The organism is Candidatus Fokinia cryptica, assembly GCF_034359305.1.
GTDB classification, from domain to species: domain Bacteria; phylum Pseudomonadota; class Alphaproteobacteria; order Rickettsiales; family Midichloriaceae; genus Fokinia; species Fokinia crypta.
This window is the reverse complement of sequence record NZ_CP110343.1, coordinates 633,853-748,589: the sequence shown is the minus strand read 5'-3', so window position 1 is coordinate 748,589 and position 114,737 is coordinate 633,853. Positions and strand designations below refer to the sequence as shown.

At 32.9% G+C, this 114,737-nt stretch carries 82 protein-coding genes, 9 tRNA genes and 2 rRNA genes (1 of these 93 running past the window's edge); 39 read left to right on the top strand and 54 right to left on the bottom strand.

Annotated features, from left to right (window positions below; genetic code table 11):
- Positions 1–44: 44 nt before the first annotated feature.
- Complete coding sequence (locus Fokcrypt_RS03330) at positions 45–848, bottom strand: hypothetical protein (RefSeq protein ID WP_323722115.1); 804 nt, start codon at positions 846–848, stop codon at positions 45–47.
- Between the two features lie 212 nt (positions 849–1,060).
- On the bottom strand, positions 1,061–1,945 hold the full coding sequence (locus Fokcrypt_RS03325; protein WP_323722114.1) for a YihY/virulence factor BrkB family protein: 885 nt from the start codon (positions 1,943–1,945) through the stop codon (positions 1,061–1,063).
- Between the two features lie 135 nt (positions 1,946–2,080).
- On the opposite strand from Fokcrypt_RS03325, the gene Fokcrypt_RS03320 reads away from it, so the two are divergent.
- A complete protein-coding gene (locus Fokcrypt_RS03320; RefSeq protein WP_323722113.1) occupies positions 2,081–2,839 on the top strand; it encodes a response regulator transcription factor in 759 nt (252 codons plus the stop codon).
- Positions 2,840–2,929: 90 nt separating this feature from the next.
- Here Fokcrypt_RS03320 and Fokcrypt_RS03315 read toward each other — a convergent pair whose 3' ends face one another.
- Genes Fokcrypt_RS03315 through Fokcrypt_RS03305 form a run of 3 tightly spaced genes read right to left on the bottom strand, consistent with a single transcriptional unit; the run spans position 2,930 to position 6,903 of the window.
- Positions 2,930–4,897 (bottom strand): ATP-dependent helicase, encoded by a 1,968-nt coding sequence (locus Fokcrypt_RS03315; RefSeq protein ID WP_323722112.1) that lies wholly within the window; start codon positions 4,895–4,897, stop codon positions 2,930–2,932.
- Between the two features lie 6 nt (positions 4,898–4,903).
- Positions 4,904–6,073, bottom strand: coding sequence for an NADH-quinone oxidoreductase subunit D (locus Fokcrypt_RS03310; RefSeq protein WP_323722111.1), 1,170 nt, complete (start codon positions 6,071–6,073; stop codon positions 4,904–4,906).
- Positions 6,070–6,903 carry a glutamate racemase gene (locus tag Fokcrypt_RS03305; protein ID WP_323722110.1) on the bottom strand — a complete coding sequence of 278 codons (834 nt, stop codon included), beginning with the start codon at positions 6,901–6,903 and terminating at the stop codon, positions 6,070–6,072. The genes Fokcrypt_RS03310 and Fokcrypt_RS03305 overlap by 4 nt, the downstream gene beginning before the upstream one ends.
- A 223-nt stretch (positions 6,904–7,126) precedes the next feature.
- On the opposite strand from Fokcrypt_RS03305, the gene Fokcrypt_RS03300 reads away from it, so the two are divergent.
- The 3 genes from Fokcrypt_RS03300 to Fokcrypt_RS03290 all read left to right on the top strand — a co-directional run bounded on the left by Fokcrypt_RS03300 (position 7,127) and on the right by Fokcrypt_RS03290 (position 11,687).
- Positions 7,127–9,840: ribosomal RNA gene (locus Fokcrypt_RS03300) — 23S ribosomal RNA — on the top strand.
- A gap of 157 nt (positions 9,841–9,997) precedes the next feature.
- Positions 9,998–10,112, top strand: a 5S ribosomal RNA gene (gene rrf, locus Fokcrypt_RS03295).
- A gap of 1,498 nt (positions 10,113–11,610) precedes the next feature.
- Positions 11,611–11,687 (top strand) — tRNA-His (locus tag Fokcrypt_RS03290).
- Positions 11,688–11,809: 122 nt separating this feature from the next.
- Here the strand turns inward: Fokcrypt_RS03290 and Fokcrypt_RS03285 are convergent.
- Together Fokcrypt_RS03285 and Fokcrypt_RS03280 are read right to left on the bottom strand one after the other, a co-directional pair.
- Entirely contained in the window at positions 11,810–12,733 is a 924-nt protein-coding gene (locus Fokcrypt_RS03285; protein ID WP_323722109.1) for a 5'-3' exonuclease, read from the bottom strand.
- 1 nt (position 12,734) lies between these two features.
- Positions 12,735–14,243, bottom strand: a complete 1,509-nt coding sequence (locus Fokcrypt_RS03280) for a methionine--tRNA ligase (RefSeq protein ID WP_323722108.1) — start codon at positions 14,241–14,243, stop codon at positions 12,735–12,737.
- Positions 14,244–14,287: 44 nt separating this feature from the next.
- Between Fokcrypt_RS03280 and Fokcrypt_RS03275 the strand changes: the two genes are divergently transcribed.
- The 3 genes from Fokcrypt_RS03275 to nuoG are packed head-to-tail and all read left to right on the top strand — an operon-like array spanning position 14,288 to position 18,025.
- Complete coding sequence (locus tag Fokcrypt_RS03275) at positions 14,288–14,863, top strand: GNAT family N-acetyltransferase (protein WP_323722107.1); 576 nt, start codon at positions 14,288–14,290, stop codon at positions 14,861–14,863.
- Positions 14,860–15,894 carry an ATP-grasp domain-containing protein gene (locus Fokcrypt_RS03270; RefSeq protein ID WP_323722106.1) on the top strand — a complete coding sequence of 345 codons (1,035 nt, stop codon included), beginning with the start codon at positions 14,860–14,862 and terminating at the stop codon, positions 15,892–15,894. The genes Fokcrypt_RS03275 and Fokcrypt_RS03270 overlap by 4 nt, the downstream gene beginning before the upstream one ends.
- 46 nt (positions 15,895–15,940) lie before the next feature.
- Positions 15,941–18,025 carry an NADH-quinone oxidoreductase subunit NuoG gene (nuoG, locus tag Fokcrypt_RS03265; protein WP_323722105.1) on the top strand — a complete coding sequence of 695 codons (2,085 nt, stop codon included), beginning with the start codon at positions 15,941–15,943 and terminating at the stop codon, positions 18,023–18,025.
- Positions 18,026–18,030: 5 nt separating this feature from the next.
- Here the strand turns inward: nuoG and Fokcrypt_RS03260 are convergent, their stop codons facing one another.
- From Fokcrypt_RS03260 to Fokcrypt_RS03250, 3 genes are all read right to left on the bottom strand, one after another.
- On the bottom strand, positions 18,031–18,534 hold the full coding sequence (locus Fokcrypt_RS03260; protein WP_323722104.1) for a hypothetical protein: 504 nt from the start codon (positions 18,532–18,534) through the stop codon (positions 18,031–18,033).
- Between the two features lie 3 nt (positions 18,535–18,537).
- Positions 18,538–19,806: a DNA replication/repair protein RecF gene (gene recF / locus Fokcrypt_RS03255; RefSeq protein WP_323722103.1), complete on the bottom strand. Its 1,269-nt coding sequence runs from the start codon at positions 19,804–19,806 to the stop codon at positions 18,538–18,540.
- A 35-nt stretch (positions 19,807–19,841) separates the two neighbouring features.
- Positions 19,842–19,917, bottom strand: a tRNA-Met gene (locus tag Fokcrypt_RS03250).
- Between the two features lie 113 nt (positions 19,918–20,030).
- Here Fokcrypt_RS03250 and Fokcrypt_RS03245 point away from each other — a divergent pair.
- Positions 20,031–20,267 carry a hypothetical protein gene (locus Fokcrypt_RS03245; protein ID WP_323722102.1) on the top strand — a complete coding sequence of 79 codons (237 nt, stop codon included), beginning with the start codon at positions 20,031–20,033 and terminating at the stop codon, positions 20,265–20,267.
- Between the two features lie 13 nt (positions 20,268–20,280).
- Here the strand turns inward: Fokcrypt_RS03245 and Fokcrypt_RS03240 are convergent.
- The 3 genes from Fokcrypt_RS03240 to Fokcrypt_RS03230 all read right to left on the bottom strand — a co-directional run bounded on the left by Fokcrypt_RS03240 (position 20,281) and on the right by Fokcrypt_RS03230 (position 22,145).
- A tRNA-Gln gene (locus Fokcrypt_RS03240) sits at positions 20,281–20,352 on the bottom strand.
- A 71-nt stretch (positions 20,353–20,423) separates the two neighbouring features.
- A complete protein-coding gene (gene rsmH, locus Fokcrypt_RS03235) occupies positions 20,424–21,494 on the bottom strand; it encodes a 16S rRNA (cytosine(1402)-N(4))-methyltransferase RsmH (protein WP_323722101.1) in 1,071 nt (356 codons plus the stop codon).
- Between the two features lie 27 nt (positions 21,495–21,521).
- Positions 21,522–22,145: an ATP-binding cassette domain-containing protein gene (locus Fokcrypt_RS03230; protein ID WP_323722100.1), complete on the bottom strand. Its 624-nt coding sequence runs from the start codon at positions 22,143–22,145 to the stop codon at positions 21,522–21,524.
- 213 nt (positions 22,146–22,358) lie between these two features.
- Here Fokcrypt_RS03230 and pyrH point away from each other — a divergent pair, with 213 nt between their 5' ends.
- Entirely contained in the window at positions 22,359–23,102 is a 744-nt protein-coding gene (pyrH, locus tag Fokcrypt_RS03225) for a UMP kinase (RefSeq protein WP_323722099.1), read from the top strand.
- A gap of 336 nt (positions 23,103–23,438) precedes the next feature.
- Here pyrH and Fokcrypt_RS03220 read toward each other — a convergent pair whose 3' ends face one another.
- A complete protein-coding gene (locus Fokcrypt_RS03220; RefSeq protein WP_323722098.1) occupies positions 23,439–23,720 on the bottom strand; it encodes a hypothetical protein in 282 nt (93 codons plus the stop codon).
- Between the two features lie 79 nt (positions 23,721–23,799).
- Here Fokcrypt_RS03220 and dnaE point away from each other — a divergent pair, with 79 nt between their 5' ends.
- Positions 23,800–27,339, top strand: a complete 3,540-nt coding sequence (dnaE, locus tag Fokcrypt_RS03215; RefSeq protein ID WP_323722097.1) for a DNA polymerase III subunit alpha — start codon at positions 23,800–23,802, stop codon at positions 27,337–27,339.
- Positions 27,340–27,595: 256 nt separating this feature from the next.
- On the opposite strand, the gene Fokcrypt_RS03210 is transcribed toward dnaE, so the two are convergent.
- From Fokcrypt_RS03210 to Fokcrypt_RS03175, 8 genes are all read right to left on the bottom strand, one after another.
- Positions 27,596–29,470: a hypothetical protein gene (locus Fokcrypt_RS03210; protein WP_323722096.1), complete on the bottom strand. Its 1,875-nt coding sequence runs from the start codon at positions 29,468–29,470 to the stop codon at positions 27,596–27,598.
- A gap of 249 nt (positions 29,471–29,719) precedes the next feature.
- Positions 29,720–31,135, bottom strand: coding sequence for a coiled-coil domain-containing protein (locus tag Fokcrypt_RS03205; protein WP_323722095.1), 1,416 nt, complete (start codon positions 31,133–31,135; stop codon positions 29,720–29,722).
- Positions 31,136–31,608: 473 nt separating this feature from the next.
- Positions 31,609–32,694 carry a hypothetical protein gene (locus tag Fokcrypt_RS03200; protein ID WP_323722094.1) on the bottom strand — a complete coding sequence of 362 codons (1,086 nt, stop codon included), beginning with the start codon at positions 32,692–32,694 and terminating at the stop codon, positions 31,609–31,611.
- 115 nt (positions 32,695–32,809) lie between these two features.
- A complete protein-coding gene (locus Fokcrypt_RS03195; RefSeq protein WP_323722093.1) occupies positions 32,810–34,135 on the bottom strand; it encodes a hypothetical protein in 1,326 nt (441 codons plus the stop codon).
- A 251-nt stretch (positions 34,136–34,386) separates the two neighbouring features.
- Entirely contained in the window at positions 34,387–36,516 is a 2,130-nt protein-coding gene (locus Fokcrypt_RS03190; protein WP_323722092.1) for a hypothetical protein, read from the bottom strand.
- 192 nt (positions 36,517–36,708) lie between these two features.
- Positions 36,709–37,791 (bottom strand): tRNA preQ1(34) S-adenosylmethionine ribosyltransferase-isomerase QueA, encoded by a 1,083-nt coding sequence (gene queA / locus Fokcrypt_RS03185; protein WP_323722091.1) that lies wholly within the window; start codon positions 37,789–37,791, stop codon positions 36,709–36,711.
- Positions 37,792–37,854: 63 nt separating this feature from the next.
- Entirely contained in the window at positions 37,855–38,802 is a 948-nt protein-coding gene (gene lgt / locus Fokcrypt_RS03180; protein WP_323722090.1) for a prolipoprotein diacylglyceryl transferase, read from the bottom strand.
- Positions 38,803–39,176: 374 nt separating this feature from the next.
- Positions 39,177–39,776, bottom strand: coding sequence for a hypothetical protein (locus tag Fokcrypt_RS03175; RefSeq protein WP_323722089.1), 600 nt, complete (start codon positions 39,774–39,776; stop codon positions 39,177–39,179).
- 59 nt (positions 39,777–39,835) lie between these two features.
- Here Fokcrypt_RS03175 and prmC point away from each other — a divergent pair, with 59 nt between their 5' ends.
- The 4 genes from prmC (at position 39,836) to Fokcrypt_RS03155 (ending at position 44,226) form a co-directional block, all read left to right on the top strand.
- Entirely contained in the window at positions 39,836–40,774 is a 939-nt protein-coding gene (prmC, locus tag Fokcrypt_RS03170; RefSeq protein WP_323722088.1) for a peptide chain release factor N(5)-glutamine methyltransferase, read from the top strand.
- Positions 40,761–41,564, top strand: a complete 804-nt coding sequence (gene rplA, locus Fokcrypt_RS03165) for a 50S ribosomal protein L1 (protein ID WP_323722087.1) — start codon at positions 40,761–40,763, stop codon at positions 41,562–41,564. Before prmC ends, rplA begins: the two co-directional genes overlap by 14 nt.
- A gap of 64 nt (positions 41,565–41,628) precedes the next feature.
- Positions 41,629–43,047, top strand: a complete 1,419-nt coding sequence (der, locus tag Fokcrypt_RS03160) for a ribosome biogenesis GTPase Der (RefSeq protein ID WP_323722086.1) — start codon at positions 41,629–41,631, stop codon at positions 43,045–43,047.
- Between the two features lie 126 nt (positions 43,048–43,173).
- Complete coding sequence (locus tag Fokcrypt_RS03155; RefSeq protein ID WP_323722085.1) at positions 43,174–44,226, top strand: hypothetical protein; 1,053 nt, start codon at positions 43,174–43,176, stop codon at positions 44,224–44,226.
- A gap of 817 nt (positions 44,227–45,043) precedes the next feature.
- Here the strand turns inward: Fokcrypt_RS03155 and thrS are convergent.
- The 4 genes from thrS to atpB form a co-directional block, all read right to left on the bottom strand.
- Positions 45,044–46,930: a threonine--tRNA ligase gene (thrS, locus tag Fokcrypt_RS03150; RefSeq protein ID WP_323722084.1), complete on the bottom strand. Its 1,887-nt coding sequence runs from the start codon at positions 46,928–46,930 to the stop codon at positions 45,044–45,046.
- Between the two features lie 114 nt (positions 46,931–47,044).
- Positions 47,045–47,260, bottom strand: a complete 216-nt coding sequence (locus Fokcrypt_RS03145; RefSeq protein WP_323722083.1) for a hypothetical protein — start codon at positions 47,258–47,260, stop codon at positions 47,045–47,047.
- 61 nt (positions 47,261–47,321) lie between these two features.
- The gene (gene rpsJ, locus Fokcrypt_RS03140; protein ID WP_323722082.1) at positions 47,322–47,636 is read right to left on the bottom strand and encodes a 30S ribosomal protein S10; all 315 of its coding nucleotides are present in this window, start codon (positions 47,634–47,636) and stop codon (positions 47,322–47,324) included.
- Positions 47,637–47,722: 86 nt separating this feature from the next.
- Positions 47,723–48,436 (bottom strand): F0F1 ATP synthase subunit A, encoded by a 714-nt coding sequence (gene atpB, locus Fokcrypt_RS03135; protein WP_410519725.1) that lies wholly within the window; start codon positions 48,434–48,436, stop codon positions 47,723–47,725.
- A gap of 247 nt (positions 48,437–48,683) precedes the next feature.
- On the opposite strand from atpB, the gene Fokcrypt_RS03130 reads away from it, so the two are divergent.
- Entirely contained in the window at positions 48,684–49,730 is a 1,047-nt protein-coding gene (locus Fokcrypt_RS03130) for a hypothetical protein (protein ID WP_323722080.1), read from the top strand.
- A gap of 71 nt (positions 49,731–49,801) precedes the next feature.
- Here Fokcrypt_RS03130 and Fokcrypt_RS03125 read toward each other — a convergent pair whose 3' ends face one another.
- The gene (locus tag Fokcrypt_RS03125; RefSeq protein WP_323722079.1) at positions 49,802–50,866 is read right to left on the bottom strand and encodes an AAA family ATPase; all 1,065 of its coding nucleotides are present in this window, start codon (positions 50,864–50,866) and stop codon (positions 49,802–49,804) included.
- A 203-nt stretch (positions 50,867–51,069) separates the two neighbouring features.
- Here Fokcrypt_RS03125 and Fokcrypt_RS03120 point away from each other — a divergent pair, with 203 nt between their 5' ends.
- Entirely contained in the window at positions 51,070–52,626 is a 1,557-nt protein-coding gene (locus tag Fokcrypt_RS03120; RefSeq protein WP_323722078.1) for a Mur ligase family protein, read from the top strand.
- Positions 52,627–52,695: 69 nt separating this feature from the next.
- Here the strand turns inward: Fokcrypt_RS03120 and Fokcrypt_RS03115 are convergent, their stop codons facing one another.
- The 6 genes from Fokcrypt_RS03115 to Fokcrypt_RS03090 form a co-directional block, all read right to left on the bottom strand.
- Entirely contained in the window at positions 52,696–53,112 is a 417-nt protein-coding gene (locus Fokcrypt_RS03115) for a TraR/DksA family transcriptional regulator (RefSeq protein WP_323722077.1), read from the bottom strand.
- A gap of 574 nt (positions 53,113–53,686) precedes the next feature.
- Entirely contained in the window at positions 53,687–54,241 is a 555-nt protein-coding gene (locus Fokcrypt_RS03110) for a thioredoxin family protein (protein WP_323722076.1), read from the bottom strand.
- Positions 54,242–54,264: 23 nt separating this feature from the next.
- Positions 54,265–54,340 (bottom strand) — tRNA-Trp (locus Fokcrypt_RS03105).
- Positions 54,341–54,480: 140 nt separating this feature from the next.
- Positions 54,481–55,701: a dicarboxylate/amino acid:cation symporter gene (locus Fokcrypt_RS03100; RefSeq protein ID WP_323722075.1), complete on the bottom strand. Its 1,221-nt coding sequence runs from the start codon at positions 55,699–55,701 to the stop codon at positions 54,481–54,483.
- Position 55,702: 1 nt separating this feature from the next.
- Complete coding sequence (gene xseB / locus Fokcrypt_RS03095) at positions 55,703–56,188, bottom strand: exodeoxyribonuclease VII small subunit (protein ID WP_323722074.1); 486 nt, start codon at positions 56,186–56,188, stop codon at positions 55,703–55,705.
- A 15-nt stretch (positions 56,189–56,203) separates the two neighbouring features.
- Positions 56,204–57,292 (bottom strand): FtsW/RodA/SpoVE family cell cycle protein, encoded by a 1,089-nt coding sequence (locus tag Fokcrypt_RS03090; RefSeq protein ID WP_323722073.1) that lies wholly within the window; start codon positions 57,290–57,292, stop codon positions 56,204–56,206.
- A 138-nt stretch (positions 57,293–57,430) separates the two neighbouring features.
- Between Fokcrypt_RS03090 and murJ the strand changes: the two genes are divergently transcribed.
- From murJ to Fokcrypt_RS03055, 7 genes are all read left to right on the top strand, one after another.
- Complete coding sequence (gene murJ / locus Fokcrypt_RS03085) at positions 57,431–58,954, top strand: murein biosynthesis integral membrane protein MurJ (RefSeq protein WP_323722072.1); 1,524 nt, start codon at positions 57,431–57,433, stop codon at positions 58,952–58,954.
- A gap of 20 nt (positions 58,955–58,974) precedes the next feature.
- Positions 58,975–59,973, top strand: coding sequence for a Holliday junction branch migration DNA helicase RuvB (gene ruvB, locus Fokcrypt_RS03080; protein ID WP_323722524.1), 999 nt, complete (start codon positions 58,975–58,977; stop codon positions 59,971–59,973).
- Between the two features lie 106 nt (positions 59,974–60,079).
- Positions 60,080–61,909 carry a PHA/PHB synthase family protein gene (locus tag Fokcrypt_RS03075; RefSeq protein ID WP_323722071.1) on the top strand — a complete coding sequence of 610 codons (1,830 nt, stop codon included), beginning with the start codon at positions 60,080–60,082 and terminating at the stop codon, positions 61,907–61,909.
- 105 nt (positions 61,910–62,014) lie between these two features.
- Positions 62,015–62,524 (top strand): translation initiation factor IF-3, encoded by a 510-nt coding sequence (gene infC / locus Fokcrypt_RS03070; protein ID WP_323722070.1) that lies wholly within the window; start codon positions 62,015–62,017, stop codon positions 62,522–62,524.
- Positions 62,525–62,528: 4 nt separating this feature from the next.
- Complete coding sequence (alaS, locus tag Fokcrypt_RS03065) at positions 62,529–65,213, top strand: alanine--tRNA ligase (protein WP_323722069.1); 2,685 nt, start codon at positions 62,529–62,531, stop codon at positions 65,211–65,213.
- Between the two features lie 2 nt (positions 65,214–65,215).
- Positions 65,216–65,998 carry a type I methionyl aminopeptidase gene (gene map / locus Fokcrypt_RS03060; RefSeq protein WP_323722068.1) on the top strand — a complete coding sequence of 261 codons (783 nt, stop codon included), beginning with the start codon at positions 65,216–65,218 and terminating at the stop codon, positions 65,996–65,998.
- Positions 65,970–66,554 (top strand): phosphatidylglycerophosphatase A family protein, encoded by a 585-nt coding sequence (locus tag Fokcrypt_RS03055; protein ID WP_323722067.1) that lies wholly within the window; start codon positions 65,970–65,972, stop codon positions 66,552–66,554. The genes map and Fokcrypt_RS03055 overlap by 29 nt, the downstream gene beginning before the upstream one ends.
- Here Fokcrypt_RS03055 and Fokcrypt_RS03050 read toward each other — a convergent pair.
- The 9 genes from Fokcrypt_RS03050 to Fokcrypt_RS03010 all read right to left on the bottom strand — a co-directional run bounded on the left by Fokcrypt_RS03050 (position 66,551) and on the right by Fokcrypt_RS03010 (position 73,272).
- Positions 66,551–66,892, bottom strand: coding sequence for a DciA family protein (locus tag Fokcrypt_RS03050; RefSeq protein ID WP_323722066.1), 342 nt, complete (start codon positions 66,890–66,892; stop codon positions 66,551–66,553). The genes Fokcrypt_RS03055 and Fokcrypt_RS03050 overlap by 4 nt on opposite strands.
- A complete protein-coding gene (locus Fokcrypt_RS03045; protein WP_323722065.1) occupies positions 66,840–68,939 on the bottom strand; it encodes a hypothetical protein in 2,100 nt (699 codons plus the stop codon). The genes Fokcrypt_RS03050 and Fokcrypt_RS03045 overlap by 53 nt, the downstream gene beginning before the upstream one ends.
- A gap of 69 nt (positions 68,940–69,008) precedes the next feature.
- A complete protein-coding gene (locus Fokcrypt_RS03040) occupies positions 69,009–70,103 on the bottom strand; it encodes a hypothetical protein (RefSeq protein WP_323722064.1) in 1,095 nt (364 codons plus the stop codon).
- A gap of 125 nt (positions 70,104–70,228) precedes the next feature.
- The gene (locus tag Fokcrypt_RS03035) at positions 70,229–70,567 is read right to left on the bottom strand and encodes a ferredoxin family 2Fe-2S iron-sulfur cluster binding protein (protein ID WP_410519737.1); all 339 of its coding nucleotides are present in this window, start codon (positions 70,565–70,567) and stop codon (positions 70,229–70,231) included.
- Positions 70,568–70,673: 106 nt separating this feature from the next.
- The gene (locus Fokcrypt_RS03030; protein WP_323722062.1) at positions 70,674–71,285 is read right to left on the bottom strand and encodes an MlaC/ttg2D family ABC transporter substrate-binding protein; all 612 of its coding nucleotides are present in this window, start codon (positions 71,283–71,285) and stop codon (positions 70,674–70,676) included.
- Positions 71,286–71,413: 128 nt separating this feature from the next.
- Entirely contained in the window at positions 71,414–72,532 is a 1,119-nt protein-coding gene (gene dnaJ, locus Fokcrypt_RS03025) for a molecular chaperone DnaJ (protein WP_323722061.1), read from the bottom strand.
- Between the two features lie 71 nt (positions 72,533–72,603).
- Positions 72,604–73,002, bottom strand: a complete 399-nt coding sequence (gene rpsH, locus Fokcrypt_RS03020; RefSeq protein WP_323722060.1) for a 30S ribosomal protein S8 — start codon at positions 73,000–73,002, stop codon at positions 72,604–72,606.
- Positions 73,003–73,103: 101 nt separating this feature from the next.
- Positions 73,104–73,180: transfer RNA gene (locus Fokcrypt_RS03015), tRNA-Asp, on the bottom strand.
- 16 nt (positions 73,181–73,196) lie between these two features.
- Positions 73,197–73,272 (bottom strand) — tRNA-Val (locus Fokcrypt_RS03010).
- A 195-nt stretch (positions 73,273–73,467) separates the two neighbouring features.
- Between Fokcrypt_RS03010 and Fokcrypt_RS03005 the strand changes: the two genes are divergently transcribed.
- From Fokcrypt_RS03005 to queC, 4 genes are all read left to right on the top strand, one after another.
- Complete coding sequence (locus Fokcrypt_RS03005) at positions 73,468–74,175, top strand: alpha/beta hydrolase (protein WP_323722059.1); 708 nt, start codon at positions 73,468–73,470, stop codon at positions 74,173–74,175.
- 56 nt (positions 74,176–74,231) lie between these two features.
- Positions 74,232–74,306, top strand: a tRNA-Thr gene (locus Fokcrypt_RS03000).
- A 148-nt stretch (positions 74,307–74,454) separates the two neighbouring features.
- Positions 74,455–74,784, top strand: coding sequence for a thioredoxin (gene trxA / locus Fokcrypt_RS02995; protein WP_323722058.1), 330 nt, complete (start codon positions 74,455–74,457; stop codon positions 74,782–74,784).
- A 24-nt stretch (positions 74,785–74,808) separates the two neighbouring features.
- Positions 74,809–75,549 (top strand): 7-cyano-7-deazaguanine synthase QueC, encoded by a 741-nt coding sequence (gene queC, locus Fokcrypt_RS02990; RefSeq protein WP_323722057.1) that lies wholly within the window; start codon positions 74,809–74,811, stop codon positions 75,547–75,549.
- Between the two features lie 392 nt (positions 75,550–75,941).
- Here queC and Fokcrypt_RS02985 read toward each other — a convergent pair whose 3' ends face one another.
- Positions 75,942–76,901, bottom strand: a complete 960-nt coding sequence (locus Fokcrypt_RS02985) for a hypothetical protein (protein ID WP_323722056.1) — start codon at positions 76,899–76,901, stop codon at positions 75,942–75,944.
- A gap of 125 nt (positions 76,902–77,026) precedes the next feature.
- Positions 77,027–77,902 carry a kinase/pyrophosphorylase gene (locus Fokcrypt_RS02980; RefSeq protein ID WP_323722055.1) on the bottom strand — a complete coding sequence of 292 codons (876 nt, stop codon included), beginning with the start codon at positions 77,900–77,902 and terminating at the stop codon, positions 77,027–77,029.
- A 63-nt stretch (positions 77,903–77,965) separates the two neighbouring features.
- On the opposite strand from Fokcrypt_RS02980, the gene pth reads away from it, so the two are divergent.
- From pth to Fokcrypt_RS02960, 4 genes are all read left to right on the top strand, one after another.
- Positions 77,966–78,556 (top strand): aminoacyl-tRNA hydrolase, encoded by a 591-nt coding sequence (pth, locus tag Fokcrypt_RS02975; RefSeq protein ID WP_323722054.1) that lies wholly within the window; start codon positions 77,966–77,968, stop codon positions 78,554–78,556.
- Between the two features lie 36 nt (positions 78,557–78,592).
- A complete protein-coding gene (mnmA, locus tag Fokcrypt_RS02970; RefSeq protein ID WP_323722053.1) occupies positions 78,593–79,759 on the top strand; it encodes a tRNA 2-thiouridine(34) synthase MnmA in 1,167 nt (388 codons plus the stop codon).
- 87 nt (positions 79,760–79,846) lie between these two features.
- Entirely contained in the window at positions 79,847–80,839 is a 993-nt protein-coding gene (locus Fokcrypt_RS02965; protein WP_323722052.1) for an MDR/zinc-dependent alcohol dehydrogenase-like family protein, read from the top strand.
- A 7-nt stretch (positions 80,840–80,846) separates the two neighbouring features.
- Positions 80,847–82,631, top strand: coding sequence for a type IV secretory system conjugative DNA transfer family protein (locus Fokcrypt_RS02960; protein WP_323722051.1), 1,785 nt, complete (start codon positions 80,847–80,849; stop codon positions 82,629–82,631).
- 336 nt (positions 82,632–82,967) lie between these two features.
- Here Fokcrypt_RS02960 and Fokcrypt_RS02955 read toward each other — a convergent pair.
- Positions 82,968–83,053 (bottom strand) — tRNA-Tyr (locus Fokcrypt_RS02955).
- 11 nt (positions 83,054–83,064) lie between these two features.
- Positions 83,065–83,147: transfer RNA gene (locus Fokcrypt_RS02950), tRNA-Leu, on the bottom strand.
- Between the two features lie 318 nt (positions 83,148–83,465).
- Here Fokcrypt_RS02950 and Fokcrypt_RS02945 point away from each other — a divergent pair.
- Complete coding sequence (locus tag Fokcrypt_RS02945) at positions 83,466–85,613, top strand: RelA/SpoT family protein (protein WP_323722050.1); 2,148 nt, start codon at positions 83,466–83,468, stop codon at positions 85,611–85,613.
- 55 nt (positions 85,614–85,668) lie between these two features.
- On the opposite strand, the gene Fokcrypt_RS02940 is transcribed toward Fokcrypt_RS02945, so the two are convergent.
- The 6 genes from Fokcrypt_RS02940 to clpX all read right to left on the bottom strand — a co-directional run bounded on the left by Fokcrypt_RS02940 (position 85,669) and on the right by clpX (position 92,629).
- Complete coding sequence (locus Fokcrypt_RS02940) at positions 85,669–86,412, bottom strand: hypothetical protein (protein WP_323722049.1); 744 nt, start codon at positions 86,410–86,412, stop codon at positions 85,669–85,671.
- 225 nt (positions 86,413–86,637) lie between these two features.
- Positions 86,638–87,171 carry an SH3 domain-containing protein gene (locus Fokcrypt_RS02935; protein ID WP_323722048.1) on the bottom strand — a complete coding sequence of 178 codons (534 nt, stop codon included), beginning with the start codon at positions 87,169–87,171 and terminating at the stop codon, positions 86,638–86,640.
- Positions 87,161–87,844 (bottom strand): MotA/TolQ/ExbB proton channel family protein, encoded by a 684-nt coding sequence (locus Fokcrypt_RS02930; RefSeq protein ID WP_323722047.1) that lies wholly within the window; start codon positions 87,842–87,844, stop codon positions 87,161–87,163. The genes Fokcrypt_RS02935 and Fokcrypt_RS02930 overlap by 11 nt, the downstream gene beginning before the upstream one ends.
- Before the next feature lie 60 nt (positions 87,845–87,904).
- The gene (locus tag Fokcrypt_RS02925) at positions 87,905–88,927 is read right to left on the bottom strand and encodes a CorA family divalent cation transporter (protein WP_323722046.1); all 1,023 of its coding nucleotides are present in this window, start codon (positions 88,925–88,927) and stop codon (positions 87,905–87,907) included.
- A 43-nt stretch (positions 88,928–88,970) separates the two neighbouring features.
- The gene (gene topA / locus Fokcrypt_RS02920; RefSeq protein WP_323722045.1) at positions 88,971–91,331 is read right to left on the bottom strand and encodes a type I DNA topoisomerase; all 2,361 of its coding nucleotides are present in this window, start codon (positions 91,329–91,331) and stop codon (positions 88,971–88,973) included.
- 23 nt (positions 91,332–91,354) lie between these two features.
- Entirely contained in the window at positions 91,355–92,629 is a 1,275-nt protein-coding gene (gene clpX, locus Fokcrypt_RS02915; RefSeq protein WP_458693282.1) for an ATP-dependent Clp protease ATP-binding subunit ClpX, read from the bottom strand.
- Positions 92,630–92,692: 63 nt separating this feature from the next.
- Between clpX and Fokcrypt_RS02910 the strand changes: the two genes are divergently transcribed.
- On the top strand, positions 92,693–93,439 hold the full coding sequence (locus Fokcrypt_RS02910; protein WP_323722043.1) for an SDR family NAD(P)-dependent oxidoreductase: 747 nt from the start codon (positions 92,693–92,695) through the stop codon (positions 93,437–93,439).
- 74 nt (positions 93,440–93,513) lie between these two features.
- The gene (locus Fokcrypt_RS02905; RefSeq protein ID WP_323722042.1) at positions 93,514–94,662 is read left to right on the top strand and encodes a branched-chain amino acid transport system II carrier protein; all 1,149 of its coding nucleotides are present in this window, start codon (positions 93,514–93,516) and stop codon (positions 94,660–94,662) included.
- On the opposite strand, the gene Fokcrypt_RS02900 is transcribed toward Fokcrypt_RS02905, so the two are convergent.
- Both Fokcrypt_RS02900 and Fokcrypt_RS02895 read right to left on the bottom strand, forming a co-directional pair.
- Positions 94,654–95,013: a TrbC/VirB2 family protein gene (locus Fokcrypt_RS02900; protein ID WP_323722041.1), complete on the bottom strand. Its 360-nt coding sequence runs from the start codon at positions 95,011–95,013 to the stop codon at positions 94,654–94,656. The two genes, Fokcrypt_RS02905 and Fokcrypt_RS02900, sit on opposite strands and share 9 nt — an antisense overlap.
- Positions 95,014–95,521: 508 nt before the next feature.
- Positions 95,522–95,764 (bottom strand): hypothetical protein, encoded by a 243-nt coding sequence (locus tag Fokcrypt_RS02895; RefSeq protein ID WP_323722040.1) that lies wholly within the window; start codon positions 95,762–95,764, stop codon positions 95,522–95,524.
- 131 nt (positions 95,765–95,895) lie between these two features.
- On the opposite strand from Fokcrypt_RS02895, the gene rpiB reads away from it, so the two are divergent.
- The 5 genes from rpiB to Fokcrypt_RS02870 form a co-directional block, all read left to right on the top strand.
- Positions 95,896–96,327, top strand: a complete 432-nt coding sequence (rpiB, locus tag Fokcrypt_RS02890; RefSeq protein ID WP_323722039.1) for a ribose 5-phosphate isomerase B — start codon at positions 95,896–95,898, stop codon at positions 96,325–96,327.
- A 146-nt stretch (positions 96,328–96,473) separates the two neighbouring features.
- Complete coding sequence (locus Fokcrypt_RS02885) at positions 96,474–97,619, top strand: hypothetical protein (protein ID WP_323722038.1); 1,146 nt, start codon at positions 96,474–96,476, stop codon at positions 97,617–97,619.
- A 348-nt stretch (positions 97,620–97,967) separates the two neighbouring features.
- Positions 97,968–98,942: a M50 family metallopeptidase gene (locus tag Fokcrypt_RS02880; RefSeq protein WP_323722037.1), complete on the top strand. Its 975-nt coding sequence runs from the start codon at positions 97,968–97,970 to the stop codon at positions 98,940–98,942.
- 237 nt (positions 98,943–99,179) lie between these two features.
- The gene (gene bamA / locus Fokcrypt_RS02875) at positions 99,180–101,717 is read left to right on the top strand and encodes an outer membrane protein assembly factor BamA (protein WP_323722036.1); all 2,538 of its coding nucleotides are present in this window, start codon (positions 99,180–99,182) and stop codon (positions 101,715–101,717) included.
- 306 nt (positions 101,718–102,023) lie between these two features.
- On the top strand, positions 102,024–114,737 hold the 5' portion of the coding sequence (locus Fokcrypt_RS02870) for a synaptonemal complex protein 1 (RefSeq protein WP_323722035.1). 11,280 nt of this gene lie beyond the right edge of the window; the window shows 12,714 of its 23,994 coding nt (coding positions 1–12,714); its start codon is at positions 102,024–102,026; its stop codon lies beyond the right edge, outside the window.

Here is a 114,737-nt window from a genome sequence, read left to right as displayed (position 1 = left end):
TTTTGGCTGATCTTGTTCTTTTTCCGGCTGTTTTTTGTCTTTATCTACTTCTTTTGGTTGATTTGGTGCTTCTTCCTGTAGTTCTTCTTTTGGCTGATCTTGTTCTTTTCCGGCTGATTTAGTTCTTGTTTCAGCTGTTGTGCTTGTTCTTGTTTCTCCGGCTTTGACAGATCTTGTGATTCCATTTCTTGCAAAATTGCTTCAGCAGGCTTGCTCTCAATGTTTTTACGCTTTTTCGGTATTGTGTCTGAAATTGCTTTAAACGTATCTTTAGTTTTTTGTCCGATTGCTTTAAACGTATCTTTAGTTTTTTGTCCAATTGCTTTAGACGTATCTTTAGTTTTTTGTCCGATTGCTTTAAACGTATCTTTAGTTTTTTGCCCGATTGTTTTGGAAGTTGTAGTTTTTTCATTATTGCTTTTTGCGTTTTTTTCCTGCTGTTCTTGCTGATTTTGTTCTTTTTTCTGCTGATTTGGTGCTTCTTCCTGTAGTTCTTTTTTTGGCTGATCTTGTTCTTTTTCCGGCTGTTTTTTGTCTTTATCTACTTCTTTTGGCTGATTTGGTGCTTCTTCCTGTAGTTCTTCTTTTTGGTTTTTTAGTTCTTCTTTCGGCTGATTTGGTGCGTTTCTCTGTTGTTTTGCTTCTTCCTTTATTTCTGGCTGTTTTCGTGAGAAAAGGTTTGTTATTGTTTTCTTGAATGATTTCTCAGAACTCTTTATTACAGAGTCCTTGTTTTTTAATTGCTGTTGTAACTCTTCTATTTTTTTCTCTAAAAGTTCTGTTTTCTGTTGTTGTTTTGTTATCTTGTCATCAAGATTTTTTATATCATTACTACCAGAGTCTTGCATAATTACAGAATTACAGTTTATATATTAACATTATTATATAATCAATATATAACATTGTCTATAAATATATATATAATGCTAATTTCCATTATATTGCTTAAGCATCTAAAAAATATATTTACTATCTACATAAATTGCTAACTAGTTGTATCGTTCGTCATAATGTCTTTTTAAGGATATCATATTCCTTATTTTCTCTTTATAAAGTCAAATTACTTGCTCCTTATTTTGTATATTACTCCATTAAGTTCTAACCCGAATAAGAAAATAAGAGATGCGAAATATATATAAAGAATCGATATGGAGATGCCTACCATGCTCCCATATATGATATTCAACTGACCAGCACTTTGTATGTAATACCCAAAGATTTCAGAAAAAATTTCCCAGAAAAGTATAGTATTGATCACTCCTGGCATAATTTGCCATACTTTAAGACGTTGTCTAGGAAAGGTGTAATGTATGTATGATAGCATTCCAAATAGTGCAACATATATCGCCGGAATGTAATATTCAATTTGTACAATAAAATTCAATATATCGTATAATGTATTCTCTAATTTAATAAATTTTGTACACTGAAATAATATGAGTGGGATTAGCTTAAAACATAAAATAGAGAATATCAGAAACAATGAGAAAGCCATAAACTGTACTATACTAATGATTCTTCTTCTTATGTAATGGCAGTTCTGCGTTGTGCCATATATCATATAAACATACCATAAAATTCCGTCGAATAAACCTGAAGCACTCCATATTGCGCTTAGCATTGCAAATGTTAACATGCTTTCCGGTGGTGTACGTAATATTTCGAGTATTCTGTTACTCACGCCATCTATAAAGACGTGTGCTTTACTGCTTAGTAATGAATTTGTGATAAGCTCGTCGATATCCAATGTTACATGAAAAAGATCTCGATATTCCGTCGCAATAAAAGTACTAACTGCAGTGAAAAAAATTAAAGATGGAAAAATTCCTAGAAGTACTAAAAAAACAAGATATCCCGAGTACTCGTATGCATTTTTTCTTAATAGATTTCGAATAGCTACTTTATAGATCATTAATATTACTTTAAATGCTCGTATTAAGCTCATATTGTAATTCTACTTAATATATTGATTGAAAAAGTATTATAAAAGTTGTAGAAGCTAATTCGTTATGCTTTTATCACAAAGAAGTGCAATTGCATATTATTTTAGATAAAACACGTTAAAAATTTTTTACTCATAATGAAAAAGGAAAAAACAATTCAAAAGAAGATTATGATAGTGGAGGATGATTCCGCCATGTTATCTCTCATGGAGTATAGTTTGACTTCAGAAGGATATCTCGTCATACCAGTCTTAACAGGAGAGAATTGCGTAAGAACTGTAGAGGAAAAAAGACCAGATCTAGTTATATTAGACTGGGTGCTTCCAGAAAAATCCGGTATAGAAATATGTGAAGAATTACGTTGTGTTCCAGATCTAAAGGATCTGAGAATTATAATGATTTCTAGTCACAGTAAAGGACAGCATAAAATTACAGGTTTGAAAAAAGGTGCAGATGATTATCTTGAAAAACCTTTTATTATAGAAGAGCTTGTATTGAGGGTTAAGAACTTGCTAAAAAGAAGTTCGATAGAAGATTCTGATATACTGAAATTCATGGAGCTTACTTTAGATCTTAGAAGACATTCGTGTACGATAGAGGAGAATGGTGTTGCTCACGAAATAACTTTAGGACCTATAGAATTTAAATTGTGCCAATTGCTATTGATGAATTCTGAAAAGCTAGTATCAAGAGATAGAATTATAGCGTTGCTTTGGAATAGTACAACTATGGAGATGCAGCATGATAAGGATAAGATATTGAATGTTCATATGACGAGGTTACGTTCATCGTTGCTTAAATATCCTAGCAGTATTGATATCAAGACGATTAGAGGATATGGATATAAAATGGTAAAAGTTGTTCGCGGCAAAGATAGTAGTGAAGGCGATCACTAGATTGCGGATGTTACTATAGTGAGCGTACTTCATAAGAAAAGTCATTATTCAGCATGTAGTAGAAGTTCATTTCATATCCGATAAAATTGCTTATTCGAATGCAAGTGCTGCTTCTGTAATAAATCTTGATGGTGTGTTACTGAATCTACTACCATTGCATAACTTATACTTTGAGTACGACATGCATAACTTATGTCGTGCTCGCGTCATTCCTACATATAGCAATCTCCTTTCATCTTCTATGTTTTCTGCTTGATAGCTTCTATAATACGGTATGTTTCCTTCTTCTATGAATGGAATGAATACTACGTCGAATTCCATTCCTTTAGAACTATGTATTGTGCTGAGATAAACTGCACATTCGCCATTTGATTTCCGTACATTTACGTGATTATTTCGCGAAAATCTTTCTATAAATGGAGATGCTTTTTTATATTGTGATGCTATTTCTATGATATTTATGATATTTTGGAGCTTTTCATTTTCATATTCTTGTAATATTTGAGAATGTGGGTGAAAATCTGCTAATTTCTCAAATTGCCCTTTTGTAAGGGTTTTTATATATCCTATGCTATCGATGGAATTACCTATCACATCTCCTATTTTTCCACGTTCTAAGAAAGATGTATTACTAGATATCTTATCTACTATTTCTTTTATTCTTAATAATTGTAATTTAGGAGATAGTTTGAAACTGTGTTCACTGCATGCTAGCTCATATAACGAACAGTTAAATTGTGATGCAATTTTGAAAAGAACATTTATTTGTGAGTTGTTAAGAGTTTTAGTAATAAGCAACAATTCTTTTAGATTGTGATCAGCATGAGGATTGATGCTAAGTTCCAATATATTTAATACGAGTTGTACTTCTTCTCGTTCTACAAAGGATCTTGTATTACCAATAATATACTGAATATCATTGTGCCTCATAGAATGTTCAAGTGGTATGATATGTGCATTATTTCTAACGAGAATAGCTATGCTATTGCTATGCGGTAACAGTTCTAGAATTTGAGTAGTGATGTGAGATACTTCAGATGTATTAGATTCATAGCATTTTATTGTAACTCCGGTAGAAAATGTAACATCACTTTTATCAATGAATGATTTTTGTATTTCTTTATAATATCTACTAGAATTGTGAGATATAAGTTTAAAGGCGTGATAAATAATATCGCTATTAGAACGATAATTGTTTGATAGATGGAGTATTTGGGACAATGGAAAATTATCTCTGAATGTTGTCATACGTTCAGTGTTTGCACCTCTCCAAGTGTATATTATCTGATCATCGTCTCCCACGCAAAATAGTGAATTAGTACCTTTTTGTAGCAAGGTCATTATTAGATAATATTGCGCGAAGTTAATATCTTGATATTCATCTACTATGATATGGGAAAATTGTTTTTGTAATAATTGTACAATTTCTTTATTTTCTATAAATAATTGCTTCACGTATAGCAGTATATCTCCGAAATCTATGAGATTTTTTATTCTTAAGGCGTTTTGGTATTCCTGATATATAAAGAGAAATTCTGAATTTGTATCTCGAGACTCTAGTTCTTCGGTGCTATATAATTTATCTTTTATGTGTTGTATATCTTCATATATCTTGTGTGCAATACCTATATTGTTTTGAGTTTTTCTTAGAATTTCTTCTATAAGGTGTATGCTTTCTTTTTCTGATGTGACTTTAAATTCATGCGATAATCCAATCAAAGTAGCATGTTTCTTTAATATTCTTACTCCTATTGCATGAAATGTTCCAATCCAAACTTTCTCCATAAATTTACATTTAGTAGTATGCAATCTATGCTTTAATTCGCTCATTGCTCTTGTACTAAAGGTAAGTACCATGATTTCGTGAGGGTTATATGATTGCACTAAAAATTGTATGCGAGCTACTATTACAGAGGTTTTTCCACTTCCTGGACCTGCTAGTACCATTACGTGCTGTTCAGTAGTGGTAGAGGCTGCGATTTGTTCTTCGTGTAATGTAAGATGGTTTTGTTTATATCCATGCTCTATAGCAGTAAACATCGGACTGTATGTAGTCATTTTGATTTATCTGTCTATTTCTCCAAATACAGCATCTATCGTACCAAGATTACTCGAGACATCTGAAAGCATATGACCAATAGACATTTTGTTTAATATCTGTAAATGTGCAAATCCAGGAGCTCTAATGTGTATCCTATATGGTTTGTTCGAGCCATCTGATACTATATATAATCCAAATTCTCCTTTTGGCGTTTCTACGGCCGTATAAGTTTCTCCTGCTGGTACCGTATATCCTTCACTGAAGAGTTTGAAATGATGAATTACAGCTTCCATTGATGTAGCGAGCTCTGCTTTAGGTGGTGGTGTAACTTTCCTATCGTTTACGAGGTATTCTCCTTTTGGCATTTTTTCTATACATTGAGTAGCTATTTTTATGGACTCTTTAATTTCTAATACTCTTACGTTATATCTATCATAGCAGTCACCATTTACTCCAACTGGTATACTAAATTCAAGCTTGCTGTATACCTCATATGGCTGTGACTTTCTTAAATCCCAAGGTATACCTGAAGCTCGTAACATAGCACCTGTAAGAGCGAAGTCTAGTGCATCGCTTTTTGATATGATACCTATATTTACCAATCTTTGTTTAAAGATTCTATTGTCGTTTAAAAGTGATTCTATATCAGAAAGTACTTTAGGAAGCTTTAATAGAAATAGTGATATTTTATCGATTATCTGGCTATTTAAATCACTATTTACGCCACCTGTTCTAATATATGCACAGTGCATTCTGCTTCCTGAAATTTCTTCGTAGATTCCCATTAATTCTTCTCTTGCTTCAAAAGCCCATAATAGTGGAGTTGTAGCTCCAGTATCTAGCGCGAGTGATGTAATGCTAAGAAGATGGTTACCTATACGTTGTAGTTCCAGTAGTAAAACTCTTATATATTGAGCCCTTTCTGGTACTGATATCTGAAGCATTTTTTCTATGGCAATTGAAAAGCAATGTTCTTGTGCTAGGGGAGAGACGTAATCCAACCTATCCATATATGGTAATCCTTGTGCATAAGTCTTATGTTCTAGTAGCTTTTCCGTACCGCGATGAAGAAAACCTATTTGTGGCTCTATTTCCCTTACTGTTTCGCCACTTAGTCTTATTATGAGATTCAGTACACCATGTGCTCCCGGATGTTGTGGTCCGAAATTGATGAAAGTCTCTCTATCGCTCATAGTGTAGAATTAAAGGTGAATTTGAAAGAAGAGCAAATATCATCATAAAATGGTATATGATTTTGTAGAATATTTCTACAAGTTGCTACTATTCTAGTGCGTTGTTCTTGAGGCATTTTATGGATAATGAAGGAAATTTCTATTGGAGGTTGCGTTGTAACTTCATAAAATGGGGTGATATAACTCATTACATCTGTAGCTATAGCCTGAGATGGATCTATTATTGTGATATCATAGTTGTTGTGAGAAAAAATTTCGTAAAGCTGCTTGATCAGAATTGCATAATGTGTACATCCAAGAAATATAATATTTGGAGTAGATTTACTACATTCTTCACGTAAGTGGTTGTATATTTTCTGAGCAGCTTTTGATAATTCGCCTTGATGTATGTATTCTACCACCTCTTGGGTAACAGGTATCGAATGTATTTTATCAAATTTTTCTAGAAAATTTTGATTAATAGAATGTGATAACTGCGTACATATAAAGATTTTTTGATGTTCTTGATATTTTTTTAGAATCTTTTCTGTAATTGGTAGCGTATCTATTACTGGAATTCTCGTGACAGTTTTATTAATAATTCTCGAAAAAGAAGCAGTATAACATGCTATTACAAATAATTGTACGAATTGTTGTTCAGCATTGCACATAATAGTATTTACACGTTCCACTATTGTTGTAGATTGCTTTGTTCCATACGGAAAAAATTCAAGATCAGCAATATAGGAAATATTACAATACCTCATCATGTAGCTCTCACGTACTTGTTTTATAAATGAGGAGAATGCAGATAAGCCTCCTAATCCACTGTCAAAAAACTGTATTTTCATTCTGTTTCAACCATTATTTGGCGTTATGAATATTAAAGAATTCGTTGATAATTCACAAGTTACGAAATGCTGGAAATAAAAAATGTAAAAACGTATTTGACATCTATAGGGTAACTTCTATAGAGTCGTCATTGCACTGAGTGCGTTTCAAAGTAGTTTAGCAATATAACCAAAGCAAAATTATCGTTGAGTAATTTTATTACTGTGTACGCATAATACCAGCGACAAAATATAAAAAGAGCTTTTAGTGGATGCCTTGGTGATAAGAGACGATGAAGGACGTAGTAAGCTGCGATAAGCTGCGTGGAGGTGCTAACATCCGTTAATACGCAGATTTCCGAATGGGGAAACCCTTTGCACTATAAGTGCAAAATCTCGCAAGAGAGGTGAACTCAGTGAACTGAAATATCTAAGTAACTGAAGGAAAAGAAATCAATTGATATTTCGCTAGTAGCGACGAGCGAACGCGAACCAGGCTTTTGAATTTAAAAATTAGAATGTGTTGGAAAACACAGCAATATAAGGTGATAGCCCTGTATAAGTAAATTAAATTCATTTTTAAGAGTAAGGCGGGACACGTGAAATCCTGTTTGAATATGGGGGGACCATCCTCCAAGCCTAAATACTACTTATCAACCGATAGCGAACTAGTACTGTGAAGGAAAGGTGAAAAGAACCCCGAGAGGGGAGTGAAATAGAACTGAAACTAATTGCTTATGAGCAGTCAGAGCACGTATGTGTGATGGCGTACCTCTTGTATAATGGGTCAGCGAGTTAGTGTGTCTAGCAAGGTTAAGCTGTTAAGCGTAGCCATAGCGAAAGCGAGTCTGAATAGGGCGAAAGTTAGACGTATTAGACCCGAAACCGAGTGATCTAGTCATGAGCAGGCTGAAGTCAAGGTAAGATTTGATGGAGGGCCGAACTCGTCAATGTTGCAAAATTGTGAGATGACTTGTGATTAGGGGTGAAAGGCCAATCAAACTCGGAAATAGCTGGTTCTCCGCGAAATCTATTTAGGTAGAGCGTTGCTTAGTTTCTTATCAGGGGTAGAGCACTAGATCGGCTAGGGGGCCAAAAGCCTACCGAACCTAACTAAACTCCGAATACTGATAATGATGAGAGCAGCAGACAGGCTGTGGGTGCTAAGATCCATGGCCAAAAGGGAAACAGCCCAGATCGTCGTCTAAGGTCCCTAAGATATGGTTAAGTGTTAAAGGAAGTGAAAACGCCAAAACAACTAGGAGGTTGGCTTAGAAGCAGCCATCCCTTAAAGAAAGCGTAATAGCTCACTAGTCTAATAGCGATTTTGCGCCGAAAATGTAACGGGGCTCAAACCATACACCGAAGACACGGGTTCATTCGTTTGAATGAGCGGTAGCGGAGCGTTGTGTAAGCCTGTGAAGATGCACTGTAAGGTGTGTTGGAGGTATCACAAGTGAGAATGCTGACATGAGTAGCGTAAAGAGGTGTGGAAAACACCTCCGCCGAAAGTCCAAGGTTTTCTACGTAAAGTTAATCTGCGTAGAGTTAGCCGGCTCCTAAGATGAGGCTGAAAAGCGTAGTCGATGGGAATCTTGTTAATATTCAAGAGCCTGCTAGAAGTGACAAATCTGTAATGCAACAACTGGTTAATGGATTCTGGTTGTAGCGGAAAGGTTTCAGGAAATAGCTCTAGCATATAGACCGTACCCCAAACCGACACTGGTGGACTGGTAGAGAATACCAAGGCGTAGAGAGAATGATGTTGAAGGAACTAGGCAAATTGCATCTGTAACTTCGGGAAAAAGATGACCATGCGCAAGCGTGGTGGCACAAATTAGGGGGTGGCGACTGTTTATCAAAAACACAGGACTCTGCAAACTCGGAAGAGGAAGTATAGGGTCTGACGCCTGCCCGGTGCTAGAAGGTTAAGGTGAGGAGTGCAAGCTCTGATCCGAAGCCCTAGTAAACGGCGGCCGTAACTATGACGGTCCTAAGGTAGCGAAATTCCTTGTCGGGTAAGTTCCGACCTGCATGAATGGCGTAACGACTTCCCCACTGTCTCCAACATCAACTCAGCGAAATTGAATTCTCCGTGAAGATGCGGAGTGCCCGTGGTTAGACGGAAAGACCCCGTGAACCTTTACTGTAGTTTTGTATTGATTCCAGGAGTTTGTTGTTCAGGATAGGTGGTAGACTGTGAGCTCAGAGCGCAAGCTCTGAAGGAGTCGTCCTTGAGATACCACCCTGCAAGCTTTTGGTGTCTAACTGAGCTCTTTGAATCAAGAGCCAAGACAGTGCATGATAGGCAGTTTGACTGGGATGGTCGCCTCCTAAAGAGTAACGGAGGCGTACGAAGGTAAGCTCAAGTTGGTCGGAAATCAACTGTAAGAGTGCAATGGCATAAGCTTGCTTGACTGCGAGATTGACAAATCGAGCAGAGACGAAAGTCGGTCATAGTGATCTGGTGATCCCGCATGGAAGGGTCATCACTCAACGGATAAAAGGTACTCCGGGGATAACAGGCTGATGAACTCTAAGAGTCCATATCGCCGAGTTCGTTTGGCACCTCGATGTCGACTCATCACATCCTGGGGCGGTAGAATGTCCCAAGGGTTCGGCTGTTCGCCGATTAAAGTGGTACGTGAGTTGGGTTCAGAACGTCGTGAGACAGTTCGGTCCCTATCTGCCATGGGTGTAAGGAAAATTGAGAGAATCTGACTTTAGTACGAGAGGACCGAGTTGGACGTATCTCTTGTGTACCAGTTGTTTTGCCAAGAGCAGCGCTGGGTAGCTATATACGGAAGGGATAACCGCTGAAAGCATCTAAGTGGGAAACCCGTCTCAAAAATAATTTTCCCTATAACACCGTAGAAGACTACTACGTTGATAGGCTGGATGTGTAAGTAGAGTAATCTATTTAGCTAACCAGTACTAATGTGTAATTGATTTTGTTGCTGTTGTCGTTTATGGCGTATGCAGTGATAAAATTGCTCTTTTTGATAATTTTGCTTTTGTATTGCTATCTATTTTGTAAAGAAAAAGATTTCTTGTTATGTTCTATATTGCCCTGTGCGGAACTGAGCATAATAAGAGCTTGAGTTCTTATTGCAAGCCTGATGATTATAGAAAGGATGAAACACCTGATCCCATTCCGAACTCAGAAGTGAAAAGCCTTTTCGCCGATTGTATTGCGTCTTAAGACGTGTGAGAGTAGGTCGTTGTCAGGCTCGTAATAGGTGCTTACCATGTTTTATCATTACTTAGATGGGATTTAAGCTATTTTAAATAGTTTAAGATCCTGTGTTTTTTTATACTAATATATATATTCATCACTTTGAAATATTGATACTATATTAATATAGATGTTTTTTTAAGAAGTTTGTGGTAAGCTTATTCACTTTGAAGTGATGTATATTTAGTATATTTATTTTATTATATTGGTAATTTGCTAAAATATTTGATTGTCATAATGTGTGTGGCAAAAAAAACTCTTGAATTAACAAAGGATATTTCGAATATACCTGAATAATAATATATTTTTTATTAAAATCTCTTTCTTCTTCTTAAGATAATTATCAATTTGAAGTAATGTAAAACTGTATAATGTAGCGTATAATAATTTGAAATTACGAGATCTTAGATAATTCTTTTTTTTATTTACTCTTCAAGAGGTGCTTTTGTGAGCTAAGATATATCGTTTGCTTCATGTAGTAGTGCCTTTTTATTTTTTCAATCACTTGCATATTTAGCTCTTTTATCGTGCAATTTTTCCAGATTTTTGTTTATTATGACATTCCTTTGATAATTTCTTTTTTCTCATAGTCTTTTCGCTTTTGCGTATACAAAATACTAACGGCAGTTTACTTTTAGTTGCTCTAGCATTGTTATTTGCATTTGATATAACTATTTTTTTTACTTTTTAAGTTATTTTTAGATTTTTTAATAGCTTTATAGTTGATATTTATATTATTCATTTTTTGAAATTGAGTGATATGTATTGCATTGTTATTCTTATGTTATTTTTTCACCGGTGTAATTATTACTATTTGTTAGTGCTTACGTATTAATTCCGGAGTTGTTGCGATACTCTCTTACATTACCTGAAGTTTTCATCACTAAAGAAATTATTTGATATCTTACTTACCGAAATTTTAGGTTTTATACCATTATCAAAAGAAATGAGTTCCATTATGACGGAGGTTAGTATTTCAATGCTATAATTTGAGTTATTTTGAATTATTTAATTTCCAAATTCTTATTTTTTCCATTTATCATTATTGTTCTTTATTTTTATCGTTGTTAGCAATTATTTATTTTTTGGCTATTTGTGATAGCGTATCTCTTGGAAAGTTCATTGTAGCGTGTGATACTTTGAGTTTAGTTGGTATACTCTTCGCGTTTTTGTACTTATGCGTTTTGTTGTATAGGCTGAGATTGATTATTTTTTATATATTTTAAAAAAGTAGTTTATGCTTTAATGGTATAAAATTCATTCTACAAAATAAATATTTTTTATTTATGTAGAGATATATTTCAATAATATTTACATATATTGTTACATTTTTTGAGTAAAGCAATCACTAGATAATTATTCTGTATATGTAACATGTTGCATAAGGAAATTTTTATATATTATGAAAAATAAAAAAATGGGTTAGACTTTATTTTGCAAGCTCTGTAAGCTCTATGGTGTAGTGTTTGTGTTTTGCATTACCTATAAAGTTGGCGGATATAGCTCAGTTGGTTAGAGCGTCGGTTTGTGGTACCGAAGGTCGCGGATTCGAGTTCCGTTATTCGCCCCACCGTTTTTAGCGTTAGATTTATTAGTATTTCGTGTAGTATTTGGAGCTACGCGCAAGCATTGCTTTGAAAAATGATATTCGTTTTGTAGAAGATTTTAATAAATTATTTGTTTTTTTTATTATCAATTGAAGTAGTTCTTTTTGTTGTTAACAGCACTTTGCATTTGATATTTTGAGAACAATTCGTTCATTTCGTGACTTCTACTTGCCCATCCATTCCATTTCATCTCTTCGTATGGAATAGTAATTTCTATATTATCAACCAATGTTGTTAGTGTTTTGAATAGTGCAATTTGTTCAATGTTATCAGTTATTTGTAAAGCTATTTTACTGTTGGAAAGCATGTGAGTATTTTGACATATTTCATCAACTGACTCGAATTTACTAAGTAATGTAGTTGCATGTTTTTTTCCAATCCCAGGAACTCCACGAATGTTATCTGCACTATCTCCAAGTAATGCTAAGAAGCATGGTACTTGATGAGGTTTAATTCCTAGCTTTGTAATTACTTCACATTCATCGATTACTTGTCTCTTATAAGGATCCCACATAACGGTATTCCTATTATCTTGTACGGCGATAAGTTGCATCAGATCTTTATCTTGAGAGACGATTGAGATATTAATTTGACTGCTATTATCTTGGTTATAAAACTTTTTTACTACAGAAGCGATAATATCATCTGCTTCTACTTTTGGATATTTTATAACAGGAATTTTCATACATTCTAGTACCTCTTCTAATATTGGAAATTGTAGAATGAATTCTTGAGGTAACGGTTTTCTATTTGCTTTGTATTCTTGATATATGTGATGTCTAAATGTTTCACCTTTTGTTTGATAATCGAGAGCAATACATACATATGTTTCGCTATTTTTATGCATTGCTAGGAGTGTGCTACTATGATCTAGCAATCTGAACATGGTGTTAATGAAGCCAGTTACTCCCCCTACATATGTGCCATTAGCATTTTGGTATAATGGGTTAGCAAAAAGTGACTTAAAGAAGATTGCATAGCAGTCTATAATTATGAGATGCTTACTCATTTTAATTTATTCTTGGAAATACTTGATTAAATTGCTTATCAACATATAGTTTATTAAACATAAAAGCGGCAGATGCTATATTAAATGTTATATTTTGTGTTTTTTGAAGGTAGAAAATAGATAAGATCTTCTCAGCACCGTCTGGTGCAAAAGGTTGCAATAAAATACCAATTAACCTTACTAGCTCTAAAGTATAGAATAAAATGGAATGTAATTCTTCTGTTTTATCTTTTTTATACCAAGGTTGCTCCTCACTGAAGTATCTATTAGCTATTTCCGATATCTTAAGAATGTTATCTATTGCCTCATAAAATTTGAGAGACTCCATATGTTCTATATACGATGATACTATTCCATATGCTTGTTGTAAGATATCATTATCAGGATTAGGAGGTTTTTTGCATATATTGTTCATATATTTTTGTATAAAAGTCACGCTTCTTTGTACAAGGTTACCAATGTTATTAACTAATTCAGCATTGATTAATTTTTGAAAATTACTCTTGCTATAACTGGCATCGTTACCGACTCTAGTTTCTCTTATGAGGAAATATCTAACATAATCTGGGGTATACTCATCTATTAAACTTTGCGGATCTATTACATTATTTAAGGATTTTGACATTTTTTGACCATCGTTAAGCCACCATCCATGCACTAATATCTTGAGTGGTAGTTCTTCGATACCTAGTGCAACTAATATAGCAGGCCAATATACAGCATGAAACATAAGTATGTCTTTACCTATAAGTTGTACGTTACACGGCCAATATTTGGATTTAAAATGTTCTGGAAGAACAGAAACGTAATTCATGAGAGCATCGATCCATACGTATATAGTTTGTTCTGTAGCATTTGGTACAGGTATTCCCCATTTTGTGTTCTTACGAGATATACATAAATCTTTTAATCCTCTTTCGATAAAACTTATGACTTCGTTAAGCTTTGTCTTTGGCTGTATAATGATTCTTCCACTATGATAGATTTTTAACAATTCTTCTTGAAAAGCTGATAATTTGAAGAAGTAACATTCTTCAGAGCAGAATGTGACATCCGCACCAGTTGGAGCTTTACCATTGACTATTTCTTCTTCAGAATAAAATGCTTCATCCCGCTCTGCATACCAACCCGAATACTGTCCTTTGTATATCCAACCTCTTTCATGTAGAGTTTTCCATACAGATATTACGAAATTTTTATGTCTTTCTTCTGTTGTCCTAATGAAATCATTATAAGTGATATCTATAGATTCATATAAGGAGCGAAATTTATGAGATATTACATCGACTCTTTCCTGAGGAGATACTCCAAATCTTCTAGCTGTGAGTTCCACTTTTTGTCCATGTTCGTCCATACCTGTCACGAAATATACCTTTCGTTTTTGCAATCTATTATATCTTGCAATTATATCAGCTATTGTCGTGGTATATAAATGACCGAGGTGCGGTTCACCATTTGCATAATATATAGGTGTAGTGATGTAAAATTTGCTATTGTACTCAAAAGACATAATCGTATATCATCGATATTATCAGTATTTCTATCACACTGTTAGTGAAGAAACAAAATATCTTTGCAGAATTTCCTAATATAGAAATGGGAGAGCTTGTGTTACGCGAATTATCTACATCTGATTATAAGCGCTATTATGAAATATATACAGATCCAAGAGTAGCTATAAGACTTTCTGATGAGGATATACCAAAAACTGAGAGAGATGCGATGCTAAGTGTGATATACTGGAGAGATCTATTTCGTAGATCGCTTTCGTTTTTTTGGGGAATTGCTCTAAAAGAGACAGATAGTTTGATAGGTACAATAGGTTTTTTTGATTACAATGCCTATAATAGAAAAGCTGAAATTTGTTATGATTTAGATCCAAATTATTGGAGATGTGGTATTATGAGGCGAGCTCTTATAGAAGTGTTGAATTTTGGTTTTGGTGTGGTGGATTTGTATAGAGTATCAGCAAAAACACTTCATGATAATCAACCATCCTTAAATCTATTATATGATGTTGGTTTTCAAGAAGAGGGTATAATGCGTGGATATCGGTTTATAAGAGGTGAATTTCCCGATATCAAAGCACTTTCATTATTGCCTCATGAATTTCGATATAAAAGAAAATGAGAAAGATTATAGCCATTCAAGGAGATCCATTAAATACACTAAAGATAAGGACTGATACAAGTTTGTTTTGGGGAGCCGGTCTTAGTAAGAAAGGGTACGAAATATTCTGGTATACTGTTGATAGTATGTATCTATCTAATATTAATAGTAAAAAGAGTTTGTGTGCTAGAGGATACTTTATAGATTTGCAATATACTCCATATAGAGGTACTGAATGGACTAAGTTAAGTGACTTACAGGAACTTCATCTCGATAGTGTAGAATGTATATTACTAAGGCAAGATCCTCCTTTTGACATGTCATATATTACCTCTACATTTTTGCTAGAGCAGCTTTCTATACCTGTAATAAATGCCCCTAAAGGTGTAAGAAATAATCCTGAGAAAATTTCCCCTTTCAGTATAGCAGCTGAATATTTACCAAATACTATTATTACTGGATTGGTGGAGGAGATATTGAATTTTTTGAAAGAAAATTTAGATGTTGTTCTTAAGCCGCTATATGAATATTCTGGTAATGGTACAATACGAATGTCATATGGTGAAAGTAGGCTGCGTACTACAAATCAAGTGATATATAGAGACGATGAAGAAGCTAGAAGTGGTATACATGAATACGTTAGTAAATTTTCAGAGCCTGTAGTTGTTCAGGTATTTCTCAGTTCTATTTTAAGTGGAGATAAACGTGTATTTATAATAGATGGGGAGATAGTTGGTTCATTCAGTAGAGTGCCTTCTAGTGGTAATTTCTTAGCAAATATATATCAAGGAGCTAGTATTACTAATATTGAACTTAACAATGAGGAAATTTTGATGTGCAATAGGATTGCTCAGAGATTAAAAGAAGATGATGTATTTATTGCTGGAATTGATCTGATAGGAGGTTGTATTACAGAGATTAATGTAACTTCTCCTACTGGTTTTGTATTATTGGAAGAAATGCATAGCAGTGGTACAGAAAATAATATGATACTGCAAATACAGGAAAGATTAGTAAGACTTGTTAGTAGTATTATTGATACAAAAAAATAGGTTTTGTATGCTCTCTATGTATATATAGCATAAATTTCATGTTCCTGTGTCAATAAAAGTTTATATAAATGATAGATTATACGAGTTTGGAGATGCCATTACCATTATGCAAGCATGTGAGGTAGTCGGTATAAAAATACCAAAATTTTGTTACCATAAAAGACTCAGTATTGCTGGAAATTGTAGAATGTGTCTCGTGCAAATTGAAGATAATCAAAAACTTGTAGCAAGTTGTGTTCAAGTTATAAGTGATGATATGCATATATATACTAATACAAAACTTGTAAATCAGGCTAGAGCTGGTGTTTTAGAATTTTTTCTAATTAATCATCCATTAGATTGTCCGATATGTGATAAGGGCGGAGAATGTGATTTACAAGATCAAGTGTTTCGGTATGGCAAATGTAGCTCGAGATATAAAGAAGAAAAAAGAGCGGTACAACATAAGGATTTTGGTTCTTTCATAGAAACTCACATGACGAGATGTATACACTGCATGAGATGTGTGAGATTTCTGGATGAGGTAGCTGGAACAGGTGAACTTGTAGCTCTAGGTAAAGGAGAAGATATGCGTATCGATGTGCATACGGTTTCTAATGCAATATGTAAAGGCATTACATCTGAACTTTCAGGCAATATTATCGATTTATGTCCCGTAGGAGCACTAAATTCCGCGCCTTATGCGTATACTGCAAGACCATGGGAACTTACAAAAATTCCCTCTATCGATCTTTCTGATGCGGTATGTTCTAATACTGTACTTCATGTAAGAGGGCATCAAGTAATGCGAGTATTACCACGTGAGTGCGACTATATTAACGAAGAGTGGCTCTCAGATAAAGCTAGATTTAATTATGATGGTTTAAAATATCAAAGATTAGTAGAGCCAATATGGTTTGATAAAATTATGAAACGCAGGGAGTCTATTTCATGGGATGAAGCATATGATAAATTATATGTAGTGTTAAATGAATCTACAGCTATAGTTTCTGCTATAGTGGGTCATTATTCTGATGTGGAAAGCATTTTTGCGATAAAGGAGTTATTTAGTCATAAAAAAAATTGGTTTTTTGACTGTAGAGAAGAAGGAAGCATCTTAGATCCATCATTTGGGCGAGCAAGTTATGTATTTAATACTACAATCCAAAACATAGAAGATAGTGACGAATGTTTGCTAATTGGCACAAATCCAAGACTTGAAGCTGCTATTTTGAATGCTAGACTCAGAAAAGCATTAATTCATAATCAGCTCAAAATATCAGTTCTAGGTAATAGATTTGAGGCAAATTATCCATATACCTATCTAGGGTGTGAAAGCGCTCTATTGAAAGCGATATATGAAGGGAAGCATGAATATGCGAGGCGGTTGTCACACGCTAAAAAACCCATGTTAATATTGGGTAGTAACATATTAAAGCATCAGTATGATGGCCAAGCTATTTTGTACTACTCATATAAGATCGCAGAAAAGTATGGTCTTATAAGAGACGATTGGAATGGATTTAATGTGCTCAATACAAAGCCTTCGAGAGTTGGAGCATTAGATTTGGATTTTACAGCGAATTTTAGAGGAAGATTTTCAGATATTGGTGAAATGGAAAGTGATGTAGATGTAATGTTGCGAAAGTCTAATGTGCTTTTGCTATTTGGTGCAGATGACATAAATATCGATGCAATTAGTGATGATGTGTTTGTGGTGTATATTGGTCATCATGCAGATAAAGTTATCCGTAGAGCTGATTTAGTATTGCCTTCTCCTGCATATTCAGAGAAAGATGCAATGTACTTAAATCTTGAAGGGCGTCTACAGCATACTTGTCAAGCTGTACCTCCACTTGGAGTATCTAAGCAAGAGTGGATGATAGTCACGGAAATTGCTCAAAGATTAAAAATAGAGTTGAATTTTCATTCACTAGAGGATGTACGTGCTAAGATATCAATGAAAAGTGATTTTTTAAGACCGGAGAATATGTGCAATGTACTGGAGAGAAGAGATATTGCTATTCCTAAATTCACTAATTTTAGGAAGAAAGAGCTTATATACCAAGTGAGTGATTTTTATACGGGAGATCAAATATCTAACAATTCTTTAATAATGATAGAGCATTCTAATAGTCTGAGAAATAAGTGAACATTTCACGAAATACATTTGTCAAGCATAATTGAAATACCATACTTGGAGAGGAATAGTATTTTTAAATGCATTGAGTCTAGATACTCGATATATTCCATACCTGTATCATCTTCAGCTTTTAGTAATGCGAAGTAAGTGTTGAAAATACTTGGTGTACTTGCTGTGCAGTTGCCACATGTTTGTACACATGAATTAAGTAGTGTAAATCGTAACTTATTAACTTTAATTGTTTCATCTACATGTAGCAATTGAGTAACATGAGAGCCGTAATTAACGTCCAATATTGTAAATTGTGCCGTATTATATGAGACAATTTTTTTTTGGATACTTGGTGCTTTTAGTTCTTTATTATCTGTAATAGCATCTGCAGCAGTAGAATTTGTGTCTTTAGTATTTTTTTCTACTGATTTAGGTTCTACGCTGTCATACTGTTGTGAGTGCTCTTCTAATGCAGTGCTTTTATTTGTATATACGATCAATAAAATTGCTATAAGTAAATACCTCATGCGTTACAGTGTGATAATGTTCAGTAATGGAGTGGTTGTTTTTATGCTACTAAGAATTTCCAATTGAGGGGCCGTGATCCAGATCTGTATACCTAATCTGTATAAAGCATCGAGAAGTGCTTTTTGGTATTTTTGATCTAGCCTCGATATTACATCATCCAATAACATTATTATGTTGCTGGAAGGCTGTTCATTTTCCACATCCAAGTTGCGTACTAAATTTGCGTATGTGAGTAGCATAACCATTGTACATAGTTTTTGTTCTCCGATGGAGCAATATTTAACATCAAACTTGTTGCTACTTAAGAATACTGTAAAATCTTCTTTATGAGAGCCAAATGTGCTCTTTTTTAATAATGCATCTTCTTTTCTTGCAGATTTATATTTTTCCTGAATGTGAGATATCAGTGTTTTATCAATGAGTTTTGTTACGTTATCTAATATTGAAAAAATAGTGCTATTTATATATTCGGAATTATGATAATGCTCAGAAAGATTTCCACACTCATTTAATATTTGGCTTTTTAGTGTGAGATTGATAAGTGGAAGCTCTGAAAAGAACATTTTAAGGTAATCGGCTTCAGAATTGTTACTAAATATCATATTATAGGAATATTGCATTAGCTTTATGAAATGCATCCTACTTAAGGTGATTTGTGCTGCTAAATTAGCTAATGAATTTTCAACTGCATCGAGCCATAGTACATCATGTGGTTCTTTTAAAATTTGTAATCTAGATTTTATATGGTGGTTATATTGTGATAACAATGATGCATGTGATGGAAAGATACCATGTACCATTCGATCAAAGAACGATCTACGTTCGGAAGCATTGCAAGCAAATATCATCTCATTCTTGGGCGTTAAGTAGATAAAAGAGCATAGTCCCTTTAATTCGGACATATTTTTGATTCTTTTTCCATTTAATGTGATTATTTTATTTATCTGTTCTTTTGTATATTCTATTTCAATATTATTAGGGAGCGTGTTTTTGTTTTGAGATTCAAAAGAGCACTTTACTTGCCAAGTGTCAGGATTTATTTCAAGTTCGTTTTCAATTTGTGAATGTCCAAAATGGATAGTAGAGTTAAATAGCATTTCAATATATGTTGCACCGCGTAAATTTCGTCCAGAGCACAGCAAAGATATCGATTCTAAAATAGAAGTTTTCCCTGAACCATTTTTACCTAGTATGATGTTACATGGTGAGTTGCTAGTAATTTTACGTAGTCTATGATTACGGAAGTTGCAAAGCTCCACTCTATTCAGCATCACACAGTTACATGTTTATAATATGGGAAATGATATGGTGGCGGAGGAGGGATTCGAACCCCCGACACACGGATTATGATCCCGCTGCTCTACCGACTGAGCTACTTCGCCTTGCGTTCCATCAAAATTTGTACTACTTTTGTGCATTATAATCAAGTATGAAGCAAGTGCAGTACGAAAATATTAAATCTCATATCATTTTAATACTTTTTACTCTTTTGTGTATGATACTGACGGTGCTGTTTAAGCACATGATAAAAGAAGGGAAAGATGAAGTGCATGAACTCATTCAACTGGTGCAAGATGAGAAAGAAATAGTAGAGATACTTGCCTTGCAAGTGGAGTACCTTAAAAGTCCTAAAAGGCTTATTGCAGTCAAAGAGAAGGATTTTATGCTGTTACAACACAATACTGCCAACATTATTACATGGAAGGATTTCATCAACTCCATCAAACCCTAAGACATAATATTCGCTGGGGTGGATGGATTCGAACCACCGAATGCTGGTATCAAAAACCAGTGCCTTGCCACTTGGCTACACCCCAATCACATAACCAAGTAGCATAGAAAAGTAGTAAAGTAAATTAGAAAGAGTTTTATTTTTTTACATAAAACGCTACGATATCCTCTCTAAGATGCGTATTTTAGCAGATCTTGCTCTCCTATTTGTTTTGATTTCTTTGTGAGTAGCTTTTATCACATTTCCACTATTTAGCATATAAAAAGATTTATGATTGATACTGTTATTGTATTGCTTGGTAGAGCGTATTATTTCATTTTCGAGTTCTTTTTGATTGCTGATTGCATCTAATAAAAAGATATTTTTATTCAGATTACTTATTATTTTATTTTCTAATGGAAGATGTTGCTCTCGAACAATGCTCCTAAAAATAGCTTTTACTACTATATCTTCTAAGCCGTGAAATGTAATGACTATGAATCGTCCATTAATAGCTATATGTGAAGCGGCGGTAAGTATTATATGCATTAACTGATATAATTCTTGATTAATATGTATTCTAAGTGCTTGGAAAGTTAAGGTTGCTGGATCTATTTTGCTATATTTTCCTTTATAATTATAAACTTCATGTACAATACTTTTTAGCTCATATGTTGTAGAAAGTTTTTTTCTTTGCTTATATCGAAATATTGAATGAGCAATTTCCTTTGCTCGTGGCTCTTCCCCATAGATTCTAAGTATTTTTTCTAATTCATTTGTTGATAAAGAATTCAGTATATCGCTTGCATTTTTATCATTTAATCCCATAGTCATAAGTAGCGGTCCATCATTTTGGATTGAGAATCCACGATCAGGGCTATCAATTTGCATAGATGAAAATCCAAGATCTACCATCATTCCGTTGATATAAAGGTTGGTAGTGTTAAGTATTTCATTCAAATTATTGAATTTGACATTAAAAAATTTCATTTTATGAGAATGAGAGGTGTCTTTGTGTAATCTTTCGAAAAATTCGATTGAATGCTCATCTCTGTCAGAACATAAGAATAATCCTTTTTTTTTATAGCTTGATAATTCTTTTATTAAAGCTGAGGTATGTCCTCCAGCTCCAAAGGTTGCATCGCAAAATACGCAATCTTCAATATTACTAATGCTCGTATTAGTATGTATCATATAATTTAGTACTTCTTTGATAAGTACTGGTATATGTGGTGTATAGCAGTGCATGTTTTTTATATATAAATGATATCTTGATTATACTATTCCATGCTTCAGTACTACTGTTCTAGTAGTAATTTGTGATAAAAAATGCTGATCGTGAGAGGCTAGTATCATGCATACGCCTGTATTATCGTATACCTGTCTTAGCACGGTTATCACATCAGTGATACTCTCTATATCTAAACCGGATGTAGGTTCGTCGCATAATAAAATGCTAGGATCAAGCATTAGAGTGCGTGCTAATGCTACCCTTTGTTTCTGTCCTCCGGAAAGAATTTTCGGTAAACTATCAGCTTTTTGAGCAATACCAAGTGCTTTTAATAGCGTATTAGCTTTCATAATACAACTTTCTTTCTTTTTTCCATTTATTATCGGTGCATATATAAGATTTTCCAGTACAGTTTTATGAGGAAATAGTTGAAAATCCTGAAAGACAAATCCGCTTGTACCATTTTTGACAATTATTCCTTCGTCCCATTTTTCTAATCCTTGAATACATCTTAATAATGTTGATTTTCCGCTACCGGATGAGCCAGCTAATCCTAAAATTTCCTTATCATGTATCTCTAAGTTAATATCGTCTAATACCTTGATATTGTTGAATCTTTTAGAAAGTTTAGTGATTTTCACTGGTATAGGATTACATCCTTCTTTCATTGTATCGAATAAAGTATTTTATCTGTTTATAAGGAGAAAAAATACGAAACGCCATACTAGTAGCTAATTAAAACTAAAAGCAGTTATTAGCTATGAATTATAGCTACTGTTTATTCAATTGATGTAATGTAAATTTGTAATATGATTTACTATAATAAAGTACTTCTTTAACGTAAGTATTTACACCACTCATAAAATATGCCATCTTGTTAGGTGTATTTTCTTCTCTATCAAAATAATGCCGTGCCATATAAGAGGATTATGCTAAAGTTATCTGGAGAAGCATTAAGAGGTCAAGATGCAAATACCATTTGGGATTTTGCGTCAATTTTAAGAATATGCCAAGATCTTCAACGAATACATGTTAAAGGTATTGGTATTTGTATTGTTGTAGGTGGTGGTAATATATGTAGAGGCACAACTCTTTCTAAAATAGGTATAGAAAGGGTTCGAAGTGATCAAATGGGGATGCTTGCCACTGTAATGAATTCAATAGCAATACAATCCGTTTTTGATTCATTGAATATTGAAAGTAGATTGCAATCTGCTCTTTCTATTTCGCAATGTGCTGAGCCGTATGTTATTAGAAGAGGATTACGACATCTTGAAAAAAGAAGAGTGCTAATTTTTTCAGGTGGAACCGGAAATCCATTCTTTACTACAGACACCGGAGCGGTGTTAAGAGCTTTGGAGATGAAATGTGATGTAATGATAAAAGGTACGGGCGTAGATGGGATATATTGCTCTGATCCTCGAAAAAATCCTGATGCTATACTATATAAAGAGCTCAGTTACGATAAAGCGATAGAAGAAAAATTAGGAATTGCAGACTCTACAGCTATGACCATGGCAAGAGATGGCGGATTACCCTTATTGGTATGTAATATTCATAAGCCTAAAATATTGAGCGAAATTGTGTTTGATTTATCTAAAGAGTATTCAATAGTGAAGTGCTGATAATAATAAATATATTATTGTCTGCTTTTTGATTTAATAAGAACCTAGTATGGAGAAGTCTATAAACTTCAGAAACGATGAGAACCGAAAACTGAAATTCAGTTATCGAATACCTAGGTGTAAAGAATACAAATAATCACTGACTCTACTAACTGCCGATCGAGGATAAAAAATCACGCAAAACAAAGCACTTAAAAGTGTCAAGAACGAATTAATAAGTGCCAAGAACGGAATAATAACGAAAAAGAAGAACATAAAAAAAGCAACCGGATGGGAGGGAAAAAACACCCCCATTCCGATTGAACATTTTTTTTGGTATTTTTAGTACCCTCTGAACTACTCAGAAGTTGCTGTACTAGATGTAGAAGAACCTTCTTCGGTGGTACTACTAACACTACTAGGTGTTTGTTCATTACTAGAAGAAGACGTATCAGACGAACCAGACTGATGGCTTGTAGAATCGTGTTCTGTGGCACTATGAGAGTGCTCAGTAGAAGATTCGGATTGTACTGTTTTTTCCTCTTCTTTCTTATTTTCAGAACACCCAACTAGCGCAAATGGCACAAGAGCCGAAACTAAAAATAATAACGAGGCTTTATTTGAGAGAAATTTTTTCATAACTGTTGTACACAATGTATATTGTTGAGCATTTCACAACTAAAATATCAATACCATTTCGAATACGTGTGATCAATATATGTTTGAAAATTTTTATGTTCCTCTTCGAATATTTTCATCTTACTCAATTGGTGAGAGCAATATAAGGATGGAGGATGTAGTAGAATTTTGCATAAAACATAAACTTCCAGCTTTTTGTGTGACGGATAGAAATGATTTGTTTGGAATGCTAGAATACTCATTATTGGCGAAAAAGAATGGTCTTCAATATATTCCAGGTCTTACGTTAAAGGTTTCACTAAGTAAGTTAATACTTAATATTGCAGAGGTAGAAATTGTCCTTATTGCAACTAATGAAAAAGGAGTGAAGAATCTCACGATTTTATCGAGTCTTCTATATATGGATATAGGAAAAGCCAATGAATCGGATGCAATAGCTTTAGCAGTGATAGATGATAAAGTGCCACGTAATTTAACTTTACAGCAGATTAGTGAATATTCTGAAGGCTTAATCGTACTTTGGGGGACGTCTGATAAGAGTTTTTTGGATAATTTAAATGGAATAAGTGAAGTTTTTGAAACGATCATTAGTGATGTTATTGCACAACTAAAACTCTCTTTGAATAAAGCTGATGTTTATATAGAAATCTCGAGATCTGAAGGGAATATACATCATTCAATAGAAAATGCTTTTGTTGCATTTGGTGCTCTTAATAATATACCAGTAGTTGCAAGTTGTATTGCAACTCATATAAGTCCTTCTGATGCGGAGTCGTGTGATGTAATAATGTGCATTAGTAATGGAACTTATGTTGCTACAAAAGATAGGAAAATAGTACAGCAGGGGGAATTTCTTAGAACATATACTGAATTCAAAAGTCTTTTTACTGACTTACCTGATGCAGTTGAAAATACTATATTGCTAGCTCAAAAATGTTCGTTCATGCCACAGCCATCTTCTCCAAGATTGCCAGCTTTTGCTTCACGAGAATGTGAAGATCTTATACTACATGAAAAAACTCTGGAGGGTTTAAATAAGAAAATTGACGAAATGGAAGAAGAGGTAAAATCTCTGTATTATAAAAGACTTCAGCATGAGTTGGAAATGATTCGTAATATGGGGTTTTCAGGATATTTTCTTGTGGTATCGGATTTTATTGAATGGAGTAGAGATAATGGTATTGCGGTAGGGCCAGGTCGTGGTTCGGCGGTAGGTTCAATTGTAGCTTGGGCACTGAATATTACAGCATTGGATCCTATAAAATTTAATTTACTTTTTGAAAGATTTCTAAATCCTGCTCGTATAAGTATGCCAGATATTGATGTAGACTTTTGTCAATTAGGGCGAGACAAAGTAATAGAATACGTTAAAAAGAAGTATGGCTCTGACAAAGTCGCTCATATTATCACGTTTGGTAAGTTACAACCAAGAGCTGTTCTACGAGATGTAGGGCGTGTTTTGCAGATACCTTATCGTGTCGTGGATAAAATATGTAAAATGATCCCTAATAATCCTGCTCATCCTATTGATCTAGCTACCGCAGTTGAGATAGATAAAAGTCTTCAAGAAATGAAAAAAACTGACGATGATGTAAGAAAGTTAATAGAGATTGGATTGAAACTTGAAGGGTTGCACAGACATGTATCTATGCATAGTGCTGGCGTAGTGATATCTGACACTACTTTACTTGGTAATGTACCGTTATGTAAGACTCAAGATTCTGATTTGATATTAGTACAATACAGTATGAAATATACGGAGTTAGCAGGTTTAGTAAAGTTTGATTTTTTAGGTTTAAAAACGCTAACAGTGATTGCTCAAACATGTACTATTATAAAGCAAAATAGAGGTATTCAAATAGACGTTGATAATTTATCTCTTACTGATACTAAAACATTTGAAATGCTTGCTAAAGGTTTAACAGTAGGTGTATTCCAGTTTGAAGGAGTTGGTATGAAAGAAGCGATAAAAGGATTAAAGCCCGATAGTATAGATGATCTAATTGCTTTGAGTTCTTTGTATAGACCTGGTCCAATGGCTAATATTCCATCATATAACAGAAGAAAACATGGATTAGAAGAAGTAGAATATATACATCCTAAAATTGCTGATATCTTAAAAGATACATATGGAATCATAATATATCAGGAGCAAGTAATAGAGATAGCACGGGTAATTGCGAATTATTCTTTGGGTGAAGCTGATTTACTGAGAAGAGCAATGGGTAAGAAAGATAAAAATGAAATGGCTAAACATAAAAGTATCTTTATCGAAAATGCTGTTAAAAATGGATTAGATGAAAAGAATGCGACGGAGATTTTTGATACCGTAAATAAATTTGCAAGTTATGGTTTTAATAAATCTCATGCTGCTGCATATTCTATTATTTCTTATCAAACTGCTTATCTTAAAGCACATTATCCAATTGAATTTCTATGCATATTGATGAATTTAGATATTATGCAAACTAATAAGTTAGCACTTTATTGTAATGAAGCTAGATTATTGAAGATTCAAATTAAACCACCATCTATTAACTTTTCTTATCCAGAATTTAGGGTAGAGAACGGTGAAATAAGATATAGTTTAGAAGCAATAAAGGGCGTGAGTAGTCAATTAGTGAAGGAGATATGTATTGAGAGAGAAAGGAACGGTCTTTTTACATCAATACTAGATTTTATGGATAGAATCAAAAATAAAGAGCTTAATAAAAGAAATATGGAGCAAATGATAAAAGCTGGTGTGTTTGTTGAATTATATCCGAATATTAAAGAATTATTGTGTAATATAGAGAGTTTTATGAAAGAAAATGAGTGTCAATCAGAAATTGCAGCCGCTAATTTGAAGCAAAATAGTTTATTTAAAAAAGTTCCGCATAAAAAAAAGACAATCGAAGATTTAGAAAGTTTTGTAAAAGTGTCTCAACCTACTGATAATGAATGTGCGACGTTCGAGTATCATGCGTTAGGATTTTACTTATTGCGGAATCCACTTCAGATATGGAGAAAGGATTTGCAACAATCTTTCGTAAATCAGATATCCGAGATAGAGGAGATAATATGTAGAATAGAAAATGGTGATAAAAGAGAAGTTACTACAAAAGTAGCAGGTGTAATTACGTCGCTAAAGATACGATCATCTAGTGGAAAGAAAGGGGGAAAATTTGCATTTATGCAATTATGTGATGAAACGGGATTTCTTGATGTATCTATTTTTGATGATGAGATTTTATTGATGCAGAAAGATCTGTTAGTTGAAGGGGAGGTAGTTGTTTGTAATGTGGAAATGAGGAAAGATAACTTTGGTGTGAGAATTACAGTAGAATCTGTAGAGAAAATAAATGCTTATGATAATCCAAAAAGTTATATTTTTCTTATCACTGATGTTCATAAGATGAAGGTGTTATCATCTTTTCTAGGTGATAATCAGAAAAATAGTGGTGTATATGTAAGGGTTGCAACATATAATGATGAGAATAACGCAATTGTAATATGGAAATCAAAGATTAAGTATGAGCTACAAGCTGAAATTTTAGAAAAATTAAGAGATGCTGAGATAGTCTACATTGAACATGATGATGAAGTTAAGTTGCATCAATACTTCTTTAAACGGAATTAGCTTGATAACGATTGTAGGAGCGATAAAAGAAGTAGTAGATATTAAGATGCTGTAATCTTTGCAATATGCAATACTTATTAATTAGCATCATTACGATGTTGTAGTTTTTGGTTTAATCTTCTGTTTCATAACCGATGCTGCTTTTTGTAAGCAGCATCGACTTTGTACATGTAAGGACTAAAGTATGCTTTGTGAGCAATAAATTGCCTATCTACTCAAATTCATTAGCAACAGACTCTCTGTTATGTGAGTCCCACTAAAATTCATCATGAGTATTGTTATACTGTTGTGACACATTGTTATCGTCTAATCCGAATGAACATTGTACAGCGAGTTGATCATCTGCATCGGAAAGTTGCACTGCGATTTGTAGGGCAAGTAATTCGTCTGTGTCTGTATTGTTATGTTGTTCTTCTTCACCTTCATCATCGCGTTGTACAGCGAGTTGATCATCTGCATCGGAAAGTTGCACTGCGATTTGTAGGGCAAGTAATTCGTCTGTGTCTGTATTGTTATGTTGTTCTTCTTCACCTTCATCATCGCGTTGTACGGCGAGTTGATCATCTGCATCGGAAAGTTGCACTGCGATTTGTAGGGCAAGTAATTCGTCTGTGTCTGTATTGTTATGTTGTTCTTCTTCACCTTCATCATCGCGTTGTACAGCGAGTTGATCATCTGCATTGGAAAGTTGCACTGCGATTTTTATATCTAGTTCTTTCTTCCTCGCATCTAATGCTTGCTTCCTCGCATCTAATGCTTGCTGTTGCTGCTCACACGATGTTTGCCATTGCTGAAGTTCCAATCTCCATTGTTGCTCTAATGCTTGTTGCTGCGTCAGAAAATGAGATATCTCACTCTGATATTGCAATATCTCACTCTGATATTGAAGTATATAATTACGATATCGAAGTATATAATTATGAGAGTTATTAAAAGATTGTATTATATTTACCGCGTTACAGTTCTGTATACAGAATTCAAGTTGCTTAAAATGATATTCGAAATAATCCAATTTCTCCTGTATTTTGGTTTGATAGGTTTTGATTCTTTCTTGGAAGGATTGTATTGCTTTACGATAGAATGTTATATAACCATTACTAGATTCCTCTTTCTTCTGCTGCAGTGATTTTCGTTGTTCCTGAGCTTTGTCATATTGTCGTTCTTCATTTTCTTCAGCTACGTCTATTTGTTGTGCCTGCATCATGCTTGCTTCTTGAAGACTTTCCAGCTCCGTCTCTAAATCTTTCCTCCTCGCATCTAATGCTTGCTGCTGCTCATGCGAATTTTGCAACTGAAGTTGCGATGCATATTCTTGACGTAATCTTTCCATATCAGCGATAGAAATGTATCTATAACTATTGAGAAATTGAGATACCATTTCTTGATTTTGAAGTATCCCATTCTGATGGTAAGTTATAGAAGATTGCAGTTCGTTTAGTAATGTATAAAAGTTAGCCTGATATTCATAGTCGTGAAGCTGATTACTAATATTTTTTTCGAACTCCTGCAATGCAGATTCTATCTGTGTTTGGTGCAACAGTATCTGTTGTTTATGATTTTCCATTTCTTTACGTCGCCTGTTCATGAAGTCCTCTATATATGATTCTTTGTCCTGCTTTTCAGATAATTCCGTACGCTGGCAGTCCTTTAATTCAGATTCCTCTCTACGTAATTTTTCCAGCTGCTTAATACGCTTCTGAAAATCTTCTTTTTGCTCATTATTTTGGTCAACCTGTGCTAGTTGAAGTTTTTTCACATCATGACATAAGTCTTCAAGTTCTTCTTGTTGTATCCGAAACAATTCTTGCTGCTCGTAATATACCAACATCCATTTTTGATGTAATTGATTCTGCTGAATGGTGAAGTTGGGTGAGTGTGGTGACCACAGAAAGTTAAACATTCCGCGTTGATATGTAAGTATATCATTCTGATTTTGAGTTAAAGAAGATTGAATTTTCTTCAGTGACTCATAAAGCGGAATATTCTTTTCGTATTCGCGAATATTATCTTTGAGTTGCTGCAAATAGTCTAGCATCTGCTTTTGGTAGAATTGTCTCAGTTCTTGGCATTTTTCTATTGCGTTATGATAGTATTCTATGGATTGTGGATTAGTTTTAGGTGAATTTTGCATTTATACGTAAATAATAATTAATACATATCTTATTATAATCACATAAAAGTGAGTTGTTCAATTTGTTATTATGATATGTTTAGTTCTTAGATTCCTTAGAAATGAAGCTTCCGATTATCGTGCATCATTGTACATTTTTGTGGATGATTTATGATGAAGATTTCACAATCGATGCTGCCTTTTTTGTAAGCAGCATCGATTTTATTTAGGTAAAAATATTAGTGTCTTTTCTTCTCCTTCTAGTATCTACTAAAATTCATCATGAGTATTGTTATACTGTTGCGATACGTTGTTATCGTCTAGCTCGAATGAACATTGTACAGCGAGTTGATCATCTGCATCGGAAAGTTGCACTGCGATTTGTAGGGCAAGTAATTCGTCTGTGTCTGTATTGTTATGTTGTTCTTCTTCACCTTCATCATCGTGTTGTACGGCAAGTTGCTCGTCTTCATCATCGTGTTGTACGGCAAGTTGCTCGTCTTCATCGTCACGTTGTACGGCAAGTTGCTCGTCTTCATCGTCACGTTGTACAGCAAGTTGCTCATCTTCATGTTGTACAGCAAGTTGTTCGTATTCGTCGTCACGTTGTACGGCAAGTTGCTCGTCTTCATCGTCACGTTGTACAGCAAGTTGTTCGTATTCGTCGTCAAGTTGTGCAACAAGTTTCTCATATTCATCATAAAGTTGTCTAGTAAGTAGTTCATCTTCGTCGCAAAATCGTATAGTGATTTGTTCCTCTTCGTAGTCGTCATCTTGCTGTAGTATTTGCTGCTGCTGAAGATCTAATTCTTGCTGCTGAAGATCTAATTCTTGCTGCTGAAGATATAATTCATGCTGCTGCTGAAGATCTAATTCTTGGTGCTCTTCATTTATGGTTTGAGTTACAAGTATTATCATATGGTTCATATTTTTTTTCATTGCATCTATCTCTTTTCGAAGTTCAGATAATCTATTCTTATATTTGGCTATTTGAGCATTAACATCTTTAGATATTCCATAATAATGATGTTCAAATACTACAGAATCGTATGTAGATATTTGTGCATAATATTGAGATATTATTTTTTGCAATTCAGATGTTAATCCTTGTAAGTAAGCTATGTATTTTTGACAAGTATGTTCTTTAGGTATTACAGACTGATGTTGATTTATAAGTTCTTGAAGCTGCTCTATCTGTTGTAGATATTCAGTTTTATACTCTATAAATTCATCGTGTATTCTTTTGTGTTTAGAGATTGTGCTTCGATGTTTAGAGACTCTTTCGTACCCTTGGTAATGCTGAATTATTTCTTTAACAGCTTCATAATGTATTGCCTGATATTCAAGCATCTCATGTTCACGTCCAAGCATCTCATTCTGACATTTATCTATATCTTCACGGCATTCAGATGCGATTTTTTGACATTTAGAAAGATTTTTTTGATCTTTAGAGAGGTCTTGTTGAATATGAATTATTTTCTGCTGAAGTGCTTGCAATTGCTGTTGAGGTTCTAGCTGAAGATTTTGTTGTTCCTGAAGTGCTTGCAATTGCTGTTGAGGTTCTAGCTGAAGATTTTGTTGTTCCTGAAGCGTTTGTATTTGCAGTTGAATTTCTTGTATTTGTTGCTGAGATATGTTTATCCTGTCTTGCAAAAAAGCCTCATATTGTACTGATGATTCTAGCAATTCCCGTTTGTAAGCCAGTCTTTTACTATTTTCCTTTATTAGTTGATGGCATCGAATTATTAGTGCACGATAGTCTTGTTGATAAATTTTAGATGAATGTTGCATTTGTGTATAAGATATAATTAATACATGCTTAAGCTTAATTATACTTACGTAAAAGTAAATTTTTCAACCATGATAGTGATGTAGCTAGTTGTTACGTTTTATAGAGAAGTTGTAAATATCTTGATTACTATACTTTTAAAGTAGTGGTTTACGATGAGGAATTTATTGTAGTAGTTTTAACTATTAAGAGCGATTTTCAATTGCATCGATTATAGCAATTGTTGAGGTTATTGCCGTATTTTCATTATAATATTCTGATCTCTTAACGCATCATCATTTCTCTTATTTTTTTTACTTTTCTCGTTCTATTTATTTCTACTATCTTTACTAAAATTCATTAGTAACAGGCTCTTGTTATGAGATATCTACTAAAATTCATCATGAGTATTGTTGTACTGTTGCGACACGTCGTTATCGTTCAGCTCGAATGAACATTGTACGGCAAGTTGCTCGTTTTTATTATCGTGTTGTGCCGCGAGTTGTTCATCTTCACCATCGTGTTGTGCAGCAAATTGCTCATCTTCATGCTGTACGGCAAGTTGTTCGTCTTCGTCGTCATCTTGCTGTAGAAGAGCTAATTCTTCCTGATATTCGAATAGTAGTTGCTGATATTCAGATATTTCCTGTTGATATTGAGATGCTCGCTGTTGATATTGAGATATACGTTGCTGGTGTTTAGGTATCTCTTGCTGATGTTCAGCAATCTCTTGTTGAACATCAACTATTAACTGCTGAAGCATCTGCAGTTGCAGTTGAGGTTCTAGAGGGATATGCTGACTCTCACTTTGCTGTATCTGCTGTTCTAATACCTGAAATTCATTTTGTTCGCGGAACTCACGTATTGCTTGTAATACATCTTCTGGAAATTGCTCATTTTCATTAGTAAAGTCACAGAAAGCTCTGAGAAGTACGTACATAGCGGATGTATATTGCTGTACCTCTGGTTCATCTTCATGAAGAGATATTGCACTCTGTATCTGTTCTAACAAGGTAGTATATTCATAGAAAAGAGCTAACTCAGCATTATTTTCCAAATCATAAGCACACCGAATACGATCTATGTAGTTCGGCAACTCCTGCAGCATATAAGGTTGGTAAAGTGTAGGAGATACCATCCTAGAAGCCTCTTTTAAATATGAGATAATAGTCTGTGCATTCTGATATTCCGCTCTATTAGCGAAGAACATGTAAAACTTTACCACCTTAAGGTAAACATCGGAATACGTGGCAAGTTCCTGTTGGAGATTCTGCTCCTGAAGCATTTGCATGTGTAGCTGAATCTCCTGTATTCGTTGTTGAGACGTTTCTGCTTGTTGTTGGTAATAACTTACTCGTTCTTGGGAGAATTTTATTTGTTCTTGGGAGAATTCTACTCGTCCTTGAGCAAATTTTATTTCCTCTTGGTAATGCTTTATTTGTTGTTGAGCTGTTCCATGCTGCGACGAATTTTTCATATATTCCGGATAGTAATAAAGATATTGTAAGTATGCTTTGTCGTAATAATAAGTTCTTCTTCTATCTAGATCTACTAAAATTCATTAGTAACAGGCTCTTGTTATGAGATATCTACTAAAATTCATCATGAGTATTGTTGTACTGTTGTGACACGTCGTTATCGTTCAGCTCGAATGAACATTGCACGGCAAGTTGCTCATCTTCATTATCGTGTTGTGCCGCAAATTGCTCATCTTCATGCTGTACGGCAAGTTGTTCGTCTTCGTCGTAATCTTGCTGTAATTCTTGCTGTTGAAGAGCTAATTCTTCCTGATACTCAGATATTTTTTTCTGATATTCGGATATCCGTTGCTGATATTCAGGTATCTGTTGCTGACATTCAGTTATCTGTTGCTGATACTCAGATATCCGTTGCTGATACTCAGATACTCGTTGCTGATATTCAGGTATCTGTTGGTGATATTTAAGTATTTCTTCCTGATATTCAGTTATTTGTTGCTGATATTCAGGTATTTGTTGCTGATATTCAGATATCTCTTGCTGATGTTCAGCAATCTCTTGTTGAACATCAACTATTAACTGCTGGAGCATCTGCAATTGTTGTTGAGGTTCTAGAGGGATATGCTGACTCTCACTTTGCTGTATCTGCTGTTGCAATACCTGAGATTCATTTTGTTCACGGAACTCATGTATTGCTTGTAATACATCTTCTGGAAATCGCTCATTTTCATCAGTGAAATTACAAAAAGCCCTGAGAAATACGTACATAGCAAATGCATATTGACGTACCTCTGGTTCATCTTCATGAAAAGATATTGTACTCTGTATCTGTTCTAACAAAGTAGTAAATTCATAGAAAAGAGCTGATTCAACGTTATCTTCCAAATCATACGCACATCGAATACGATCTATATAGTCCGACAACTCCTGCAGCATATAAGATTGATAAAGTGCAGGAGATATCATTCCGGAAGCCTCTTTGAAATACGAGATAATAGTCTGTGCATTCTGATATTCCATTCTATTAATGAAGAACATGTAAAACTTCACTACTTTAAGGTAAACATCGGAATATGTAGCAAGTTCCTGTTGGAAATTCTGCTCCTGAAGCATTTGCATGTGTAGCTGAATCTCCTGTATTCGTTGTTGAGATGTTTCTGCTCGTTGTTGGAAGTAACTTACTTGTTCTTGGGAATATTTTATATCCTCATGATAGTACTCTATTTGTTCTCCCGCGTATTTTACCTGTTGTTGGGAGAATTTTACTCCTTCGTTATAGTGCTCTATTTGTCCATTATAGTACTCTATTTGTCCATTATAGTACTTTACATTATTGTATTCTATTCGTTCATTGTAGTACTCTATTCGTTCATTACAGTACTTTATTTCCTCATTATAATATTCTTGATTCTGTTGAGTAGTTTCAGATGATTTTTTCACTTTCGTATAAGCTGACAATTAACATTTACCTATTATACTGATACAGAAGTGAATTTTTCAATTCCTCATAATAGTAATAATGATTTTTGGATATTTGCTTCTTAAGTTTTTATAGCGATACCTATCTTTTATCTTTTTTATTGGTGTCGTTCCTATTTCTTTGTATCTGTTACTTTTTTCATAATGTTTTGAATTTTTTAACAGAGCTTCATTTCGAATAATTTTTATTCTTTTCCTATTTATTTTCGCTTCTATTGTATCGATTTCCCCTTTGAATTTAAATTTTTTATTGGTGTCGCTTCTGTTTTTGTTGTATCTGTTACTTTTTTCATAATGTTTTGAACTTTTAACAGAGCTTTATTTCGAATAATTTTTATTCTGTTTCTATTTATTTCCGCTTCTATTATATCGATTTCACTTTTAATTTTTTCTGGGCTTTCCACCTTTTTTTCATTTATCAATAATATTTCATTTTCTAGTTCTTTTATTTCCTGCGCTGTACATACTTTTCTAGATATTAAAACTTCCACTTCTTTTTGCTTCTTTTCCACTTCTTTTTGCTTCTGTTCCAATTCTTTTTGCTTCTTTTCCAATTCTTTTTCTATTTCTTCTATTTTTACTTTGTTTTTTCGTATTGTCTCTTCCATTTTTTTTATTTCTGTATGTTCAGTTTGTATCTTATTTAACTGTTGTTGTTTATTTTGAATACTATTTTTTGTAGACTGCTGTCTCTTTCCTGCTATTAGTACTCGTTTCTCTGTTATATCTTTTGCAAATTTTTCGTTATCTTTTTTAAGTGCTGCTATATCTGTTGTAAATGCTTTTGCATTTTCTCTAAGTTCTTTTATATCTATTTCTGTTTTCTGTATATCGTGTTCATGTCCTTTTAATACTTCTGTTTTGTTTCTTATATCTATTTTTTTCTCCAAAATGATCTTATCAAGAGCATTATCTTGTGTCACTGAGCTTTGTATTTCTTGAAGTATTTGTAATCTTTTATTAAGACCTCGTTTTTCTGTTTCAAGTTGCGACAGTTTTTGTTGTAGTCCTTGTTTTTGTTGTAGTCCTTGTTTTTGTTGTAGTCCTTGTTTTTGGAGCAGCTGTCGTTGTGGGAACTGCTGAAATTGCTGCTCTTGTTGGAACTGTTCTTGTTGTGGGAACTGCTGAAATTGCTGCCCTTGTTGGAACTGTTCTTGTTGTGGGAACCGCTGAAATTCGAGCTGCAGCATCGGTGAAATTTTGGTTTGTTGTATTATATCCTTGATATTAAAAATGTCATTATTACCGTTACGTTTTTCTTTGAGTACTCCATTTAGAGTTGGTAACATTATTTTATATTCAATTCCTCCAAATGCAGTAGTCTTATTATCTACAGCTTGTGCTTTCCCCCTACATTCTTTTATTCTTTCTTTACTTTCTTCCAGGATTTTCAATAATCCTTCTTGTTCTGAAAAATCTAAGGTATTTATTATTGTATCGTAAGCTATTATCTCTCTTCCTAAATATTTATCGTCCGTACTGTTATAAAATGGCGCTATTACTTCATTATCTTTGTATAATCTCCCATAATTAACTTGAGCGTTCAATAATGTAGATCTTTTTTTCTCCGATATTGCACTTTCTAAATCATTAAAACAGTAAAATATAGCAGGAGTTTTACAGTATTGTCCTCGCGCAGAGTTCTCATCTTTGACTTGAGAATAATTTGTATAGTCAGTTATTCTTGCACTAGTTAGTGGTATTGCAGCAGTGATCTGTGGTTCTCCTTTGATGATATTTCCTACAAAAGTTGCTTTTTCCAGTATACGTAACATTTTCGGATTTATCTCTATCGAAAACTTATCATTATTACCGTGATACGTAACTCTAGCACTTTGTTTTTCATCTCCTGTATTTGCACGCTGAATTGCATGCTCCAAAAGATTGGGGAATACTGCAATTGCTTCAGCATTTTTTTTGATATTATTATCACTAAAAAAACTCTTTCTAGTCAAAATACCTGTTCCAGAAGAGATAAACTCTAACATTCTCGGTTCTGGATTTTCTTTGTTTCCTATATCGGTAGGAGTGTCAAATTCTACTCGCATTATTTCACTATCATTACACTTTATGATTGCTATACAGTCATCTGTAGGCTTTGGTATGTATTTTTGGTACAGAGCCTTTTTGTCTAGTTTGTGGTTTGTTGCGTATAAATCGATAGCTCTCTTCATAATGCGTTGTTCGAGAGTTCTTTGCATTTGTTTTACGTATGATTCTTCATTTTGCAATCTTAAGTAATATGCTTCTTCTTCAAATCCAAATGTTGATTCTTTATTAGTATCTGGAAAGTTTGTCATTATATTGCTGATGTTAGGCTGCTTACTACTACTTTGTTTCATATAAATTAATTAAAAATTAAGAAAGAGGATACTTCTTTATAAAGCTCTAAAATCATTAGTGGTTCGTTTATAAAACTACTCTTATAAAAATCAGCTCTATAACGATAATATTGAATATATTTCTATTATATAATAAAAATCAGTACTTTACTACAATTTTACTACATTATTTATTTAAGTGAGAAAACACCTTTATTCGGCAGTTACGATATCTATCATGCATGCGTCTCCATAACTCAACATTCTATATTTGTTTTCGATTGCATGTTTGTACATGTGGAAGATTCTTTCTTTTCCCGCAGCAGAGCATACTAATACTAGCGGCGTACTCTTACTCATATGAAAATTTGTAATGATGGAATTTACCGTTTTGAACTTATATCCAGGAGAAATAAAAATATCAGTTGTACCTATGCTTGCAGTAGATATGTTATGTTGTGCTATGTGCTCTAAAACTCTTACGCTTGTGGTTCCTACCGCAACAATTCTTGACTGGCGTTCTTTTGCATTTTGAAGAGTATTGATGGTATCTTGAGTGACTTCAAAAATTTCCTCATGCATCTTATGCTCGCTCAGCAATGGTGTATTGATTGGTAGGAATGTGCCTAATCCGACATGTAGAGTAATGTAACATATTTGCACTCCCATCTCAGATATTGTTGTGAGTAGCGTATCAGTGAAATGTAAACCAGCGGTAGGTGCTGCAATAGAACCATCATGTCTCGCATATACCGTTTGATAATGTTCTGTATCGGTCTCTTGATTTTCTATCGTATTGTACTTGGAACGAGCTTTGATTATATATGGTGGCAGAGGAACGTTTCCATATTTTTTCATTATTTCATGGAAGTTTTCATCACTTAGTATTTTTAAAGTTGTGATGTTTTTTTCAACCTCTTCTATGGATAGTTCGAGAGTGGTATTATCATTAGTGCATTCTAGTATTACATTTTGCTGACAATGTTTTTTAGGCGTTATAAGTGCGTCACAATACAGTGTATTGCATTTATTGTAGTGCTTTAATATATCAACTCTTACTTTTGTATTCTTTTCTTTAATACAGCATTTGAGCATACTTGGGATTACTTTCGTGTTATTCAGTACCAATACATCGTTTTTTTTTAGTAATTTTATTACATCTCTAAAGTATAGATCTTCTAGCATTCCTTCTTTATTCATGTGTAATAATCTGGAGCTGTCTCTTGGTTCTACTGGGTGTCGAGCTATCAACTCGTGAGGTAAGTGAAAGTAGAATTCTTCAGTTGTGATATTCATGAAGTAGTGTGTACTTATGGATGTATATGCTTAATGATATATGCATGTATTTTAAGATGATCATTATCCTTTACCGCACCTAATTGCAAATTTTAAAATTATGCTGAAGAGAATCACTGCTCCTCCGATACATAACGAGTACACACTCAAAGATTGTCCCTTTGTGATAAATCTATTCATAAATTCTACATGTCCATCCAAAGGTGCACGAAAAAATTCGCACAGATATCGAAATACTGAATAAAATGCTAAAGTTACTCCCGAAATCATTCCATTATACGAAAGAATTTTAGTATTTTTTGCGAGGTTAGTTGTAATAAATAAAAGAATAACACCTTCTAATATTGCTTCATATATCTGACTAGGGTGTCTAGGGAAGCTGTCAACTTTTGCAAAAATAACACCTATAGGTAGTTCTGTAACTCTGCCATATAGTTCTCCATTGATAAAGTTACTGATGCGACCAAGTAATAATCCGATAGGGCAGAATATTGCAATAGCGTCTGAAATGCTCAATGCTAAGAGTAAACTTGCTAAAAATGCTTTGCTATAATGAACATTAGAAGTAAATTTATTACTCTTATATCTCAATATGATTTTGTAATAGCGGTTCTTGGAATTTAGTAGAATCAGAAAGGAGAAAAGTAATATTCCTGTAAATCCTCCTATTAATCCACCATGTAGTGACAATCCGCCGCTCCTTGTGTTAAAGATATACAAAATATCACTTTGAAACCAGTGAGGTGCGTAGAAAATAGTATAGCCGAGTCTACTACCTAGTATTATGAAGATCACGAGAAGTATTAGTAATCGATCGCCATATTTGCCATTCAGTATTGATGTAGAACTCTTACTGCTAAACGATATCTCATTTGTGCCAATTACGTCTAAAGTAAGAAGTTGCCCCATCATTGTAGAGCATACTAAGAAGCTGAAGCCATAAAAAAGACCATACCAATATATATCGAAACCTAGTACGTGAAATGCTATTGGATCTAAATTATTGATCATGGATTGATATTTAAATTATATAATTTTATAATTAAATTCGAAGTCACTTATAATAAAGTTTTATTTAATATTTTGTAAGCTATCATGTTTTTCAATAAAATGCTGTCGAGTTCCTTTTGGTGTTCAATGGGGCAAAAATCTATGCTGTATATAGAGGATACTGCTAGAAAATTGTTATTATACATAGACAAGAAGCAGTTTAACAAAAGTAAAATTTCTTCCAAGGGAAAGGCGAAAACACTAACAAGAAAAAAACAATCTTCAAAACACTAAGATAACTAGAGAGATTTACGGCCAAAAGCAATAATTCATTATATTTTACCTTCTGAATATAGTGTTATTGTGCATTTTGGAAGTGCACATTCTAACGTGGATTAATTTCTTGGTTTTATAATTTTATCGTTGTTAGAGGTAGTATTGATAATTAGCTCATTAGTATCGATAACTTTGCTACTATATGTTGTCTGATTATTACTCGTTTTGAGGCATACGTGTATTTTAAAATTTGTATATCTATCTAAGCCTCCATCATTAACGTTTAATTCCTTAATTAAATGTTCGATGTTTGATTCTTGTTGTATCTTTTCAATATTTTTTTTCATTATACTCCTTACTCTTTTTAGAATTTGAAATTGCACCTTAAAATTAAATTGGTGTAAGAGTGTGTTAATTAATTTCTGTTTTATATCACGTAGTTTTTGTTCAGGGAGTTTTGTGTCATAGTGTCCAAGTAATAATATTATACTAAGGTGTTCGCTAATTAACTTCATACATTCTAATAATGTATTGCATAGAACTACGCCTTCTCCCATCATTTCTAGTATTTCTAGTATAACTTGAGTAATTTTTGTTCTTCGATTCTCGTAAATATTACTATCTTCTATGCTATTTCTAAGTGTTTTATTCGAAATGAAAGTGTCGATAATATTTACAATATCTATAATTGTATCTACACATTTTTCTCTTTCTTCCATAAACACACTGAATTCGGTACGCTAATTCTACGATATCATCTGCAAAATATTTATACAATATGTCTCATAATAATGCAGAAAATTTGAAAATGATGATAGAGCGAGCTTCTATAATGTTATCATTAGAATGGAATGAAAATCCAAGAGTGGATGCTATGATATTGTTAGCTCATGCTATTGACATTCATGATTATACTGAAATGTTTATACGTGGATTTGATAAGATAAATTTGTCAGAAAGATATATTGATAAATTTGAATCTTATATTAATAGAAGAAAAGCCGGAGAGCCGATAGCATATATCATTAATAGAAAGCCGTTTTGGAAAAATGACTTTTATATTAATAGTGATGTTTTGATACCAAGACCAGAAAGTGAACTTTTAGTAGAGTACGTAATAAATATATCGGATGTCGTTTTGAGCGGGGGAAAGTCTTCGATATGTGATGTATTAGAGCTGGGTGTTGGTAGTGGTTGCGTCCTGATATCGGTGTTAAATGAGTTACATGCTATGGCCCTTCAAAGACAGAATGATATTAAAGTACGTGGAGTAGGAGTTGATATCAGTGATGGTGCATTGGAAGTTGCAAGGTGTAATGTAGAAAATATTCTGTTTCTTCCTCAAAATGTTACCTTACTAAAAGGTAATTGGTTCGATACAGAAAATTTATATCATAAATTTGATCTAATTATTTCTAATCCTCCTTATATTCCTTTTTTTGAATGGTATAAATTATCGAAAGAGGTGAAAGATTTTGAGCCACAGATTAGTCTTACTGATATGAAAGACGGCTTAGAAGCTTATAGAGTGATATCCGCAAATGCTAAACAATTCCTCAAAGATAAAGGGTTAATTATTGTAGAGGTAAGCTATAATAGGGCTACTGACGTAATATCAATCTTTGAAAATGAAGGCTTTGAGGTTAAAGATATAGTTATAGATCTGTGCAATATAGAAAGAGTAGTATCGTTTATGAGAATATGTGTTGATAATTGACAATCTTACTATATCGGTGTACTCTGAGCGTGAAAGAAAAAGCTCTCTTATAGTCGTTATAAGTATGTCAAGAAAAGTTTCAAAGCGTATCATCTCAGCTAGTAAAATATTTGAAGGTAAGTCGTTTTCGTTTAAGGAGGCGATATCAGTATTTCTCAGTGAATATAAAGATAAATTTAGTGCTAAGATCAATGAGACTGTGGAATGCAGTATATTGCTTGGAGTTGATCCTAAGCGCTCAGATCAAATGGTACGTGGAGCTGTAATTTTACCAAAGGGACTTGGTAAGCAATTAAAAGTGATGGCTATTCTAAATGATGAGCATAAGGCGGAAGCAATAGAGGCTGGAGCAGCAGTAGCTGGTGGGCAGTCTCTCATAGACGAGATTTTGGCTGATAAGATAGATCTTGGTTCGCTTGATGTCTGTGTTGGTGAAGAGAAAATGATGATGACTATAGCGAAAGTTGCTAAAAAACTCGGTTCTAGAGGTTTGATGCCTAACTTGAAATTAGGGACTGTTGTACATGATGTACCGAAACGTGTAAGAGAGATCAAAAATGGAATGGTTGAATTTAAAGTAGAAAAGGGGGCTCTTATTCATGCTCCAATAGGAAAACTTAATTTTTCAGCTGAAGCCTTGTCCGAAAATATGAAAGCGTTATATGATGCTTTAGTTACAGCCAAACCGGTAGCAAGTAAAGGTATTTATATAAAAAAATGTCATATTTCTGTAACTTATGGACCTTCTGCTACCATAGATGTAAAGTCGCTAGCGCAGCTTGCAAGTTAATGTTAGATAAAACTGATAGGAGTATTCTGTGGCTTATCGTACAGTATTCGCGTAATTTGTTGGTATGATTCAAGATACAACAAATCGTGCACTAGCTAAAGTTGCTATTATTGGTAGACCTAATGTTGGAAAGTCTACGTTTTTTAACGCTTTATGTCGTAAAAAACTTGCAATTGTTTATGATGAGCTATTTGTAACGCGTGATATTAGAAAACATCAGGTAATTTTAGGAGATTTGGAATTTCTGTTGCTTGATGCTCCAGGTTATTATTCGGTAAATTCAAAGGATAAGCAAGAACTGGATAAGGTAGTTGTTAATAAATGTTTTGAAGCGATAGATGAAGCGGATATCATATTATTTACAATGGATGGTGCGAATTACACTAATGTTATCGATGCAGAGATTGCGGCACTACTATATCGTATGAAAAAACGCGTGATAGTAGTGATAAATAAGTCAGATATTGGCGGTATTCATAATGTAGATTTTTCCCAGATATCTTATTTTGATGTTGTTGTTTCAATTTCTAGTTTGCATCGGCATGGATTTATAGCACTGTCTGAAGCGTTAAAGGATCTGATGCAACAATGTGGTTTTTTGCCTGATAAAACGATTATGCAAGATGATGTTTTAATACAAGATGATGTTTCCTCGTCTCAGCGATGTAGGATTGCTATTGTTGGTAGACCAAACGTTGGAAAGTCTACTCTATTTAATAATTTACTTGGGCTGCAGCGCTCGATAACATCGTCTATATCTCATACTACAAGAGATACTGTCATTGATGAGATGCTTGTGACTATTGATGGGGTGGATATTTTAATTCAGTTAAATGATACGGCAGGAATAAGAAGAAGAGCTAATATTCAAGAAGATATAGAAAAAGCTTCTGTGCATCAAAGCATCTCTACGATAAGAGAAGTAGATGTTGTGATAATGGTTATAGATCCGGAAAAGTTATTTGAAGTTCAAGATTTAAGAATCATACAACTTTGTGCTAAAGAGAAAAGAGGTTTAATTGTGGTGGTAAATAAGATGGATCTTGTGGATGATGTTAGAAAACTGCGTGAAGAAGTATTTTCTATAATGAAAGAGAAAGTTAATACATTAGTTTTACCCGTAGTCCTGTTTACTTCAGCTTTATACTCTAAAGTGGTAAAAAGGGAATTGTCTAATTATATATTAGCCGTTGCTAGGGCGAGAAAGAAAAAATTTGCCACCAGTTTTCTCAATCGAAAATTGATGCCATTTTTATCTTGTGCTACGTGGAAAATTGCACATAACAGAATTGGAAGAGTGAAATATATTGTGCATGAGAGTGATATTACATTTAAAGTTTTTGTTAATAAAAAACCTCCACTGTATAAGATGCAAGAGATAAGAAATATAATAGCTTCAAAGCTTGAGCTTTTAGGTAATCCTGTAAATATAATACTTTCTATAAGCGAAAATCCATATGTTGTTAATTCAAAAAAGCGTTAAAGGTACGTAGTATTAGCTTTATTTTTTTAATATAATTTTTCTTTTTTATAAAAAAGCATTGCTCATTTCGTTTTATTTATATAAAATTTATATATATTTTGTAATAAGTAATATATATTTTAGAAAATGAATAATAAAGAAAATACTCCATTAAACAATTCTGAACAAGAAAACACCTTGTTTAAAAGTGCAATGCAATTAGCGGAATCGACAAATGAATTAATTGCTCAATATCAAAGTACTATACAGGGGTTAGAAAATAACACATTAACTCATAAAGAAGTAAAAGCACTCACCAATAGTAAGGAAAATTTTCAAAAAATAGCTAAGACTTCCGAAGCTATGTTAAAGAGAAAAAATATAAAAGAACAGATATTGAAAGAGCAAGGTAAGATAGTTGAAAATGAAATGAAATCTTTCAAAGAAAAATCTGAGCTTGTAGAAAAGTACAATTCTGAGTTTATTAATTCTGATGAAAAAATAGAGAAGACGAAGAATGCTATAGAAAAGATGAGAATGAATAATACGAAAAAAGCACATCAAAAAGCGGCAAAGAATGCTTTTGTCAATATTCCACCTGTACAAGTAGAAGATAATCTTGCTCAGATAAGTGAAGATTTAAATTTATTAAAGGAAGTAAAGTATGCTCTTAATATTTATGCTCCTGAAGAAGGTATAGAACGGAAAAAAGTACCGACTAGAGGAGAAAATAGTAAAAATAAAGAGAAGAGAGAATTAACTCCAAGAGATAAAGAACTACTACAAAAAAGGCGTGATATACGCGCTGCTACTGTTAGAGATAGCGAGGCTTTGACTCAAAAAGTTCTCTTATTGCATGAAAGAGAGCATGAGATAAATGAAAAATTGAAACCAAAAGATGATGTTATGAAGCTACTTAATGTTGTTGTAGAAGAATATATTAAAGAAAATGGTGCAAAGAGTCCTTCAAGTGTAGCATTAAAGAAAAAAACTACCTTGATTAAATTGTTAAATGATACAAAAGAAAAATTAAAGCACTTTGCAAAGAAAATTGGAGTTGCATTGGATAGAATGAGAGAAAATGGAATGAATGTGGCAACAAAGAAACTTTTAGAGTTAAAAGTTGGGTTAAGTAATGTTAGTAAAAAATCAGATGTTACTATTGTTAAGAAAAATAATACTACTCCTGGGAGGACATAAGAGTAATGATAGTGTTATTTTTTATGGTGAGAGAATTAGATAATATAATAAGAGTTAATTATTAATTTCATAAAGTAGTATTTCTACAATATTCTTTATGAAGAAGAGATTAAAACTTACTTAAAGAATAAATGAGCTTTTATTAATAATTTTAAAAATTGAGATTTTTTATTCTGATATTTATGTGATTAATAATTGAATGGTTTCAGTGATAGTTATAAAGATGTAGTATGAACTATTCTATAATAAAAGTTGTAGTTGTAATTTTGCAAGATAGATTAGTGTAGGAAAAAATACTTATCATTTCATGATATATGAGTTTGAGAACTTCAAAATGTGATAACGAAAAAGATGAGATATAGTAAATAAAAGCATGCTTAAACTAAGGATAAAAGTTCTTTCTGAGGTGTTCTTATTTTATAGCGGAATAGTAGATAGTTAATGTTATGGGAAAAAAAACGTTTTTACAATTTATTATCTTACTGACTGCTTTAAAGAGGTGTTATGGTGAGGAAATTTACTGTAAAATGTGCTTTTTTACCAAATAGAAAGTGATAGGTATTTTTAATTGAAATGGCTTTAAAATTTATTGTTGTGAATTGCACATAGATCTACGCCATTATGTAATTACTTCCTAAGCTAAAAAAGAATACTTTGAAAAACCTGATAAAAGAACCTGAATGCAACTTTCCTACTTAATTTTTGTTATTTAAAAAAAAATCTTCGAGTCGAATATATTTTAAAGTCAATATTACGAATACATTTGGCTTATTTGAAATCACTCTTTTACTTCATTTTATAGCTGAACTAGTTATAACTAGATTTTATGTGTTATTAATTTACAAAGTAACTTTTCACATTCTTCAAGGCATAGCATTTCTTTCTCCTTAGTATATGGATTTTCTAAACCTATTAGACCACTTTGCACTTCTTTTTCTCCTATTACTATAATATATGGTACTTTTTTCAACATACTACGTCTGACCTTATATCCGACTGTCTCATCACTTAAGTCTAGTATAGCTCTTACTCCACTACTGATAAGCTTGTTCATTACCTCTTCAGCCATGTGAGAAAATTTTTCACTGACGCATATTATAGCAACATGTATTGGTGCCATCCATAATGGTAATTTACCAGCATAATGCTCTAATAATATTCCTATAAATCTTTCGAAAGAACCAAAAATAGCTCTATGCAATATAACAGGATACTTTCTTTCTCCATTGCTATCGACGTATACAGCACCAAGCCTCAATCCAAGATTGAGATCTACTTGCAATGTACCCAACTGCCATTCTCGTTTCATGCAATCCTTTAGTACGAATTCTATCTTAGGGCCATAAAATGCTCCCTCTCCTTTATTTATTGAATAATTAACGTTCATATTCTCTAAAGCCTGAGCTAAAGATTTTTCTGCTATATCCCAGCTTTCATCGCTACCCACTCTTGAACTTGGTCGATCGGAAAGCTTAAATTGCAAATCGTCAGCATGAAATCCACAATCATGATATACTTGCATTGCAAATTTGCATACAGCCATTGCTTCGCTTAGTATATTATCCTCAGTACAAAATATATGAGCATCGTCTTGAGTAAAAGCTCTAGTACGCATTAGCCCAAGTAAAGAACCATGACTCTCGAAGCGATGTACTTTTCCAAATTCTGCAATTCTCTTTGGTAGTTCTCTATAACTCACTACTCCGTCAAATTTATGTTTAAATATTTCTATGCATCCTGGGCAACTCATTGGCTTTACAGCGTACAATAGCTCATCATCAAATCCATTTGCAACGAACATGTTTTGTCGAAATTTATCCCAGTGTCCAGATTTTTGCCATATTGCACTACTTAACAACTCCGGCGTGCTAACTTCCTCATATCCATGAGAGATATTCATGCTTCTCATATATTGGAGCAATACTTGAAATATCTTCCAGCCATCGCGATGCCAAAATACCATACCAGGAGAGTCCTCGCATAGATGAAAAAGCTCCATCTCTTTTCCGATTTTTCTATGATCTCTTTTTTTCTGCTCTTCTAGTAGAGCTAGATACTCATTTAATTTTTCGGCTGTATTCCAAGCAGTTCCGTAAATTCTTTGCAACATTTTGTTTTTACTATCTCCTCTCCAGTATGCTCCAGATACCGAAAGAAGTTTAAAATGTCCAAGGTGCAAAGTATTATTCCCATGAGGTCCTTTGCACAAATCTACAAATTCACCATGTTTATATATCGACAACTCACCTTGAATACCTTTAATGATCTCTATTTTATAATCCTCCTGTAAATTCTCAAATATCGAGATCGCATCATCCATTGTAGTGAGTTCCCTAATAAAAGGCTGATTTTTCCTAATAATGCGATGCATCTCCTGTTCTATTTTCTGTAAATCATCAGCGGATATAGAGAAAGGTAAGTCTATATCATAATAAAAACCATCAGATATCACAGGACCTATAGCAATTTTTGCATTACTGTATAGAGCTTTTACTGCTTCAGCAAGAATATGAGCTGTATCATGTCTAATAATATCTAATCCAAGTTGTTGATGTGGTTCTATTATTTCGATAACGTCACCTTCTCGAATTATAGAACTAAGGTCTGAAGGAATTCCATTGATCAATATAGCTATTACATCACTTTTTTCATGTGATAAATATTCAGAAAGGACTGACAGTCCGTCGCAACTGCTTTTAGGCATCGCAACAGTTACACCGCAAAATGTTATCATAATCCTAAAATACTTATACAAAAACCACGGAAAAAGCGAAACATGGCATAGCGAATTATATATGCAAATAAATACGCTATGAAATTACATATCGTTAAAGTCTTTCTCATAAGCACTATTGGGAGAGTGCATAACGATAGAAAGCTTAGAAATAAGTAGTGTATTAAGCATAAAAATGCATCCTAAGACCAGCATTGTTTTAGCTACTCCAGTCATTCCTTGATCCTTACCATCATTAGATCCAGCACCCAGTTCTCCAGAATTTTCAGGGTGAGAAATAAGTATGGTGATGAACAGCATCGCAATAACCAAAGCACACTGCACTATTACGAAAACATCAATCACTCAAAAAAACAAAAAATTATTTAATAAAAACCTCGACTCCGGCAGGCAATTCAAGAGCTTTAAAAGCTTCCATTAAGCCTACGATGGCCTCTGAAGTAACATATATATCACACATTCTCTTATGGCAACTCAATTCGAACTGTTCTCTAGATTTTTTATCTACATGAGGGGATCTATTGACGGTGAATATCTTTTTTCTTGTTGGTAGCGGTATTGGTCCTTTTACAGACGCACCGTTAGACTGAGCGGAAGAAATTATCTGCATTGACGCCCTCTGTATCAATGTCTCATCGAAGGACTTTAATGCTATCCTAATCCTACGCAGTGTCATGCCAAAACTATTTTCATTACGAACGACTTACAGCCAGTACTCTATAGCATTTTATGTAGTAATATCAAGAGCAAGTTTTATGTAGTTTAATGATCTACATCCTTTACTGTGCCTAGATATACAAAGGATAGCATGGTAAATATATACGCTTGTAATACTGCCACAAAAATTTCAAATCCATTAAGTAATACGACTCCGGCAAATGGTAATATTTTCAGTACAACATCTGCAGATGCTACAACATTTACTGCCACTCCTGTTATAATATGACCAGCAATAACATTTGCAGCTAATCTCAAAGCAAGAGTGATAGGACGGGTAAAATAGGTGAAGAATTCTATTAAAAATAGTAGAGGTGCTAAAGGTAATGGAACGTTTTTAGGTAAGAATAAACGTCCAAACTTCAATCCATTTTTCAGTATTCCTATTGCAGTGGTGGACATGAATAAAAAAATACTGATATATGAGTTGATTAAAAAATTACTTGTGACAGGGGCAATAGAGTGGAATATGCCCAACGCATTGCAAAAAAGTATGAAAGTAAACAGTGTTATTCCAAAGCTCACAAATTTTTTTGTATCTTCTTTACCTATCGTACCATTTGCTATCTCTTCTACAAACTCATATATCGTTTCACAAATTATTTGAGGGTAATGAGGGATAAATTTCTTCATTTCTTTTTTTTTCCACTCTTTTAGAGCTATACTGCTTTTAAAATCGTCTTTTGATACCGTTGTTTTCCATGCCGGAAACATATACACGCCAAGTACTACAATTACAGAGAACACACTCAAGAACATGGAAAGTGCGAGTGATGTAAAATGTATCTCAAAGTCATAGATTTGAAATGCATAGAGTGAAGTAGTTTTTAAAAAATCAAAAAGTTCCATTGTGACAATTCTATTGTTAAGAGGCTGTAAGTCGTTATTTACTTTTCCTTATATGGCAATATTATTTACGAATAATTTTAACTAACATGTTATACGTATGAGATACGTAAGTAAATTAGCACTGATATCTTTCCAATGTTTTGGATGTTATCTCTTGATGCAGAGTAAATTTTCTACCGCTTCTCAGGCATCGCAATCCCCTGACTCACCCATTATAGAGATGGCAGTTGAGAAAAAGTATTTTGGCGGAGAAAAGAAAGTGAAAGAAGGGGAGGAAAGTTTATTTGGGAAAATAGATCTGGAGGCGATGTTTGGTACAAAATTTGGAACTGACGATGTTATCAGAGGAAGTGCTGATATTTCAGAATATAATCCAAGATATTACTATAGGAATAATTTTTATCAGCCGTCTGAACAGCAAAATATAGAACTAAATAATGCTTCTCAGATATACTTTACTCTTGCAGGAAGATACAATTTTATTGCTAAAAATGAGAATTTGAGAGTAATATTTGGAATTGGAGCAGAAGGAGCTATGCGATATAGTTCTCCAGAATCTAGCTACTTGAGTTTTGCACTGTATGAATCACAGTGTGGTCTTAATAGTAGGCTTTCCGTGTTATATCTTGTCGATCATTACGAATGTGCTATTGGAGCATATGCTCAATTGAGTACTGGAATGGCGAATACTTATCTTAAATTTCATGGTAGTAACATTACTTCGAAATTCGAAGAAAGTACCATATATGGTGAATTATATAATGATGAACAATGTAAAAGTCCTATAAACGGCGGAAAGGGCATAATACAAGCGAAAAATATCGGTCCATCATATAATAGTCCGATATCTAAAGGAAAAATTTCGCCGTACTGGAGTTATGCTGTAGGGTTACAAACGAGATTTTCTAGTGGTTTAACAGTTTCTTTAGGAGTGCTGAGTTTGCACTTAAATGGAGATTTGCCGATAAATTCTTCGATATTTACTTTTAGGCAATCTACAAAACAGGTGGAGTTTGACCAAAACTCTCAATATTACGGAGTATCTCCTCAAGGATATTGTTTACCTGTTAATAGTGCTCAAGTTGTCCAAAGAGGACAGCTCTTCAATGTTGATACTACAGAAAAGATAATAGGAATTAAAAATCTTAACTTTCAAAGCAAAGAGCACACGATGATTGTATTAGGAATGGGCTATTCTTTCTAAAATAACAGGCCTTCAGGCTAACATATGGAGTCGTCCCATATGTTACCTGATGAACATCTCTTTATGTCACTTCAAGGCGTGTTTTTTCGCAGTGATAGTAATTTCTCTAATATCTTAGCGCATTTATGTGCGGTATTGTATAGCATCACATGTTCGTCTAAGTCTTCATGCTCTAAGCTTAAAAGAGTCATATAATCGTTTAATATCTTAGAAATTGTGGTATTTTGCATCTGCAATACAAAATTTGTGGTAGTTTCTACGTTTTTAAATAATTTACATGAAAATTCTATCAATATCTCATGAGTAAAGAACACTATCGTCTTCTTTAGCATTCTTTCCTCTTTCAATATTCTTTCAATTTTTACTTTACTAATGAAATTTCTTAAAAAGTTCAGCAATATTTCAGCTTTTTTCCAAAGAACTTTGGGGAAATCAGTATCTTCATTAGAATATATTTCCATAGTAAATATGATATTCTTAGCAACAGTACCTGCATATCCAGCATTACAATCTTCAAGCAAAAGCATTATAGCGTAATTTACAAAATTAAGATCTCCCTCACATAAATTAAATATCATCTCAAATTTTTTGAATACCTCAGAATCCATAGAATCTCTAGCGTCTTTCAATGACGTACTTACAAATTTAAAAATCACACATCTAGATAAGATTGTTTCTGGTACTGTTGTACGCTTAGACATAGTTATCACTATTGTGGTGTCTGGTGAAGCATCTTCTATATTTTTTAAAAGAGCATTGGCTGCGTTAGTAGTAATTGTTGAGATATCGTGAATAAATATCACTTTTTTCTTATCGTATGGTGCAAGAGATATGAAGTTTGATATTTTCTTTACATCTTCCATAAATATACCTTCCATAACTTTAGGGGAACAATGCTTATCGTTGTACGTTCCACTCAGTATTAACAGATCAGGATGATTCAGAAGTTTATCTAAATCATGTTTTTCAAATAATGCTCTGAAATTGTGAAGGAAGTAAGATATAGTAAGGTCTAATGTATGTGCTTTCTTGTTTTTCAAAATTCCAGAAAAAATCAAGAGAGAGATTTTCAGACCGACACTTAAGCTATAAATGCGTTCTATCTCTATTAATACGGCATTAGGTACCCTATCCATTATAAGAGTTTTGAGAAGGCACGCGAGTACACTGCGCGATATGTAATTGCTATAATCTATAAAATTCAACACGTCCGTTGCATTAATAATGCTTTTTCTAAATTAGAAATCAAGATACTATGTTCCATGGAAGCCATGACATTTAATATCTTTGATGTTAGTATCACAGTAAAGGAATACATATCCACTTTTTAGAAGTTGAAATGAATATGCGTATTATATGTGATTTAAACGAGATTATAGCAACAATAAAAAATGATAATAATGCATATAGTAGCATTTATTTTTTTCAGTACGGTATTAGTAAGCATAGGAATAATGCCGTTTTTGAGCATGTGAGAGCTTCACACATAAAATACATTATCATCAGCAATCCATCAAATATTAATGATTTCACGAGACTTGTTGATGATCTAATGAGTATCGATGTAAAGCATGAAAAAATAATATATATTACTGACGACTTATATAAAATAAAGAGTCAGATTGCCGCTTGTGTTTATGAATATACTCAACCTAAGATATTTGGTGTGACAGGTACTGATGGAAAAACATCTACTTGCATATTTTTAGCTCAAATGCTTGCTGCAAAATTTCTCAAGGTAGGATATATAGGTTCAATAGGGGTAAAGATATTTGAATTTCATCCCGAAACGTCAAAATTTACTATGAAAAATTTTTACGAATGTGAAGTTAGTTCTCTTACAACGCCGGATGCTTTTACTCTACATAGAATACTCCGTGATTTAAGCGTTAATGGTATTCAATACGCAACACTAGAAGTATCAAGTCATGCAATCGCACAATCACGAGTAAATGAAGTGGTGTTTGAGTCTTTAGGATTAACTAATATCACTTCAGATCATTTAGATTATCATCATACTGTAGAAGAATATTTCTCCACAAAAGTAAATTTTCTGAAGGATTTTATTACGAATACGGATAAGTATATCGTACTGAATAGGGATGTAGAGTACTATTCTAAGATAGTTGATTGTCTATGTACCGATAGGGTGAGATATATTACTTATGGGGAAAATGAAGAGTCTGATATTAGTATCGGAGAATTTAATCCTAGTAAAGATGTAACATTTAATATTAAAGTATGTAACCATATAGTACATTTTTTACATCGTTTTTTACCATTTTTTCAGATACAGAATATAACATGTGCATTTGGCTTATTAGTGGCGTCATTTATGAATGATGATGATGTTATAGAATTAATTAATACTGTAGCGAAAAATATTCAAAATATAATAGCTCCGCCCGGAAGATGTGAAGTGGTGTGTCATAAAAATAATACCGATTCCATTGTAATAGTAGATTATGCTCATACTTCACATGCAATACTAACTCTTTTACTTGAAACGAAAAATTTTATGGTACGTAGTGATCGTTTTGCTGCAGATTCGAAAATAATTATAGTATTTGGGTGTGGTGGTGATAGAGATTCAACTAAAAGAAGTGTTATGGGGCAAATTTGTCACGAATATGCTGATATTTGCATAGTTACAGATGATAATCCACGTTCGGAAGATCCAGGCAATATTAGAAAGGAAATAATGACAACTTGTATTAATGGGATTTCCATAGCAAATAGGCAAGAAGCAATACAATACGGATTTAATTTACTGGAGAAAAATGATATACTTATTATAGCTGGGCAAGGGTGTGATAGGTATCAGACGTCTGATGGATCATTTACTAGCGATCCGGAAGAGGTGTTGAAATGTAATAGCGTATTAAAAATTAATTAATATTTTTATATCAAGATTATGTAAAAATCATTCCTAAGATTATTTATTTTAAAGTTAAAAAATATCCTTTTATTCTTCTTCAGCTTCATGTAATGCTGAGCTGAATTGTACTACAGTATAATATTTAATATTATTTTTAGTGTTCTTTTCTGCCTTTTCTTGTTCTTCTATAGTAAGAGTTGCAAGAGGATTTGCAAGTAAACGCTCAAGTCCAATTTCTCTACCACTTTTATAACAATAGCCATAACTTCCCTCACGTATCCTCTCCAAAGCTGAATCTATTTCTAAAATCAATGAGTTGTTTGTTGCAATAATAGTGCAAGAATTTAATGCCGTACTTTGTGAAAAATTATCAGCACGCTGAGATAATATATTTTCCTTCCATTTTAGTAGCACTTGTTTAAAAAAAGAAATCTGTATTTCTCCCATGTAATCCTCACTTTTTAGCAAAGATGAATACTTCGTAATCTCTGTATATGATAACATGCTACTATGAATATGCAATAATTGTCACTTTAATTTCTTCTAGTCCTTTCTACAATAAAAAGAACGTCATTTCAAGAGAAAACTTTTTTAAAAACATATTATTTCCACTTGTGATAATCGCCTAAAAATGTCGCTAAACATATCACTCTGATAGCATAGTAGTATTTTTTTATTGTGATAAAAGTGATGGTGTTGAATTTATAGTGAATATGAATTTTGATAATTTTTATCTATCATGCCTTTTGAAGATATAAAATTTTTAATAATAAGATGGCGTATATAGTGAATGAAATATTACCACTTTCGGAATTAAAGAATATTACCTCAAAAACGTCATTTCCCGAGAGACGTATAAGTGTTAATAAAATAGTTTATTGATCTAACTAAATATTTGAACGATATATTAATTTATTATTAAAAAAATAAAAGAATTATCTTTTCGTTATTGTGATGATCTTATAACTAAAATGCTACTTTGGTAAGAATAGAAAATTACTATACTAAAAAGATGTATTATTAATTTTTTAAATCTAAATTTTTTGTTTTTTACAATTTCAAGCCATGGTTGTAGCAATTATGCACTCTTTTTCCATTTTATGGAGCAACCAATGCTAGCGTTTTGAGTACCGGTGAAATTACCGCTTTGAGCTACTTCCCACATGGCATTAAATAACTCTCTTTCTGCATCATGTATATTGTTTTTTTGAGAAGCGTCTAAACGTCCTTTATAAACAAGCATCTTATCTGAATTGTATCCAAAGAAATCAGGGGTACATACAGCTCCGTACTTTTTCGCTACTTCCTGACTTTGATCATGTAGATACGGGAAATTTATACTATGTTCTTCTACAAATTTTTTCATCATTTCAAACGAGTCTTCTGGGTACTCAGTTTCGTCATTCGAATTAATGCCAACAAAACCAATATCGATATCCGCTAAATCCTTACTGAGTGTTACCAACTTTTCTATGATAGATTTTACATATGGGCAGTGATTACATATAAAAGCTATAACAAAACCTTTTCTTAGTGCTATATCATCTAGTTCATATATCTTCCCATCAGTACTTGGGAGTACGAAATCATATGCTATTTGAGAGCTCAGTATGGTGGAAGATGTAATTGCCATATTTAACATAATTAACAGAATATTGGCAGGAGCGAGAGGTCTTGAACCCCCAACCTTCGGTTTTGGAGACCGACGCTCTACCAGTTGAGCTACACTCCTCCTGCCGGACGAAAACACTAATATCGTGCGACACATACACCGTAAGCTATACACTATGATTGAAAAAATCAATATATTCTGTTGTGGAAATTTGTATTCAGAGAACTATCATGTGTAAAAGGTTTATCCTACATGGGAATTTATCCAGTATGTGTTGCTCTATTTTTTACATCTATAATTTTTGTGATACAAATATCTGACCAGACGTTTAACGCTGTTTCTATCATATCGAGTATAGTATAGAAAGGTAGTATAATACTAAGTAATGATATATTGAGATTCATACCTGATAAAAAGCTGAAACTTAGGAAAAAGCAACCCATTGGTATTCCTGCATTTCCTATTGCGGCTATTGTGGCTATTACAGTCCAAAGTGCCATTTCTAAAAAAGAGATATGAATGCCGTTACTTTCCATAACAAATATTGTTGTGGTGAATATAAAAGCTGCACACCCGTTCATGTTAATGCTTGTGCATAATGGTAGTGTAAACTTAGTGACTGTATGACTTATACCTAATTTACTTTCAGCAACTTGCATTGTTATAGGTAAGGTACCGCTGGAGGATTTTGAAAAAAATGCAGTAGATAGAGCTAGAGTTGAATTTTTAAGCATTGTAATTGGTGAGATTTTATGAAAAACCAACAACATAGGGAGTATTAAAAAGCCATGTATTAAATTTGCTCCTATCACTACGCTTATATAACCAACTATTCCTTCGTTTAAAGTACTAATGTTGAATTTAGTAATTGCTAATGCTGTAAATGCAAATACTCCTATTGGTAAGATTTTTATAATCCATCTAGTGATTATCATAAGTAATTCTTTTATATCATTTACAACCTTCTTCAAAGTGCTGTCTTGACCGTTTTTTTCCAAGATTTTTATACCGAAACCGAAGGCTAGTGCAATAATCAGAGCTCCTATAACATTATGCTGTATAAAAGGCTCGTGTATATGAGATGGAAAACTACTTATAATATGTTGGGAGTATGTTGTGGTATTGTTTATAATATTTGTAGTTGCTGATACTTCTTCGTTGTTGTTGTGCTGATTCATTACGATCATGTATAGTATGAGAGCGACGAACGCTGAAAGTAATGTTGTAATAATAGAATATAGCACTACTTGAATTGTAAACTTCTTTGCAGTTGTGTTATCTATATTAGCTATTGTTGAAATTAATACTGTACAGATCACAGGTATGCTGAGGCATTTAAAGATTCGCATAAATATTTCTGCAACTACCTCAGATATTACAAGTATACCGTCGATATGAGTGATACCTGCTAGTACTCCAAGCAACAAAGCAGTAGAATACAGAAGCGTACTACTGCTTTTTAGTTTTGCGCAACAACTCATATTAAGATAAATGTTTATCGTACGAGTCAGAGTTATAACTTTGAGAATATCTATCTTGTAAGTCAGATTTCTTAACGATATTCGATTCTTCATTCGATTTCGTTTCTAGTATTTTTACTTTCATAGAGCTCAATAAGTTATCACAGTGTGCCTTCAGTTCACGTACTATACATGCTTTTTCAAAGGCTTCTTCAAGTCTACTTGTGCTACTTTGTGATATTTCCTCTATTTTTTTATATGCTTTTTCAAAGGAAAGAGCTTTAGTGTCAGAAGTTATACTTATTGATTGATGATTGTCTTGAAGTACCTCTATAATTTTTTTTATGCATTCTAAATCGGCATAGCACTCTTTACATAACTTCATCCCTTTCTCATAAAGCTCTATAGTACTAGAGAGTGGAGTATTCTCCTCATTCAATTCCTTTGTAAGGTTTGATAATTCTTGAAGATTACGCTCAAATCTCAAGAGTGTTTCTTTTTCATTCATTTTTCGAGCAAATTTTTACATATGAATATGTGCATTTATTCTTTTTTTAGATACCTCTTGCTTGGAATAATTTAAGTAAGTACCAAGCAGAACACATGCCCCTATCATAGCTGAACCTCCATAACTAATCAAAGGCAATGTCATACCTTTACTTGGTAGTATTGAAAGTGTAACTGATATATTGAAAATTGATTGAAATGCAATATATCCGATACACCCAACGATTACTAGTGTACAAAATTTATCGGTGGAGCGTATAGCTTTTATCATGCCCCTTGCTACTACTGTTGCATAAAGCATTACTATAGCACAACATAAAATTGAACCAAATTCTTCAGCTGCGACGGCGAATATGTAATCGGTATGAGAGTCAGGTAATTGATATTTTATTTTTCCTTCTCCTAAGCCAGAGCCAAACCAGCTTCCTTTAACGTATGATAACATCGATTTTGTAGATTGATACCCAAGCGATAGATGATCTGTATCGGAACGTAGAAATAGTGCTACTCTTTTTCTTACATGAGGGAGCATTATATACGCTAATGGCAGTATGGAAGATGTGAATAACACATACTTAATTAGACTGAGAAATGGCAAATTAGAGCATAGAAGTTGCATGAAAAATACTGCAGTAAACGTCATTGCCATACCGAAATCTGGTTGCACTACTATCAGCAGTGCTACTGCTGAGTGAAATAAAAATATATAATGAGCATTTTCTACAAAATCGTCCTTCGACATAAGACGTGCCGTTACAATAACATAAAATGGTTTCAATAGTTCTGTTGGTTGTATAGAAAAGCCCAAAATATTAAGCCATCTCTTAGAGCCATTTACTACTTCGCCGAAAATGAGTACAGCAAGTAGCAACACTAGGCCTATTATGAAGGACATGTAAGCTACTTTCGTATAAAATGTTCTATTTGCAAATGCTGTAGCAAAGAGCACAACAACACCTACGAGAGTAAAAATAAGCTGTCGATGGAAGAAATGAAAAGGTTCGGATATGCCTAATCTTTGTGTGCTTGCTGGACTTGCGGTACTAAGAAGTAGTAATCCTACTCCACACAGTATAAATGTAACTACTATAGTAAGATAATCCATGGAAGGTAACCTTGCTGATAGTATATTACTCTTAGAATATCGGTTAGTCACGTTGTTGTGCTTCTTACTCGACTTAAATGTATCTAGGAAGTATAGTGGATCTATATAGTAGAGAGTAGAATTTTTCAAGTAAGAAAAATGTTTAGTCGTGCCCTAAAGTTGGGAAGTATAACATTTGTATCGCGTATTATAGGTTATCTTAGAGATTATTGTTTGGGTACAGTAGTGGGGATTGGCTTTATAAGTGATGTATTCATATTAGGTCTTAGATTGCCATTTTTTTGGAGAAGTGTACTAGGAGATGGAGCATTTAATAATGCGTTAGTTCCTACTTTGAACGAGATAAGAAAAAGACGTATTGGTGGAGAAGAGCAATTATTGGGTCAATTACATTTTATACTGATATTTGTTTCGATTATTGTGTTGTTACTGTACGAGATATGTATGCCACTGATTGTAGAAGTAGTATCTCCTGGACTTTATGGTAATCCTAGTACCGCTAAAATAGCAGTTAGTACATCTAGAATAATGTTTGTGTATTCATTCTTCATGTCTCTGACTTGTTTTTATGGTAGCATTCTTAATTCGATGAAATTCTACCAATATTATCCTTTTACTCAAGTAATATTAAATTTTGTACTCATTGCAGTTTTATATTGGATTACGCTATACGATCGTCAGCTAAAGTCAGCATTGCTTAGTCTAGCGTATGCTGTAGTATTGGGAGGATTTTTAGAATTTATTTGGATGTTATACTGGCTTAAAAAGAAAAATGTAAGGCTATCTTATAGCATATTTCCACGTCAATATTTGAAAATTTTTCAAACAAAATTCTTTCGTAATATAGTTTTCGCGGTATTACGCCAAGCTAATAGTTATATTACGATGATTTATTTGTCTAATTATCAGAATTCTATATCGTATTTTTACTTTGCAGATAGAATTATCCAGCTTCCAGTAGCTCTAATTGGTACTACTCTTGGTACTATTATTCTACCTTTGATACCTAGTATGCTTTCTGAAGAACAGAAACATACAAGTAAAAGTATGTTTCTTCTTGTAGAAAGAGGAATAATTTGGAGTATAGCTCTTGGTATTCCATCTACCATAGGGATCTGCTTATTTAGTACGGAACTAATACGATATCTTTTAGGATATGGGGCTTTTGATGAAAATTCGATTCAACGTTCCGGTTTAATATTAAAGATGTTAGCTTTAATAGTGCTTCCTGCAATTATAATAAGGCTATTTATTACGATATTTCATGCTATGCATAATACTGTAATGCCGATAGTAGTAGCATCAATAGGGATTATAGTGCAAGTGATGATAATAATGTTATTATCTTCATCTTGTGACGATAAGGCTGTTATAATTGCTTCATTTATCTCTTTAACGGTAGAAATAATAGTATTATTTCTTTATTCACTGAAAAAGAATTATATAAATATCGGTAAACATTTTTTGAAAGAATGTTCAAAGGTACTTCTGTGTGGTATAATTTTCAGCATAGTTATACTGATATTGAAAAGTGTTTACGTTATAGGTAGTTTACTTGGATTATGTTTAGTTATTTTAGTTCTTACATGTTTCTACTTTATTTTAATGAGGATTATGAGAGTAGAAATAGTTACTCTTTTCTTTCATAGATTTTTACTGTGAAAAAAAGCGATATTGATGAAATCAATTTTCCTGTTCGTAATTCAAGTGCTCAGGATAGTAGAGGGGAGTTAGATGCACGCCCTAAATACCTCAAAGACTTTGTTGGACAAGGTGCTAATATGGAAAATTTAAAAATTTTCATACAGGCTGCTAGAAATAGAGGGGAGCCGTTGGATCATATACTGATATATGGTCCTCCCGGTTTAGGGAAAACCACACTATCTCATATCATTGCGAATGAACTAAATGTGAATATTAAGGCTATGTCAGGGCCTTTAATAAACAAAGTTGGGGAGCTTGCAGCTATATTGAGCAATTTAAAAGCAAATGAAGTACTGTTTGTAGACGAAATACATCGGATGAATAAAAATGTGGAAGAAGTTCTATATTCTGCTCTTGAGTCTTTTTATATAGATCTCATTATAGGAGATGGCCCTACTGCGAAATCTTATAGAATGCAAATACCACGTTTTACGTTCATTGGAGCAACTACTAGAACTGGTATGCTTACAAAACCTTTGAAAGATAGATTTGGCATTCCACTGAAATTAGATTTTTATTCAGTAAAGGAACTGGAGTTAATTGTGAAGAATGTATCTCAGCGACTTGGTATGGTTATTGAGATGGAGGGATGTGAATTTATAGCTAAGGCATCGCGTGGTACTCCAAGGATTTCAATTAGATTATTAAGAAGAATAAGAGATTTATGCGAGATAAAAAATGGAATAAATAGTACTATATCTCGTGATATGGTAGGAGAGGCATTATCTGCATTAAAGATCGATAATATAGGATTAGATAGTTTGGATTATAAATATATGACATATCTTGTAAGATATTGTAGAGGTACCCCAATAGGAATTGAAAGTATAGCGACAGCTCTTTCTGAATCTGTGGATACTGTGGAAGATGATATAGAGCCATACTTGATACAGATAGGATTTATTACGAAAACTCCTAGAGGAAGGATAGTAACTTTTGAAGGTGTAAAATATTTCGAATCGCTTAGTATACTGTAAATTATTATACTTACATCTAATGTAAGATGACTTTTATATGCTTGCATATTTTTTTTATACATAATACACTATTTCTAGCAGTATCAATTGCCACTAGGTGAGCTATATGTTCTTCCTACAGAACTCTCTAAAATCCCTTGAAAATTGTTGTAATATCTCAACTCTTCAAAATAATTTGTATCAATCATCTCTGTTATATAGTTATGCTCTTGTGAAGCTACTTACAAAGTTAAGTAAGAATTCCTTGATGATGGATATTGGTGGTGTGTTTTATGAGAAATTCATAGCTATAAATGGAAAATTCTGGATGATACCAGAGAATGTAGCATTCTACAGTTCTCAATTGCACCCTCACGTACATGGCTATGTTAGTGAGTCTTATAAATATTTCTTAGAGCATTACCTCAATGCTTATAATTCTCCATTTAATACTAGTAACTTTGCGAAAGACAATAACTCGAAAGCCTCAAAAGATATACTAGAAGCATACGACAAGATTTCTAATAGTATTGTAAAAACAGTAGAAAATTATGAAAATCTCCAAAAATGTTCTAATGCAGTTCATTCAATTACATTACAAGAGTTGAGGTTTTTAAAATTCTGTTATAAGCAAACGATACTTACGTTCCGTCCTACTAACTTTATATCTTATAATCAAGAAATTCTCGAAAGTATTGCTAGTACATTAGGTGAAAATCTAAAAAATGGTGCTAAAAATCTTTTACATGATATAGAAAAATACGACAATTTCTGGGTGCAAATTAGTACTGTACCAGATGAAGCGTTTAAGGTTGGAGAAAATATCGCCTATACAAAAGGGGTTGTGGTATTTAAGAATAGAATGTTTGAATTGCTAAGATATTACCCTAAAACTGAAACTGTTTTTACAGTTCCAATACTTATATGTACTGCATGGATCAATAAGTACTATATACTTGATTTACAAGAAAAAAATTCTTTCGTCTCATACTTAGTAGAGCAGGGACATACAGTATTTGTGATCTCTTGGGTGAATCCTGATGCCTCATATAGAGACGTAGATTTAGAAGATTATATAAAAGATGGAGCTATAGAGGCGATAAATAAAGTAAAGGAAATTACAGGTCAAGTAAAAATTAATCTGATAGGGTACTGCTTAGGCGGCATTATATCCGCAATAATTGCATCATATATGGAAGTTAAGCTGAATAATCCAATTAATTCTCTTATTCTATTGACTACATTGCTCGATTTTTCAGATTCTGGAGAGGTATCTGTTTTTATAGATAATCAAATTTTAGATAAGCTAGAAAAACATATGGATGAAAAGGGATATTTGGATGGTAATGCGATGTTTAGTACATTTAGCATACTCAAGGCTAACGATATGTTATGGTACTACTACATAAATAATTATATGCTAGGTAAGCAACCTTCAGCTTTCGATATATTGTATTGGAACGCTGATTGTACTCGCTTACCATTTAAAATGCACAAAAGCTACCTTCGGCACTTTTATCAGAATAACGAATTAATAAAGGGCACTTACTCGTGTATGGGAAGTACTATAGATATAAATAAAATATCAGTTCCAGTATATAATCTTGCTGCAAAAGAAGATCATATAGCACCATGGAAAGCTATACATAAAACTCATTTATTATGTTCTAATAATGCTATGAGCCGTTTTGTATTGACAGAGTCTGGTCATGTGGCAGGGATAGTTAATCCTCCTTATAAAAAGAAATATGGGTATTTCGTTTGTGATAAGTATCATAGTGATCCTGATTTTTGGAATAAAAGTGCCACTAAGTTTAATTGTTCATGGTGGACTCATTTAGCTGAATGGTTAAATGAGAATAAATTAAGCGGTGAAAAAGCTAAATCAGAATCTATTGATGAGATTAATAAGTTGAAAATATGTTGCACTCCTGGTACTTATGTGCAACAAAAATGATGTAATAGCATCATGACTCAAGTTATTGCTTTATGAGAAACATTATATGTTGTATAATTCCTTGTACTCTTTTTTATGTTATTGATTTTCTAGAAGTCGATTTAAATGAGCGTTAGTAATAGAATTAATGAGCAAATTACTGCTCCTATCGTTGCTGTAGTTGGTGCTGATGGAGCACTACTTGGCAAATTTGATTTAACAAAAGCACTGAAAATGGCTCAAAATGCGGGGATGGATTTGGTAGAAATATCTCCAAATATGCAACCACCAGTGTGTAAGATAATAGATTTTGGAAAGTATAAATATGCTCAACAGAAAAAATTGCAGGAAACAAAGAAAAAACAAAAATTTATTGAAGTTAAAGAGATTAAATTTCGTCCTAATATTGCAAAAGGGGACTATGATGTTAAGTTAAATAATGCTATTCGTTTCCTCCAAGATTCGCATAAAGTGAAGGTTATACTTGAATTTAAAGGAAGAGAGATTATGTATAAAGATCTTGGAATAAAACTTTTAGATCGTTTAAAAGTAGATCTGAAAGAGTATTCTAAAATTGATTCTGATGTTAAGGCAGAAGGGAGGCGGTTATTACTTGTCCTGTCTTCATTAAAATAGTTCTATGAAAACTAAAGAACTGATAGCTCGCTTTTTATCTTTTTTCGAGAGTTTTGATCATAAAGTACTTGATTCTAGCCCTCTTGTATTGCCGAATGATCCATCAATGATGTTTGTAAATTCTGGTATGGTGCAGTTCAAAAAATGGTTTACAAGAGCGGAAGTACCACTATATAAGAGCGTTGCAACTTGTCAAAGATGTGTAAGGGCAGGAGGTAAGCATAACGATTTAGAAAATGTAGGATATACTGCGCGGCATCACACGTTTTTTCAGATGCTTGGAAATTTTTCTTTCGACAACTACTTTAAGGAAGAAGCTATATTGTATGCTTGGAAATTTTTAGAAGAAATATGTATAGATAAGCGCAGATTAATGATATCTGTGTATTATGATGACGAAGAAGCTTTTGATTTATGTAAGAAAATTACAGGATTTGCCGAAAGTAGGATATTAAAAATTAAAAGTAATGATAACTTTTGGTCAATGGGAAATGACGGTCCTTGTGGACCATGCATGGATATTTTCTATGATAATGGGGAAAGTTTCGATTGCTCAATTTCAGAATATGGTGTTGATGGAGAACGCTTTGTTGAAATATGGAGTTTAGTTTTTATGCAGTATGAGAAATTATCCGATGGAACACTAATAGAATTACCAAAAAAATGTATTGATACCGGAATAGGCGTAGAGAGATTAGCAGCTGCTTTGCAGGGTGTTACTGATAATTTTCACATAGATATTTTTTTGGATATTATTGGTGATATTTTTAGAATAATACAAAATGTAGGATATTTTAAGTATTGCGATGATTGGCGTCTACTTCCTCATGAATTTAAACGTATGCTCAAAATAATCGCTGATCATATGAGAGCTGCGTGTTTTATGATGCATGATAATATTTCTGTTTCAAACGAGGGACGTGGTTATGTGTTGAGACGAATTATTAGAAGAGCTATGAGGTACCTGCATATACATGGAATAAAAGAACCTGTACTGGAACTTATAGCTGTGGTAGTAATGAACAGAATGAGTGAAGTATGTTCTTTTATACACAATCCACAGATTTCCATTGATATTAAGAAGGAAGAAGAGCGCTTTGGTATGACCCTAACAGTGGGTATGAGAATATTACAAGAGCACCTTTCTAAGCTTCTTATAGAAGGGAAAAATGTATTGAGTGGAGATTTGGTATTTCAATTACATGATACATATGGTTTTCCATACGATATAATAAAAGATACTGCGAGAGAGCAAAACATGATTGTAGAAGAAGAAAGATTTGAAGCATTACTTGCTGAACAGAAACAGAGATCTAAGGCTCATTCTAGCTTTAGAGTGCAACAAAGTTCTAGTATAGAGCATTTTATGCTGGAGCTAAAGGAAAATGGTCATGTACCTAAAATGATGTGTTATCAGCTAACAGACAATGAAAATTTGTATACAGCAAAGATTATAGGCTATCATAAAATTGCAGATAAAGAATCTTATGTTGTAGTTTTTGATGCTACTCCATTTTATCCAGAATCTGGTGGTCAGATAGGAGATAGCGGTTTTATCATGATAGATGGGGAAAATTTTGAAGTTATAAATACTATTGTAGTTTCTGAGATTGTAGGACACATTTTGGCACCACGAGATCGAATTCACAGTATTTTGAGTAATGCTTACACTAATGCTAGTACTGTGACACTATTGGTGGATTATAGTAGGAGAAAAAAAATTGCCGCAAATCATTCAGCAACTCATATTATGCAAAGGGTGATGCGTGATGTTCTAGGAGAACATATTATACAAAAGGGCTCATCTGTTACATCTGAAAGATTGAGGTTTGATTTTGCATCGGATGTACCACTTTCTAAAGAACAAAGATTAACGATAGAAACGAGAGTAAATGCTATAATAAGAGAAAATATTCCAGTTATAGTAACTAATGCTAGTTATGATGCAGCTATACGAGATGGAGCATTAAGTCTAGCTGAAGAATTATATGGTGATGAGGTAAGAGTGGTACGTATAGGTCAATCTATAGAGCTATGTTGTGGTACACATGTTAATAGTACAGGAGTAATAGGGATATTTAAGATAATTGGAGAATCATCAGTGGCGTCGGGTATTAGAAGAATTGAGTGTGTGACTGGTGAATCTGCATTTGAAATGTTTACTACGTTTGATGAAATTATTAGAGAATGTGTTTTATCTTTAAAATGTAAACCTCATGAGTTGCTGGATAAGATAAAGACTTTACAATCTGAGTATAAATCTTTAGAGAGAGATATTAATACTCTTAGAATAAGAGAAGCCGTAAATAGTGCTGATGTTGCTAAGCGAGAGTTCTTATTTGCCAAATTAACAAAAGTATTTGTTTATGCTATATGTATAGAAGGTTCTTCTAAGATTATGTTATCTGAGGCTGGAAAGGAAATTAAGAAAAAGTTGAGTACCGATAATGTTTTACCAAAGATATTTTTGATATACCAACGTAATGTAATTTCAGGAATAGCCTTTTTAGATGTGTTCTCAGTTTCATTAGAAAATAGCATTAGTGCTAAAGATGTTGTAGATAGAATGCTTGAGATTGTAGGTGGGAAAGGTGGTGGTAATATGTCAGTTGCTACTATAGGTAACATAGAGGCTTGTTTTACTTCCGAACAGTTATTGGAGCATTTTTTTAAACTATATGAATTTTAGAAATGAATAGGTATTCTCTTGAGGATTTTGAGTACATGGGAAGAGCTGGTAAGTTAGTGGCATCTATATTAGATGAATTAAATGATTTTATAAAAAGTGGTATTTCTACCGCTGATATTGATGATTTTTGTGCTGAAAAAATTTCACTTGCAGGTGCTAAATCAGCTTCTTTAGGATATAACGGCTTCACAAAATCTGTATGCACTTCTGTAAATCACGTTGTTTGTCATGGTATTCCGTCAAAAGATAAGATATTACGAGATACGGATATATTGAATGTGGATATTACGGTGATATTAGATGGTTGGTATGCTGACGCGAGTCGTACGTATTTTGCTAGTAATGCAGTTCCAGTTATTGCCAAAAGGCTCACACAAGTCACATATAATGCAATGATGAAAGGAATAAGTGTAGTGAAAGCTGGTGTAAAACTCTCTAGTATAGGAGCAATTATTCAAGAAGAAGCGAAAAAATATGGATATTCAGTTGTGCATGAATATTGTGGTCATGGTATAGGACGTGTGTTTCATGATGAGCCGATCGTGCCACATTACTATTGTGAAGATGCATCTCAAATAATTTTAGAAGAAGGAATGTGTATTACAATTGAGCCAATGCTTAATGTAGGTAAAGCTGAAACAGCTTTAATGAAAGATGGATGGACGGTAATAACTAAAGATCGAACGTTATCTGCTCAGTTTGAACATACTATAGGAATTACAAAGAATGGATGTAAAATTTTTACGCGTTCAGATAATGAAAACACTAATTTTTTCGATTTATAGAAAGATAGCTTATAAGTTTGCTATAATTCTCAATACTTGTTTTGGTGTTGGATACTTTCCTGTTGCAAGCGGTACGATCGGAACTTTGGTGGGATTTCCGATATATGTTGCAGTTAGAGTAATGCACTACAGTTACTGGAAAACTGTAATAATGTTATTTGGAATAGGGGTATTGATTTTTATAATTGGGTTAATTTCTATTACTTTTTGGAAAAATAATGGCAAAATATCTAAAGAAAAAGTTGATAATAGCTCTATAGTAATAGATGAAGTTTTAGGTATAATTGTATGTTTGTCAATTTGCTTTCATGATTTAATCTTTCTGTCTGAAAAGTTACATATAGAAATGCTCAATTCATATTTCACAGAATTTGCCATAGCTTTCGTATTCTTTAGGATTTTTGATATTATAAAGCCATTTCCAATATATAAGATAGATATGGAGATGCATAATGCGTTTGGTGTGATGTTAGATGACGTAGTTGCTGGTATTTATGCTGGATTAAGCATACTAGCAACTAGATACTTAATAGAATTATTACTCAATGTACTCTAAACGTTGCAAGAGATAGAGGATATGAGAGATTCTCCTACATATGTATTCACTCTTTCTACTATTAATTGCTCATTTAGCTTAATTTTCAGCACAAAACTTGGGTTATGTAACTTTAAGATTAATATGCAAGTTCTTTTTTTTTCTAGTGCTTCAGATCGTTGCGTTGACATTCCAATTGTTAAGTTTGCAGTGTAGGATAACTTTACAGGAGTAGTACATGTACCTATATCAGAACCTACTATATCCTTCCAATGTGTGGTAATGCCACTTTGGGAAAGAATATCATTACCATTTTCTCGTCCTTCTGTGAAACAGAAAATACTTGATATATCTTTCATAATCTAAGTTTAGTTCTTTATCCTCATAGAATATTAACACGTTTTTTAATACTTCCAAGCTTTTCCTATACGAGAGATAAACTTCATCATTTTTGATATAGTACTTATTGATTGAGTTTTTGATAGAGAAAGATTTTACTATTACAATATCGTCAAGTTCTGCTCCAAGTTGATTAGAATATCCTACTACTACCTTAAGTAATAGTTTATAGTCACAATTTTCCTTATAATTTTCTGATGCATATGAATTTTTGTTTAAAAATAGAGGTTGAGATTTAGAAAAATGTGTAAATTTTACTTTATTGTCCTGTACAGTGAGTTCAGAAATTTTTGCTTGTAGCTTTATATTATGATTATTATGCAATATTTCAGTATTATAACTTTTTATATTTTCTGATATTTGAGGAATATGTAACTCAAGAAAATTGATAAGTTCTTTTTTTTCTTTATTGAGATTTTCATCAAATAATGAACTTTCACAGACTTTTTCTAACTTTTTTCTATTAAGAGAATGTGATGAAAGTTCAACATTTTTATTGCTATATAGTCTTAAATAGTAATTTTCTGGATAATATACGAGATCAAAGAATGTATTTGGAGATAGAAAAGATGGAGTTTTCAAACGAAATGCGTTTCTTGTTTTAATATGTGTTTCTTGTGACGAATGAGGTGCAGTCGACGATTCGTCTATAATGCATTTATTTTGATGTGCTTTATTTAGTATTAACTGTGCGATATTGGATTTTTCTGTACTAGATTGGGCTGTTTCAGTGTTTTTATTAAGTGGAAAATATATAATACTATCTTTATCGATATTAGCTATTTTAAGAAAGTAATAAATAGAGAAAAATGATATATTTTTGTAATGTATTATTGTTGGAGTATTGACAATACGTAATATGTTAATGAATTCTTGAAGTTTGATTAATTTGCAGTCGATAAATTGAGAAATGATACTCAGCATTTTTACTATTGGTCTATAGCTTTTAAAGGAAATTGTATCATTCTCATTCAGGGCATTTGCTAGTTGAAGTGTTGTATTAAAAGTTTCAATTAGTTCATTTTCCAAACTGTCGTATAGTCTTGCGATAATCTCAGTGATTTTTACTACTCTTTGTATATCAAATTCTTCTGCTAGCGTAGCATCATTTTGTAGGAAATTTGTTATATCTGTTATGGATGAAAAATCTTTTTTTTGAATTATATTTAATAATTTTAATATCAAAGATTTATGAATATTGCTTGCAAATAGTATTGCTGTAAGTTTGCTATGAAGACATTCATTTTTCTCTAAGGATGATAGGATGTATGACATCTTATTAAGAGTTTCAAAGAACGTTGGTTGTTCATAGCTTGGTATTGGCGGATTTTGATATAATTTAGCTATTATTAAATTTATATATCTAGCATCATTAGAAATAACGTATAAATGTTTTTCATTTAATTGCTCATATTCTAAATTTTCAAAAGGTATTGACTCTATATTTTGGTGTTTTAGTTCATTTATTGGTTCGGATTTTATGTGATATTTTGAAAATTTCTTTAATAAACATTTATCATTGATCGGTTCTACAGTTACTATAATACAATTTTCAATTGATTTTAGTCTCTTCCATGGAGAGTCCACATTTTGAATATCGCATATGGTTTCGATAAATGTTTTAAATTCATCATTATTTTCGTATAACGCAAGTTTGCTGTAAGCATTATTAGAAGTGTATACTAAGTTATGTAACACATGATATAAAGCTGTAGCGAGAATAGCATCCTGTATAGATATTATAGGTGTTGTATTACTACTGTTTAGTATTAATGAGATTTTCTGGTAGTGTATCTCATATGTATTAGATAAAACCTTCGTCTTGACGTCACTTAAAAAATCGTAACAGCTGATAAATGAGACGGAATTACAATATAGTAATTTCTGTGTGGCGATTGTATGAAATAACTCATCACTGTCTATTGGATAATCAGAAATGAAGCATAAATTATATCCCTCATATTTTTTTCTGATATCTCGAAGACATTCAATAATTTGTAACTTCACAATATCATTATTTTAAATAATATTTTCGATAAATCTTATCATAGTTGAAGTCGTATTATTAGATATGTGTTATTTTTTCTTTGCTATCAGCAGTACTGTATCATATTTTTTATCAGATAAAATTGCATAATTATCGATATGATATGAACTTTCGGTTATTATTCCGATATCTAAAAGTTCATTCTTAACAAATTCCTCTTCATATAACATCATATGTTCTTGATGATATGCTGCATCAGTAATACCATTTAAAGTACGAAATGTAACAATTATATGTGAATCCTTAGAGAGTTTTTTACACGCATTCGATAATAATGTTACCCAATTTGCATGATATGTCATTACATCGCAAAATAAAATTACGTATGATGCCTTTTCAAATGGTATAATATTGACAATTTTATCATATCCTATGATGTTTTGAGTGTTTTGAGGTGTGCTTTTTTTTCCATCTAAAAGCATTGACATAAATTTTATTGGTGATGTCAATTCAGTTATGTGAGGGAGACTACTATACTTAGGTAGCATTTTTTTATCGTAATCTACACCGATCAACAAACAGTTCTCCATTTCATCTTTTAAATATAGTCCTGAAAGAGAATATAAAAATTGAATATCTATTAATATTGTGTTTGTCTTTTGAGGGATGATTTTTTTTATTGAAGATGCAATATTCCAATGAATTATATATGGATCAGGTTTAAAAAATTTACATGAAATATACTTTAATATAGAAAATGACGTTCTATTAATAATTGTTTCTAATAGAATGGCCTTAAATTGTTGTAATATTGGGTAGGGGAGTTCAGTTTTTTCAATAAGGGTTGCACTAGAAATAAGTAGTAGTGTTTTTACTTCAGACGTATGAGGTTGTTTACCATGTAGTAGGTATTTTTGTAGTGCCGGTATAGCTTTATGATATTTTTTTATGTGAAAGTAGGAAACTCCAGTTATGTAATCTATTTCCGGAGTATGATGTTTAAGAAATTTCGTTAATATCCATGCTCTGAAGATAGCATCTCGAAAATTGCACTTAAGAAAGTGATATTGCATAATGGAGTATTGCGCTTCAACTGGCGCACGTAGTTTTGCTTTTATATCTGGTATTGAGTAGTACGAATCCAACAATAACGTTTTGAAACTTATAACGACTCCTTTTGCCATTGCTACCAATAATACAAATATGGCTCTAGGATTAATGGAGCTCTTAGAAAGCCAAGTCATTAATAGTCTTTATGTAACCTTTATATCATGATAACTGATATGAAATATATGTAAAGTGTGTTGAATTATATTAGTACATTTCTGGTACATCTTGGTAACTTAATTACGGCATTATCAAGTTCCTGTGTTACTATTACTTGGCACCCTAACCTAGAAGTAGAGGTAAGTCCAAAAGCTAAATCCAACATATCATCTTCTTCGGAAGATGGTTTACTTAATTTAGTATATGTTTCTTGTTGCAGTATTATATGACATGTAGAACATGCTAGTGCACCTTCGCATGCACCTTCAATTGGTATATGAAACTTCCTTGCTACCTCTAGTATAGATAAACCGACCGTTGCTTGTACAGTTATTTTATTATTATCCTTATCGAAGAAGTGGATGGTTATCTCCTTCATGATGATGAAGCATAAAAAATTCTATATAATAAAGTAAAAGATATCACAATTGTGAGCATAGTGCATTGTTTTTATGGAGATAATAACAATTAATCACTATGAGAATTTCTCATTTCTGACTTAATCGAGCGATTAATCTATCAATACCTTCTCTTAATGCAATTGATCTAAATTCTTCCTTTTGATTTAATAAGAGACTAAAACCTTCAGCTGATATATTCCATATTTTTAGATCTTTTCCATCGTATGTACAATCAAAAGTGATGTTAGTTGGTTCTTTATTTTGATTATTTGTCGTAAGTATTACAGAAGCTTTTATTCTATAATTATCTTTGCTTAGTGGTCTTACATCTCCTACTTTTATATCACCACCGATATATTTTTGTATTTTAGGAATGTATTGCTTCACCATGTATGAAGAATAGGCTTTCGTATAAGAATCTTTTTGTTCCGCACTCATATTATTCAAAAATGATGATGCTGCGAATTGAGACATTTGTTCCACGCTCATTGCATTATGTAGTATTTCTTCTAATGCTTTCTCTTTTTGTTGTGATGAAAATGCTTTATTGTTCATGATACTGACTGTTTTTTCTGATAGTTCCATGCATTTTTTTGAAAATGTCTCTTTGACATATTGTGTTGAATTATCTGCAAATGATATAGACGAAAAGAGCCAGAATGAAAAAATAAGAGCTGTAGCTAACCAGGTGCGTAACATACTATATTGTGTCGACATATATATTAATATTTATTTAACGAGATGCATATACTAATATTATATAAAATTTCTCTTATATATTAAAGTTGTAATAGATAATTTGTCTAATTATAACGAAGAAAAGACCATCATTTAAACATATCTCTGATTCTTGAAAAAAAGCCAGTCACGCTAGGATATGAATTATCCTGTGTAGACTCAGCGAAATTTTTCAAAATATCCTTTTGACTGTCAGTAAGTTTAGTAGGAACTTCTACTTTTATTCGTACGTATAAATCTCCATGGCTAGAGTAGCCCACAATTGGCATACCTTTTTGTTTTAGCCTAAATACCGAGTTCGATTGAGTACCTTCTGGGATTTGTATCTTTATCAGATTTTTATCTATATTATAAAAATCTACATCTCCTCCTAGTGCCGCAACGTGAAATTTCACAGGTACCTCACATTCTAAATCATTTCCATTTCTCTTATAAAATTCATGTTCAGCGATTTCAATAAATACAAATAAAGAACCGCTTATCCCTCCTCTAATTCCTGCCTCTCCTTCATTCTGAATTTTTATTCTATCTCCACTTTTTACTCCTTTAGGTATTGATATAGATATCGAACGATCTTTTTGTACTCTTCCATTACCTTTACAAGTTGGGCATGGATTTTTTAAATTATATCCGCTCCCATTACAGTATTTGCAGGTATTTTGTACTGCAAAAAATCCTTGCTGATATTGCATGGAACCAGTTCCCTTACAATGAGAGCATTCAACAAGATTTTTACTGCCATCCTTCCCTCCAGTTCCAGTACAATCCCCACATCTTACATATGAGCGAAATTCTATTGGATGTTTTTTACCATGATACGCATCTTCCAATGTGATCGATAAATCATACTTGAGATCAGAGCCAGCACTTTCCATAGGTCTCTTTTTTTGCTTTCTACCTCCAGAAAATTCATTAAAGATACCACTGAAAAAGTCTGAGAAATCAGAGAAATCATGATTGCTATTACCTCCAGAAAATCCGTGCCCGGCACTGGAACTCCCAAATCTATCATAAGAAGCTCTTTTTGTATCATCGCTCAGTACCTCATAAGCTTCATTAATTTCCTTGAATTTCTGTTCTGCTTTTTTATCACCGTTATTTCTATCCGGATGATACTGCATAGCAAGTTTTCTATAAGCTTTTTTTATCTCGTCTGTGCTAGCACTTTTAGAGATTCCAAGCACATCGTAATAATCCTTACCAGACATATACAAACTAACTGAATGAATACAAATACCTAATATAGGCTATAAAATATTGTATTCAAGCTAGTATTTATCTATAAAACAACAGCAAGTACTTCTCCCCCTACTTTCATCTCTCTTGCTTCGCGATCTGGGAGAAGTCCTTTAGGAGTAGACAGTATCACTGTACCAAGACCATCCATATATTTGGGTATTCTGTCAGCCTTTGTATATACCTTACAGCCAGGTTTAGAAACTACTGAAATTTTCTTGATAACACTCTGCGAATGGTAGTACTTCAGAGTAACTTTTATGAACCTTATTCCTTTTCTTTCTTGGAAAATTTCAAAGCTATCTATATAACCCTCGGTTTTGAGGAGATTTAGGAGATTTATCAATAATTTAGAATACCGCAAAATGGTAAAGTCGCGTTTCACCATACATGCGTTCCTAATTCTTGTGATAGAGTCACAAAAAATGCTATTTAGAGACATGAGAACTTAAATAAAACTGTACGCTCAGTATATAAAATGCCTTTAACTAGCACAATAGTTTTTACTCGAGAGAGATGTTGTAGACAATATCTACAAGAGAGTGGCGGGAGCGACGAGACTCGAACTCGCGACCTTCGGCGTGACAGGCCGACGCTCTAACCAACTGAGCTACGCCCCCTTAGCGAATAAAAACATGGTGGGCAATGACAGGTTCGAACTGCCGACCTCCTCGGTGTAAACGAGATGCTCTACCAGCTGAGCTAATTGCCCATGCGAGCTTATACAAGTTACACCAAGAGGTTTTTTGTGTAAGCACTTCGCTCTATAGTTCGTAACATAAAACGTTTCTTTATACAAGACGTGTATAGGTTTTATTCTTGTGCGATATGTTGTTGAATACAAAATTATTTATTGTACACTACTGTAAGTGTGTGGCGTGCATTAAAATGTAAGACTGTGGAGAATGTGGTAATTCGTGGTTATTCTGGAAAGTTAGATGGCTATTTTCATAGAGCTTTTCTTCTAACTGCTCCTTCTGTGCTTATACTATCTGGAGCCCCAGATGAGTGCAACATGAATAGTGAGCTTATAAAATCTAGTTTTAAGAGGTTTGCGAACAGAGGTTTTTCTGTTTTGCGTTACGATCATAGGGGAGTTGGTAGATCTGAAGGAGAGTTTAAGAGAAACATTGGAGAACTAGTTGATGTGTCGTTGGCTGTGGATTGGCTAAGAGGTTCTGTCCCGCAGTCATCGCAGTTGATTGTATTTGGGTTTTCTTATGGTGCAGTTCTAGCTTTACGTGTTTTTATGAGGAGACCTGACGTAGGGTACTTCATTTTGTGTTCTCCGCTTGAATGTAAATCTGACTCTAATTTTGTATCTCCGTGTCCAGGGCCAGGTACTATCATATATCCTTCTGGTGATTCAAAAATGATAAGCGATAGTACTGTAAATTTATACCATAGATTGAGTGGTCAGCAACGTTTTGAAATACGATGCTCTATAGTTAAAGATGCTGTTCATGATTTTAGTAACAAGACGGATGAATTTATGGATAAGCTAGATGATTGCATTACTTATTTATTAGACAATAAGTATAAATCAGAAAGGGCAAATCTGTACGGAAAGCGAAGAAAAAAAATTATAGAAAATACTCTCATGGCTCAGTGCTAGTGAGCGAGTCTTGATTGATATTGCGATATCATGTAGTAGTATTGTGTATCGCGTATGCCGAATTAGCTCAGTGGTAGAGCAACCGCCTTGTAAGCGGTAGGTCATCTGTTCAAATCAGATATTCGGCACCACTTGGTTGTAGTAATACCATTGAATACATTTATTGTTTCCTTTTTCTTTGAAAGATAGTTAGAAAAGTTTATCCTAAGCTAATTTTTAGTTGCGTCATATCTTTTATTTGAGATAATAGGTAATATGTAACTTAAATCTATATGCGCTATGTTTGGTTCTGTTGTTGAGGTAACCGATAAAAATTTTAATACCTTAGTCGTTGAAGTAAGTGGTTATGTATTAGTAGATTTTTGGGCACCATGGTGTGGACCATGTAAGGCTCTTACCCCTATCTTAGAAAGTTTTGCAAAGTCTTATGAAGGACGTGTAAAAGTTTGTAAAATGAATGTTGATGAAAATACTGAAGTTGTAGCTTCTGTGGGAGTAAGAGGAATTCCAATGCTGATTCTATACAAAGATGGTAAGCAAATAGCATCTCAGGTAGGGGCTGCTACTTTGGAGCAGTTAGATGTGTGGGTCAAAAGCTATATTCAATAGTATTACAATCCTTTTTTATTTGTGATGAGAGATAAAGCAATTGTATTGTTAAGTGGTGGGTTAGATTCGGTAACTGTAGCTCATTATGTAAAAAAAGAGCTTCAACTCGATATATATGCTATCACTTTCTTGTATGGGCAGATGAACGTTGCAGAAATTGAGTTTGCAAAATTTAACGCTAGAAAATTAGATGCTTCGGAACACGTATTTGTTACGCTTGATATTTCTCATCTTTCTTGCTCTTCCCTTACTAACTCAGCGCTTCCACTTCCATTAGATAGAGAGATAAATGATATAGAGCATCAAAATATACCATCTACTTATGTTCCGGCAAGGAATATGATTTTCTTATCTCATGCGGCATGTTACGCAGAAACTATAAAAAGTTATGATATATTTATTGGTGTAAATTCTATTGACTATTCAGGGTATCCGGACTGTCGTGATGGTTTTATTACGGCATTTCAAAGTGCGATAAATCAAGGGTGTAATTTATATGCGAATGGTAAAAGACCTCTTAGAGTACATGCACCTTTAGCACGTTACAATAAAGCTGATATAGTAAAATTAGGACTTAGAAACGAAGTAGATTACTCAATGACGTTGAGTTGCTATAGGCCATTAGTGAAGGAAGATATAGAATTTAGGTTCCTATCAGTAACAAATTGTGGAAGATGTGATGCTTGTAAACTTCGTGATATTGGAATGAGAGCAAATAACCTTCAAGAAGGATCTAAGACCGTAATGCTAGAAATAGATAGCTAAGTATCGCTATTGCTACAGATTAGTATGTTTTGAGAAGTAAAAAACTTTGCTAAAATTGATTGTCAATTAATCTTAGATAGGAAATTTGTAATAGAAAAAGTGAGTAAAATAATAGAGCTGACGTTTTATCATAAGTAGATCTTATACAAGATGATGACTATAAATAAATAATTTCTTAAAAAAATAAGAATGTTCGTTAGTAGTTTACATTTAAAACTGCTTCTGTTTTTTTATAATGAAACACGGGCAATATGTTACTTTTTAAAAGCTTATTTATTGCATGATAAAATTATAAATTTCCGAGCTTTTCCAAATTACTCTTCTTTTAGATGAGGGAGTGGAATTACTTTTTGGTTACACTCATGATTTTTAGAGAGTTAATGCAACTCTTTTTAAAAACTATATGCAGCCCTAAAGGTAATAAGATATTTATCAGAAAATTGAAGATGTGGATTATAAATGTTAATTAGATCTGGATTGGCTGCTATAGCAGTAATGTTTCTTTCTTCACAAGACTCGACATCTTGAGTTGTAACGATTTGATAACTAGTATTTGTTACATTCGCATATGTTTTCTCATCATTTACCTCTATTTCTCCATCGAACTTAGTAAATCCTAATTCTAGTATTACTTTACTGAATTCCGCACGTATACCTGCACCGTAAGCATAGTATAAATCTACCTTACTCATATCGAAAAGGTTATGTGAAAGATCATTAACAACATTAACAACAGTTGTAGGAGTAGTGCATTTAGAATTAGAAAATGCTTCGGTAGAAGTATCTATAGAAATTCTTTTACGGGAACCAAGATCAAAAGATAAGTTTGTATGTGTGATCCCTATTCCTCCATTCAAAAAACAACCAATAGAATAATATTTACAGAGTTTTACAGTTCCTACAAGTTTTGCCTGCATTGCTAACGTACTAAAATTAAGATCTTTTAGTATTTCTGATACATTAGTTCTTTCTTTATCCTGATAATATTGAAAGTAAGATAGCATAGGTCCAGATTGTATAAAAATCTTACCTTTATTATATGTTGTTTGTGTTATCAGATATAGAAGATCTACACCAATTCCGTTTAGATGCGATTTTGTGCTTATGTCACTTATATTGCGTAGTGTATCAGATATAGATGATGTCTCGTTTCGTTGTATACCGCTATCGGCCTTGATGCTTAAATTTCCGTTATGAAAGAATGAGAGTCCAAGTTCGCACATTTTTCTATCGAAATTTGCTGGAGTATTGGGAGTATTGCTGAATTTCGGCATATATTTCTCAACTGAAGCATCTGATATAGAAACACTTGTCACAAAGATAAAAAACAGTAAAGGAAGAGATCTACGCATCACAGTGGTGTTATTGAATGATATAACTACCTTTATAATAGCTTGTCAGTGAGTCTTGTCAATCTATAGGTTTCTTATTTCTTTTATAATTTATTTTAATTATAATTTACTATATTTGTTTGGCGTTATTTTGTGATAAAACTGCTTTTTGTGAAATTTGTATTACTAACATGATAAGTAAACATTGAGATTATTTCTGCAGATATCTCTTCTATACCTCTGTAAGTAGAGTTTACAACACTAATATTTAGATCTCTAAATATTTCTCTAGCACTTTTTACCTCCATACTGATAGTACTCATATTGGTATAATTGCCGTATGCAAGTGTTTTTATTTCAGCTTGTTCTGAAGTAGTATCCATGAGAAATCTGTGTTTGCGTTTTTGATATACCGTTTGTGCTTCTAAGTTGATGCCAACGATAAATGTTTTATATTTTATACGCCTTAATTCATTCATGATGTAATCCTTGTATTCAAGTACAATTGGAATATTAGCAACTTTATATCCTTTACATGCTAAATAGAACGAAATTGGAGTTTTAGAGCTTCTAGACACTCCAAGTAATACAATATCGGCATTTTTCGCATCATCAATTTTTGTCCCATCGTCATGTTCTATTGCAAATCTAACACTATCTGCTACATCATAATTCTTTTCTTCTAATAAGTTCTTTCCGAAATTTTTTCTCGCAGGCTTATTTATAATAGATTGGATTTTTAAAGAAGGTTCTTCTATTGGTGAAAAAAAGTATATATTTCTCTTTTGTAATTCATCTATTAAATATTTTTTCACTTCATCGTCAGTCATTGTATATATTACTATATTTTCGTAACTATGATCTATCGTATTAAGCATATCCGTAGCTTTCTCTATACTTCTCATGAATGACCATAAGTACTCATCGACTTTAAGATCGGAAAATTGAGTTATAACGGCTCTTCCTAGCTCTTTAACTGTATTGCCAGAGGAATCTGATATCAAATGTAAATGAATATGCATTGAAAACGAAGTTTGTAGATAGTATCTGTGATGAAGATAAGAAAGACTTAAATATTTGTATATATGATAGTAGTGGGTTTAGGAAATATTGGACAAAAATACTCTGGTACACGCCATAATGTTGGATTTGATTGTATTGATATCATAAGTCGAATTTACAATGTGAAGCTGAAAAAAGCTTATGATGGTGAATTTGCGGTCATTGAAGTACCCTCATATAATAAAGAAAAATTATTCTTATTCAAACCTGGTAAGTATATGAATAATTCTGGAGATCCCGTTCAAAAAGTGGTGCATTATTGGAAAATTCAAATTGAGAATGTCATAGTTATCCATGATGATTTAGACATAAAGTGTGGTACAATCAGAATTAAGAAGGGCGGAGGAAGCGGAGGGCATAACGGAATTAAATCGATAGACTCTCATTTAGGTAATGATTACTGGAGAATAAGAGTAGGAATAGGTAAAGAAAAACTTATTTCAGCTAGTGATTTTGTTCTACGGAGTTTTACGAAAGAAGAGAAAGTACTAATTGACAGAGCACTAGCTATACTAGCGACTAATATTGAAAATATAAAATCTATCGTAGCAAGTGAAATTGCAAGAGCGGAGTTAATTAATAGGGTGAATAATGCAGAATATGGTATCATATAAAAATATAACTATAGAGTATTCATTTAATGAGAAGGTATGAATGATGTAAATGTAAAAGAAGTTTTATCAAAAATAGAACTAAACTTAAGCAATCTTGTTTCTGGTTCTAGAATAGTAGTTGCGATGTCTGGTGGAGTAGATAGCTCAGTGACAGCTGCTGTCTTAAAATATATGGGATATGATGTAATAGGTATAACGCTACAGTTGTACGATAGCGATGCTCTAGATAATAAAAAAGGAGCGTGTTGTGCTGGTATAGACATATACGATGCTCAAATGGTTGCTCAGAAGATTGGTATAAGGCATTATGTATTCAACTATAAGGATAATTTTTTTGATTCTGTTATATTAAAGTTTATTAATAGTTATGAAAATGGGGAAACTCCTATTCCGTGTATATTATGTAACCAGAAAGTAAAGTTTGAAGATCTACTGAAAGCCGCTAAAACGCTTGATGCATCATGTATGGCAACTGGTCACTATGTCAGAAAAATATCTAAAAACAATACATATCACTTGTTAAAAGGAGCTAGTAGTATGAAGGATCAAAGCTATTTTTTGTTTTCTATGACAAAGGATCAAATGTCTTTTTTGGAATTTCCTTTAGGTGGTTTAGAAAAAACAGAAACTAGAATGCTTGCGGAGTATTTTGGGCTTGATATTGCAAAGAAGCGTGACAGTCAAGATATATGTTTTGTACCTAATGGTAATTATAGAGATGTAATAAAAAAGTATAGAGGGGATTTATTATGTAATTCTGGAAATATAGTGCATATAGATAGTAGAGCTATTTTAGGAAAACATACAGGTATCACAAATTATACTATAGGTCAGAGAAGAGGAATAGGTCTTCAAAGTGAAGAGCCGTTATATGTAGTGAAGTTAGAAACAGCAACGAATACAGTATTTGTTGGAGAAAGATGTTATCTTAGCTCGAAAATAGTATATATTAGAGATATAAATTGGCTTGCAGAAGATTTATATAATATAAAATCATTATTTCATACTATAGATTGTACAGTAAAATTAAGATCTACTCATAAGGGTGTTAATGCTTCTGTTAAGTTTAATGAAAAAGATTATAGTTCAGGTGTTGTTACTTTATTCTCAAGTTACGATGCAGTTACTCCGGGTCAAGCTTGTGTTATGTATGATTGTGATAGGATGTTAGGAGGAGGATGGATTATTGAAGTTAAAGAATGATATTTTATATAAAATTTTTATTATTATTATCTTGAAACTAGTATAAATAATAGCTAAAATCTCAAGAAAGGTTACGTAGCTAAGAACGTGGGATATCGCTTTGAAGCATTTTACGGAGGTGGGGTGCATAGTTTGCGTAAAGTAGACGATGATACAGAGAACGCTTATGCAGGGCGTGGTGTTCTGATTGAAAATATTGCAGTTTCCATCGAAGGTATTGATATATCAGATATAGTAACTTCTAAAAGTCAGGATGGCTTTTGTATTGGGTATGTGGGGTGCGGGCGTATAGTAAATCTAGATATAGAAAGTAAGTCAAAATTTAGTGTTGGTGATGTAGTACTGTATATTAGGAAGAGTGGTAAAACACTTAGCAAGTATGTTATTGTGAACGCTTCAAATATTGTTATTTTGCCGAATTGGTTGAAGCTTAATACGACTGTATCAATGTTTTTTAAATTAGTGCAAGCGTATATCTTACTTGCTAAAGTATATGTTGTTTTTGATGGTACTATAGTATTAATACATAACGCAACGTCTGCTGAGTCAATTGTATTAGGAATGGTTGCTCAATATGCTAAAGCTAAGAAGGTAATTGGAGTCTTGAGAAAGGGGACAAATATTTCCCCTGAAGTGCGAGTCGGATATAATGACTTTATTACGCTTAATGATGATAATGAATTTCTTGGTCAGATTAAAAGTTTAACTGATTATTCAGGTGTTCATGTAACATATGACAATACTGGTGTTCCTTCGATACAATATTCAGTAAGTTCATTGCTGAATTTCGGTACAATTATAAATTATGGTAGCTTAATACAGCCTATTGAATCAATCGACGTCAAGTTACTGCAAAAAAAGTCTCTATTTTTTACTAAATGCTCTGCGTTGCAGTATCAATTTATTTCTCAGCCAAATTTTATATTAAATATACTATATTCATTCGATCTTTTAGCTAAGGAAGTAGCTTTACTTCCAGTAGAATCCATTTCATCAGAGGAGATAGTATCGAAATTTTCGTCAATTGTTAAGGCATTTACCGAAGATGGTAGCTCAAATTCTTTTGTAGTGACTTTTTAGTATAAGTATGAAAGATTTTACGAATATTATACGGAATTTTTTTGTTTTTGCAGTATTTTTCTCGTGTATTACGTGTTTGAGCTTATATATTTCTGGTTATTTATTTATCCTATCTCAAGGATCTTTTAATACTTCTAATATCGAAGCTGTTGTAGATGTAAGAGATAACATTACTATGTTGCTCAACATGATGTATTGGGTAATTGATAATTATAATGCTGTAACATTCTGGAGTTATAATTATGTTTTGCCACGGTATTTTGTTTCTATTTGCATCCCAATGTTTTTGCAGTTTTTTTTATTGTTTCATTATAGAGATAAGCTGTATGAAATACGACCATTTAAAGAAGATGAATCTGTTTACGGAGATGCTCATTGGGCTACTAAAAATGAGATAGAAAAAGCGGGTTTGAGAAAGAAAAATGGAATGTTGCTAGGAGAAGATAAAGATGGCCTTTATGTTGCTGATGGCTATCAACACGCTTTGCTTTTTGCTCCTACTGGTTCCGGTAAAGGGGTGGGGTTTGCTATACCAAATCTTCTCTTTTGGGAAGAATCACTTATCGTACATGATATCAAATTAGAGAATTATGAGTTAACCAGTGGTTGGAGGGAAAAAGCTGGGCAAAAAGTTTTCGTGTGGAATCCAGCAGATCCAGATGGTGTAACGCATTGCTATAATCCTTTAGATTGGGTTAGTGATAAACCCGGTCAGATGATAGATGATGTACAAAAGATAGCTAATCTTTTGCTTGCTAAAAAAGATTTTTGGGAAAATGAAGCTCGTACTCTTTTTTTAGGAATAGCGTTGTACCTAATAGCAAAGGGAGATAGATTATCATTCGGTGCAGTAACAAGAGTTCTAAGGAGTGATGATATGGCATACACTTTAGCTGTGGGCTTGGATACGTTAGGGGAAATAATACATCCAGTAGGATATATGAATATCGCTGCATTTCTCCAAAAAGCTGATAAGGAAAGATCTGGTGTAGCGTCCACTCTTAGTTCAGCTCTAGAGTTATGGGCTAATCCATTAATTGATGTAGCTACTGCTACTAGTGATTTTAATTTTTCTGTAATGAGAAGGGAAAAAGTCACGATATACGTTGGCTTAACACCGGATAATTTGAAGCGTTTACAGTCTTTAATGCAGGTATTTTATCAGCAAGCTACAGAATTTTTAACGAGAAAATTACCTGGTGCAGATGAGCCGTATGGAGTGATGTTTTTAATGGATGAATTTCCAACTCTTGGAAAAATGGATCAATTTATGAATGGAATAGCTTACTTCAGGGGATATCATGTTAGACTATTTTTAATAGTGCAGGATACGCAGCAACTTAAGGGAATATATGAGGAACCTGGAATGAATTCCTTTCTCTCAAATAGTACATACAGAATTACATTTGCAGCTAATAATGTTGAAACTGCTAACCTTATATCTCAGTTATGTGGTAATAAAGGTGCTAGGCAAGTTTCTTCGAGTGAACCACAGTTTTTTGACTTGAATCCATCATCACGTTCTTTAAGTGTTTCCAAAGTGCAAAGAGCGCTATTGCTTCCTCAAGAAGTAATTTCATTACCCAGAGATGAGCAAATTGTATTGATTGAATCTCAGCCTCCAATAAAAGCGAAGAAAATAATGTATTATAAGAATAAGCTCTTTACTGAGAGATTATTACCTAAAACTGTGGTACCTAAGCAAGAAGCGTATAAAATAACAAAACGTGATGAAGGGATAGAGCACGATGCGGCAAATGTAACGCAGATAGAAGATTCTAAAAAAGAATGAGTAAGAGAAACTATTGCTATGACTTTACAGTGTTATAAAACCTCTTTCTTTAATTACATTAAGTAATTTCATCTACTATATTAGACAAATTTTACTCCTTTCGGTTTGTGAAAAATTCGTTTGTTATTATTTCATACTTCTACGGTCATTTTTCTTGAATATTTCAAGGAAGTGTCATTCATACTTATATTTATTACACTTGCTAATTTTGTAATTTTTTTTTACTTCTTGAGAGTCGAAAAAGTGCTGTGAAAGAAAAAAATGATAGATACAAAAAAAGAACAAGAGCGTTCAGAAAAGGAGAATATTCTGTATAGAACACCTATGTATTGCAAGTGGTGGAGAGAGTAGGATTCGAACCTACGAACGCGTACGCGGGCGGATTTACAGTCCGCTGCTTTTGTCCACTCAGCCATCCCTCCAAGAAAAGGCGTACCCGTGGCCGGACTCGAACCGGCAAGAGATTGCTCCCCACGGATTTTAAGTCCGTTATGTCTACCATTCCATCACACGGGCTACAAGGAGAAAAACACCTTAGTAAATATGAATACTATTTAAAAAAGAATAGTACAAGTGCTTTCCGTAAAATCTGTGAAATTTTACCTATAAAGATAAAAGAACGAGAGATAAAATGTAAATGTAGTATTTATAATGTAGTGGTATTTCTGTGAATTTTTTGCTTTATTTATATTCTGTGAATCATGAAGTTAAAAATTCGTTGAATAGTTAAATAATATTTATTTAGCACTACTTTAATAAGGTAACTAAATTGATTATCGACTGACGCTATTATGTTGGTTTAGTATTTATGTATAGGAATATAACAAAAAAAGAATGTCACAAATAGATAATTCGAGCGAAGCTCAAATTGATGAAGCAGCTGAAAAGCTGCTATCTATGATAGAGCAACGTTTTCAAAATATTGATAGAAGTGCTGTAGAAAGAGCTATACATGTCGCGAGGAATCTACATAGTGGGCAAAAAAGAAGTTCAGGAGAACCATACGTTTTACATTGCATTGAAGTTGCTATGATAGTTCTTCAATTTAATTTAAATACAAAAGCGGTTGTAGCAGCAATATTACACGATGTGCTTGAAGATAGTAGCTGTACTATCCAAGAGCTCAGAGCTTTGTTTGGTGAAAAAGAAGCAGAATTAGTAGATGGATTAACTAAAGTAAAAAAAGACACTTATTTAAGTGCTGCTTTTAGATATTCGCAGAGTATGAAGAAATTTCTTTTAGCTGGTGCAGATGACATAATAGTGTTACTTATAAAGCTTGCAGATAGATTGCATAATATGAAGACTATCCAGTCTCTCAAAAAAAGCAGAAAAATAGAAAGAATTGCGCGGGAAACGCTTAAAATATATGTACCATTAGCGGAGAAATTAGGTATAGAATGGTGTAAGAATGAGCTTGCTAATTTAGCTTCTGATGCGTTGGATGCAGCTATGCATAGAAGAATTGTTCAAAGATTAAATTCCGTTAAGCGAAGATGTTTGAAAGATAAAGATAGAATTCTTCATATTCTAGATGAAGTGATGAAGAAACATGATATTAAAGCTGTTATAATGTGTAGGGAAAAAGACCCATACTCTGTTCTATGTAAAATTAAAGAAAAAGGAATACCTATAGAAGGTATTAGTCAACTTCATGATATTTTAGGTTTTCGGATTTTAACTAATACTGTAAAAGAATGCTATTTAGCCTTGTTTGCTATACATGCTACATATACTGCTATACCTGGTAGAATAAAAGACTATATCAGTATGCCTAAAAGTAATGGTTACCAGTCTCTTCATACATCGATTGCAAATGTTTTAGAAATACCGATCGAAATTCAAATTAGGACATTTGATATGCATAAAATAGCGGAAAATGGGATTGCAGCTCATTGGCGTTATAAAAATAGTTCAGAACTTGCTTCAAGTATATCTAAACAATGGCTTTTAGAGTTGGATCATGCGCTAGATAGAACTAATTCTCCTGATACTATAATGGATTATGTAGAGCGAAGTATTTCTCCTAGTTCGATATCTTGCTTTTCTCCAGAAGGTAAAGTGATTTCCCTACCTAAGGGTAGTACAGTGTTGGATTTTGCATTTGCAATACATTCTGATGTTGGATTGAGATGTACTAAAGTTTTTGTTAATTCAGTAGATGTAGCATTAAATCATGTATTAACGAATGGCGATAGCGTGCAGGTAGTTACTGGGCAACATATCAATGTAAAATTGGATTGGCTAAATGCCGCAGTAACTACTAAAGCGATAAGAAATATTAGAAAATACCTCAAGAAACAAGGAAAAATGTCTATTATTGAGGTAGGGAAAGGGCAACTACTTGGAGTATTGAGAAAGCATCGTATCGAGTATCTAGCGGAGTTTATTAATATTTTGATGGGCTCATTTCATGTGATGACTAGAGCTGAATTATACTATTTAATAGGATGTGGAAAAATTCGAGTATCAAAGCTAGATAAAGTCGTATTAAGTAAAAAGATATTTTCAAACATTTCTTCAGTACGGAAAATACCTGATGAAATACAAAGTAAAAAGTCAGAGTACAATAAAAAGACAACGATTATTTTTTCTGATTGTTGCGCACCTCTTCCATTAGATGAAATTATAGGGATTAAAAGAAGAGACAACGTGTTAGAGATTCACATGAATACTTGTATGGAAATTATAGAAGACGAAGAGAGAGTAAAGATAAAATGGAACGATATTATTGAAAAAATAATGTTTTCGATTGCAATTATTGGAGAGATTGAAAGTATGCTGGAAATAGTAAAATTAGCATTTTCCATGTTTCCACAATGCGTTAACATCGAGCTGTCTGAAAATGGCGAACTTTTTAAGATTGATGTTAAAATTCGAGAGTTTCATGATAACACAATGAGGCATTTTATAGAATCATGCAAAAAGAAATCCGGTAATACAATTAGGATTTCATCACATGTAAGGCCTAGAAAATTTTAGCAAGATATGAATTAAAAGTTTTATTGTGATATTAAATTTTATATTTCATTGATTCTTATATTTCTGAATTTTCTTCTATAGTAAGGTATAAAAATTCTGGCATTGTTGGAGATTGCTCATTTAAGAATTCTATAATGTCATTTTTTAGCTCATCTTGATGCTCTAAAAGATTTTGAGAATTATTCAATATTTGTTGATGATTAGCGTTATGTTTATTTAATATAACTTTTTTAATTATAAATTTCTCACTTAATGTATTTAAAACTGAAGCTACTTGAGAATTGTAACCAATAATTGAAACTAAAGAGTTATTTACTGTTTGGATAGAGAATTTTGTTTCTGCGCATATTTGATGTGTTTTAGCAACGTTATGCATTGTTTTGTTATTGAATATAGTAAGAATGTTATTTGTGATATCAATTTTCTCAGCAAGAATAGAACCACCTAAATGTACCAGTGATTTATTTATCATTGTGATATCATAGTTGTAAAAGAAGTTTAATTCTTTAATTTTATATAAAATCAGTTTTAGTTTTTCTTGAAAATCGATAAAGTACTGTGCTTGATATATGTTTGATATTATATCATGTAGCATATTGTTTTTTTCTATTTCTAATTTTTTTAATGATGTAGTAAGAATATGTGGAATCTTTGTAATAAGATTATAAGGAGTGAAAATAGAGCAATATATTTGCGATAACTCGATGTTGATATGCATAATGTATGCATTTTTTTCTAATAATGAATGATACTTACATGGATCATATGTATAGTTCTTTGTATGAGTAAAGCGTAACATAATTATCATTGATATTAATATCTTATTAAGAATATAATATCATTTTTTACTTAAAATTAATACTATTAATTGCTTTTAAGTAAAAAATTATATAAATGTAATAATTACCTTTAAATGGATATCGTATCAAATAGTGCTCCTTTAGAGTAGTAGAGTATCAGTAATTTCATTCAATTTATCCCTTTTATAGAAAGTGGTAAATTTTGATAAATAACTTTTTCAAATTTATTTTTTATTGATTCCCCATAAATGATCCTCTTCTACCCAGCCTTTTATCTCGTTAATAGCTATTTTACACCATGCATTTTTTCGTTTTAAGATTTTTACAATAGAGCCATTTTTTAGCATACCTATTTTTGGAAATTGGTATGAAGGAAAATATCTTAATGATGCTTTAGAGCTAGTTACCTTAGCAGTTTTATTGGAACTTAATAAAGACTCGTGTATCCATCCTATATTCTTTTCGTAGTCTAATACTTTTCTCCACTGTTTAAATTCGTCTAGTACTTGTACTGGCATATTAATACATGAATAAGATTTAAATACAGGATAATCATATCCTGCTCCTACTCTCATAAGAACTTTAGAAGATTTGATACTAGTAAATCTTGGAATTGGAAGATTAGTAACTCTTCCATATTTTGGAGCATTATCTACTGCTGTTGCAGATATGCATTTTTCACGATGTATTATGATAGTGAGAAAAATTACCGCTACGTATTTTGCAATTTTCCACTTTCCATTTTCTTTACTCATCATTCATAGTATTCGAAATAATTAACCCCCATAATTCTGATGAAAAAACGCGAGTTCTTGATTCGATTTCAGATATCATAAGATTCATCTTATTATTGTAAAATACGCTCGGTATAGCAACAAAAAGTCCAATGGCTGTTGCAAGCAAAGCTTCTGCTATACCTGGTGCTACAGTTGCGATTGTTATATTCTTCTGTAATGCAATAGACTGAAAACTATCCATAATGCCCCATACAGTACCGAGTAATCCTACAAAAGGAGCTAGAGATCCTATTATTCCAAGCATACCTATGCCACTACTTAAAGCTATTATCTTTTTCTCTATTACGGAATTTGTGATATGCGACATATTTTCTTTTAATTTGCTGAAATGTGTTGAATCTTTAGAGTGATTTGCGGTTCCTCCATATTTACATGCATCTATCATCTTGATGGCAAGAGAGTGATGCGGTATAAATTCGCTTTTATGAGAGAAGTGTACTAAAACTTCTCCAATCGGTAATTCTCTAAAAAATTCATCTTCAAAAAGATTTGTATTTTTTTCTACTTTTCGTAGTAGAAATATCTTGTGTAGTATTATTGACCAAGAATATATGGACATTAAGAGTAAGGTTAAGAATACTAGCTGTACGACAAGTGTAGAGCTACTTATTACGGATAGTATAGAGTTATTCATACTTACGAAAAATCGAAGATAAGAAATGTTATATGTAGCATTCAAAAAAATCAATTTCATCTATATCCATCCTTTTCTCTTGAAATATATTAATGGTATGCTTGATGAGATAAGCATCATTACAAATGCTATCCAATATCCGAATTCCCATGTGAGAGCTGGTAAAAATTCGAAATTCATTCCATATATACTTGCTATTAGAGTTGGTGGCATGAATACCGCTGATGCTATAGTAAAAAGTTTCGTTATAGCACTTTGCTCAACTGAGATTACACCAAGAGCAGCATCGAAAAGAAATGAGTTGCGTTGCGAGAGAAAATTAGAGTATTCATTTAGTGAATTAATTTCTCCTGATATTTTGTTGAATCTTAGTCTGTGTTCCTTATTTTTCTGCAGTATATATCTAGTCTGAGAGTAATATATTATCATACGATGTATGCTCATTAAACTTTCTCTGCTTTTAGAAATTAGCTGAGCTGATCTACCTATTTTATGCAGTGCTTCCTTGTATCTATCTTTAATTTTTGTTTTAGCGACATCTTCGAATAGCATCTGCAATATTAAATCGATCTCATTGCCACCTGCTTCTAAAATGGTCGCTACATTACCAACAATAAATTCTATTACGGATAGCAATAATAGTTCCGGTGAGAGTGTAGATTCTGGAAAGTCTCTTAATACCATTCTTTTTATAAAGCTTTCAAGTAGTGGTGCATTATCATGTTTGATTAATATTAGGCACTCGTTAGTGAGAGTAAGTGTCAAAGCAAAGCTTTCGAATGATTCGCTTGTTCCTTGTAAAGCTGTAATCGTCATGTGATACGTTTCGCTTTTTTTATCAGCTGAAGCTTTTACTTCAAATGATGATTTTACTTCAAATGGTGTTTTTACTTCTCTTATTTCCATTTCTTCTTCCGTTGGTATATATAGTGAGAATAACTTACTTATTATTCTTACTTCTTCATCGCTTGGAGAAGTGATATCAACCAAAATGCTGCTTTTATCTATATCTCTGATATCATCAGCGATAGAGTAAAACTCTTCTTTCGTGTTGAAGTTTTTTTTGATAGCTATAATTGGCATATTACACTCTTAGTATTTAACATTATGTATACTGAGATAATACTTACTTTATAATAGCAAGTGCCTCATCGAGGGTTAATGAGAAGATATCAACTTTTTTAGCAGTAGTATACTTGTTATTGTGAAATATGTATGCTCCATACTTACCTATACCTACTTTTACTTCCAAATTTGTGCTTGGATGTATACCAATGGTACGTGGTAAAGATACGAGTTTTCTTGCATTATCTGCGGAAACTACATATAAACCTTCATGTGTTTTTTCTATCATTGATTGCGGTACTGTAAAACGTTCTTTTTTTTCTCCTGATATTTCTATATAAAGACCATATCTTCCATTATATAGCATAACTGGTACTTCAGTTTCTTCTTGATTATACAGGAGTATTGGATATTTGTTTTCTGAGCCTATTTTTTCTCCCGCTGAACCTCTATTTTGAAGTTTCAGAAATACATCATTTAATGAGACGGTAAAAGTACAGTTTGGATATTTACAGCAACTTAGAAACGACCCAATTTTACCAGATTTGAGTGTCAGTGCATCTTTACAAGATGGGCATAGTGCTTCGTTCGTTGACGTTGCTCCAAAAGCATGTACTATATACGGTCTAATTTTTTCATTTAAGGATTTCATAACGGTGGTAATTTCGATCTTCATTGTCTGTAGTACAGTTGTGTGAAATCCTTTCCAAAAATCCTGTAATATTTCAATATAATTTACTTTATCATTTGCTATCTGATCCAAACTGTCTTCAAGTTTAGCTGTAAAGTCATAAGCAATATATTTGTGAAAATATTCTTCTAAGAACATATTGGTGATTTCTCCTAACGCTTCTAAGTAAAATCTCTTTTTTTGTATCATAACGTAATTTCTTTTTTGTATTATTCCTATGATTGATGGGTATGTAGAAGGTCGTCCTATACCTAACTCTTCCATAGCTTTTATTAAAGTAGCCTCGGAGTATCTGGAAGGAGGTTTAGTGAAATGTTGTTTTGTAGTGATATCATGAAATATCAATTTAGCATTTTTCTTGATATATTTTTCTAAATTTTCAACTGAAAGAGATGGGATTGCACTAATATCTTCTTCCATTTTATCGCTAATTACCTCATATATCTTTGTGAAGCCATCAAAAATCACACATGATGCTGATGTTGAAGCAATAGCTTCAACATTACCGTTACTATCAGTACCATTTACTGCAACGGTAACATGCTTATGTTTAGATGGTTGCATTTGACTTGCAACAAGCCGACACCATATCATTTTATATAGCTTGTATTGCTCTTCAGTGAGATGTTGTCTTATAGAGTCTGGAGTAAGTAGAGGATCGGTTGGTCTTACTGCCTCGTGAGCTTCTTGAGCATTTTTGGTTTTATTTATAAAAGTACGAGGATTCTTTAGAGAATATTCTAAACCGTATTTCTTTTGTATTAGTGTAGTAACTGTGCTAATTACTTCAGGAGAGACTGATATGCTATCAGTTCTCATATAAGTAATGAGTCCGGTAGTTTGATCGTGTATCTGTACTCCTTCATACAATTTTTGTGCAATTTGTGCAGTTTTTTGAGCCGTAAAACCAAATCTTTTTGAAGCTTCTTGCATCATTGTAGAAGTAGTAAATGGAGGTGGTGGCTGATTACTACTTTCAGTTTGAGTAATATCATCCACAGCGTAATTTAGATCGATTATTGCGCTTTTGATGTCATTTGCTTGCTCCTCGTTGCTAATTGACAATTTTTTCAATTCTTTTCCATTAAATTGAAGTAATTTACATTCCAAAAATTGCGATTCAGAAAGTAAAAAATTAATGTGAATTGACCAATATTCTTTAGAGTCAAAAAGTAATATTTCATTTTCTCTTTCTGCTATCATCTTTACCGCCACAGACTGTACACGACCTGCAGATTTACTACTAGGTATCTTTCGCCATAAGACTGGAGATAAATTGAATCCTATAATGTAATCAAGTGCTTCTCGTGCTCTTTGTGCGTATACAAGTGGCATTCTTATCTCGCTGTAAGATTTTAGTGCATTTTGTATTGCATTTTTTGTTATCTCATAAAAAACTATTCGTCTTATCTTAGATTTTTCTGATATTACATTTCTTTCCTTTAGTATCTCTGCTATATGCCAAGCAATAGCCTCTCCTTCTCTATCTGGATCGGTAGCTAAGTATATGTTTGTAGCCTTCTTAGCCTTTTCCGTGATTTGTTCCACGATCTGTAAAGCTTTTTCTGATAAAGAGTAAGTTGGACGAAACTGATTATCACAATCTATCATGCCAGATTTAGAAGGTATGGAGCGCACGTGTCCATATGAGGATATCACGCTAAATCCTTTACCTAGATAGCCACCTATAGACTTAGCTTTAGACGGAGACTCTACAATTAAAAGTTCCATATTATTCCCCTAACAAAAATTTCTTACGCTATAGAGTTAGCCACCCTAGATTCAGAGAAGAAGTCTAACACATTATTCTTAGTAATTACAATTTTTCGATAAGATTGATTATGTGGTGCTTCAAACATGTACTCTATTAGTAAATGTTCCAAAATAGAACGCAATCCTCGTGCTCCTGTCTTTTTCCTTATGCTGAGTCGTGCTATCTCTATAAGGGCATCATGATCAAACTCTAACTCTATATTATTTTGAAGAAGAACTTTTTTATACTGTTTTATTAGTGCATTTCTAGGAGAGATTAATATAGACACGAGATCATTCTCAGTTAAGGCATCGAGAGTTACAATTACAGGCAATCTTCCTATAAACTCCGGAATAAGACCGTACTCTAAAAGATCTTCATGCTCTACTTTTCTTAGGGTAGCGGATAGTTCAGCGTGATTTCTGTTATTCTTTATTCCAGTTGATAAAAATCCTATTCCAGAATCTATTACTCTAGAGCTAATAATCTTTTCTAATCCCTCAAACGCTCCACCAACAACGAACAGTATATTTTTGGTATTGACTTGTATAGGCTCGCTACCTCTATGTCTACTTACATTGACGACAGTACCTTCTATTAGCTTCAATAGTCCTTGTTGTACCCCTTCGCCTGATATGTCACGAGCAGTAGATCCACCATGTTTCTTTTTTGCAAGTTTATCTATTTCATCTATGTATACTATACCTTTTTGAGCTGCTTCTACGTTATAATCGCAATTAATCAGGAGTCTCATAATCACATTCTCCACATCTTCTCCAACGTAACCAGTTTCCGTTAATGTAGTGGCATCAGCTATTGCAAATGGAAGTGAGAAGATTTTTGCTAAAGTTTCAGCGATAAGGGTTTTTCCACATCCGGAAGGTCCTATTAACAATATGTTGCTTTTAGCGATCTCAACCTCTCTAAGCTCTTCTTGTATCCTTTTTATACTCTCTTCTTGTTCAGCATGCAAAGGAGTCTCATGATTTTTGATCCTACAAAAATGATTATATACGGCTACGGCAAGAATACGCTTGGCATTCTGCTGGCCAACTATATGAACATCTAACTTTTCTGTTATGTCTTTAGGAATAGGACATTCTAAGGCTTCGGGAGAATTATAATTATTACCTTTATCTCCTTTAAGGATAAGATTGCAGAGTTCTACGCAACTGCCGCATATCATAGCTTCTTTTCCTATAATTACTTTCTTCAGTACACTGCCGCTCCGGCCACAAAACTGACAGCTTATTTTTTGGCTTGACATGTTGTTTATAATTGTATTTTACGCTTCTCTGTGATTGCTTTGCGACTATCATGAATACATACTTGAGCAGTAGTGCCAAGTAAAGAAAAAAATGATATGAAACATGTATGCATCACTGGCAGTAGCAGCAAATTAGGTACGAGTATTGTAGATTTCTTTATAAAGAATATGTGGAGCGTAACGATGCACTACCACAGCTCTCCGAAGAACCTAGACATTTACCTGTCGAACTCCAACACACGCTTAATATGCGGCGATCTCAGAAAGCACAAAGATATAAATATCCTATCAGAGTTACTCTATAAAAGCGATATCAATTTATTAATTAATAACGTAAGTATTTTATACAGTGCTAAAGGTGCTACGGAAAATTTTGAAAAAAAATTTACTGACGTATTGAACGTGAATTATATTTCAGCATGTGCATTTACGAAAGCAATGTACGATCGCTCCATATCTAGTGGTAGTATACGCGAGTTGCACGTGATCAATATACTAGACTCGGAATTACATTCTACATCAGATATGTTAACTGAGTACTACATTACAAAGCATGCACTACATCATTATACTACAGAAGTTGCTTTGTGTTTCGCACCTTACGTAAGAGTTAATGGAATTGCGGTAGGGCCTACTATAAGAGATGAAAGGCAATCAGAAGAGCATTTTAAAGAAATTAGTATAGCTTCTCCTATGGAATGTGGTAGCGAACTTAAGGAAGTATTAGAAGCACTGAATTTTCTTATAGGTAGTAAATCGATTACGGGGGAAATTATTCATTTAGGAGGTGGTAGGCATATTTCTAGATATGGTAAGTGAGTTTTTTGCTTCATTTTAACTTTACTACTGCTCATATAATATGTACTATTCCCGGTTATTATGGGAGTTTTTCTATGAGATTAACGCTATTTTATGGGTTTGCAATTTTTGCAATGTTTTTTGGTTCCGGTAATATTATATTTCCACTACAGATAGGTGTTTTATCAGGAGGAGATTGGTTATTCGGAGCATTTGGTTTACTTATTACTGGAGTATTACTTCCATTTTTAGGTATGTTTGCAGTAAAGATGCATAGGGGTAGTTATGAATCGTTTTTTGGAGAAGGTGGGGAATTAGCTAAAAAAATCCTTCCTTTAGTTACGTTATCGTTATTAGGTTCGATAGGAGTGGTACCTAGATGTATAACGGTAGCTCATGGAGCTATAAAATATGCTTTTCCAGATGTTAGTCTCTTCGTTTTTAGTACAGTATTTTGTATTTTAATGTTTTTATTTTGTACTAAAGAGAGGTGGCTTCTTTCGGTATTGGGTAAATGGATGAGTCCTATATTATTTCTTCTACTTATAAGCGTTATATTTGTAGGTGTGATGAAAGAAGGAGATATGGTGTTTCCGAAAATGCCATCAGAAGCTTTTAATCAAGGATTTGTAATTGGATATCATACTATGGATTTATTAGCAGCGTTTTTCTTTTCTACATTAATTTTTAACCAAATTAAAGAAAGCATACCTCCATTAGCTAGTTCGAAAGAAATTATAAAAATCGCAATTTTTCCTATGTTATGTGGTGCTACAATATTGTCACTTGTGTATATAGGGCTCGTATTTCTTGGGGCAAAATATGCTTATATAGTACGTTATGTAGCTCCAGAATTTTTATTGGTCACTGTAGTAAACAATCTGCTTCCAAATTATAGTAAAATAGTAGTCGGCGTGATAATTACCTTATCTTGTCTTACTACTGCAGTTGCTCTTAATAGTATATATGCGAGGTATTTATGTTTGATATCGAGGTCAGAAAATAATTTTTATAGCATTTTATTTTTGACTACTTTTGTATCGTTTATATTTTCTCAAATGAATTTTAGTGGGATAAGTTACTTTTTAAATCCAGTATTAGAAATGATATACCCGAATTTAATAGTACTTACCATGTTAAGTATTTTAATGCATGGGAAGTACTATCATTTTAAGAAGATCGTATTTTATATAAGTATTTTAAATACTTTCTTGCAGCATTCTAAAATATTATCTCTAACTTGATGAGGAAAGGTTATTAGTGCATGTTAAAGTTGATGATTGTGAGTTACTGCTAGTGAATACGTCTGCCATCTGTGGAGCTCCTACTATAATTGCACCCGCTATAAATATTACCACAACTGTTGTCCATGATACTTTTCCAAATAATCCACCAATTCCAGTTGAGATAATGGTCACAGTAATCACGGCTGTTACTATAGGGCCGTTTATAACTTCGAAGATATTACATAGTACTTGATCGAGAGTACCAACGTCTACATCACCGGAGCTTGTGCCGGCTGCTATTGCTATTGTTGGGAACAGTAGCGCTACTATGAAGAATAAGCATTCTGATAGTTTTTTTATATGTTTCATGACGAGAGAAAAAAAATGTTAAAAAACAATGAAGAAAAAAGATAATTTAAAATATTTTATTTTTTAATATAACTTTATTATATGTGTTTCAAATTGATATTGCAATAATATTACTTTTATTAAATTATAAATAATATATTATTATGTTTTTTGATTTTACAGAAAATGCAATTTCTGTGATGGGAGGATGTTTTTATTTCTAGAATATTAGATAGTAGTATCGATACTCTGATAATTATCTCTTTACTTGCGAAAGTTGGATAAGTGCTTTGCTTAAAAAATAAAAAAACTACTATGAACTCCAAACAATACGTATTGGTAACTTCAGGTATTTACAAATTTATGCCTGAAACGATATGGAGTTCCTAAAAATATCCTTTCCGAAAATGGAAAAAACAACACTTTTCCGGATGGATAGCAGGAGGAAGATGAGAGCTATAGAGGGTATAATAGCTAGAGAGCATAGGTAAAAATGGTGTTTTTATTATGCTCTCTAGCACATTATATGCTACTTTGTATTATTCGAAGTAGAATTATTTGTGCTACTCGCGCTATTTGTAGTGCTTGCTGTAGATGCTTGAACAGGTTTAGTGTTCTTCTTATTTTGAGTATCAGTATCTACCACAGTGGTATCTGTTGTAGTGGTATTACTGCTAGCATCTTGTGTTTGATCAGCAGCATTTGCTAATGATGAAGCTATCGAGAAGGAGAAAAATGATGCAATAAATGCATATTTAAAGTACTGTGTCATGATGAGAAACAAAGTAGTGTTAGATGGAGTTAATATAAAAACTCCATACGACTATGATCAATTCTAATGATTACTTAGTCTTATTGCAACATTTTATGTTGTATGAATAAATAATTAAGTGTGAAATTTTTATGCGTATTGTAATTGGTTCAGATCATAGAGGGTATCTAATGAAGCGTAAGTTACTTGCATTTGCACAACAACACTATGTTGGTATTGAGATTTTTGATGCTGGATGTGCTGAAAAAGAAATTGTAGATTATCCGTTAATTGCTAAAAAAGTTACTTTTCAGATATCGGATGCCGATAAAGTTATGGGAATATTGATATGTGGTAGTGGTATAGGGATGAGCATTGCTGCAAATAGATATAAAAATATTAGGGCAGCTTTGTGCAGTAGCAAAGAATATGCTCGTACCAGTAGGATGCATAATAATGCTAACGTATTAGTTCTTGGGGCTGATTTTCTTACGTTTGACGAAGCAAAAAGCATATTAAATATGTTTATGGAGACTGATTTTTCTGATGAATCGAGACATTCTAATAGAATAACAATGCTGTGAGTGTACTGAGTGCTTACTTCAATTTCTATTAAAAGGAAGAATTATTATTAAATTTATTATCGTGAAATTAATCTTCACGAAAGAAATTGATTTTATAAATTTTATTTTATATCAATCATATTCTGTAATAAAAAATTTTATATACAATGCTACGTCAATTTCAAGACAGGATTTATAGTGTTAATACTCTCTTTGCTACCGCTACTAAAATTGCCCAATTCGGTATTTTAAGTTATTATTGGGGTATTAATTTACCTACTATAGCTACTTTGCATACCACTGCTTTCATTCCAATTCCATATGCTGCGATAGAGGGACTTATTGTCGGAATAGCTGCTAGATTAGTTATCTTTTATGCTCCTTTTTTGGGTAATGAGTCAATATCGGTAGGTTCTATGGTAAAAGCTGCAGTTGGTGCTTTTTTGACTAATTTGAGAGTTTGGACTGATGGTCAAGTTGGAACGACTTATGTTAGCTCTGTCGATGTTTTTGGTGCTAATGTAAAATCGCTAGTATTAGCCTATGCTACATTTTCCGGTAAAACAGAGTATGTAAGCAATATTGATAGTATTTATACAGTGAGTCATTGTATAGCTAAAAAATATGAAGAAAGTAAGCAAGATTCTACTTCTTACGAGTTTCTTATTCAAGTTGCAACTTGTGTCCTTTCATCTTTAGGTAACTATTTCGTAAAAGGAATTTTTCTGGCTGCTAGTGAAGTAATATGTGGTAATGGTAATGCTATCTGTCTGAATATCTTGAATACTATATTTCTTAAAAATGTAGCTGCGTTTTATAATGTTGATGTAGAGAGAAGTAATATTCTTGTGAAAAAAAGTGATGACAAGGCTGAGTCGAAATTTTGTTATGTTCCAGCTATTGATGTCATAAAGTCTAATTGTTCGCTGTATCTTCTTTCAAATGCGACCTCTTGGAAAGATAATCAAAAGAAGTCGCATTACGAACTAATAGATAATAACTATGAAATGCACAGAAAATCTGAAGATTGTTTTTGCTTTATAAAGGTAGATGGCTTTATGTCTTCAATTCTTTCTTTTTTCTACAGTCAAAATTTGTTCCATTCTGATATTGTTGCGGAGTTTGAGCGTCTCTTTGTCAATCTTCCAGCTAATTTAGGTTTAAGTCCCGGTGTTGGGAAATGTAATATCGATGATGTGATAAATCAGTTCTGCAAAAATGAGCCGCTATCGGAACATTTTTCAAGTGGCACTGAGTCATCTGAATCAGAAGGAGAACAATCTCAACCGAGTTGTGGTATCTGGGAACTGTAGTGCTATGGAATATTAGTAATCAATATCAATTAAGATTTTTTTAGAGTGCAAAAGTATGGTATGGTGACGATATTATCATCATATTGTGTTGTATTGAGCACAAGTTAAGTATTGCAGTGGTATTATGTGCATAACATAGATCAATTAAAAGAGTCGTGAGATGAGTATATTGTTAGATGCAGTACTAAAATTGATGAATAGAGAGAGTAAAATCTAAGTTAGAGGCTTTTTATATCAAGGTCTTTCCTGAAAATAACTTTATTTTCTTGCGAGTGTATGATACCGTTTTTCTATGATTTCAATATGTAAGAAATACAAATGGAAGGATTGTGGATGTTTGTAGAGTTGATGCTCTTTCTATTTCCTATTGTGATGTTGCATGAGCTAGGGCATTTTGTTGCTGCTAAGATGTCTGGGGTTAAGGTTAATGTTGTATCTTTTGGGTTTGGTCGTAAGTTGTTTGGGTATAAGGATTCTGCTGGAGTATTGTGGCAACTTGCACTTTTTCCATTAGGCGGATATGTAAAGATGCAAGAAGGCTTGAGTGAACCAGATTCTTATGAAAATAAGTCCCCTCTCATTAGAGCCTTTATATGTGTTAGCGGACCGTTGGCTAATTTTTTGCTTTCTAGTCTCATTTTAGTATGTGCTTCGGTATACATATCGCTTTATTATGAAGAAGGAGTCGTCTTAGGGATTCAGCATGAATCTGTGGCTGAAAAAATTGGCATTTCTAAAGGTGATGTAATACTTACAGTGAATGGTAGAAGTATATCTGAAATTAGCTCTATTTACGGTAAAGAGAATCAAGATTTAGTCATTCTACTAAGGAGAGGTACTGATAATTTAGTGTTTTCCACAACCGTGAGCAACTTGACTGAGCTTGGAGTGCATATTACAACAAAAAGAAGTATATTTAGCTCTATTGTGAGCGGTCTTAGCGAGACTTTCATAATGTGTAAGCAGATATTTCTTGGTATACCAACCCTATTAAAGAGCGTTTTTAATGAAGGTGATAAAGTTGGAATTGTAGGTCCGATAGGGGTAGCTAATTTAGTTCACTCTACATTACAGAAGAATGTTTTGGCTTTGCTGTTTTTTATGGCGGTGCTTTCAATGAATCTCGGAGTTTTTAACTTACTACCAATCCCAGGGCTAGATGGTGGTAATATCGTAATGTGTTTTTTAGATTTTATAGCTCTTCTGCTATTTAAGAAGAAGATACCACAGAATATTCAGAAGATTTTACTTTTTATTGGTTTTGTTTTCATTATAGCAATTCTTATATCTGCATCTATAAGTGATGTGAAAAATTTTAGATAAGAGAAGTTGAGCAGATGTTTCTGCTATCCTATTTAGGTGTATTGGTAAAAATGTTTTTCATATTCCATAGATAGAAAAATACGAGTGATTGTTTTCTTATTTAACTACTTGATAAGTTATTACTCCTTAAATAGCTGAGTGATAAATACTAAGAGCTAAAGCTTGGATTTGATTATTTTATAAAAATGTATATCCTCTACCGGTAGCTGAGAAATCTAGGTAAATTGATATATTTTGATGAAGTGCTTTAAAAGATCTACTCTTTTGCTTCTGTTATTTCTTTCTCTTATTGTTAGCTGTGACGCTAATGCAATAACAGAAGATGCTGCGATTTCAACAGAAAGCGTGAAATTGATTGTTACTGGTAATAAAATATTGTCTTCTAGTGCTGTTGTACACTATTTTGCATTACCAAAGCGAAAAGCTGTTACAGAACAACTGATAAATAATTCGATTAAGAAGTTATATAATACCGGATTTTTTAAAGATGTTAAGGTGCAATTTGATGCAAAAGAGCAGTCAATAGTTATTAATGTAAAGGAAGTTCCAATAGTGAACTCTGTACTGTTTCGTGGTAATAAAAATATTAGCGATTCTACATTGCGAAATTTTATGAAAACAAAGCCAGGTACGCCTTATAGTTACCAGAGGAGTTGGAGTGATTCGCAAATATTGAAACAAGTATTTAGAGAAAAAGGATATTTTGAAGCTACAGTTACTCCGAAATTTGTAATGCTCGATGATGTAAGAATAAATGTAATATACTATATACACGAGGGTAGTGCTCCGTCCGTAGTTGCTATAAATTTTATTGGAAATAAAGCATTTTCGGATGCGGGGCTGAAAGATGTCATTTCGATGAAGGAAAAGACGTGGTATCGTGCTATGGTTGATAATCATATAGTGAAGCATAGTACTGTAGTGTCTGATGCTCAGAGAGTGAAGGAATTTTATGAAGATGCTGGATACATAGATTGCGAAATCACTAATACTGAAGTGGCTATTTTGCCAGAAAAAAAAGGAGCACTTGTTACTTACGTGGTGGATGAAGGAGTGAGATATGTAGTAAGGAATGTGAATGTGAATCTTCAGAAAAAAGTGGATTTTTCTGATTTGATAAAAAGAATTAATCTCAGAAAAGGAGAGTCAGTTTCTATTAGAAAAATAAAAGCCCTTCAAGAGGCGCTTAAGGAGAAGATGCATGAAGTCGGATACGCTTTTAGTAAGGTATCTTATGAAATAATTAAAGATGGTAATCAGGTTGATATCCGTTTTAACATTGCAGAAAGTAGTTATGTTTATGTAAATAATATTATAATAGACGGCAATTCGAAGACTAAGGATTTCGTAGTAAGAAAAGAATTGGAGATAGGTGAGGGTGATCCTTTTAAGATGGAATATGTTAATGCCTCCGTTTCTAATATCAGATCCCTTGATATATTTGATGACATAGATGCAAGTATTATCCCTCAGCAAAATGATAAGGCTGACTTAAAGCTCACAGTGAAAGAAAAAAGTACTGCGAAGATGCAATTGCAGTTAGCTTATGGTGGTATGGATTCTACAGGTAAATCAAAATTTTCAGGATTAATTGAGCTTGTAGAGAGAAATTTTCTTGGTACTGGGAAGATAATAGATATAAGATTTGCTGCAGGCCCTGCTCCCGGTATGATGAATAGCACCGCGAATGTTGCTCCGTCTTTTGCTACAGATTTCACCTACACAGATCCATACTTTCTTGAGCGTGATTTAATGTGGCAATTTGGAGCTTTCTATAATACTACGCCGTATTATGCAGAAAAGGAAAATGCTCAACATACTAAGGAATGGCAACAGTCACAGTATGATATAGTAAGGAAAGGGTTATTTACGAAGTTTATTTTTCCCATTACAAAGTATTGTGATGCTGGGTTAGGGTATATTCTCAAGGGAGACGATATAAATAATAAGAAAAACGATATATCAGCTTATATAAGAGCTGAGACGTCTCCATATGTTGTATCTGCTGTCACGTCATCTCTTACTTATAGAAAAGTTTTTTATAGAGGCAAATTGCCAGATGGATATTCATTAGGTATTTTTCCAGAATTTGCTGGATTAGGTGGTAATGGGTACTATCAAAAGTATGATGTGAATACTGGCTTTTATTTACCTGTTATTGATAGAAAATTCCTCATTTATACTAAAGTAAATGGTGGGATGATTAGTGCATTTGGAGATAATAAAGTAAGTGTTGCGAACGGATTTATGCTTGGTGCACCAAAAATACGTGGTTTTCAGCCAAATGGTATATGTCCCAGAGATAAGCTGTATTCAGATTCTTTAGGAGCTAAAAAATATTTTACTGGTTCTGTAGAAGTAATATACCCTCTAAAAATGGCAAAAGAATTAGATATAGATTTGAGAGGATTTATGGATTTTGGTACTTGCTGGGATATAGATATACCGACTGATACTTGGCGAAAAATGGGATATTTTAAAAAAGATGGAAAAATACCAAGCAAATCAGAAATGAAAAAGGAAGTGGAGGAATGTAAGACAAATCCAGCTACCCAACAGTGTTACGAGGCCGAGCAGAATAGTTATTTTAGATATGATATTAATCCGTATGATGGATACTATAATTCTAAAGCAATAAGGGGGGGGATTGGTGTAGGATTAAGTATAAAATTACCGTTTTTAGGTACAATATCATTTGATTATGCTATTCCTCTCAACGCTCAAGAAGGTGACTTGCAGCAGCGTTTCTTTATATATGGTAGTGCTGCGTACTAGTTGCTGATTCTACAGGTAATATGTGAAAAAAGTACTAATAGTTTTCTTAAATTCATAACTTTCAGATTAAGATTATAGGTACGCTCTTAAGATAAGAATATTATAGATGGGAGATCTGTTTTGAGATAAATTTGCTGTAATATCGGATGATGTTATATACAAAATGCTCTGTGAGTATACCGAATTTATTATAATATTTATATTGCCATGATTTTTCATAAAGAAAATATGAAAAAATATAATGTGTTAAATTCGTGATTATGGTACTATGCTCTTGATACTTTTGATATATGTTTGCAAGAAGCAATGACAAAGCGTAATAATCAATTTTCTTCTGATACAAATTCAGAGACTTCTACCAATTCAGGTACTTCGGGTACCGCCTCTAATACTTCTGGTTTATTTATGAATTTGAGTAATTTATTTTCTAGTGAATCACTTATAAGTGACATTATAAAACAGTATGAAAAGGCAGGATTGGATATTGAGTTGCAGAACTCTATTCCGATGGAAGATATAGTACTTATAAAATATGTAAAAGGAGGTAGAAAAGAGACGATTTCTTATTATTTTGTAATTCGTGATACTAAGTCTGACGCATATCTTGTAGTTGATATTGGAAATAAGAATATTACGCCGTGGTTTATTGATCAAGAAGATGCAAAACAGATGGAGACGTTGAAGTATACTAAATATACTGATACCGCTCTTAGAGATAGAATAATAGAAGGATTTCAAAAATATGAGTACTTAAATTTAAAAGGGAGTGTTGATATTGGAAGAAGCCCTGCTTATCTTGCGAAAATTGCATTCGAAGATGCTGGAGCTGAATTTATAGATGATGAGTTTAAGGATGTAGAGCAAATTTCCGGAGCATCAGGAATGGGTAAAGTACGGTTAGAAGGTAGTGAAATTATTCATGATTTAGCGAGCGAATTTCATATTAGGAAAGAATTGAAGTCTGTTTCATGCCATATGCTTTTTGGTGCAGTTCAGAGTTCAATGGTAGTTAAATTTAGTACTGAAATTTCAAAGGATTTGTATTTGATCTTTGATAGAGATAATCGTGAAACTTTTAAGGTTGCGGTAGTTTCGTTGGAGAAAGGCACAGTTATTTCAATGGATGAAAGGCCTATTGCTTCTTTGGGAGATTATTCAGAAGAAGAGCTAAAACAAGGAGGTAATACTGTAGAAAAGTTTTGGGATGTTGGTTTTTGGGAAAAAGCAATAAAGAGGCAGAGCTACAAATTTTACGATTTTAATATAGAGCTTGGAGATGTGTATTTTTCTGATCCGGGATTTAATTTTGATGATTACAGTTCTGAACTTTCTAAGCTTTCTCTTTTTCAAGGTTCTTCTATTAGCAGTTCTACTCTTTCTAAATCATTTCTTAGAAATTTAGGATATCATAAAGTCATCAAGAATGAGTTCAGTAAGTTCGCTGATGAAGTAGTAAAAATCGAAGGTTGTTATGTTGTTAATTTTTCTCAACGTAATCCTATTGGATGGAGCTTAAATGTAAAATTAAGTGATGAAAGTGAATTTGTTATTATTTTTAATAAGGAAACTTACAGTTCATATCGTATCACCGATATTCAGGGGCAGCGTGAAATAAGTGTGGTGACTCAGAATGGATATTGTGGAAGTGGACGTTTGTCTACCGATAAAGAGGGACAGTATGAAGTAGTAAGTACAATGGTTAGGGATGAGTCTTGTGGACGTTTATCATCTAGTGACAAAGTTTTTTCTGTTGCAATGCAAACAGATGAAGAATCGTTATCATCTCTAGAATTTATAAAAAGTTTATTTAGGTTAGATGAAGAGCAGAGTAATGCTGGTTCATCAGATAAAGGAACTGGGGGCGATAAAGGTGATAAAGAAAATTCTGATGTCAACTTTGAAGCTTCTAGCACCAATTCAACAAGTTCAGAGACTTTTACCAATTCAACAAGCTCAGGGACTTTTACCAATTCAACAAACTCAGGGACTTCTAGCAATTCAACAAGCTCAGGGACTTCTAGTGCTAATTCAGGTACTTCAGGTACCAATTCGGGAAATTCTGATATCAACTTTGAAGCTTCTAGCACCAATTCAACAAGTTCAGAGACTTTTACCAATTCAACAAACTCAGAGACTTTTACCAATTCAACAAACTCAGGGACTTCTAGCAATTCAACAAGCTCAGGGACTTCTAGTGCTAATTCAGGTACCAATTCGGGAAATTCTGATATCAACTTTGAAGCTTCTAGCACCAATTCAACAAATTCAGAGACTTTTACCAATTCAACGAGCTCAGGGACTTCTAGTGCTAATTCAGGTACCTCGGATACCACCTTTAATACTTCTGATTCATATTTGAATAATTTGTTTTCTAAATCACTTGTAATGGAAATTATAAGACAATATCGAAAACGCGGAGATGATAAAGCTTTCGCTTCTATGGAAGATATAAAGTTTTTAAAATACACAAAGGAAGGTAGTGAAGAGAAAGTTTCTTATTATATTATGCAGAATTTGAGAGCTGGGAATTATTGTATGGTTCGTATTGGAGATGATGGTGTTACGCCGTTGAGTATTGATAGAAGATATGGTGTGAGTAGTTATGAGACATTGAAATATAGTGATATTGGGGATAAAGATGAGATAATAGAAAATTTTCGAAAACATGAGTATCTCGATCTAAAAGGGAGTTATGATATCGAAAAATTGCATCATGAGCTTTATAGAATTGCATTCCATGATGGTAGCCCTGAATTTATAGAGGACAACTTTAGGGATATGGATCCAACCATCGAATCATTAGGAGAGAAGTTAGGAGGTCATAGCAATCTTCATCTATATGCGGGAATGTATGGTATTCAGAAAGAATTGAAATTCACTTCATGTCATATGATTTTTGGTCTAGCTAATAGTTTGGTGATAATCAAATTTAGTACTGGAGTTTCAAAAGATTTACGTTTGATCATTCAGAGAGATGAGGGTCGCTTTTTCCGTCTTACTCTTACAACAAATTACTCAAAGGATGGCACAACTATTAAATATGAGCGCATAACGTATGGCGCTCTTGGAGTTGGTGATATGGAACGATTTTGGGATATTGATTTTTGGGAAAAAGCAAGAAAAGAGAATGGCTTCGAAATTTCGGGTGTCAATGTAGATTTTGGAGATGTGTATTTTTCTAATGATGTGTATTTTCCTGATGTGAAAAAAACATCGATTGATATTGTGTATAGTGCTGATATACGATATCAGCGTTTATTATCCCTTTTTCAAGGTCCTTCTCTTAAAGAGCCTACTTCCTTTGAATCGTTTTCTATGGGGATAAGGTATCATAAAATTATTGCAGATGTAATAAAAGAAGCACTGGTTCACTCTAGGATTTTTGATAGTCGTCCAGAGCTTAAAGATTATAATGTTGTTAAACTTACTGAACATGGTAAGAGCATTGGATGGAGTATAAATATGAAATATATGACACTTCGAGACGAACACAGACTTATTTTTCTTTTCCCTGATGAGGGTAAATATTACAAAGCGTATCATGTCAGTGATCGTGGTGTGAAGGCCATTAGTGATGGTACCACTTATGAAGGAGATTTATTATCGTATACTGTTTTTGACGAAATTAACGTTATCTCTATGGAAGTAGAGCGAGAACAGTTGGAAAAAGGTAAGCGTGTAAGTAATAAATTGCTGATAAATGGTGAAGACGATAAGATTATTGCATATATAATAAGAAAATTTCTTCATACTAATGCTGATGAACTTCTGAAAGTAGTTAAAAGTTATCATGTTGCTGCACTTACTGAACATGGTGAAGTTATTGGATGGAATGTAAATATAAAATTTCCAAGTAGTGCATATATTTTTCTTTTCCATAATGAGCAGAAATATTACAGAGTGTATCGGATCGATAATGAGAATAACGTGAATGGTGTTGTTTATGGTTCCTATTATAAAGGAGATTTATTAGCGTATACTCCTTTTGGTAAAATTGCTGCTACTTCTATGGAAGTAGACCGAAAATTGTTGGAAGCACCTGAAATTTTAAGTGATGAAGTTGTGATAAATTTGTATAGAGCAGGTGAAAAGCAGAGTAATTCTGATAAAGATGCGCAGAAAGCTTCACGTCACGAAGAGCTTATGAAAGGCATAAAGAAAGAGCTTTTCGTAAGTGTTCTCTATAATAAATTCCGTAAAAGTGCTTCCTTAGAAAGGGATGATCTTTCGCACGAATATGTTTTTGTTGAGCATACTAATTCCAGTTCTGGCGAGAAGACTAAAATCTATGTTTTGTTTGAGATTTTCCTTTTAATTTCTAAAGGCGAAGATATATACGAACTTTATCTTGTCACTGATATTGAGGTAAAATTTATTGGTCTTGAAGAAATATCATCATCTGATTTAGGTAATTTTTATATCGCATCACGGCCTCTTACTACAGAGTATGATATAATAAGTAGCGCTGATGGAAAGAGAAGGATTGTGAGTTTTGGATTGGGGTATATTAGTCAAGAAGATGCACAACAATCTTTAGATATTGATTCAGAAACTTTTGATACAAATTCAAAAACTTCAAATGCCAATTCTAATTCAGGTTCTGAAGAAGAGCTGAATGATGAAGCTATGCTTAAAAAAATTATTGCTATGGATAGCAAATTTTCAAAATCTGACGCTGAGGAATTTAGTTATTTTATTATAAAAAGTGGCGATATACGTATCGTAGTAATATCTCATGTTGAAAATTTTGGTAGAATGGCTCAGTCTGAATCTATCATAGGTATCTTAAGTAAGGACAGCAAAAAATTATATTACGTAGATAAAGATTCGAATGTTCAATCTTATGAAAATAATTTCATTCTCGATGAAATATCTAAATTTGTAAGGCAATATAATTATGAAGTAAGTATACCTGCTTCTCTTATAGCGAATTACAAAATGTTATCAGCTATTCATGAGTTAATTCATTCGGAATTTACGCAAGAACTTATTGATGAAAGAGTAAGCAAAATAGAAAAAGAAGAATTAGTAGAAAAGATGTGGAATTTTATAAGTAGTACTTCAAGTAGTGAATTTGGGGTAGTAGTTCAGAAGGACTATAAAGTTATTAAATATAATAATGTTAAAAGTAATGATACCGTTCATGTAGTGATTGCTGGTGGTAACGATTCATCACAATATGTAGCGATGGTTTTTGGAAAATCTGGAAAAGTAGATTGTCACCTTGTTACTAAGTATAAAGTGGTAAAAACTGCTAAAGTTCTGTATTCTGAAGAAATTGTTTTCACTAATCAAATTGACGTAATATCTGGTGAAGCGAGTAATTTTGGTGATAATGTTATTGTAGGATTTGTTAAAGCTGCTGCTGATAGGTTTTTCTCTACCGATCATTTGGTGTGGTTAATAAACAGAAAGCCAAGTATTCATACTTTAGATAAGGAAGTATCTGATGCGCTTAAAGCTGCAGATGCAACATTTATTTTGGAAAATATCAAAGATGTAAAATATTATGTTGTTTCTGATAAGCAGCTTGCGTTAAGGCTTACGCTAAATGAATACAATGGTGATGCAAGAGATGTTTATTTGGTATTTGAAAGGAGTAATAAAGAAGGTTTCTATTTAGTTTTGCCTGATAAAATTGATGATGAGAGACTTGATAAAAGATTAGTAGTAAAAATCTCAAGTAAGCATTCAGCAGATATTGCGCGTAAGTTTTTAGGGAATTTGAAAGATATTGTAAACGGTGATGTCAAGAAGTTTTTGAACTTAGATGTTTCCGTTAATGATGTGTATTATAAAAAAAGTGGAGGTTTAGATACTAAAAATGATATTATCTCCACTGGAGTAGCTCAATATGTAAAATCTAATGTACTTTTAAAAGCAATTACTAGTCATGTACTAAATATCAGTAGTTTTACTGCTAGAGAACTTGATGAGCAGCATATCGATTTTTATAAGATCTTAGATAAAGTTATAGCTGGAAAAATTGAGGAAAATATTGATTTTGCTTCATTACAGTATGAGCGAGTGAAGCTTATTGTAGGTGATGTAGAATATGATGTTTTTGTGGCAAATATTCGAGAAAATAAAAAGCTAGAGCATCTTTTATTTGTGATAGAAGATAGAAGTATAAAATTATTTGCAGTAGATAATTCTTCCGTTAAATCTATTTATGTAACGCCACAGTATGATACTTTAGAAGTACCTTCTGATATTAAAATTACAAATACTAAAAAATATACTGGAAAGATAAAATTCCCAAATGATAACGATAATGGATATCTTTATGCTAATAAATTGATGCAGCTTACTAAGGGTGGGGAAAAGTATGATAGAATTTTCGAATTAGAGCAGTATCTTATATGGAGTGAAGAAATTTCTGAGGAGATTAAAAATAAAAGAGTTTCTTTGTTAGAAACATTTAATTCTGCTGATAGTGTTTTTCAAGAGCTAAGAGGAAAATCTGAAAATCCAGAGGTATCTTTTTTGAAATGGGTGGTAGAAAATTTAAGAGAATTATTGAATGTAGAGAAAGATATATATAATAAAATCAAATTAATCTCTCCTGAATTAGAAGAAGACGGTGGTGCGAATGTTGCTTTAATTCAAGGTTTACTTGATTCATTTAGCGAATTTTATAATTTAGTAAAAGATAAAAAATCTTTTAAAAATTCCTTATCAAGTACTTTGTATGGTGGGCATTTCGATTTATTTAAAAAATTATTTAATAGTACTACTAATTCAGAATATGATTTGTATTTGAAAAAATATACGGAATTAGAAGAGACAATATCATCACATAAAGCATCCTATAAACAGAATATCGCTAATTCTTCTATCGGTTCTGATTTAGACCGTATGATGAAAAGCTATTTTTCTACTGCTGTAGAGTTAGCAAATGAGCATCGTACTAAATCTTTAGAGCACTTTGCAGAGAAACTTAAGGGAGAAGCTGAAGCTAAATTAGCTTTGATAAAAAAATATTTTGCTGATGTTTCAAAAGTAGAGCTTGAGAAGATTTCTATTGCTCGTAATAAAAATGGAAGTGAAAGTTTACGATATTTCAAAAATGAGGCAGATGTTCAAGCTATTCAAATAAAGTGGATTCAAGACGTTAAAAAGCTTTGTGCAAATGTTGGAGTTTGTTTGAAAGATGAAATAGAGTCCATGGAAAATGCTATGAGACATGCGATAGATGATTTTATAATGGAAATTAAAGAAGCGAAGGACTTTTTGAAACTTTTAAAAACAGCGAAATTCAGGTATGAAAAGGTAGAAAATATTCAAGCTCTTTCGTATGAAGAGCTGGAGAGAGTTAGAGAAAAATCGAAAAAAGGAGGAAAACAGAAAGGAGAAGTAAGATATATTGCAGAAGAATTAATAAATGAAGGAACACAAGAATTAGCTCAAGCATGTGATGTAATAAGGAAAATTGGAGAAAGAGCAAATAATTTCTTGCATAGCGAAATCTTTTTTACAGATGAAAAATGTGTATCCGTAAATGATACGACTTCCATTATATTAGGTGGAAACATGGTAGAAGCTAAGAAGGAGTTATTGCATGAAATAATACAAGGTGTTAAGCAATACGTAGAAATGTGGAATAAGCAGAGTGAGAGTTTTGAAAAAGCTAAAAATAATATCGATGATCAAATTAAGTATGTAGAAGCTAAGAAAATTTTAAAAGATCTAAAGGAAGAGTTTTATGTAACTGAAAAAGAGTTTTTTGAAAAGGTAAAATCACCTTCTAAGTTGATTAAATATGTACCGGATTATTCAGATAATTCGACTATAGATAATTCATTTTCTAATGTTTTTCGCTCGTATTTTTATAGGTATTTAACTCTTGCGAATGAAAAGATAAAGCCATTTTTAGATGGAAGTTGGTGGAAGGTAAGTGAAGAGAATTACGCGCTTTATAATGAGATGAAAAGTATCTTAGCTGGAGCATTGATTGATGATTCTATAGCATTACATAATGAAGTTGCTGAATTAATAAATGATCTTTATCCTAATGTAGTTGAGGTATTTGGCAATGAAATAGAAAGCGAAATTAAGAAGAGAGAAGAAGCTACTATTAAATTGCAGCAATTGATTCAAGGATGTAATTTAGAAGAAGAAAAATGTTTAAAAGAGGAAGTAGATGAAATATTAAGTGAGATCTTCAGGAATGAGAAAATGGTATTTAACGCAACAGGTCATGTGACTGAATTAATGATAAGTGCCATACAGCAACTCTTCATGAAGATTGAAGGTAAAGAAAAATTTTCTAAGATATTAAAGATAGTTGATGGTATAAGCGATAAAGGAGCAATAGGAAGTGTGTTATGGGAGCATAGTATATCGCGTTATATTCCTGAAATTGAGCAGTTTAGTAAAAAAGCTGGAGATTTAGAAGTAACATCAATAACGAAGTATGTGTGGGCTGCTGCAGAATCTGAGTTATTAAATAGTAAGTCAGAAGCAGAACAGTTAGCGGAATTGGTTGTTATAGAGGACAGAATTCTTCAATATAGTGAAGATGTATTAAGGATTAATGCTAAACTGATAGATGAAATTTATGAAATCTTTGCTAAAAACGAATTTTTCTCGAAGGATAATAAAGATGGATACAATACATCTGAAATAAAGAAAGCTTTTAATAATGAAAGATTACGCTTAATTGATCAGTATGATTTAGTTAATAAGGAAAGTAGTCTCTTAGAAAGTATTAATGATTGGATGAGCAATTATGGTACCAGTGATGCACCTGAAATAGCATCTAGAATTAGTAAAATTGAAGCTATTCATAGCTCTCAAATAATATACAATAATCATATAGCTACTAATTTAGGACTGGATGTTATTGAAAATTTCACTTTATATATAAGTCATCTTGAAGAGCAAAAGAGCATTGTTGTTGATAGTTTTAAGATAGATATTGATAACGAATACGAAAAGAATTTATCTCCACTAAAAGAAGAAGTTAAAAAACTTAATTCAATAGGTGTTGCTTTACAAAATTCGAGTAAATTGGATGAAAAAGGAGATAAGATTGCAAAATTAGAGTCTGAATTACAAAAATTTCAAAAAGAATTTAATGAAAAACAAGAGAGTTTTGCATTAAATTTTGCTCAATTTATGAATGGCGAATTTATGAAGTATCTAATAGAGCCTTCATTTGAATTGAATTCAAAATTATTCGAATATTTGCAAAAGAAATGTAATAGAGAAACAGAAGAAGTATCGAAAAAAGTGCAAAAATTGCATGATTTTGCAGATTATTTACAAGAAGCATTAGATGCACAAGAAGATTTACATATTAGTGCTAATCAACAGCAGTTGCATTTAAATTTACTTGAAGAAATTAGTGAATTAAGTGAAGTAGATGTAATCTTACGGAGTAGTAACCCAAGTAGAGAGCAGGTAAAATTATTATTATCTAAAGTAAAAGATATAAGGGATGAATTCTTAGAAACAATAAAATGTGAATTTGAGGAGAAAGAGAAAATTTTCTATTTTATACTTGATAAGAAGATTAAGAATATGAGTGATACTTCATTCAGTAAAGAATTTTTGGAGAAAATTAATAATGATTTAGTTTCATATAAGGAAACTCTTGATAAAACAGTGTACAAAGATGTTGATGATGTTATTCAGGAAAGTAAAAAGGAATTCGATGTAGCTAAATACGTTGCTCATGTAAAAAAATTGCAAAAAGATGATTTATTGAGCAAAGAACTTACTAATTTCAAGAAGGTATTGATTCAAGATCTAAGTGCTACATATATGATTTATGTATGGTTTGATAGGGCAAATGTTAAAGCTGAGCAATATAAACATCGATTTGCTGACGACAATAAACTTAAGGATTATGAGAAGCTGAGAGAATTACCATATTTCTCAAATGATAATTTTGGAAATAATGCAGATGCTTCAGCAGCATATGAATTAGTTCTTGAATTTTATGATGAATTACGTGCTTTTAATGATGCTACAAAAGAACTTTTTGGTATAGCGCAATCTTTCAATGAATTGCTGGATTATATTAATACAGGAAAAGATAAAGAAGATAAAGTAAGCAATTTGCAAGATCTTTTGAGATTTAATGCGAGAATTGACAAATCTCAAATGATAAATCATAAACTATATATTGACGCTCTTGAAAGGGAAAAAAGTGCTATAGCAGAATGGACTACGGTATTTAATAATAAAATTAATGCTATCGAAAAAGAGTTAAATGAATTTTTACCAAGTGCTAAAATTCAGGATTTATCACTAAAGAATACAGATTTTATTAAATCTTCTAATGTTTCGTTGGAGAAAACTACTAAGTTAATTGATCAAAAATTAAAAGAACTATATTCCAAAGTAGAAATTCGAGAGTGGAAGGAAAATTCTTCAAAGATTTATGGAAAATTCGAAAAAGCTGTAATAGATGCTTCTGTAGAGGAGCTTTTCAAAAATCTTAAATCTCAAAGTAATGATATTGTAATCCATCTTAAGAGTTATGATGATGTCAAGAGCATTTTTAAGTCTTTTGATGAAAATGTAAAGAAGATGGTAGCGCTTGAGAAGCAAGGGATCTTAGAAGCTAGTGAGATATTAGGGCAAATGAAAAAGTTAAGAACGAAAATGGATGATTTTCTCTTAACACAAGAGAAAGATATAATTTCTATAATGAAGGATATTAGAATGTTCTATAATAATGTTGAAGCTAAAGTTACTTTAGAAGAGAACGTTATAAAGAATGAACTTTCGGTGTTACTTGGTAAATGTAATAGAAAAATTTCACTAGTAGAGCAGGGTGATGTTATGGAATTGACTGCCGAAGAGGAATACAGTATCGCTTCAAAAATTGATAGTGCGAAGAAACAGTTCTCAGATCTTTTAGAAAGAGTTAAGGAAGATGTAAAAAGGATAGGTAATAGAAAATATTTCGATAAATCCATTTCTGATGAAAGAATACAAAAGCTCGTTGAAGAATTAATTGAAACATATACCGATACATTAGAGTCAAAGATTCGTACTTCTGTAGTAATTGAATTGAACGATGATTTAAAATCTTCTTATCAAAAGTTACTGCATCTTAAGTTTAAAAATGACGCACGTGTGCTACTAATGAATTATCTTGAGGAAAAAGAGCAAATAATCTGGAAAGGTGTACGTAATGGAAAAACAGATCTCGATAATGAATTGTATCTTAAATATGTAGCAATTTTCGATAAAGTGACAATTCTTGAAGGGAAATTTGAAAAAAATCTGAAAAAGCTAGGTGAAACATTACCTAATTCAGAGTTATATCAAAAATTTGATGAATTTAATAAAATTATATCACCTCAAGATGAACTTGATATACTCCGTAAGCGAATTGCACAAGAAGTTACAGAAAAAGGATCAGAGAAAACTAAAATTGCATTTGCAGTCTTGAGTTATAATCTCGCAGTTAAAGAATGGATGGAAAAAGTTTTGGCTAGTGGAGGGAAGCCTTTACTTAGTGATATGTTATCAATTTGTAACGAAGCTGGAAGTAGGTATATTCTTAAAGGTATCTTTGAATTCGAGCAATTCAAAAGATATTATAATGGTGCAACATGTTCAGCTACCTATATTGAATATATTTCAGAAAATGGTGAAATGAAGTTTTTTGATGTTAGTGGATTTCTTATGAATTCTGCGAAAACGATACAAGAAATAGTTAACGCTTTTGTACAACGAAAAAATAGCATCAATTTAGGATTAAAGAGTGATTGGCTTGTTGAAGATAAGGATATACTTAGAAATCCGAGTGTATTAAAAGAGCTTTTATTAAAAAATGCTGTTGATGGAAGCGAGGTATATGAAGTAATTTTGGGAGTTATTGATAGAGCTATACAGCATTATCCTCTAATCGATATGACTTTTGTATTGGGTATAGCTGAAAGAATTTTGCGTGATAAGCTGAATAAGGATTTTGAAGCTGTTAGTGCTTTAATGAAAGATTATTCAGTTATCTTTGCAGCGGAAAATCATGAAGAGGAGAACGCAATTTTCGAGCAAAGTTCTGAAATTCTCAAAGATGCTTGGAACGATCAGCGTTATTCGAGAGATGCAGTAATTCTCCAAGATGAAATTGAACGTCTATATTATTATCTAAAAGAAGATAAACAATCTTATCATTCTTGGTTGTATAGAGAAGATCAGGAGATTTGTGAAAATTTATTACAAACTCTTCAAGAGCAAGGAGATGCATCTGATAGGGCTATAAAAAATCTTGCAGATTTAGGAATATTAAATAACAGGATAGCGGAAGTGAAAAATGCTCTTGTAGTCTGGTTTAGTAGTGATCGAAAAGAGGCTGCTCTCGATCAGTTATTTGATGTGTTGTGGAGTGCTGCAGATGGTGGAGATAGATATCGTGAATATGTGATGCATGAAGAGGTAGAATTATATAAAAGGTATGTACAAAAGGTTTACGATGGTAACTTGACAGTAGCGAAATTGGTGAATGATGTAGCTCTTGGGAAAAGTGGTAAAGAGTATAAATACGAGCCAATTTCATTAGAAGAAAAATGGATATGTGCTGAAGTTAGTAAAAAGCTTAATGCTTTACTTAGTAGTTATAAAATGTGGAAAGAAGGTACAGTAGATAGTAATAACATTTGGGAAGATCCTCTATTTTTAGTGGTTGCTTCAAATGCAGATAAAATTGCCCTTTTTACAGATTTGAACTTTATCAATAAGCTTGTCTTCAGGAAATCGGTATTACAGAATGAATATTTAGATCGTATAAATGGTGAATTTACCTTTATAAGAGAAAAATTAACCAATATTGTACCAGATAAAGCTGCGAAAATCATAAAAGAGACAGAGCAGCTGAAAAAGATATTGCACATAATAGAACATGCTTTCCACTACACTACTACTGAAGCTTCTAGCTACATAAGTAAATTTATAAGCAAAGCTAAACAATATACTGCTGAAAATGCTACTATTAATGTTGATGATGTACTTACAGTTATAGTTGGTTCTTATAAGGAAAATGAAGTGGCAATCTCTGTT

Bases quoted from the DNA above. Each gene is read 5' to 3' on its own strand.
- Fokcrypt_RS03330 (WP_323722115.1), bottom strand. From the start codon at position 848: ATGCAAGACTCTGGTAGTAATGATATAAAAAATCTTGATGACAAGATA.
- Fokcrypt_RS03325 (WP_323722114.1), bottom strand. From the start codon at position 1,945: ATGAGCTTAATACGAGCATTTAAAGTAATATTAATGATCTATAAAGTA.
- Fokcrypt_RS03320 (WP_323722113.1), top strand. From the start codon at position 2,081: ATGAAAAAGGAAAAAACAATTCAAAAGAAGATTATGATAGTGGAGGAT.
- Fokcrypt_RS03315 (WP_323722112.1), bottom strand. From the start codon at position 4,897: ATGACTACATACAGTCCGATGTTTACTGCTATAGAGCATGGATATAAA.
- Fokcrypt_RS03310 (WP_323722111.1), bottom strand. From the start codon at position 6,073: ATGAGCGATAGAGAGACTTTCATCAATTTCGGACCACAACATCCGGGA.
- Fokcrypt_RS03305 (WP_323722110.1), bottom strand. From the start codon at position 6,903: ATGAAAATACAGTTTTTTGACAGTGGATTAGGAGGCTTATCTGCATTC.
- Fokcrypt_RS03285 (WP_323722109.1), bottom strand. From the start codon at position 12,733: ATGAGTAAGCATCTCATAATTATAGACTGCTATGCAATCTTCTTTAAG.
- Fokcrypt_RS03280 (WP_323722108.1), bottom strand. From the start codon at position 14,243: ATGTCTTTTGAGTACAATAGCAAATTTTACATCACTACACCTATATAT.
- Fokcrypt_RS03270 (WP_323722106.1), top strand. From the start codon at position 14,860: ATGAGAAAGATTATAGCCATTCAAGGAGATCCATTAAATACACTAAAG.
- Fokcrypt_RS03260 (WP_323722104.1), bottom strand. From the start codon at position 18,534: ATGAGGTATTTACTTATAGCAATTTTATTGATCGTATATACAAATAAA.
- recF (WP_323722103.1), bottom strand. From the start codon at position 19,806: ATGCTGAATAGAGTGGAGCTTTGCAACTTCCGTAATCATAGACTACGT.
- Fokcrypt_RS03245 (WP_323722102.1), top strand. From the start codon at position 20,031: ATGATACTGACGGTGCTGTTTAAGCACATGATAAAAGAAGGGAAAGAT.
- rsmH (WP_323722101.1), bottom strand. From the start codon at position 21,494: ATGCACTGCTATACACCACATATACCAGTACTTATCAAAGAAGTACTA.
- Fokcrypt_RS03230 (WP_323722100.1), bottom strand. From the start codon at position 22,145: ATGAAAGAAGGATGTAATCCTATACCAGTGAAAATCACTAAACTTTCT.
- Fokcrypt_RS03220 (WP_323722098.1), bottom strand. From the start codon at position 23,720: ATGAAAAAATTTCTCTCAAATAAAGCCTCGTTATTATTTTTAGTTTCG.
- dnaE (WP_323722097.1), top strand. From the start codon at position 23,800: ATGTTTGAAAATTTTTATGTTCCTCTTCGAATATTTTCATCTTACTCA.
- Fokcrypt_RS03210 (WP_323722096.1), bottom strand. From the start codon at position 29,470: ATGCAAAATTCACCTAAAACTAATCCACAATCCATAGAATACTATCAT.
- Fokcrypt_RS03200 (WP_323722094.1), bottom strand. From the start codon at position 32,694: ATGAAAAATTCGTCGCAGCATGGAACAGCTCAACAACAAATAAAGCAT.
- Fokcrypt_RS03190 (WP_323722092.1), bottom strand. From the start codon at position 36,516: ATGAAACAAAGTAGTAGTAAGCAGCCTAACATCAGCAATATAATGACA.
- queA (WP_323722091.1), bottom strand. From the start codon at position 37,791: ATGAATATCACAACTGAAGAATTCTACTTTCACTTACCTCACGAGTTG.
- lgt (WP_323722090.1), bottom strand. From the start codon at position 38,802: ATGATCAATAATTTAGATCCAATAGCATTTCACGTACTAGGTTTCGAT.
- Fokcrypt_RS03175 (WP_323722089.1), bottom strand. From the start codon at position 39,776: ATGGAAGAAAGAGAAAAATGTGTAGATACAATTATAGATATTGTAAAT.
- prmC (WP_323722088.1), top strand. From the start codon at position 39,836: ATGTCTCATAATAATGCAGAAAATTTGAAAATGATGATAGAGCGAGCT.
- der (WP_323722086.1), top strand. From the start codon at position 41,629: ATGATTCAAGATACAACAAATCGTGCACTAGCTAAAGTTGCTATTATT.
- Fokcrypt_RS03155 (WP_323722085.1), top strand. From the start codon at position 43,174: ATGAATAATAAAGAAAATACTCCATTAAACAATTCTGAACAAGAAAAC.
- thrS (WP_323722084.1), bottom strand. From the start codon at position 46,930: ATGCCTAAAAGCAGTTGCGACGGACTGTCAGTCCTTTCTGAATATTTA.
- Fokcrypt_RS03145 (WP_323722083.1), bottom strand. From the start codon at position 47,260: ATGCTGTTCATCACCATACTTATTTCTCACCCTGAAAATTCTGGAGAA.
- rpsJ (WP_323722082.1), bottom strand. From the start codon at position 47,636: ATGACACTGCGTAGGATTAGGATAGCATTAAAGTCCTTCGATGAGACA.
- atpB (WP_410519725.1), bottom strand. From the start codon at position 48,436: ATGTTCTTGAGTGTGTTCTCTGTAATTGTAGTACTTGGCGTGTATATG.
- Fokcrypt_RS03130 (WP_323722080.1), top strand. From the start codon at position 48,684: ATGCAGAGTAAATTTTCTACCGCTTCTCAGGCATCGCAATCCCCTGAC.
- Fokcrypt_RS03125 (WP_323722079.1), bottom strand. From the start codon at position 50,866: ATGGATAGGGTACCTAATGCCGTATTAATAGAGATAGAACGCATTTAT.
- Fokcrypt_RS03120 (WP_323722078.1), top strand. From the start codon at position 51,070: ATGAATATGCGTATTATATGTGATTTAAACGAGATTATAGCAACAATA.
- Fokcrypt_RS03115 (WP_323722077.1), bottom strand. From the start codon at position 53,112: ATGTTATCATATACAGAGATTACGAAGTATTCATCTTTGCTAAAAAGT.
- Fokcrypt_RS03110 (WP_323722076.1), bottom strand. From the start codon at position 54,241: ATGGCAATTACATCTTCCACCATACTGAGCTCTCAAATAGCATATGAT.
- Fokcrypt_RS03100 (WP_323722075.1), bottom strand. From the start codon at position 55,701: ATGAGTTGTTGCGCAAAACTAAAAAGCAGTAGTACGCTTCTGTATTCT.
- xseB (WP_323722074.1), bottom strand. From the start codon at position 56,188: ATGAATGAAAAAGAAACACTCTTGAGATTTGAGCGTAATCTTCAAGAA.
- Fokcrypt_RS03090 (WP_323722073.1), bottom strand. From the start codon at position 57,292: ATGGATTATCTTACTATAGTAGTTACATTTATACTGTGTGGAGTAGGA.
- murJ (WP_323722072.1), top strand. From the start codon at position 57,431: ATGTTTAGTCGTGCCCTAAAGTTGGGAAGTATAACATTTGTATCGCGT.
- Fokcrypt_RS03075 (WP_323722071.1), top strand. From the start codon at position 60,080: ATGTTCTTCCTACAGAACTCTCTAAAATCCCTTGAAAATTGTTGTAAT.
- infC (WP_323722070.1), top strand. From the start codon at position 62,015: ATGAGCGTTAGTAATAGAATTAATGAGCAAATTACTGCTCCTATCGTT.
- alaS (WP_323722069.1), top strand. From the start codon at position 62,529: ATGAAAACTAAAGAACTGATAGCTCGCTTTTTATCTTTTTTCGAGAGT.
- map (WP_323722068.1), top strand. From the start codon at position 65,216: ATGAATAGGTATTCTCTTGAGGATTTTGAGTACATGGGAAGAGCTGGT.
- Fokcrypt_RS03055 (WP_323722067.1), top strand. From the start codon at position 65,970: ATGAAAACACTAATTTTTTCGATTTATAGAAAGATAGCTTATAAGTTT.
- Fokcrypt_RS03050 (WP_323722066.1), bottom strand. From the start codon at position 66,892: ATGAAAGATATATCAAGTATTTTCTGTTTCACAGAAGGACGAGAAAAT.
- Fokcrypt_RS03040 (WP_323722064.1), bottom strand. From the start codon at position 70,103: ATGGCAAAAGGAGTCGTTATAAGTTTCAAAACGTTATTGTTGGATTCG.
- Fokcrypt_RS03030 (WP_323722062.1), bottom strand. From the start codon at position 71,285: ATGTTACGCACCTGGTTAGCTACAGCTCTTATTTTTTCATTCTGGCTC.
- dnaJ (WP_323722061.1), bottom strand. From the start codon at position 72,532: ATGTCTGGTAAGGATTATTACGATGTGCTTGGAATCTCTAAAAGTGCT.
- rpsH (WP_323722060.1), bottom strand. From the start codon at position 73,002: ATGTCTCTAAATAGCATTTTTTGTGACTCTATCACAAGAATTAGGAAC.
- trxA (WP_323722058.1), top strand. From the start codon at position 74,455: ATGTTTGGTTCTGTTGTTGAGGTAACCGATAAAAATTTTAATACCTTA.
- queC (WP_323722057.1), top strand. From the start codon at position 74,809: ATGAGAGATAAAGCAATTGTATTGTTAAGTGGTGGGTTAGATTCGGTA.
- Fokcrypt_RS02985 (WP_323722056.1), bottom strand. From the start codon at position 76,901: ATGCGTAGATCTCTTCCTTTACTGTTTTTTATCTTTGTGACAAGTGTT.
- Fokcrypt_RS02980 (WP_323722055.1), bottom strand. From the start codon at position 77,902: ATGCATATTCATTTACATTTGATATCAGATTCCTCTGGCAATACAGTT.
- pth (WP_323722054.1), top strand. From the start codon at position 77,966: ATGATAGTAGTGGGTTTAGGAAATATTGGACAAAAATACTCTGGTACA.
- mnmA (WP_323722053.1), top strand. From the start codon at position 78,593: ATGAATGATGTAAATGTAAAAGAAGTTTTATCAAAAATAGAACTAAAC.
- Fokcrypt_RS02960 (WP_323722051.1), top strand. From the start codon at position 80,847: ATGAAAGATTTTACGAATATTATACGGAATTTTTTTGTTTTTGCAGTA.
- Fokcrypt_RS02945 (WP_323722050.1), top strand. From the start codon at position 83,466: ATGTCACAAATAGATAATTCGAGCGAAGCTCAAATTGATGAAGCAGCT.
- Fokcrypt_RS02940 (WP_323722049.1), bottom strand. From the start codon at position 86,412: ATGTTACGCTTTACTCATACAAAGAACTATACATATGATCCATGTAAG.
- Fokcrypt_RS02935 (WP_323722048.1), bottom strand. From the start codon at position 87,171: ATGATGAGTAAAGAAAATGGAAAGTGGAAAATTGCAAAATACGTAGCG.
- Fokcrypt_RS02930 (WP_323722047.1), bottom strand. From the start codon at position 87,844: ATGAATAACTCTATACTATCCGTAATAAGTAGCTCTACACTTGTCGTA.
- Fokcrypt_RS02925 (WP_323722046.1), bottom strand. From the start codon at position 88,927: ATGCCAATTATAGCTATCAAAAAAAACTTCAACACGAAAGAAGAGTTT.
- topA (WP_323722045.1), bottom strand. From the start codon at position 91,331: ATGGAACTTTTAATTGTAGAGTCTCCGTCTAAAGCTAAGTCTATAGGT.
- Fokcrypt_RS02905 (WP_323722042.1), top strand. From the start codon at position 93,514: ATGAGATTAACGCTATTTTATGGGTTTGCAATTTTTGCAATGTTTTTT.
- Fokcrypt_RS02900 (WP_323722041.1), bottom strand. From the start codon at position 95,013: ATGAAACATATAAAAAAACTATCAGAATGCTTATTCTTCATAGTAGCG.
- Fokcrypt_RS02895 (WP_323722040.1), bottom strand. From the start codon at position 95,764: ATGACACAGTACTTTAAATATGCATTTATTGCATCATTTTTCTCCTTC.
- rpiB (WP_323722039.1), top strand. From the start codon at position 95,896: ATGCGTATTGTAATTGGTTCAGATCATAGAGGGTATCTAATGAAGCGT.
- Fokcrypt_RS02885 (WP_323722038.1), top strand. From the start codon at position 96,474: ATGCTACGTCAATTTCAAGACAGGATTTATAGTGTTAATACTCTCTTT.
- Fokcrypt_RS02880 (WP_323722037.1), top strand. From the start codon at position 97,968: ATGCTCTTTCTATTTCCTATTGTGATGTTGCATGAGCTAGGGCATTTT.
- bamA (WP_323722036.1), top strand. From the start codon at position 99,180: ATGAAGTGCTTTAAAAGATCTACTCTTTTGCTTCTGTTATTTCTTTCT.